Origin of the sequence: Pseudomonas sp. D3-10 (assembly GCF_051132175.1) — a bacterium.
In the GTDB taxonomy this organism is placed as follows: Bacteria; Pseudomonadota; Gammaproteobacteria; order Pseudomonadales; family Pseudomonadaceae; genus Aquipseudomonas.
Genome location: NZ_CP071668.1, coordinates 5,266,876 through 5,382,218, shown reverse-complemented (window position 1 = coordinate 5,382,218; position 115,343 = coordinate 5,266,876). Strand labels below are relative to the sequence as shown.

The window sequence follows — 115,343 nt, the reverse complement described above, 5'->3', positions numbered from 1 at the left end:
CAGCTGACCAAGGACCCTGATACCGGACACATCCCCGTGATCATCATCACGACCAAGGACCAGGACACCGACAAGGTCTGGGGTACGCGCCAGGGTGCGAAGGACTATCTGACCAAGCCGGTGGACGAGGACACCCTGATCACGACCCTGAACAAAGTGCTGGAAGGCTGACGACGCGGGCATGAGCCACTCCCTGACCGCATTCGAACTGTTGCTTCAGATCGATCGACGCTGCCGGTTGCTGGGCGCGGACCTCCCGTCCCAGCCCATGCACCGGGACAGCTGGAGCGGCATCGGTTTTCGCCTGGGCGAACATTGGTACGTGGCGCCCATGGGCGAAGTGAGTGAAGTGCTGCATGAGCCGCGCCACACCTCGTTGCCCGGGGTCAAGCCATGGGTTCGCGGAGTCGCCAACCTGCGGGGGCGCTTGTTGCCACTGATGGACCTGTGCGGTTTTTTCGGCCATGAACTGTCCAGCGTGCGCAAGCAGCGGCGGGTATTGGTGGTGGACCATGACGAAGTCTTCGCCGGTTTGCTGGTGGACGAAGTGCTCGGCTTGCAGCATTTTGCCAAGGACAGCCTTGAAGCGATTCCCACGGCCTCCTTGGATCGCCCGGAATCGGCGTACGTCCAGGGCCGTTTCGCCGGCGAGCGGCAATGGCAGGTGTTCAGCCCGTTTGCCTTGGCGCGTTCGCCGGGGTTCATGGATGTGGCGGTTTAACAGGCCGCAGCGCGGCCCCTGTGGGAGCGAGCTTGCTCGCGATGGCGCCAGTGCAGTCAACATTGATGCAAGCTGTACCGCCGCTATCGCGAGCAAGCTCGCTCCCACATTTGAATGGCGGTGGTTTGGGGTTTTGGGGACAGGCGAGAACCGATGATCAAAGCAAAAACAGGCAAGCCACTGGAAGCGTCGCGCAGTCGTTCGCAGATCATCGTGCTGTTCGTCGCGCTGATTGTCTTCATCATGCTGTTGTTCGCCAATTTCGCGTACCTCAACGTCCAGTCCACCTATGACAAACAGTACATCGGCCATGCCGGTGAGCTGCGGGTGTTGTCCCAGCGCATCGCCAAGAACGCCACCGAGGCCGCGGCCGGCAAGGCGGCTGCGTTCAAGCTGCTGAGCGATGCGCGCAACGACTTCGCCCAGCGCTGGGGCTACCTGAAACAGGGCGATCCGGTGACCGGCCTGCCGCCGGCGCCCGCCACCCTGCGTCCGCAGATGCGTGCCGTGCAGTTGGACTGGGAGCGGCTGCTGAAGAATACCGATGCCATCCTCTCCAGCGAGCAAACCGTCCTGTCGCTGCATCAAGTCGCGGCGACCCTGGCCGAAACCGTTCCGCAACTGCAGGTCGAGTATGAAAAAGTCGTCGAGATCCTCCTGCAACGTGGAGCGCCGGCCGCCCAGGTGGCCATGGCCCAGCGCCAGTCGCTGCTGGCCGAACGCATCCTCGGCGCGGTGAATACCGTATTGGCCGGCGATGAAAATGCCAGCCAGGCCGCCGATACCTTTGGCCGCGACGCCGCGCGTTTCGGCCAGGTGCTCAACGGCATGCTGCAAGGGGACCCGACCTTGAAGATCCCCCAGGTACAGGATCGCGATGCCCGGGCGCGCCTGTCGGAAATCAGCGAGCTGTTCGAGTTCGTCTCGGGCTCGGTGGATGAAATCCTCGAGACCTCCCCGGAGCTGTTCAAGGTCCGCGAGTCGGCGAGCAATATCTTCAGCCTGTCGCAAACCCTCCTCGATGAGGCCTCGCACCTGGCCACGGCGTTCGAGAACCTGGCGGGCGGGCGTTCGGTCAACACCATTGGCGGCTATGTATTGGGCCTGCTGGCGCTGATGTCGATTATCCTTATCGGCCTGGTCATGGTTCGCGAAACCAACCGCCAGTTGAGAGAGACGGCGGAAAAGAACGAGCGCAACCAGAATGCAATCATGCGATTGCTCGACGAAATCGAGGACCTGGCCGACGGCGACCTGACCGTCACTGCCTCGGTCACCGAGGATTTCACCGGGACCATCGCCGACTCGATCAACTACTCGGTGGATCAGTTGCGTGATCTGGTGGCGACCATCAACCTCACCGCCGGCCAGGTCGCTGCCGCCGTGCAGGAAACCCAGGCCACGGCGATGCACCTGGCCCAGGCATCCGAGCACCAGGCCCAGCAAATTTCCGAAGCATCGACTTCAATCAATGAAATGGCCCAATCCATCGACCAGGTTTCGGCCAATGCCGCCGAGTCGTCGGCGGTGGCCGAGCGCTCCGTGGAAATCGCCAACAAGGGCAACGAGGTGGTGCACAACACCATCCATGGCATGGATAACATTCGCGAACAGATCCAGGACACCGCCAAGCGCATCAAGCGGTTGGGCGAGTCGTCCCAGGAAATTGGCGACATTGTCAGCCTGATCGACGACATCGCCGACCAGACCAACATCCTGGCACTCAACGCGGCGATCCAGGCGTCCATGGCCGGTGATGCCGGTCGCGGCTTCGCAGTGGTGGCCGACGAAGTGCAGCGGTTGGCGGAGCGTTCCTCGGCGGCGACCCGGCAGATCGAAACGCTGGTGCGGGCGATCCAGGCCGACACCAATGAAGCGGTGATCTCCATGGAACAGACCACCACCGAAGTGGTGCGCGGTGCCCGCCTGGCCCAGGACGCCGGCGTCGCCCTGGAGGAAATCGAAGGTGTGTCCAAGACCCTGGCGGCGCTGATCCAGAGCATTTCCAACGCGGCGCAGCAGCAGACCACCTCCGCAGGGCAGATTTCCTTGACCATGAACGTGATTCAGCAGATCACCTCGCAGACCTCGTCCGGCTCTACCGCCACCGCCGAGAGCATCGGCAACCTGGCGAAGATGGCCAGCCAACTGCGCCGCTCGGTGTCGGGTTTCACCTTGCCGCCAGCACCGGCTGGCGATGAGGACAAGCAGTGACTGACCAGCGCTGCACATTGAAAAAACGCATCTGGCGAGGAAGTTTTTGTGGAGAGGGAACTTGCTCCCGCTTGAGCGCGCAGCGCTCATAAAATCCTTGGCCGTTGCGCCCGAGGCGTCGAACCGGCCCAGCGGGAGCAAGCTCCCTCGCCAAAAGGGCTGAGGTGCTCTGCTGCATATGACTGTTGATTTGGAGTGGATATGGGTGATCGGCACGACTACGTGGCCCTGGAGTGGGTCAAGGGCGAGATTGCCGAAACGCTGAGGCAGGCTCATCTGGCACTCAATCGTCCGGAGGACGACCCGCAGGCGCCGGATGCACTTGCCCTATGCCTGGCCTGTATCCATCAGGTCCACGGTGGCCTGCAGATGGTCGAGTTTTATGGCGCGGCGTTACTCGCCGAAGAAATGGAGCAACTGTGCATCGCGCTGCAGGACAATCGTATTGCCCACCGCGACGAGGCCGTCAGCCTGTTGCGCCAGGCCCTGGGCCAATTGCCGGCCTATCTTGAACGTGTGCAAGGCGCCCGTCGCGACCTGCCGCTGGTGGTGCTGCCGTTGATCAACGACTTGCGCAGCGCCAGGGGCGAAAGCCTGTTGTCGGAGACCAGTCTGTTCAGCCCGCAGTTGCCTGATGTCGCGCCTCTCAGGGATGACGCCTTGAAACGGCTCGAACCCGCCGACCTGCCAGGCACCCTGCGCAAGCTGCGCCAAACCTTGCAGGTCGCGTTGGTGGGGTTGTTGCGCGAACAAGACGACGTCACTCACCTCGGCTACCTGGCCAAAGTCTTCCACCGTTTGGAAACGCTGTGCGCCGGGGCGCCACTCAATGCGTTGTGGCAGGTCGCTTCGGCATTGGTCGAGGGCATGCGCGAGGGGCGCATCGCCAACAGCCCGGCGTTGCGCAGCCTGTTCAAGGATGCCGACAAGGAGCTCAAGCGCCTGCTGGTGCAGGGCATGCCAGGCGTCAATCAACCGGCCCCGTCACACCTGGTCAAGAGCCTGTTGTTCTATATTGCCAAGGCCGAACATCCCAGCGGGCAGATGCAGATCATGAAAGAACGCTACTCACTGGACGACGCGCTGCCCGACAGCGCCATGGTCGATGAGGAACGGGCCCGCCTGGCCGGGCCCGACCGCGATGCCATGCGCTCGGTGCTGGCGGCGCTCTGCGAGGAGCTGGTCCGGGTCAAGGAACGCCTGGACCTTTTCGTGCGCAGCGATCGGCAGCACGTCACGGAGCTGGACAGTTTGCTGGCGCCCCTGCGCCAGATCGCCGACACCCTGGCGGTGCTGGGTTTCGGCCAGCCCCGAAAAGTGATCATCGACCAGTTGGCGGTGGTCCTGAGCCTGGCCCAGGGCCAACGCGAGCCGGATGACGCGACCCTGATGGACGTCGCCGGAGCCCTGCTCTATGTCGAGGCGACCCTGGCTGGCATGGTCGGCACTGTCGAGCCGGAGAGCCGCGAAGACAACCGTCTGCCGACCACCGACCTGACCCAGATCCACCAGATCGTCATCAAGGAAGCCCACACCTGCCTGCAGCAGGCCAAGGACCTGATCGTCGACTACATCGACGCGGACTGGAACAGCGAGCAGCTCCAGCCATTGCCGGCGCTGCTGACCCAGGTGCGCGGTGCGCTGGCGATGATCCCGTTGACCCGTGCTGCCAGCCTCGTGGAGGCTTGCCACGGTTTCATCCACGAGCACCTGTTGCTCGAGCATGCCCGACCGGGCTGGGAAGAGCTGGATCACCTGGCCGACGTGATCACCGGCCTGGAATATTACCTGGAGCGCTTGAGCGAAGACCCCCACAAGCCTGCCGAGAACCTGCTTGATGGGGTCGAGCGCAGCCTGGGCGCCCTCGGGTATTTCCCCGACGAAGCCCGCGTGCCGTTACTCGATGACGTGCTCAGCCCCAACGAAGCCCAGGTCATGCAGGATCTGCAAGAGCTGGACGACCCGCAGACCGTGCAATCCTTGGCCGAAGTCCTGGCCAGCCCGGTCTCGGCGGTCAACCCGCCGGCGAGAAACATGCCCGCCAGCCTGCTGCCGCCCCCGGCGGACGAAAGCCCGGTAGACGATGAGCTGCGCGAGGTGTTCCTCGAGGAAACCGCCGAAGTGCTCGATGTCTTGAATGAGTACCTGCCGCGCTGGGCTGCCCATCCGGACGATCATGGCGCCCTCACAGAACTGCGCCGAGCCTTCCACACCCTCAAGGGCAGCGGCCGGATGGTTCGGGCGCTGATCCTCGGTGAGTTGGCCTGGGCCGTGGAAAACCTGCTCAACCGGGTGCTGGAACGCAGCGTGGAGCCAGGCGCTTCGGTCCGGCAGTTGATTGAAGAAACGGTGCAACTGCTGCCGGCCCTGGTCGCCGAATTCGCCGCGCACCGCCAATCCCAGCGTGACGACGTCGATCGTCTGGCGGCTCGCGCCCATGCTCTTGCCAAGGGCAGCGATGAAGACGATGACGACGAGCGAGACGTGACGGCTCTCGATCCGCTGCTCCTGAACATTTTCGACAACGAAGCCCAAGGGCACCTCGCCACGCTCGATCGCTTCCTTGATCAAGCCGCCGAACAACTGCCGTTGCAGGCCAGCGACGAACTGCAACGGGCGTTGCACACCCTCAAGGGCAGCGCATCGATGGCCGGTGTGCTGCCCATTGCCGAGCTTGCCGGGGCGCTGGACGAGCTGGCCCGGGAATACAAGGCGCATTCGCTGGCGCTGGACCTGGATGAGATTGAACTGCTGCTTGAGGGCGAGGGGCTGTTGCGACGCGGCCTGCGCCAGTTGCACAGCGAACCGTTGGCTTCGATAGCCGGTGCCGCCGACTTGATCCAGCGGGCCCGGGCGCTGCTGGCCGAGCGCTTGCAGGCGGCGGTGGGCGCGGCGGATCAAGGCGCGCGGACCAAGCGTGATCCGCAGTTGATCAATAACTTCCTCGCCCAAGGCATGGATATCCTGTTGGACGCAGAGAACCTGTTGCAGCGTTGGCAGCAGCATCCCGCTGAAAGCCAGGAATTGAGTGCCTTGCTCGATGAGCTGACCACCCTGGGCGAAGGCGCGCACCTGGCCGACCTGCACCCGGTGGACGAGCTCTGCGAAGCGTTGCTCGACCTCTACGGCGCGGTGGAGGAAAGCAGCCTCGCAGTCAGCGACGCCTTTTTCCAGGAAGCGCAACGCGCCCACGAAGCGTTGATCGACATGCTCGACGAGTTGGCGGCCGGCCAGCATGTGCATTCGCGGTCCGAGCGGGTGCAAGCCCTGCGCAAACTGCTCGAAGAGAGTCTCGACCCAGCCGCCACGGGGCTGATTCGCAGCGACGGCAGTCGCACCCTTAGCATCCGCGAGCTGGGACAGGCGACCGCCGAAATGGAGCAGGGCGCGACCACCGAGACCTCGGTCGACGACGACATCGCCTCGATCTTCCTCGAAGAGGCGCAGGACATCCTGGAAAGCGCCGCCCAGGCCTTGCAGCGCTGGCTCGCCGATCCGGACAACGGCGCGCCGCTGTCGTCGCTGCAGCGCGATCTGCATACGCTCAAGGGCGGCGCGCGCATGGCGAATATCCGGCCGGTCAGTGACCTCGCCCAGGAGCTCGAAAGCCTCTATGAGGGACTGGTGGATCGCCGCTACAGCTACAGCGAGGAACTGGCGCAACTGCTCGACAGCAGCCATGCGCGCCTCGATCTTTTGCTCGGGCAGTTGCAGCAAGGCCAGCCACTGGGCGATCCCGTTGCGCTGATCGACGCTATCCACCGGTTCCGCCAGGACCGGCCGAACGCCATCGAGACACCGGGGGCGAGTCCGAGCGATGCCACGGGGCATGACCCGGAGCTGCTGGAAATCTTTCTCGAGGAGGGTTTCGACATCCTCGACAGTTCCGGCGCTGCTTTGCTGCGCTGGCAGGAAGACCCGGGCAACCGCCAGGCCGTGGAAACCTTGCTAAGGGACCTGCACACCCTCAAGGGCGGCGCACGGATGGTGGAAATCGCCCCCATCGGCGATCTCGCCCATGAACTGGAAAACCTTTACGAAGGCCTGTCGGCGGGTCTGCTGCAACCGGGCCCCGAGCTATTTGTCCTGCTGCAAAGCAGTCATGACCGACTGGCGCAGATGCTCGACGCGGTCCGCGCAGGACAGCCGTGTCCGCCAGGCGATCGGTTGATCGCGCGGATCCACGCGGTGGGCCATCCGCAGGAGAACGAGGCGCCCGAACCTGTTGCAACACCGGAGCCTGCCTCGATCCAGGCGCCAGCAACGCTGCCGTCGCGACCCGAGCCCGCAATGTCGGGCGACGGCGTGGACACAGTGAAGGTCTCCGCCGAATTGCTCGACGACCTGGTCAACCTCGCTGGCGAAACATCGATCTTCCGTGGCCGTATCGAGCAACAAGTCAACGACGCGCGTATTGCCCTGGGCGAGATGGAAACCACCATCGAGCGCATGCGCGATCAGTTGCGTCGCCTGGATACCGAAACCCAGGGGCGCATTCTCAGCCGCCAGCAAGCGGAAGCCGAGCGGTTGGGCTACGAAGAATTCGACCCCTTGGAGATGGACCGCCATTCCCAGTTGCAGCAATTGTCCCGGGCGCTGTTCGAGTCCGCTTCGGACTTGCTCGATCTCAAGGAAACCCTTGACCGCAGCAATCACGACGCGGAAAACCTGCTGCAACAGCAAGGGCGCATCAATACCGAGCTCCAGGAAGGCCTGATGCGTACGCGCATGGTGCCGTTCGAGCGCATGGTGCCGAGACTCAAGCGCATCGTCCGGCAAGTCGCCCAAGAACTGGGCAAGGACGTCGAGTTCGTGGTCGACAATGCCGAGGGCGAGATGGACCGCAACGTGCTCGAACGCATGGCGGCGCCTTTGGAGCATATGTTGCGCAACGCCGTCGACCATGGCCTTGAACCCGCCGATGTGCGTATCGCCGCCGGAAAGCCGGCCAAGGGGCGCATCAGCCTCGACTTGTCTCGGGAGGGGGGCGACATCATCTTCGACATTCGCGACGACGGTGCCGGAGTCCCACTGGACGCGGTGCGGCGCAAGGCGATCAAGCGTGGCTTGCTGGCGCCCGACAGCGACATCAGTGACCGTGATGTGCTGCAGTTCATTCTCCAGCCAGGCTTTTCCACGGCGGAAAAAATTACCCAGATTTCCGGGCGTGGCGTCGGCATGGACGTGGTCCACGAAGAGGTGCGGCAGTTGGGCGGCACCATGTCCATCGACTCGACGCCGGGGCAGGGTGTGCACTTTCGCATTCGCCTGCCGTTCACGGTGTCGGTGAACCGGGCGTTGATGGTGCAGTACCATGAAGACCAGTACGCAATTCCGTTGAACACCATCGATAGCATCGTCCGGGTATTGCCCGCTGAACTGGACGGCTATTACCAGCTCGATCCGCCCACCTACACCTACGCCGGGCAGCGCTACGAGCTGTGTTACCTGGGGGAGCTGCTGAAAACCGCGGCCCGCCCGAAATTACTGGGGCAAAGCCAGCCCTTGCCGGTGCTGCTGGTGCAGTGCAACGAACGGCACGTCGCGGTGCAGGTGGACGCCACCGCTGGGACCCGGGAGATCGTGGTCAAGAGTCTCGGCTCGCAGTTCTCAGCGGTACGGGGCCTGTCCGGGGCGACAATCCTGGGAGACGGCCGGGTGGTGCTGATCCTCGACCTGCTGGCGCCGATCCGCGCCTTGCCGCACCAGGTGCCGCGCCGCCAGTTGTCTACCCAAAGTGAGAGCGAACCCCAGCGACCGCTGCTGATTTTGGTGGTGGACGACTCGGTGACGGTGCGCAAGGTTACCAGCCGCTTGCTGGAGCGCCATGGCATGCATGTCCTCACGGCCAAGGACGGAGTTGACGCCATGGCCCTGTTGAGCGAACACACGCCTGACCTGATGCTGTTGGACATCGAAATGCCGCGCATGGATGGCTTCGAAGTCGCCACCCAAGTGCGCAACGACCCAAGCCTGGCGCACTTGCCGATCATCATGATCACCTCCCGCACCGGCCAGAAGCATCGCGACCGCGCCATGACCATCGGTGTCAACGATTACCTGGGCAAGCCGTACCAGGAATCGGTGCTGCTCGACAGCATCGCCTACTGGAGCAAAAACCATGGATGAATTTCGCGCCAGTCATCTCACCGGGTTGTTGCTGCCCTTGGCCGACCGGCATCTGGTATTGCCCAATGTCGCGGTGGCGGAGCTGATCGACTACCAAAGCAGCGCGTTCGACATGGACACACCGCCCTGGTTTCTGGGCTGGGTGAGCTGGCGCGAACGCCAGATCCCACTGCTGAGTTTCGAGTCGGCCTGTGGCCAGAAAACCATGATCGGCGAGCGCGCGCGCATCGTCGTGCTCAACGCCCTGGGCGGCCGCCCGGAGTTGCGCTTCATTGCCCTGCTGGTCCAAGGCATCCCGCGCTCCTACAAGCTCGACAGCCAGTTGAGCTACGTTGACGTGCCGCTGTGCGGGCTGGAGCAGGCCGCCGTGCAGGTCGGGGAACATGTGGCGAAAGTACCGGATCTGTTGGCGTTGGAGGAGCTGGTGATTGCCGCGGGGCTGTCCCAGAGCTGATATCCGTGGCGAGGGAGCTAGCTTTCTCGCCACGAAAAGCGCTGTCCATCGCGCCGCACTCAACCATTACTCCCACCGTAACGATCCACCATCGAGCTTGATTGATGCCCTCGCCACAACACTCCTAAGGTAAGCCCCACGAAAGCGAACCCGTGGAGTGGACATGACAACAACAATATCCCCCGACTCGCGATGGACGCGGCGGCGCGGCGAAAAGCAGCGGCGCCTGGCGTTGGTCAAGGACCTTGCCGATGGCGTGGTGTTGCCCACCGATAACATCGTTGCGGCGTTGGAGGCATTGATCTTGCCCGGCGACCGTGTGGTGCTGGAGGGCAATAACCAGAAGCAGGCGGATTTTCTTTCGCGCTCCCTTGCCAAGGCCGACCCATCGAAGCTGCACGACCTGCACATGATCATGCCCAGCGTCGGCCGTTCCGAGCACCTGGACCTCTTCGAGCGTGGCATCGCTCGCAAGCTGGATTTTTCCTTTGCCGGCACCCAAAGCCTGCGCATCAGCCAATTGCTGGAAGACGGCCTGCTGGAAATCGGCGCGATCCACACCTACATCGAACTCTATGCCCGGCTGGTGGTGGATTTGATTCCCAACGTGGTGCTCTCGGCCGGTTTCATGGCCGACCGCGCCGGCAATATCTACACCGGCCCCAGCACTGAAGACACCCCCGCGCTGATCGAGCCGGCGGCTTTCAGCGACGGCATCGTCATTGTCCAGGTCAACCAATTGGTGGACGACGTCAGTGACCTGCCCCGTGTGGACATCCCGGCGTCCTGGGTGGATTTCGTGGTGGTGGCCGACAAGCCGTTCTACATCGAGCCGCTGTTCACCCGCGACCCGCGCCACATCAAGCCTGTGCATGTGCTGATGGCGATGATGGCCATCCGTGGGATCTACGAAAAACACAACGTCCAATCCTTGAACCACGGCATTGGGTTCAACACGGCCGCCATCGAATTGATCCTGCCGACCTACGGCGAATCCCTCGGCCTCAAAGGCAAAATCTGCCGCAACTGGACCCTCAACCCGCACCCGACCCTGATCCCGGCCATCGAAAGTGGCTGGGTCGAAAGCGTGCATTGCTTCGGCACCGAACTGGGCATGGAGAACTACATCGCCGCCCGGCCCGACGTGTTCTTCACCGGCCATGACGGCTCGCTGCGTTCAAACCGCATGGTCTGCCAACTGGCCGGGCAATACGCGGTGGACCTGTTTATCGGCGCTACCCTGCAAGTGGACGGCGACGGTCATTCCTCCACCGTGACCCGTGGCCGACTCGCCGGTTTTGGCGGCGCGCCGAACATGGGCCACGACCCGCGCGGCCGTCGTCATGGCACCCCGGCCTGGCTCGACATGCGCCACGGCGACGGCGAAGCGCCGCTGCTCGAGCGCGGCAAGAAGCTGGTGGTGCAGATGGTCGAGACGTTCCAGGAGGGCGGCAAACCGACCTTCGTCGACACCCTCGACGCGGTGGACGTGGCGAAGCAGGCCGGCATGCCCCTGGCGCCGATCATGATCTACGGCGACGACGTTACCCACCTGCTCACCGAAGAAGGCATCGCCTACCTGTACAAGGCTCGCTCCCTCGAAGAGCGCCAGGCGATGATCGCCGCCGTGGCCGGGGTGACGGCCGTCGGCTTGCGCCATGACCCGAAAGACACCGCGCGCATGCGCCGCGAAGGGTTGATTGCCTTGCCCGAAGACCTCGGTATCCGCCGCACCGACGCCACCCGCGAGCTGCTCGCGGCCAAGAGCGTGGCCGATCTGGTGGAGTGGTCCGGTGGCCTCTACAACCCGCCCGCCAAGTTCAGGAGCTGGTAAATGCGCGCCTTGAATCTGCAACCCAAGCCAATTTCCCTGGCTGAACGTCTGGCCGACCTGGCGGTGGACGCGTTGATCGATGAGGCCGACCTCTCGCCGAAACCGGCGCTGGTGGATCGGCGCGGCAGCGGTGCCCATACCGATCTGCACTTGGGTCTGATGCACGCTTCGGCGTTGTCATTGTGGCCGGCCTTCAAGGAAATGGCCGAAGCCGCCCTCGACTGTGGCGAGATCGGCCTGCCATTGCGCGAAGCCCTGGGCCGCATCGGCCGTGACGGTGAAGCCGCGATGCTCGCCACCACGGGTGGGGTGAATACTCATCGTGGCGCGATCTGGGCCTTGGGCCTGTTGATCGCTGCGGCGGCGCTGAAGCCTGAATCCAACGTCGCGGGCGCCGTCACCCTACGCGCCGCTCGTCTGGCCTTGCTCAACGACCGTTATGCGCCCCAATCCTTGAGCCATGGCGTCCAGGTCGCCCAGCGTTACGGCGTACGCGGTGCCCGGGAAGAAGCGCAGCTGGCGTTCCCGGCCGTCACCGGCCTGGGCCTGCCGCAACTCAAGCGCAGCCGCGCGGCTGGAGCGGGCGAACAGAACGCCCGGCTCGATGCCTTGCTGGCGATCATGACCACCCTGGCCGACACCTGCGTGCTCTACCGCGCCGGCGAAGCGGGGCTGCAAGCCATGCAACAGGGCGCCAAAGCGGTGCTCGACGCCGGTGGCAGCGCGAGCCTGGTGGGTCGCCGCCAACTCCATGCGCTGGACCAACAATTGATTGCCTTGAACGCCTCGCCCGGCGGCGCTGCCGACCTGCTTGCCGCCTGCCTCTTTCTCGACCGTATCGAGCGCGGCGATGACCTCTTTCCAGGAGTGTGCTGATGGAAACCTTGTCCTTTGAATTTTCCGCCGGACAGCCGCCACGAGGCCGGGCGCTGGTGGGCTGCGTCGGCTCGGGCGATCTGGAGGTGCTGATCGAACCGGGGCTGGCGGGAAAATTGACCATTCAGGTGCAGACCTCGGTCAATGGCAGCGAGCAACGCTGGCAGCATTTGTTCGCCCGCATGTTCGACGGCCAGACGCCCCCGGCGATGAACATCGACATCCATGATTTCGGCGCCACCCCAGGCGTGGTGCGTCTGCGCCTGGAACAAGGCTTCGAGGAGATCGGCCATGACTGACAGCGCAACGCTGCTCAACAAGCACAGCTTCGTCGAACTCGGTGCCCGGCAACGGGCCAAGGCCTTGCTCGACGAGGGAACATTCCGTGAACTGCTCGACCCCTTCCAGCGCGTCATGTCGCCATGGCTGCTGCGCCAAGGCGTGGTGCCGCAGAGCGACGATGGCGTGGTGATCGCCAAGGGCACGCTCGATGGCCTACCGGTGGTGATCGCCGCCATCGAAGGTGCGTTCCAGGGCGGCAGCCTCGGCGAAGTCGGCGGGGCAAAAATTGCCGGTGCGCTGGAACTGGCGGCTGAAGACAACCGCAAAGGCATCGCGACCCGCGTCGTGCTGCTGCTGGAAACCGGCGGCGTGCGGTTGCAGGAGGCCAACCTCGGGCTCGCGGCGATCGCCGAGATCCACTCGGCGATCGTCGACCTGCGCCAATTCCAACCGGTGATCGGCGTGGTAGCGGGCAGCGTTGGCTGCTTTGGCGGCATGTCGATTGCCGCCGGGTTGTGCAGTTACCTGTTGGTGACCCAGGAAGCGCGGCTGGGGTTGAACGGCCCGCAAGTGATCGAGCAGGAGGCCGGCATCGACGAGTACGACTCCCGCGATCGTCCGTTCATCTGGAGCCTGACCGGTGGCGAGCAGCGCTACGCGACCGGGCTGGTGGACCGATACGTTGCCGATGACGTCGCGCAGATCCGTCGGCAGGTCGGCGAACTGTTGCACCTGGGTGTGCCCGACGAACACCGCAGCGGTCAGGCCGATTTGTTCCTGCAACGCCTGGCCCGCCTGGACACCGACGTGCAAATCGAACCGTCAGCGGTTCGCCAGCTGTATCAGGGAGAACGCCCATGAGTTCGTATTCCATGAGAGGCGCGCGCTGGTTCGAGGCCTTGAGCGGCGGCGCCAAGCCGTTGGATGGCTTGCCAGCTTCGCTGCAAGTGGCCGACGTCCAACTGGGCGAACAAACCGCGCGGTTGATCGCCGTCGTGGCCGATCCCGACAACCGTTTTCCTCGGGCGCGCAATGGCGAAGTCGGTTTGCTCGAAGGTTGGGGCTTGGCCAAGGCGGTGGACGATGCCATCGAAGCCGACCGCAACGCGCCTCGCAAACGTGCGCTGATCGCCATTGTCGATGTGCCCAGCCAGGCTTATGGCCGTCGCGAAGAAGCCCTCGGCATTCACCAAGCACTGGCTGGCGCGGCAGACAGTTATGCCCGCGCCCGATTGGCCGGGCATCCGGTGATTGGCTTGCTGGTGGGCAAGGCGATGTCCGGCGCGTTCTTGGCCCACGGCTACCAGGCCAACCGGCTGATTGCCCTGCGCGACCCGGGGGTGATGGTCCATGCCATGGGCAAGGCCTCGGCGGCGCGGGTGACCTTGCGCAGTGTCGAAGAACTTGAAGCCCTGGCTGCCAGCGTGCCGCCAATGGCCTATGACATCGACAGTTTTGCCAGCCTGGGTTTGCTCTGGGAAACCTTGTCGGTTGAGCAGATCGAGCAACCGACGGCAGCGGATCTGGGGCGGGTGACTGATTGCCTGCAACAGGCGATCAACGACGTGGCGGGTGGGCCTCGGGATCTGAGCGGGCGTTTGGGGGCGGCCCATCGCGCAGCTTCCAGCCAAGTTCGCCAGTTGTTGAGGGCGCAGTGGTGAGCACGTTCCTGGCCCATGACCTGCTCTGGGGGATGACTGCCTTGCAGTTGCCTGCGGATGCGCCGGGTTGGGCTGTCGAATCGCTCGACCTCGGGCAGCCGGTGGTGGTGCGTCGGGCGCTCACCTTGCCCGGGCACGTCGCGGTGGGCCTGCGCGGCCCCTCCCGGGAACAGCGTTACGCCGCGTCGATGCCTGTGGTTGCGGTCCAGCGCCGGGTACGCCCGGAAGATCTTTGTCATGTCGAATGCCGTCGTGACCTGCCTGCGCTGATCGCCCTGGCGCAGCTCCGCTCCTTGCTCGACGCCAGTGGTTGGATCTGGGGCGTGAGCGGCAGCGCCGGGTTCGAATTGGCCACGGGTGTCGAGGCGCTGCATGAACGCAGTGACTTGGATTTGATTCTGCGCGCGCCGCGTCGTCTGAATCGTCTCCAGGCCAAGGAACTGCTGGCGCTGTTGGATGCCTCGGTCTGCGCCGTGGACATGCAGTTGCAAACGCCTTGCGGCGCCGTCGCCCTACGCGAGTGGGCGGGCTCGTCGCGTCGGGTCTTGCTCAAGGATGATGTCCAGGCGCGCCTGGTGAGCGACCCTTGGCAATCTCCAGTGGAGCAGGTCGCGTGAGCAGCCTTTTCGTCTTTCCCGGCCAGGGTGCGCAGCGCGTGGGCATGCTCCATGGGTTGGCACCGCTGATCCTCGAAGAGGCGGGGGATGTGCTGGGTGAAGATGTATTGCGATTGGACAGTGCCCAGGCTTTGCAATCGACTCGCGCCGTGCAGCTGTGCCTGCTGATCACAGGCGTGGCGGGCGCTCGTCGGTTGCTTGAGCAGGCTCGCGCTCCGGATTACGTCGCGGGGCTGTCCATCGGTGCTTATCCGGCGGCGGTCGTGGCTGGGGCGCTGGATTTTGCGGATGCGCTGCGCCTGGTCAGCCTGCGGGGCGAGCTGATGCAGCAGGCGTATCCACGAGGCTACGGCATGACGGCGATCATCGGCCTGGACCTCGCGGTGGTGGAGACCTTGCTTGCCCAGGTACACAGCGAAACAGCGCCGGTCTACCTCGCCAATATCAATGCCGATAACCAGGTAGTCATCGCCGGCAGCGACGAAGCCATGGGCCTCGTCGCCGAAAAGGCCCGGCGTCAAGGCGCGGGCAAGGCTTGCCGGCTGGCGGTCAGCGTGCCGTCCCATTGCCCGTTGCTGGAGGCACCGGCCCGGACGTTGGCCCAGGCATTCGCCGACGTGCCGTTGAAGGCGCCAACATTGGGCTACCTCAGTGGCAGCCGCGCCCGGCCGATGTTCAAGACCGATGCGTTGCGCGACGATCTGGCGTTCAACATGTGCCGTGTCGTCGATTGGCGCGGCACGGTGCAGAGCGCCTATGAGCGTGGCGTGCGCCTGCAAATCGAATTGCCGCCCGGCGCGGTGCTCACCGGGCTGGCGCGCCGGGTATTCGAGCAAGGCACTGTCATGGCGTTTGATGGCGCGCGGCTGGATACGCTGCAAGCGCTACTGCATGAGGAGGGACGCCGCCAACCCTAGACACCGACTCAAGCTGGCGAAGCACAAAAACAACAACTTCGACGATGCATTTTGAGGATTACGACAATGATTATCTACGGTGTGGCGTTTCTGGCCTTTTGTACCCTGGCGGGTATTTTCATCGGTGAGCTGCTGGGCAAATTGATCGGCGTGCCGGCCAACGTCGGCGGTGTCGGCATTGCGATGCTGCTATTGATCGGCCTGGGCAGCTATCTGAACAAGCGCGGCCTGTTCAAGGGCAAGTCTGAAGCTGGCGTGGAATTCTGGAGTGCCATCTATATCCCGATCGTGGTGGCGATGGCGGCGCAGCAAAACGTCTATGGCGCGCTGAAAGGCGGGCCGATGGCGATCCTGGCCGGGACCCTGGCCGTGGCGATTGCCTTTGCGTTGGTACCGGTGCTGGTGCGCATTGGTAACAAGGACCCTCAATCCAACGTGTCCGTGAAAACGGTCGGGTGATCGCCATGTACGAATCCATGATGAAAGTCATCACCGGCTACGGCCTGATCAGTGGTTTTGCGATTGTCGGGATCACCATGTGGGTGTCCTACTGGATGAGTAACACGTTCACCAAAGGTCGCCTGCATGGCTCGGCCATCGCGATCCTGCTGGGCCTGGTGCTTTCATACATCGGCGGGGCCATGACCGGCGGGCAGAAGGGCGTAGTGGACATCCCGCTGCTGTCCGGGATCGGCTTGCTGGGTGGCGCGATGCTGCGTGATTTTGCGATTGTCGCCACGGCGTTCGGTGTCAGCGTCGAGGAGCTCAAGCGCGCCGGCTTCGTGGGGATACTGGCCTTGTTCGTCGGGGTCGGGACTTCATTTATCGCCGGTGTTGGGGTGGCGATGGCCTTCGGTTACACCGATGTGGTGAGCCTGACCACCATTGGCGCCGGGGCGGTGACCTATATTGTCGGGCCGGTGACCGGGGCAGCGATTGGCGCCAGTTCCGAGGTGATGGCGCTGTCCATCGCCGCCGGGTTGATCAAGGCGATCCTGGTGATGGTGGCGACGCCGTTCGTGGCGCCCTTCATCGGCCTCAACAACCCGCGCAGCGCGGTGATCTTCGGTGGGCTGATGGGTACTTCCAGTGGCGTGGCCGGCGGCCTGGCGGCGACCGATCCGAAGCTGGTGCCGTATGGCTGCCTGACGGCGGCGTTCTATACGGCGCTTGGCTGCTTGCTCGGGCCTTCGCTGTTGTTTCTGATCATGCGCGGGTTGATGGGGTAGGGCTTAGGCTCTTCGCTAACTACGCTGGCGCCATCGCGAGCAGGCTCGCTCCCACTTTGGATCGGTGTTCACAGATCCCCTGTGGGTGCGAGCCTGCTCGCGATGGGCGCGGCTCGGTTTCAAGCCAGGCGATTGGCATACATCCGGCACTCCGCCAACAGCGCCAGGAGGTTCGGGTCGCGCTCCTTGGCTTTCAAAAAGACTACGCCGATGTGCTGCTGCAAACGGTACTTTTCCTGCAACGGGATCAGTTTCACCCGGTTTTCGTACACCGCCGCGATCCTGCCCGGCAGCAAGGCATAGCCTACCCCGGAGCTGACCATGCTCAGCAGGGTGAAGATGTCGTTGACCTGCATCGCCACCTTCGGCTCGAACCCCGCCTGCTTGAATACCCGAACGCCGTCCTGATGCGTGGCGAAGCCTTGGGTCAGGGTGATGAAGGTCTCGTCGCGCACTTCGGCCAGGTCCACTTCGCTGCGCTGGGCGAAGGGGGAGTCGGCCGGCGTGGCGAGGAAGATGTCATCGGAAAACAGCTGGATCTGCTCGCAGTCCGGGTCGTTGACGCTGTCGTCCAGCGACACCAGGATCGCATCGACTTCCATGTTCTTGAGCTTGTACAACAGGTCGATGTTGGAGCCCATGATCAAGTCGATATTGAGCTCGCTGCGGCGGATCTTCAGGCCCATGATCAGCTGCGGCACGGTCTTGACCGTCAATGAATACAACGATCCCAGCTTGAAACGCTCGGCGGAAAAACCAGCCGCCTCACGGGTCAGGCGCACGCTTTCGATCACGTCCTGGATCAATTTCTGCGCACGCTCTTCCAATACATAGGCGCTTTCCAGCGGCGTGAGGTTGCGGCCCTCATGCTTGAACAATGGACAACGCAGGGCGCTCTCCAAGGAGTGAATGGCCCGGTGCACGCTGACGTTGCTGGTTTGCAGATCGGCCGCCGCCCGCGCCAGGTTGCCGGTGCGCATGAAAGCCAGGAACACCTCGAGTTTTTTCAGGGTCAATTCTTCGTCGATCAGCATGGGAGGCAGACTCTTATTCGTATGGGCTGATTGTGCCCGAACCTGCCTTTGTGGCGAGGGGATTTATCCCCTCGCCACACGTGCTGTATCGCAATTTGAAAAGCAATTCATTGCAGTTTCAGGCGCCAGGCCTGAGCCTTGGCGCCAGTTTCGGAATGTGGGGTGGGATTGGATGTATCACGGAGAACGACTCAACGCCTGGACGCACCTGGTGGGGGCTGTCGCGGCGTTTATCGGCGCGGTGTGGTTGTTGGTGATTGCCGGGATGGCCGGCGATCCCTGGAAGATTGTCAGCGTGGCAATCTACGGGTTCACCTTGCTGGCGCTCTACAGCGCCTCGACGGTTTATCACAGCGTGCGCGGACGCAAAAAAGAAATCATGCAGAAGGTCGATCATTTTTCGATCTACTTGTTGATTGCTGGCAGCTACACGCCGTTCTGCCTGGTGACCCTGCGCGGGCCGTGGGGCTGGACGTTATTCGGGATTGTCTGGGGACTGGCCCTGATCGGCATCCTGCAGGAGATCAAGCCACGCTCCGAAGCGCGGGTCCTCTCGATCGTCATCTACGCGGTGATGGGTTGGATCGTCCTGGTGGCGGCCAAGCCGTTGTTGGCGGCGCTGGGTAGCACCGGGTTCGCCTGGCTGGCCTCGGGCGGCGTGCTCTACACCGTGGGCATCGTTTTTTTCGCGCTCGACCAACGCCTGCGCCATGCCCATGGCATCTGGCATTTGTTCGTCATTGCCGGCAGCCTGCTGCATTTCGTGGCGATTCTGTTCTACGTGCTTTGAGCACTTGTAAACAGACGATCCAGTTGCGCCTGGGCCTGGCTGGCGAAAATCTCCAGCAGGGCACCCATTGTATGGGCTGGGGCCTCGTTGGCCCGGGTCACGGCGTACAGGGAAATGGGCAGCGCAGGTGACAACGGGCGGATGGCCGTGCGGGTGCTCGAAGCGCCCAAGGCCGTGAACGGGTCGATCACCGCCAGCCCGGCACCGGACTCGACCATGGCCCGGGCCAGTGAGTACGTCTGCACGGCGATGTTGATGCGCGGCGGCGGTTCCACTGACTTGAGATAGCCGTCCAGCCTGGCCGATAGCGGGTCGGTGCTGGACAGGCCGATCAACGGCGCATCGGCCAGGGCCTGCAATGGCATGGGCGTGCCGATGGCCATTTCGGGCCAGTGCCCGCTGGGCGCCAGGGCCACCAGCACGCCGCTGGCGAGGGGCTGGGCCTTGAGGCCGGGGTGATCGGGCGGTTGCAAAGTCAGGGCGACGTCGATCTCACGCATCAGCAGGTTTTGCGTCAATTCGCGGCTGTGGGCGCTGGATAATTCGCACACGATGTCTGGATACAGTCGGGTCCAGTGATGGATCGCCGCCGGCATCAGCGACAAGGCCAAGGCTGGCGTGGCGCCGATCCGCAGGCTGTGGCCGGGCTCGCGGCGCAGGCTCTGGGCCAGGCGCCGAACGCCTTGCAGGCTTTCGCTGACCTTGTCGACCTCGCGTTCCAGTTCCAGCGCTTCGGGCGTGGCCTGCAGCTTGCCGCGCACCCGCAGGAACAGCGCAAACCCCAGTTGCTGTTCGGCATGCTGCAACACCTTGGTCACGGCCGGCTGGGAGACGTGCAACAACTGCGCCGCCCCGCTGATGGAGCCGGTCTGGCGGATGGCCTGGAAAATCTCGATATGACGAAGGCGCATGGCAAGTCCATAACCTTTGTTTATAGGAGGCCCATCTTTATTCATTGTTCGAACGCTGTCATCCGATCCTAACCTTGACCCATTCAAAACAGGTATGGGATGAACATGGCTCAGCGGGTTTGCATCATCGGTGGAGGCGTGATCGGGTTGGCGACGGCTTACGCGCTGGTTCGCGAAGGCGTCGATGTCACACTGGTGGAAGCCCGCGACGCGTTGGGCAGCGAAACCAGCTTCGCCAATGGCGGGCAGTTATCTTATCGCTACGTCACGCCGCTGGCGGATGCCGGGGTGCCGTGGCAGGCCCTTGGCTGGATGTTGCGCGCGGACTCGCCACTCAAGCTGCGCCCACGCCTCGACCCGGCCCAATGGCGCTGGATGGCGGCGTTTATCGCCGCGTGCCGGACCTCGGTCAACCGCCGCAACGGTGAACACCTGTTGCGTCTGGCACTGCTGAGCCAAGCGACATTGCAGACCTGGCGTGAAGAGGATCGCCTCGACGGCTTTGATTGGCGGCGCAACGGCAAATTGGTGACGTTTCGCAATGCCAGCCATTTCGCACACGCTCGGCGGCGAATAACGGATCCTGCTCAGCAGGTACTGGGTCACGCCGATTGCGCGAGCCTGGAACCCGCATTGGCCGACGTGCCGTTCGCGGGCGGGATCTATACGCCGGACGAGGAGGTTGGCGATTGCCATGGCTTCTGCCAGCAATTGGCGGCGCGGTTGCGGGCTTCGGGGCGTTGCGAGTTCCTGTTGGGGCGTGCGGTGACTGCTATCCATCATGCCAACGGTAAGGTGCAGGCTATCGACCTGGGCGGCCATCGCCTGGACGTGGACGCCTTGGTGATCGCCGCTGGCCACCGCAGCGCAGCGCTGGCGTTGCCTGGCGTACGAATGCCGTTGTACCCGCTCAAGGGCTACAGCCTGACGGTTCCCATCGAGGCGCGGCACCGGGCACCGGACCTGAGCATCACCGACTATGACCGCAAGGTCGTCTACGCTCGCATCGGCGAACAATTGCGAGTGGCGGCGATGGTGGACATTGTCGGTTTTGACCCGGCACCGGACCCCAGGCGCCTGGCCTTGATCCGCCGCCAGGCCATGGAAACCTTTCCACAGGCCGGGGACTACGAACGCGCCGTCGAGTGGGCGGGCATGCGTCCGGCCACGCCCAGCGGCGTGCCCCTGATTGGCGCCACCGGCTATCGCAACCTGTGGCTCAACCTGGGCCATGGCGCCTTGGGCTTTACCCTGGCCTGTGGCAGCGGCCGCTTGCTCAGTGAACTGATCCGCCAACGTACACCTTCCATCGACATGCGAGGCCTCGCGCCCCGCGCCGCCTGACCCACCCGCAACGGAGAATAACAATGCAAAGAATCACGTTGATCGGCTGCACCCTGAGCCTGCTGTTGAGCGCCCCGGCATTCGCCAACGAAGCGCCGCCGGCCGGCACGCTGGACAAGATCGCCAGCAGCAAGAGCATCACGCTGGGTTATCGCGACGCCTCGGTGCCGTTTTCCTATGTGGGGGACAACAGCGGCAAACCGATGGGCTACTCCGTGGAGCTGGCGAGCAAGATCGTCGAGCGGATCAAGCAGCAACTGGCGCTGCCGCAACTGAACGTGAAATACAACCTCGTCACTTCCCAGACCCGCATCCCACTGGTGCAGAACGGCACCGTGGACCTGGAATGCGGCTCCACTGGCGTAACGGCCGAGCGGCAGAAGCAAGTGGCGTTTTCCTACGGTTTCATTTACGTGAAGGGCCAGTTGCTGACGGCCAAGGACAGCGGCATTCACGGCTTCGCCGACCTGCGGGGCAAGAACGTGGTGACCACCGCCGGCACCACCAACGAGCGGTTCCTCAAAAGCTACAACCTGAACAACAAAGTCGAGATGTTCGTCATCAGCGCCAAGGACCACGGTGAAGCCTTCCAGATGCTCGAGACCGGTCGGGCGGCGGCGTTCTACATGGACGACGCGCTGCTCTATGGCGAACGGGCCAAGGCGCGCGATCCACACAAATGGGTCGTGGTCGGGGAAGAACAGTCGCGGGAAATCTACAGCTGCATGGTGCGCAAGGACGATCCGCAATTCCTGGCGCTGGTCAACGCGACCCTGGCGGACCTGTACAAATCAGGAGAAATCAACACCATCTACGACCGTTGGTTCCAGAAGCCGATCCCGCCGAAGGGGCTGAACCTGGAGTTCCCGATGACCAGCGAGTTGAAGGCGATCATTGCCAAGCCGACGAGCGATCCGGTGCAGTAGCTGTCATGTGCCGGTGAGCCCTTGCTCGCGATAGCGCCGGATCAGTCAGCATCGATGTTGACTGGCCCACCGCCATCGCGAGCAAGCTCGCTCCCACAGGGATCTACATTCGGCTTCAGAAATCCCCCCACAACTGCTGCGCCACCGCCAGCGCCACCACCGGAGCGGTTTCGGTGCGCAGCACGCGGGGGCCGAGGCGGGCGGCGTGGTAGCCGGCGGCCTTGGCCTGCTCGACCTCGCCATCCGACAACCCGCCCTCGGGGCCGATCAAGAACGCCAGGGACGAGGGCTTGGCATGGCTGGTCAGCGGATCGGCCACCGGGTGCAACACCAGTTTTAATTCGGCGTCGGTCTGCTTCAGCCAGTCGGCCAGCAGCAGTGGAGGGTGGATCACCGGCACGGTGGAGCGCCCGCATTGCTCGCAGGCGCTGATCGCCACCTGGCGCCAATGCAGCAGGCGCTTGTCGGCGCGCTCGTCCTTGAGGCGCACTTCGCACCGCTCGGTGAAGATCGGCGTGATCTCGGTGACTCCCAGCTCGGTGGCCTTCTGGATCGCCCAATCCATGCGCTCGCCCCGGGACAGGCCCTGGCCCAAGTGAATGCGCAACGGCGACTCGGCTTGCCCGGCAAATTGCTCGTCGAGCTGCACGCGCACGCGTTTCTTGCCGACCTCGGCCAGGGTGCCACGAAACTCCTGGCCCGAGCCATCGAACACCTGCACCGCATCGCCCTCGGCCATGCGCAGCACCCGGCCGATGTAATGGGCCTGGGCTTCAGGCAACTCGTGATCGCCAAGGCTCAGGGGGGTGTCGATGAAGAAGCGGGACAGTCTCATGTGGAGTCTCTGAAAAGTTAAATCTGTGGCGAGGCGACGTTTCGCTAAATCCCCTCACCACAACAGTGTTTCAACAGGAGGCCGGGATTCAGCCCGGATCGCGATAACCCGGATGGAAGTCCTTCGGCACTGCCACGCTAACCTTTTCCCGTGTGGCAACGTCGATGCCTTCGCTGGCCACTTGCGCCAGGAAATCGATCTGCTCCGGCGTGATGACATAGGGCGGCAGGAAATACACCACGCTGCCCAGCGGCCGCAACAGCGCACCGCGCTCCAGGGCATGCTGGAACACCGCCAGCCCACGCCGTTCCTGCCACGGATAGGCGGTTTTGCTGGCCTTGTCCTTGACCATCTCGATAGCCAGCACCATGCCGGTCTGGCGCACTTCGGCCACGTTCGGGTGATCGGCCAGGTGCGCGGTGGCGCTCGCCATGCGTTGGGCCAGGGCCTTGTTGGTTTCGATGACGTTGTCTTCTTCGAAGATATCCAGCGTTGCCAGGGCTGCGGCGCAGGCCAGCGGGTTACCCGTGTAGCTGTGGGAATGCAGGAAGGCGCGCAGAGTCGGGTAGTCGTCGTAGAACGCGCTGTACACCTCGTCGGTGGTCATGCATGCCGCCAGCGGCAGGTAGCCGCCGGTCAGTGCCTTGGACAGGCAAAGGAAATCCGGGGTGATGCCGGCCTGCTCACAGGCAAACATCGTCCCGGTGCGACCGAAGCCGACAGCGATTTCATCGTGGATCAGGTGTACGCCGTAGCGGTCGCAGGCTTCGCGTAACAGCTTCAGGTACACCGGGTGATACATGCGCATGCCGCCGGCGCCCTGGATCAGCGGTTCGACAATCACGGCGGCGACGCTGTCGTGGTGTTCGGCGAGGGTCTGTTCCATGGCCGCGAACAGGTTTCGCGAGTGCTCTTCCCAGCCCATGCCCTCGGGGCGGTGGTAGCAGTCGGGGCTGGGTACCTTGATCGTGTCCAGCAGCAACGCCTTGTAGGTTTCGGTGAACAGCGGTACGTCGCCCACCGACATCGCCGCGATGGTTTCGCCGTGGTAACTGTTGCTCAGGGTGACGAAGCGTTTTTTGTCCGGCCGGCCGCGATTGATCCAGTAGTGAAAGCTCATCTTCATCGCCACTTCGATGCAGGACGAACCGTTATCGGCGTAGAAGCACCGGGTCAGTCCTTCAGGCGTCATCTTCACGAGACGCTCGGACAGCTCGATCACCGGCTGGTGGCTGAAACCGGCGAGAATCACGTGCTCCAGTTGATCGACCTGATCCTTGATGCGCTGGTTGATGCGCGGGTTGGCGTGGCCGAAGACGTTGACCCACCAGGAACTCACCGCGTCGAGGTAGCGCTTGCCTTCGAAGTCTTCCAGCCACACGCCTTCGCCGCGCTTGATGGGGATCAGCGGCAACTGTTCGTGATCTTTCATCTGCGTGCAGGGGTGCCACAGCACCGCGAGATCGCGTTGCATCCACTGGTTATTCAGGCCCATGTACAGTCTCCTCGAGGCGGCTCGCGGCGGGCGCGGGCAAAACAATCGCGCAAGCCTATGCAATGGCGGCCCCGCGGACAACCCATTGTGTCATTCACGCGACTTTGGGCCAGGCGATAGACGTCGCTGGCGGCGCTTTGATGGCTGACGTATTCTTCGCCGTTCCCTGAGCCGACTGGCTCGAAAGACCGAGAGCCGACTGGCTCAAAAAACCGAAAATTCTTACGCTTTGTTCCGGAGTTCGTTGAATGTCTGCTGGTTGGCTGCGCGCCTGTGCGCTGGTGATGATAGGGCTGTTCAGCGTTTCGGCGCTGGCCAAGGACAAGCAACCGACGGCCATCGTCATCGGCGGTGGATTGGCCGGGCTGACGGCGGCCTACGAATTGCAGAACAAAGGCTGGGCCGTGACGCTGCTGGAAGCCAAGCCGAGCCTGGGCGGCCGCTCGGGCATGGCCACCAGTGAGTGGATCGGCAACGAAAAGACCCAGCCGGTGCTGAACAAATACGTCTCCACCTTCAAGCTGAGCACCACGCCGGCGCCGGAATTCGTGCGCACCCCGAGTTACCTGATCGACGGTACTTATTTCACCGCCGCCGACCTGGCGACCAAGCAGCCCGCCACCGCCGAAGCGCTCAAGCGCTATGAAACCACCCTGGACGAGCTGGCGCGGTCCATCGACGATCCGCTGAACCCGACGGCCACCAACACGCTGCACGCCCTCGACCAGATCACCGTGTCCAACTGGCTCGACCGCTTGCAGCTGCCCGCTACCGCGCGGCAGTTGGTCAATCAGGAAATTCGCACGCGCTATGACGAGCCGTCCCGCCTGTCGCTGCTGTATTTCGCACAGCAGAACCGCGTCTATCGCGGCGTATCCGACCGTGACCTGCGCGCCTCGCGCCTGCTCGGTGGCAGCCCGGTATTGGCCCAGGCGTTCGTCAAGCAACTGAAAACGATCAAGACCGGCTCCCCGGTCTCGGCCATCTCCCAGGACAAGGACGGCGTCACCGTCAAGGTCGGCAGCGTGGGTTACCAGGCGGACTACGTCGTGCTCGCGGTGCCGCTGCGGGCGTTGAACAAGATCCAGCTGACCCCGGCCCTCGATGCCCAGCACCAGGGCGCGATCAAAGGCACCAATTACGGCTGGCGCGACCAGATCATGCTCAAGTTCAAGACCCCGGTCTGGGACAGCAAGGCGCGCATGTCGGGCGAGATCTACAGCAACGCCGGCCTGGGCATGATGTGGATCGAGCCGGCTTTGAAGGGCGGGGCGAATGTGGTCATCAACCTGTCCGGCGACAATGCCCGGGTGATGCAGGCTTTTGGCGACAAGCAGATGGTCGACCAAGTGCTGATCCGCCTGCATGCGTTTTATCCCCAAGCGCGCGGTGCGTTCACCGGTTATGAAATCCGTCGCTACAGCACCGACCCTTCCATGGGCGGCGCGTACCTGGCGTTTGGTCCGGGTCAGATCAGCAAATACTGGCGCCTGTGGGAAAAGCCTTTGCAGCGCGTAGCTTTTGCCGGTGAACACACCGACGCCATGTATCCAGGCACGTTGGAAGGCGCGCTACGCAGTGGCCAACGTGCCGCCAGCCAGGTGCAAGACTTGGCCGCCGGCAAATCATTCGAACCGGCTAAGGTGGCTCCGGTGGCGGCGGCGGCAGCGGGTGCGGTGGCTGCGAAGAAGGGCAACTTCTTCACCAACCTGTTCGGTGGCTCGGATGACGACAAAAAGCCGGAACCGGCCAAGGCTCCCGAGCCGGTAGCGCCGCCTCCAGCGCCGGCACCGGCCCCCGTCCCAGCCCCTGCGCCGGTGGAGCCACCCGCGCCGGCGCCGGCGAAGACCGAGCCAGCCAAGAAAGCCACGGCCAAGCCAGCGGCGAAGAAGCCGGCGGCCAAGACCCCGGCTAAAAAGGCCCCGGCCAAGGCTCCAGTGAAAAAGGCTGAGCCAGTGAAGAAACCCGCCGCCAAGCCGGCAGCGACTACTGAGATCAAGGCTCAGTAAGGTCAGGTGCAAAGAACGCTGCCGTTCACTTAAGGCAATCAATAAACCCGTGGCGAGGGAGCTTGCTCCCGCTGGGCCGCGAAGCGGCCCCAGTCCTGCCGAATGCGGAGCATCAGGCACACCGCACCCGCCGGTTTACGACTGCTTCGCAGCCGAGCGGGAGAAAGCTCCCTCGCCACGGGTGGATCATTACGCCGACGTCCTGCAGGGCTAGACGAGATATCGGAAACTTCCCACCCTTTAACCGGAAGCAGGCGATATAGCGCACCAAGCCAAAAGTCTAGGCTCCTCGAAAAACAGGAGCGCGTATGAAAATACTAATGGCAATGGTCGTATCGGTTTCGCTGTACGGGTGTGTGTATGGTGAATGTCGGGAACCCCTGATTATTCCGATGATTCCAGAACGGGACCCTCAGTTGGCGTACAAATGCACCTTTGATCCATACAAGCCTGAGTGCTCGGTTAATTGATAATTCAAAGCGTTAGACGCGTAGAACTGGAGCAACATATGAAACCGGAGGCGGCATTAATATTATTGATCATGCTCTTCGGCAGCGGCTGTACAGATGGCCGTATGATACTTAAAAAACACGATCCTCAATTGTCGTACAGATGCGACATGGATCCTTACAGGCCTGAGTGCGTCAACAGATAACTCTAGAGAGGCGGTAGCGAAAACGACCAAGTTTTTAATTTCCACGTCCTCAAATAAACTTTTGACCCGCTTTGGCTTGGACATCCGTCCCGGGACGAAGCCACGGAAAATATCGATACGAGCGCTTCCCCGGGGCTTGAGGAGACAGGGAATATCACCCAGCACGGCCTTTCGTGGAGCGAACCTGCTCACGATGAGCCCCTTCCATCTTGCGGGATCCATGCCCGCTTCCCCTCGCCACCACGCAACGCATCCGCTTTAATCTTTCCTTAACCCACCCTCTGCAGACTGATCATCGTATTTCTCGATATTTCAAAGCGAAATTTTCCGCTTTAAATCGATAGATAAGTCGCTAGTCTTGATCGCAGTTTTTACAGGATATGAGCAATGCAGCTTCGCAACTCCTCTTCTCGTTATGGCTGGGTCAGCATCGTTTCCCATTGGGCCGTTGCCTTGGCGGTGTATGGGCTGTTTGCGCTGGGCTTGTGGATGGTCGGTTTGGACTACTACAGCACCTGGCGCAAAGACGCGCCGGAGCTGCACAAGAGTATCGGCCTGGTGCTGTTGGCGGTGATGGTGTTGCGGGTGCTCTGGCGTTTTGTCAGCCCGCCGCCACCGACCCTGGAAACCTACGGGCGACTGACCCGCGTAGGCGCCAAGCTTGGCCACAGCGCGCTGTATCTCGGGCTGTTCGCCGTGATGATTGCCGGTTACCTGATTTCCACCGCAGACGGTGTCGGGATCTCGGTGTTTGGTCTGTTTGTAGTACCCGCGCTGGTGTCCGGACTGCCCGATCAGGCAGATGTCGCCGGCCAGATCCACTTTTACCTGGCATGGGCGTTGGTAATTTTTTCCGGCCTTCATGCGTTGGCAGCATTGAAACACCACTTTATCGACCGTGACGCGACCCTCAAGCGCATGCTGGGGCGCCAAGCCTGATGTTCAACCTCGACTCCAAAGGAATAGAAAGCATGTTGAAAAAGACGCTCGCCGCCCTGGCAATCGGTTCTGCCCTGCTGTCCGCCGGCCAGGCCATGGCCGCAGACTACGTGGTCGACAAGGAAGGCCAGCATGCCTTCGTTGATTTCAAGATCAGCCACCTGGGCTATAGCTTCATCACCGGTACCTTCAAGGATATTGACGGCAAGTTCAGCTTCGACGCCGCCAAGCCTGAAGACAGCAAGATCGAGTTCAACGTCAACACCGCCAGCGTGTTCACCAACCACGCCGAGCGCGACAAACACATCGCCAGCGCTGACTTCCTGAACGCCAGCAAATTCGGCAAGGCCACGTTCGTGTCCACCAGCGTCAAGTCCACCGGCGAAAACACCGCCGACGTGACCGGTGACCTGACGCTGATGGGCGTGACCAAGCCGGTTGTGGTCAAGGCGACCTTCCTGGGCGAAGGCAAAGACCCATGGGGTGGCTACCGTGCCGGCTTCGAAGGCACTACCACCATCAAGCGTTCCGACTTCGGCAAGCAGAAAGACCTGGGTCCGAAATCCGACGCGGTCGAGTTGTATGTCTCGTTTGAAGGCGTCAAGGCGAAGTAACGTTAGCCCCTGACGAAAAACGCCCCTGGTCTTGCGGCCAGGGGCGTTTTTTATTGCTCTGGATTTCGGCGATACAAAGGATGCTGGGGGGAGCGAGCTTGCTCGCGATAGCGGTGCTTCAGCCAACATCAATGTGGCAGGCCTGCCGCCATCGCGAGCAAGCTCGCTCCCACAGCTGGAAGAGTTCACAAAAAAAATGCCCCGGGTCGTGAGACCCGGGGCATTTTTCATGGCTTGGAGAAACTCAGCGATTGCGTGTCAGCAAGGCCGGTTTTTCGCCACGCGGACGGCTTGGTAATTGGTCCAGCTGCTCAGGCGTCGGGAAACGATCGGTTTTCGATTCCTTGTGGATGATTTTCGGCTGGTTGCCTCGCGGGTTCTGCACGGCGGGTTCCTGGCGAGGCTGGTCGTCACCACGGGTCTGGCGGCGAGGTCGGGAGTCTTCGCGCCGGGCCTGGCCGTCACGTGGGGCGCCGCTGCGCGGGCCGTTGCGCTTGGCCGGCGGGGTGCCGGTGGAAGAACCGTTGCTGTTGCGCGGGCCGTTCTGGCGACCTTGTGACTGGCCACCGCGCGGTGCGCCCGAACCTGCGCCTTGTGCCGGGGCGCCAGGACGGCGACCGCGACCCTGGGCCGGTTTCTGCTGTGGCACGTAGTCGACACGGTTACCGAAGTTATCGATATCGTCGTCGAGGAACTCGTCCGGGGCGCGATCGGTCGGGCCGCGATCGGCCGGGCCACGATCGGCCGGGCCACGATCGGCCGGGCCACGATCGGCCGGGCCACGATCGGCCGGGCCACGATCGGCCGGGCCGCGATCGGCTGCGGCGCGAGGGGCAGGGCGCTGCTGTTCGCGGGCCGGCGTACCTTCGCGTGGTTTCTGCTCGCGGGCCGGGCGCTCGCCGCGACCGTTGCTGGCCGATTTGTCCTTGCCCTTGCCCTTGTCCTTGCCCTTGTCCTTGCGACCGCCGCCACTGCCATTCGGGCCGTCGCCCCGCGGGCCACGTGGGTTGCGCGGGTTGCGCACATCCGGACGCTCGCGCACTTCAGGCTTTTCGGCCTCGATCGTGCTGGCATCGAAGCCCATCAGGTCGCCGTCGGGGATTTTCTGCTTGGTCATGCGCTCAATGCTCTTGAGCAGTTTTTCTTCGTCCGGCGCGACCAGGGAAATCGCTTCGCCCGAACGACCGGCCCGGCCGGTACGGCCGATACGGTGCACGTAGTCTTCATCGACGTTCGGCAGTTCGAAGTTGACCACATGGGGCAACTGGTCGATATCCAGGCCACGGGCGGCGATGTCGGTGGCGACCAGGATGCGCACTTCGCCGGCCTTGAAGTCAGCCAGGGCCTTGGTGCGAGCGTTCTGGCTCTTGTTGCCATGGATCGCCACGGCCGGCAGGCCATGTTTGTCGAGGTATTCAGCCAGGCGGTTGGCGCCGTGCTTGGTGCGGGTGAACACCAGGACCTGTTCCCAGGCGCCTGTGGTGATCAAATGCGCCAGCAGGGCACGCTTGTGGCTGGCCGGCAGGCGGAACACGCGCTGTTCGATGCGCTCGACCGTGGTGTTCGGCGGCGTGACTTCGATGCGTTCCGGGTTGTGCAACAGCTTGCCGGCCAGGTCGGTGATGTCCTTGGAGAAGGTCGCCGAGAACAACAGGTTCTGGCGCTTGGCCGGCAGGCGTGCCAGCACTTTCTTCACGTCATGGACAAAACCCATGTCGAGCATGCGGTCGGCTTCGTCCAGCACGAGGATTTCCACGTGGGACAGATCGACGCTGCCCTGGCCGGCGAGGTCCAGCAGGCGACCGGGGCAGGCCACCAGCACGTCGACGCCGCGCGCCATGGCCTGGACCTGCGGGTTCATGCCGACACCGCCAAAGATGCAGGCACTGACAAATTTCAGGTCGCGCGCATAGACCTTGAAGCTCTCGTGCACCTGGGCGGCCAGTTCGCGGGTCGGGGTCAAGACCAGGACGCGCGGTTGGCGCGGGCCGTGGCGCTGGGATTTGTCTGGGTGACCGTTAGGGAACAGCCGCTCCAGGATCGGAAGGGCGAAACCGCCGGTCTTGCCAGTACCTGTCTGTGCGGCGACCATCAGGTCGCGACCTTGCAACACGGCGGGGATGGCCCGCTGTTGCACCGGGGTAGGCTGGGTGTAGCCGGCGGCTTCGATGGCGCCGACTAAAGCCTCGGAGAGACCGAGGGAAGCAAAGGACATGAGTAATCCTGTTTTTAGTGAGGGCCTGGCCCAATGGGATAGTCTTGCCTGGCGCGAATGCGGTCGATTGGAGACCTCATCCCGTCCGGTCCCGCCGGGTCTGGAAGACACGTCCGGACAGGGCTCGCGCGGGCTGGAAGCTGCGCTGTAGCGGTGTCGGGATGCCTTTTGCAAGACCGGGCGTCCGGGCGTGAGCCTGGCGGGAAGGCCGGAGTATAACAGAGCAATCGCCCTGCGCTGCTTTCCTGCTGCTCAACGGTGCATTTCAGCGTGACACCGCGTTGTGCCCAGCCGCCTTGGCCGCCGGAGCAGCGCCATAACGAGCACTCAGCTCGGCATAGGCCGGTTCATGCTTGAAACGCTTGAGCTCGGCGCCGAAGCGTTGCACGAGCAAGTCCATGCCCGCCTTGCGTCGTACCGCCAGGTATTGGCTCTGGCGGCTCACCACGGTGGGATTCTCTGTGATCTGGTTGTCCAGTTGAAGCGCCTTGACGGCGTGTCGGCCTACACGACGGTCGGTGATGAGCAGGTCGATGCGGCCCAGCTGTAACTTGCCGAAGTTGGCTTCGTGGGTCGGAGCCGCTTCCCGTTTGAATCGGCTCGATTCCCTGAACGCCTGGCTATACAGATAACCGGGCGACGTGCCGACGGTCAGCCCGTCCAGGTCGTCGAGCGTGCGAAAAGGGTGGGGGCGGGCGTTGGCATAGAACATGACGAATTCAACCTCCGACAGCGGTTCGCTGGGGTATAGCAGAAGGGCATCGCGCTCGTCGCTGTGGAATATGTCGAGCGCGCCGTCCGCCAAACCTTGCTCCAGCATGGCCAGGCAGCGCTTCCACGGCAGCAGTTGCCATTCCACATCGATGCCCAGGCGTTTGAACACAATGGCCGTGGTTTCATAGTCCAGGCCAAGGGTCTTGCCGTTTTCCTCGTAGACATAAGGTGCCCAGGGTTCGGTGACAATGCGCAACTTCTCGGCCTGGGCGGCAACGCTCAGGCACGAGAGAAGGAGGGCTGTCAGCAACGGGAGGATTACGGGCATGACCGGAGGTTACGACGAGAACTCATTAAATAGCTAGAGCGCTCTAGCACGTGGCTCAGTTGCTCTTTGTCTGCATCAGGTGTCGGTAGATGGCTTCTCGGCGTTTACCCAGCACCAGGCGAATCACGGGATGGCTGAGCCAATGTTTGAGCTCATGGTCTTCCAAAGGCTTCTTCAACCGGTGCTCGACGTTCTCCAGGGCCTTTTCCCACCAGACCGGGCCGCACGCCTGGTCGAATGGATTGGTATGGCGATAGCAGCCGTACAGGATCTCGCGCATGAACTGACGTTTGTGACCGGGCAACGCCACGGTAATGAATTTGTAGGCCAGGCGCTGGAAGGTAGGTGGGCGCGGTAGTATGGCAGTGACTTGCCGCGTTTCATCCAGGGCATGTTGGCCCACGGGGGCTGCGCGGTGTTTGTCATACCAGGCCTTGGTCTTGGCCCGAAACAGCTGCTTGCGGCTCCAGTAGTGGTGGATCAGGTCTGGACATTCACGCACCTTGACCTTGCGATAGGCCGCCACCGAAAGGCAGAACTCTTCCAGGGTATAGGCTCCTTGGGCCAACGGATAAAATTCGTCCATCAGCGCAATGGAGTGATCGAGGATTGCCGCATCGACTGCGTACAGGCCAATCACGCCGGAATTGAGTAGCGGCATGTTGTCGTCGGCCAGTTCTCGTTGAGCCAAGGGCTGGGCGAGGGTCAGGTAAAGCCCGGCATCCTTGTTGGCGCCATAGTTCATGCCGACGGCATTGCACAACAGTGTGCCCGGCTCGATCCGCTTGAACAGCTCGATCGGCGAGCAATGGAAGAAGGTGTCCGTGTCGATCAGCAATGCCAGGTCGCTTTCTTCGAGCACCTTCCGCATGACCACGTGCTTGGCGCGGAAATGATAGCCGTGGGGAGCGATCCACCCTTGGCGCGTTTCGTTGTCCAGGTGGCGCACTCGAACGGGCAAATCCACGTAGGGCGCGGCATTGTCGGTGAACACTTGGATGTCCAATGCCTCATCGGGGGTCTCCCGCAGGCCCGCCAAGGCGCTGGCGATACTGAACACCGCTTCCTGGTGATAGGTCTCGGCCCCATAGACCAAATAGATAAGTTGTGGGGTCGTCGACCTTTGACCATTCGGCATCGAGTTGCTCCTGATGTCCTTTTTTTAAAGAAAAAGGCCCTGGTTTTTGCCAGGGCCCTTTTGTACCACTGCATTAAGTCATTAACGCGGCAGTTTGAGATTGTTCCATACCGCTAGGCTAGGCTCGGCCTGGTTCAGGGTATAGAAATGCAGCCCCGGTGCGCCGCCTTGTAACAAACGCTCACACATTTGCGTGATGACCTCTTCGCCGAAGTGCTGGATGCTGGCGGTGTCGTCACCATAGGCTTCCAGCTGCTTGCGGATCCAGCGCGGGATTTCCGCGCCGCAGGCGTCCGAGAAACGCGCCAGCTTGCTGTAGTTGGTGATTGGCATGATTCCCGGAACCACGGGAATGTCCACACCCATCTGGCGAACACGCTCGACAAAGTAGAAATAGCTGTCGGCATTGAAGAAATACTGGGTGATCGCGCTGTTGGCGCCGGCGTTGGCCTTGCGCACGAAGTTGTGCAGGTCATCCTCAAAATTGCGCGCCTGCGGGTGCATCTCCGGATAAGCGGCGATTTCGATGTGGAAGTGCTCGCCGGTTTCCTCGCGAATGAATTCAACCAGTTCATTGGCGTGGCGCAGCTCTCCGCTGGCCATGCCCATGCCCGACGGAAGGTCGCCGCGCAGGGCAACGATGCGCTTGATGCCGGCTGCCTTGTATTGGGTCAGCAGGCTGCGCAGGTCGTCCTTGCTGTCGCCCACGCAAGAAAGGTGTGGCGCGGCGGGGACTTTGACTTCGCTTTCGAGCTGCAACACGGTGTTCATCGTGCGGTCGCGGGTCGAACCGCCAGCGCCGTAGGTGCAGGAGAAAAAATCAGGGTTGTAGCTTGCCAGCTGGCGGGCAGTGGCGATCAGCTTTTCATGCCCAGCATCGGTCTTCGTCGGGAAGAATTCGAAGCTGTAGCGACGGTCTTGGGACATGGTCATATCCTTGGAAACTCGTAGGCCGTGAGGCTTGCAGAGCCCTGTGGAGGCGGGCCAGTGTGGGAGCGAGCCTGCTCGCGATGCAGGCACCTCGATCGGAGTGTCAGACCGAGGCGACGTCGATCGCGAGCAGGCTCGCTCCTACAAAAGTGCATCCCCCCGGAAGGGGGGCGCCGATCAGTAACGGTAAGCGTGCGGCTTGAACGGGCCTTCGACGGTAACGCCGATGTAGTCAGCCTGTTGCTTGGTCAGCTTGGTGACCACGCCGCCGAAACCGCGGACCATTTCCAGGGCCACTTCTTCGTCGAGTTTTTTCGGCAGTACTTCCACAGTCAGGCGCTCGGCTTTCTGGGCCGGTGGCAGGTCGGCGTATTTCTGGCCGAACAGGAAGATCTGGGCCAGGACCTGGTTGGCGAACGAGCCATCCATGATGCGGCTTGGGTGGCCGGTGGCGTTGCCCAGGTTGACCAGGCGGCCTTCGGCCAGCAGGATCAGGTAGTCATCGTTCTGCGGATCGAAGCTGCCAGTGCCGGTGCGGTGAACCTTGTGGACCTGTGGCTTCACTTCTTCCCATGCCCAGTTCTTGCGCATGAAAGCGGTGTCGATCTCATTGTCGAAGTGGCCGATGTTGCAGACCACGGCGCGCTTCTTCAAAGCCTTGAGCATGTTGGCATCGCAGACATTGACGTTGCCGGTGGTGGTGACGATCAGGTCGATCTTGCCCAGCAGGGCTTTGTCGATGCTGGCTTCGGTGCCGTCGTTGATCCCGTCGATGAACGGCGAAACCAGTTCGAAGCCGTCCATGCAGGCTTGCATGGCGCAGATTGGGTCGACTTCGGACACCTTGACGATCATGCCTTCCTGACGCAGGGACTGGGCCGAGCCCTTGCCCACGTCACCGTAGCCGATCACCAGGGCCTGCTTGCCGGACAGCAAGTGGTCGGTGCCGCGCTTGATGGCGTCGTTGAGGCTGTGGCGGCAGCCGTACTTGTTGTCGTTCTTGCTCTTGGTCACCGAGTCGTTGACGTTGATGGCCGGGATTTTCAGCTCGCCCTTGGCCAGCATGTCCAGCAGGCGGTGTACGCCAGTGGTGGTTTCTTCGGTCACGCCATGGACCTTGTCCAGCACGGCCGGGTACTTCTTGTGCAGCAGCTCGGTCAGGTCGCCACCGTCGTCAAGAATCATGTTGGTGTCCCATGGCTGGCCATCCTTGAGGATGGTCTGCTCCAGGCACCACTCGTACTCTTGCTCGGTCTCGCCTTTCCAGGCGAAGACCGGGATGCCGGCAGCGGCAATGGCGGCGGCAGCCTGGTCCTGGGTCGAGAAGATGTTGCAGGAGGACCAGCGCACTTCGGCACCCAGTGCAACCAGGGTCTCGATCAGCACGGCGGTCTGGATGGTCATATGGATGCAGCCGAGGATCTTCGCGCCCTTCAATGGCTGTTCGCCAGAGTATTTGCGACGCAGGCCCATCAGGGCTGGCATTTCGGATTCGGCGATGATGATTTCGCGACGGCCCCAGTCAGCCAGGGACATGTCGGCGACTTTGTAGTCGGTAAAAGCAGCAGGCGTGATAACAGCGCTCATCAAGAGCCTCCATTCGTAATGTATGCGAATGGGCGCCGTTGTGCGTTTAGTGCCTGTGCGGGGAGCCCCGTACAAGCAACGCCCCATCCGAGCCTGACAGGTCGAGCCTGCTGCAGCGCCCCTCGGACAGGTGGCGGGACCGGACCAAAGGGTGGGCCGGGTAAAGCGGGGCGATTATAACGGGCTAAGCGGATCTTCCAAAGGGTTTCTGTCGGCAAATCAAAATTGCCGATGATCGTTATAGGCGCCGCGGCGTAGAGCGGATCTGCACGGTCTGCCATGATGCGGGCATTCATCGGCCAGACGTCCAGGAGTGATCATGAATTTCCACACCCGCAAATGGGTCAAGCCCGAAGACCTCAATCCCAATGGCACGCTGTTCGGTGGCAGCCTGTTGCGCTGGATCGACGAAGAGGCGGCCATCTATGCCATCGTCCAGCTGGGCAACCAGCGCGTGGTCACCAAGTACATCTCCGAAATCAATTTTGTCAGCGCTTCGCGCCAGGGCGACATCATCGAACTGGGTATCACCGCCACGGAGTTTGGTCGTACCTCCATCACCCTCACCTGCGAAGTGCGCAACAAGATCACCCGCAAAAGCATCCTGACGGTGGAAAAAATGGTCTTCGTCAATCTTGGCGAAGACGGCTTGCCCGCCCCCCATGGCCGGACCGAGATCAAGTACGTCAAGGATCAATTCCAGGACGATGCCATCGAATAGGATGGCGATATGCCTCTCATTTGCGGGCACCACTGAACAGCTCCGTACGCCGCGTGTCGTAGCTACATCACGCCACCGGTTCAGGAGCTGTATGGACACTCATAAAGACGGCAAGACCCCTGATCTCTCGGCAGAGGAGCAGCACGAAGTCGACCGCAACCAGCCGCCTCGCGCCGCGGTGTTGCATGAAATCATCCGCACCCAGGGTGACCAGGAATTGGAGCGCAGCGTGGCGGCGCTGTGGTGGTCGGCCCTTGCGGCCGGGTTGACCATGGGGCTGTCGCTGATGGCGATGGGGCTGCTCAACTCGCGGTTGCCGGATCATGAAGGTTTCAAGGTGATCGCCAGCCTCGGCTATTGCGCGGGCTTCCTGGCGGTGATCCTCGCGCGCCAGCAATTGTTTACCGAAAATACCCTGACCGCTGTGCTGCCGATCATGAGCAAGCCGACACTGGGCAACTTCGGCCGGTTGTTCCGGCTATGGAGCGTGGTGCTGGTGGGTAACCTCTGCGGCACGCTGCTGGTGGCCTACGTGATGCTGCATCTACCGATTTTCGACCAGCGCACCGACCTGGCCTTTCTCGATATCGGTCGCAAGGTCATGGAAAACGACACGGGCCAGATGTTCGCCAAGGGCATCATCTCCGGCTGGATGATCGCCACCATGGTCTGGATGATCCCGTCCATGGAAAGCGCCAAGATGTGGATCATCGTGCTGATCACTTACCTCATGGCGCTTGGGGATTTCACCCACATCGTCGTCGGCTCGGCCGAGGTGTCTTACCTGGTGTTTGCCGGCCAGCTGTCGTGGGAAGACTTCTGGATGGTGTTCGCCGCACCGACGTTGGCGGGGAACATTATTGGCGGCAGTTTCATCTTCGCGCTGATCAGCCACGCCCAAGTGCGCAGCGAGACCAATACGCCCCTCAGTCGGCAAGGCGTGCCACGGCGCCCAAGCGACGCTGCCGAAAAATAAAGTAAAGCGCGGCCAGTACGGTCAGCCCGCCAACCAGGGCGCCGGTCCACGGCAGATCCGCAAGGTCGGCCCCGCTGGCGACGACCAGGCCGCCGATCCACGCGCCGGCGGCATTGCCAAGGTTGAACGCGCTCTGGTTCAGGGTCGAGCCGAGGTTCGGGGCCTCATGGGCCTGGTCAATGATCAGCAGTTGCAGGATCGGACAAAGGGCGAAGGCAAAGACGCCCCACAGCACCAGGGTAATCGCCGCCGGGATCACCGATCGGCTGGTCTGGCTGAAGGCGGCGAGCACCAGCACCACGGCCAGCGCCATGCCCACCAGGGATGGCAGCAAGCGCCGGTCGGCCAGGCGTCCACCGAGGAAACTCCCCGCCGTCAGGCCGACCCCGAATAGCAACAGCATGACGGTGACACCGTGAGGGCTGACGCCGGTGATGTCCTGCAGGATCGGCGCGATGTAGGTGAATACGCTGAACAGGCTGGTGGAGGCCAGCACGCTCATGCCCAGGGCCAATAACACGTTGGCCTTGCCCAATACCTTGAACTCGCTGGCGAGGTTGGCCTTGTCCATCGGGATTTCCTTTGGCAGCCAGACCCACTGGGCGATGGCCGCGATCACACCGATCACCGACACAGCCCAGAACGTCGACCGCCAGCCGGCATATTGGCCCAAGGCCGTACCCAGCGGCACGCCCAGGACATTCGCCAAGGTCAGGCCGGTGAACATCATCGCGATCGCCTGGGCTCGTTTGTTCGGCGCCACCAACCCGGCCGCCACCACCGAGCCGATACCAAAAAACGCCCCGTGGCATAACGCAGTGATGACCCGGGCGGCCATGAGGGTGGTGTAGTTCGGCGCCAGGGCGCAGAGCACGTTGCCCAGAATGAACATTAGGGTCATTCCCAGCAGCGTGGCCTTGCGCGGCATGTTCGCGGTGCCGATCGCCAGGATCGGCGCGCCGAACACAACCCCCAGGGCATAACCGGTAATCAGCAACCCGGCGTGAGGAATACTCACGGCCAGGTCTCGGGCGACGTCGGGCAGCAAGCCCATGATGACGAATTCGGTCGTGCCGATGCCAAAAGCGGCAACGGCCAAAGCAAGCAAGGCGAGTGGCATGCGCAAGGTCTCTGTCTGTAGTCTTGACGCTCGGATCAGGCATACGCATGCCGACGCCTTGGTTCGGACGAACGAGGCGGCGGCAGAATTATTGGAATTGGTCTATGCGCAACTGAGTGCGGCGTGGTCGAGTGCAGTATAAACGGCTGCTAACGGATCGCGAGTCTATTCTGCAGGCGTAATGGAGCGCGTGTTCTTAGGCATGCACTGCCTGAAAGAACCTTTCGGCTGGCAGCGACTCTTAGCCTGCGGGCTGGTGCAGGTTGGCATGCTGGTGATGAAACCCTGAGATGCTTGCCTTCGAATCTCTAAAACTAAAAAAGGAAAATGCGGTATGACAGTTGCCCTGTGGTGTGTTTTGATCGCTTTTCTCCTGCCTTACCTGTGTATCGGCATCGCCAAGGCAGGCGGGAAATATAGGCTGCAAGATAACCACGATCCCCGGGACTTTCTCGACTCACTCGAAGGTGCTCCCCGGCGCGCCTACGCCGCGCAACTGAACAGTTTCGAAATCGCTCCGTTCTTTGCCGCCGCCGTGATCGTTGCGCACCTGGCCGGCAATGCCGAACTGGTGACCATCAACGTCCTGGCTGTGTTGTTCATCACCAGCCGCCTGCTCTACATCATTTGCTATTTGGCCGACTGGGCAGTCTTGCGTTCGCTGGTATGGTTCGTGGGGGTAGGGTTGGTGGCGAGTTTCTTCTTCGTTTCGGCTTGAACCCGGCTTTGGCGTTTCGGTGTTTTTGCCGGCCTCTCGCGAGCAAGCTCGCGATGGGGCCGGGACAATAAACACGTCCTTCAAGGATTGGCGCTGACCGCATTCGCCACCTGCGGCACCTGAGGCAACGCCATCCCCTTGGGCCACAGCATCCAGATCTGGCCTTGTTGCTTCATATCCCCCGCCAATTGCCCGGCGGCGTCGCCCGTGCCCCAGAACAGGTCCGCACGCACTTCGCCGGTAATCGCACCTCCCGTGTCCTGTGCTGCAACGGGGCGGTTCAAAGCGCTGCCGTCGGGTCGAGTCGTGGACAGCCACAACAGACTGCCCAAGGGAATTACCTTGCGGTCCACGGCCACGCTGTAGCCCGCGGTCAAAGGGACGTTCAGCGAGCCTCGCGGGCCTTCATTGCTGTCGGGGTTGCGGTTGAAGAATACGTAGCTCGGATTGCTGGCCAGCAATTCGGGAATACGGTTCGGGTGGGCCTTGGCCCAGGCACTGATGGTGCCCATGGTCACGTCTTCTTTTTTCAGCTCGCCCTGCTCAACCAGCCAGCGGCCAATGGGGCGATACGGGTGGCCGTTCTGGTCGGCATAACCGATGCGCAGTTGGCGGCCATCATCGAGACGGATGCGCCCCGACCCCTGGATTTGCAGGAATTGCAGGTTCATCGGGTCTGTCAGCCAGGCGATGACAGGCGCCTTCACCCCGTTGTTCTCGATGGTGGCGGCGTCGTCATACGGCTTGAGCACCCGGCCTTCGAGACGGCCGCGCAGGCGTTTGCCCTTGAGCTCGGGATAAATGCTGTCCAGCGACACAATGATCATGTCCTCCGGTACACCATAGACCGGCACGTTGGCGGTGGCAGTCTGGGTGAGGCTGCCGGGATAGACCGGTTCGTAGTAGCCGGTAATCAGGCCGTTGGGGCTGTTGTCCCCCGAACGCAGACCATAGACATCCAGGGTCTGCTTGAGGAAGTTGCGAACATCCTGTGGGGTCTGCGGCACATTCACCGCTGCCGCGCAGGTTGGGCCCCAGCTCGCGTCCGCCTTGAGCCGGACGCACGCGCTGCGCCAGGAGCCGAAGCCGGCCAGCAGGTCCTCATCGGACACCGGCGGCAACGCTTCCCAAGGTGCGTTGACGTAAGTGGCAAGGGCGTGGGTCTTGGGTTCTTCGACCTTTTCGCCGCGATTGCAGCCGGCCAGCAGCACGATCAACGGCAGTGTCAGCGCCAGGTTTTTGTGCCATGACTTGAAGCGGCTATTCATGAAGGTTTCCTTTGCAATCGTCGGGTGCCTTCGCGCACTCGACAACCCGTATTGTTGATAGGGCCATTGGTCTTTTCTGGCGACCCGGGGATACTAACGGCCGTTTCCTGTCCCGAGGCAAAGATGTTTGTAAGACGATTTTCCATGGCTGTGCTGGCCTGCCTGATGTTATCCGGCTGCGGTGGCGTCGATCCCAACTCTCCCCTGGGCCAGCGCAAGGCGATTTTCAAACAGATGCTCAAGACCAGTGAAGAACTGGGCGGCATGCTGCGCGGCCGAGTTCCGTTCGACGGCGTGCGTTTTGCCGACGGCGCGGTAAAGCTGGACCAACTGTCTCACGAACCTTGGAAGCACTTCCCGCCGGTTCGTGAAGAAGACCACACCAGCGCCACGGATGAGGTTTGGCAAAAGCAGGCGCGCTTTCAGGAACTGGCCCGCAATCTTGAGGCGGCCACCGGTGAATTGGTGACGGCCAGCAAGGTCCAGCCTTACAGGGCCAGCAACCTGGGGCCGGCGGTGCAGAAAGTCGAAGATGCGTGCAGTGCCTGCCATAAAGAGTTTCGCAATCACTGATCGTGAAGCAGTGGGCAGTTTCAAAGCATGGCGCTTTGAGCTTGCCGCTTGAAACTTGCAGCTTGCCGCTTATTTATCCAACTCATCCACCGCTTCTTGCAATTCCTTGCGGGAAGCCGCCAGTTTGTCTTTACGCTTGTTGATTCGCTCCGCGTCGCCTTTCTTCATGGCTTTTTCCAGGTCGGCCTGGCGACGACTCACCTCGTGCTTGGCCTCGAGGACCTTGTTTTCCCGCTCCTTGCGCAAGGATGCGTCCGTGCAATGAGTGGTCACTTCGTTCAGCGCTGTTTCGAGCCCTGCTTGCTGGGCCGAATTGCCTAGGGACTTGGCCAGTTCGATCTGGTTGATGATGCCCTGGCGCTTTGCCGCGCACCCGGTCAGCTCCGGGGGTTGCTCAGTTGCCATCAAAGGCGAAGCCATGGCACCGCACAGGGCGAGCAGGGCAACGGGGGACAGGAAATTCATAGCAACTCCGTATAAAGACTCTCGGGCGGTCGGTGTAGATGCGCTGTTGGAACGCATGTCCGCCCCTTGGGTTCAACCGCGCCGGGTCGAATCAGAAACCGTCGACGCCAGCGGTGTGTAGTGTTTCTCTCAAGGCCAGCACCTGCGGGTCGCGAAAAAAAGCGCTCAGTTGCGCGGCGCGTCCCGGCCCGATACCGGCTTCGGCTTGCCATTGTTCAATGCTGCGCCCAGCCAGCGCCTGCCACGATCCGTCCAGCTTGGCCTCAGCAGTGGGCGGCAGGCCAAGGGCCTTGAGCCATTGCCGAAAAGGCTGCTGCCGTGCGCTGTGCAGGCTGGCCAGCAGGCGGGCGCTGCTGCGCTCGCCGAAACCGGCAATGTTAGCAAGCTCCGTGGCATCGAGGGTCAACCAATCCAGTAATCCGTCGAGTCGACCCGCGGCCAGCAGCTTTTCCCAGGTGCCGGGGCCGACATGGGGCAGGCCGAGCCCATGTTTGCCACTGAGCCAGTTCAAGCGCGCAAGGAACTGGCTTTCGCAACCGGGCGTCGGCTGCCAACAACTCAGGAAATGGTAGTTGGCGGCGATCGGTACCTCGAGGTCCGGGCGCTCGACGCTGCGCAGTACAACGCTGTCGAGCCGTGGAATGGTCAACCCGGCCAGGCTGATGGCCACCTGGTCGCCGGGGCGGATGTCCATCTGCTCCCAACGCTTGAGCGAGCTGACGCTTACCCGCTGGATCTGGCGATCATCGAGCGTCACGGGCTCAAGCTCCAGCACGGGTGTGATGCGCCCGGTACGGCCGATCTTGAAACGCACCTTGCGTACCTGCGCCAGGGCCTGGGCGTACGGGTACTTCCAGGCCACGCTCCAGAACGGCGCCCGGGCCTGCCAGCGGTCGGCCGGTGGGCGGTGGCTCTGGCGCAGCACGATTCCATCGCTGGCAAATGGCAGGGGCGTGCGATACCAGTGGTTGCGCCAGTGTTCGGCATCGGCCAATGCCTCGACAGGCTGGCTGTAGCCGGTCGTATCGGCAAAGCCCAGCTCGTTCAGCGCGGCGATCCGTTCGGGCAGGGTCGCCGGGCCCTCGGGCCAGTCCCAAACAAACAGGCCGATTCCTGATGCCTGGCCGGGGGGCAGGTCTTTGCGGGCCATCAACCCGGCCACCGCCGATCGGGCATTGAGTCCGCCACGAGTGGCTTGTACATGATCGTCGAGCCGCCAATACAACTCGCCCTGAACGAGCAGGTCCGTGGGTTGACGCAACTGGCGGGGAATGGCCTCGATCTTGTGGGCGTTCGAAGTCCAGTCGTGCCCGTGGTTGCCATCGCCGCGGCTGATTGCCTGTTGCAGGTGCCCACCGTGATAGATAAGGGTCACCGCGACACCATCGACCTTTGGCTGGACCCAGACGTCCGATCGCCCTTCAAGCCAGTTCCCCACGGCTTTGGCATCCTGGAGTTTATCCAGGCCCGTATGAGCGACAGGGTGCGGTACTTTTCCGCCCGCCGTTCGCAAGGACGAGGCTAGGGGGGCTAGGCCCTGGCAACGGCGCCATTGCTCCAGCTGCATGCGGGACTGGTCGTACAGCTCGTCGGCCACCAGGGCGCGGCCGAGGCGATGATAGGCATCGTCCCAGGCGTCGACCTGTCGCTGGAGGATGTCGACCTGCGCCTGGGCGCGCTCCTTGGGCCAATCGGGGCACGGCGCAGCAATGGCCGGGGCCACGAGTGATAGATAACAGGCGAAGACGCGCAATAACGGCAGCATCGAAGCATCCTTGCTAAATGAGGTACTCGAAGGCTAGCCGCTGCCGTGAAAGGCGCGAGGCCTGGAGCGTTACGGGGTTTTACGAAGAAATGAAGGCGAATCGCCGACGGTACAGTCCGGGTCGATCTGGCTGCGCAACTGTCCCTTGAACCCGTCGGTGGCCGGTGCAGAATGGGCGCTCGATCCGATCTGCCAGGAGTGTAAACGATGGACCTGACGACGCTCGCTGTCTTCCTCCCTGCCTGCTTCGCGCTGAACATGGCGCCGGGCCCGAACAACCTGCTATCGATCAGTAACGCCTCGCGTTATGGTTTCGTCCGAGCGTGCAGCGGCGGAGTGGGTCGACTGGTGGCCTTTGCCATCATGATTGCCCTGGCGGCGGTGGGGCTGGCGGCTGTGTTGCACACCTCGGAATTGTTGTTCCTGGGCATCAAGCTTGTCGGCGCCGGCTATCTTTTTTACCTCGCCGTGCAGTTATGGCGCGCGCAGCCTGACGCCGGCAGCGAGGCGGCGACCAAGTCGATGAGCATGGCCAGCCTGGCGCGCCAGGAATTTCTGGTGGCAATCGGCAATCCCAAGGCGATTCTTTTATTTACCGCTTTCCTGCCGCAGTTCGTTGATCGTGCTGGCACTGTCACTCAGCAGTTCGCCGTATTGGGCGGGCTGTTCCTCGCCCTGGAATGCGTGGCGATCGGCTTGTATTGCTACATGGGCATTTATGCGCGGCGATTGTTTGCCCGGCCTAGCGGCAAGCGCTTGTTCAACCGGATGTGTGCGGCGTTGCTGGCGAGTGCTGCTTCGTTCTTGCTGGTGGCGCGGCGGACGTAGCAATACCCCTTTGTCAAAACGCAAAAAAAGCCCCTGGCGACCGAGTCGCCAGGGGCTTTTTCATTGCAGCGGATGTTACAGGCCGGCAGCGGCGCGCAGGGCGTCGGCGCGGTCGGTTTTTTCCCAGGTGAACGTGGTGAAGGTGTCGTCGCCGACGGTCTTGGTCTGCGGCGTGCGACCGAAGTGGCCGTAGGCTGCGGTGTCCTGGTACATCGGGTGCAGCAGGTCGAGCATAGTGGTGATCGCGTATGGACGCAGGTCGAACACTTCACGCACCAGCTGGATGATCTTGTCGTCGCCGATCTTGCCGGTGCCGAAGGTATTCAGCGAGATGGACGTAGGTTGGGCTACGCCGATGGCGTAGGAAACCTGAATCTCGCAACGCTCGGCCAGGCCGGCGGCGACGATGTTCTTGGCGACATAACGACCGGCGTACGCCGCCGAACGGTCAACCTTGGATGGGTCCTTGCCGGAGAACGCGCCGCCGCCGTGACGCGCCATGCCGCCGTAGCTGTCGACGATGATTTTGCGACCGGTCAGGCCGCAGTCGCCCACCGGGCCGCCAATGATGAACTGGCCGGTCGGGTTGATGTGGAACTGGGTGTCCTTGGACAGCAGTTCGGCAGGCAGCACGTGCTTGACGATCAGTTCCATCACGCCTTCGCGCAGGTCCTTGTAGGACACTTCCGGGTTGTGCTGGGTCGACAGCACGACGGCATCGATGCCGACGACCTTGCCGCCTTCGTAGCGGCAGGTCACTTGCGACTTGGCATCCGGGCGCAGCCAAGGCAGCAGGCCGGATTTGCGGGCTTCGGCCTGACGCTGGACCAACTGGTGCGAGAAGGTGATCGGAGCCGGCATCAACACGTCGGTTTCGTTGCTGGCGTAGCCGAACATCAGGCCTTGGTCGCCGGCGCCCTGGTCTTCTGGCTTGGCGCGGTCAACGCCCTGGTTGATGTCCGGGGACTGCTTGCCAATGATGTTCATCACGCCGCAGGTCGCGCCGTCGAAGCCGACGTCGGAGCTGTTGTAGCCAATGCCGAGGATCACGTCGCGAACGATCTGTTCCAGGTCGACCCAGGCCGAGGTGGTGACTTCGCCGGCGATGATCGCCACGCCCGTTTTCACCAGAGTCTCGCACGCCACGCGGGCGAACTTGTCTTCAGCAATGATGGCGTCCAGCACCGCATCAGAAATCTGGTCGGCGATTTTGTCCGGATGCCCTTCAGACACGGACTCGGAGGTGAAAAGGGAGTATTCGCTCATCTCGATGTTTTCCTACAAGTTACCGATGGTGAGTGTCGCCAGCCGGCCGCTGAAAATGGCGGACCTGTATCTGGAAACCATTACGTAAGCCTACATAGAGGCTTTCCCCGGGCACGAGGCCCGCAGCGGTGGCCCAACGGGCCAGATCGTCCTGTTCAAACCCCAGCCAGAGATCACCGCAGGCCTCCTTGGCCCAACTCTGGTTGTGGCTGCATAACTCTGTCACCAACAGGCTACCGCCCGGTTGCAGCAGGTTGGCCATGTGCTTGAGCGCGTCGGCCGGTGCGGCAAAGTGGTGGAGCACCATGTTCAATACAACGCAATCGGCCCGCAGGCTCACGCCGTTCAGGGCATCGGCCAATTGCAGGCTGACATTAGCCAGGGACTCGCGCTCACATACCTGGCGGGCCAGTTCGAGCATCGCCGGGCTGTTGTCCAACGCTGTCACCTGGCTGAAGCGACGCGCCAGTTCCGGCAGGAAAGCGCCGTCGCCGGGGCCGACTTCCATCGCCGTGGCACAGGGGCCGAAGCTCAGCTTGTCGAGCAGTGCCACGACGCTGTCACGGTATTGCGGCAGCCCGGCGATCAGGTCCTGCTGGGCGCGAAATTTCTCTGCTACTCGTGCGAAAAAATCCTGGCTGGCGGCGGCGCGTTGCCCGTGGACCTGGGCAATGCGGTCCTGTACCTCCATCGGCAGGTCCAGCTCGTCCACTTCTTCGAGCAGCGCGGCGTGCAGCTTGCCACCCAGAAGCTCGGTGTGGGGCAGGGCGCGCCGATAGAAGATCGCGTTGCCTTCGCGCCGCGTAGCCACCAGGTCGGCCTGGGCCAGGACCTTGAGGTGATGGCTCATGCCCGACTGGCCAATGCCGAAGATCTGCGCCAGCTCCAATACACCGAACGAGTCGTTCGCCAGGGCGCGCAATACATTGAGCCGCAACGGATCGCCGCCGGCCTTGCAAAGGGCCGCCAGCTCATCGCTGTCATCATGGCGAATGGAAGGCACGCGTAAGTTCATGGGCGGCAGTCTAGTGACGGGCCTGGTCCATCGCAAGGCCAATATCAAAAAGTTTTGATATTGCTCGATAAATGGCACTTCCTTGCGTGTGCTTGACTCTACCCACCATCAGCGGAAAGGTTTCACCTGCCCGATGCGACTTTATCCGCCGCAAATATCGCCTTTGGACGAGTATCTGATTGCCCCGGGGCGGGTGGGTGAGGGAAAATGCTCGCCTTTTTCAGTTTCGTTATTCAAAACCCAGGAGATCAGCGATGCCCAGCCGTCGTGAGCGTGCCAATGCCATTCGTGCCCTCAGCATGGATGCCGTGCAAAAAGCCAACAGCGGCCATCCCGGCGCCCCCATGGGTATGGCGGATATCGCCGAGGTGCTTTGGCGCGATTACCTCAAGCACAGCCCGAGCAACCCTTCGTTCGCTGACCGTGACCGCTTCGTGCTGTCCAACGGCCACGGCTCGATGTTGATTTACTCGTTGCTGCACCTGACCGGTTATGACCTGTCGATCGATGACCTGAAGAACTTCCGCCAACTGCACAGCCGCACCCCGGGCCACCCGGAATACGGCTACACGCCAGGCGTGGAAACCACCACCGGTCCACTGGGCCAAGGCCTGGCCAACGCCGTGGGCTTCGCCCTGGCGGAAAAAGTCCTGGCGGCGCAGTTCAACCGTCCCGGCCACAACGTCGTCGACCATCACACCTACGTATTCCTGGGTGATGGCTGCATGATGGAAGGCATTTCCCACGAAGTCGCTTCCCTGGCCGGCACTCTCGGCCTGGACAAGCTGATCGCTTTCTACGACGACAACGGCATCTCCATCGACGGCGAAGTCGAAGGCTGGTTCACCGATGACACGCCCAAGCGTTTCGAAGCCTACAACTGGTTGGTGATCCGTAACGTCGACGGTCACGACCCGGAAGAAATCAAGATCGCCATCGAGACGGCCCGCAAGAGCGCTCAGCCAACCCTGATCTGCTGCAAGACCACCATCGGTTTCGGTTCGCCGAACAAGCAGGGCAAGGAAGACTGCCACGGCGCGCCATTGGGGGCCGAGGAAATCGCCTTGACCCGTGCCGCGCTGAAGTGGGAACACGGCCCGTTCGAAATCCCGGCCGACATCTATGCCGAATGGGACGCCAAGGAAAAAGGCCGCGCGGCCGAAGCCGAGTGGGACCAGCGTTTTGCGGCCTATTCCGCCGAATTCCCTGAACTCGCCAACGAACTGGTGCGTCGCCTCAGCGGCGAGCTGCCGGCCGATTTCGCCGAAAAAGCTTCGGCGTACATCGCCGAAATCGCGGCCAAGGGCGAAACCGTCGCCAGCCGCAAGGCCAGCCAGAACACCCTGAATGCCTTCGGCCCGCTGTTGCCGGAGTTGCTGGGCGGTTCGGCCGACCTGGCTGGTTCCAACCTGACCCTGTGGAAAGGCTGCAAAGGCGTGACGGCTGAAGACGCCAGCGGCAACTACATGTACTACGGCGTTCGTGAATTCGGCATGAGCGCGATCATGAACGGCGTTGCCCTGCATGGTGGTCTGGTGCCCTACGGCGCGACTTTCCTGATGTTCATGGAATACGCTCGCAACGCCGTGCGCATGTCGGCACTGATGAAAAAGCGGGTGCTGTATGTGTTCACCCACGACTCCATCGGCCTGGGCGAAGACGGCCCGACCCACCAGCCGATCGAGCAACTGGCGAGCCTGCGCTGCACGCCGAACCTGGACACCTGGCGCCCATGCGACGCCGTGGAGTCGGCCGTGGCCTGGAAACACGCCATCGAGCGCAACGACGGCCCGTCGGCGTTGATCTTCTCTCGCCAGAACCTGCAACACCAGGTCCGCGATGCCGGCCAGATCGGCGATATCAGCCGTGGCGGCTATGTGCTCAAGGACTGTATCGGCGAGCCTGAGCTGATCCTGATCGCCACCGGTTCGGAAGTTGGCCTGGCCGTCCAGGCCTACGACAAGCTGACCGAGCAGGGCCGCAACGTGCGCGTGGTTTCCATGCCATGCACCAGCGTGTTCGATGCCCAGGACGCCGGCTACAAGCAAGCGGTGTTGCCACTGCAAGTCAGCGCGCGGATTGCCATCGAAGCCGCTCACGCTGATTACTGGTACAAGTACGTGGGCCTGGAAGGTCGCGTGATCGGCATGACCACCTATGGCGAATCGGCGCCTGCCTCGGCGCTGTTCGAGGAATTCGGCTTCACCCTGGACAATATCCTGGGGCAGGCTGAAGAGCTGCTGGAAGACTGATCCGCTAATTGTGTCGCCTGGGCTATCGCTTTCGCGAGCAGGCTCGCTCCCACATGAGATTGCGTTTCTATTGTGGGAGCGAGCCTGCTCGCGAAAGCGGTGGTTCAGGCAATGCAGTCTTAACAGGCTCACCCGATCAGAGAACCCCCATGCCCCAACCGCGTCCCTACAAAGTTGCACTCAACGGCTACGGCCGCATTGGTCGTTGCGTCTTGCGTGCGTTGTTCGAGCGAGGGGCGAAGGCTGGGTTCGAGATCGTGGCCATCAACGATCTGGCCGACATGGCCAGCATCGAATACCTGACACGCTTCGACTCCACCCATGGCCGGTTCCCCGGCGAAGTGCGGGTCGAGGGCGACTGTCTGCATATCAATGGCGATTGCGTGAAGGTCCTGCGCAGTGCCACCCCCGAAGGCATCGATTGGGCGTCCCTGGGTGTCGACCTGGTGCTTGAATGCTCCGGCGCCTACAACACTCGCGACGATGGCCAGCGTTTCATCGCTGCGGGCGCGCCAAGGGTGCTGTTTTCTCAGCCGATGGCCAGCGAGGCGGACGTCGACGCCACCATCGTCTTTGGCGTGAACCAGGATTGCCTGACCGGCGAAGAATTGCTGGTGTCCAACGCCTCATGCACCACCAACTGCGGCGTGCCGCTGTTGCGCCTGCTGGACCAGGCCATTGGCCTGGAATACGTGTCCATCACTACGATCCACTCGGCAATGAACGACCAGCCGGTCATCGACGCCTATCACCACGAGGACCTGCGCCGTACCCGCTCGGCCTTCCAGTCGGTGATCCCCGTGTCCACTGGTCTGGCGCGCGGCATCGAACGGCTGTTGCCGGAACTTGCCGGACGAATTCAGGCCAAAGCCGTGCGGGTGCCGACGGTCAACGTGTCCTGCCTCGACATCACGATGCAGACCGTGAGCGATACCGACGCCACCGAGGTCAACCGGATCCTGCGCGAAGCCGCCACCCGCGGCCCGCTCAAAGGCCTTCTGGCCTATACCGAGTTGCCTCATGCCAGCTGTGATTTTAACCACGACCCGCATTCGGCCATCGTCGATGCCAGCCAGACACGTGTTTCCGGGCCGAGGCTTGTGAACATCCTGGCGTGGTTCGACAACGAATGGGGTTTTGCCAATCGAATGCTGGACGTTGCCGAGCACTACCTGCAAACAGCTTCCAATAAACCTGCTCTCTAAACAGTTACCCAGGAATTGCGACCCATGACCGTGTTGAAGATGTCCGACCTCGATCTGCAAGGTAAGCGCGTACTGATCCGCGAAGACCTCAACGTCCCCGTCAAGGACGGTGTCGTCACCAGCGACGCGCGCATCCTGGCCTCGCTGCCGACCATCAAGCTGGCCCTGGAAAAAGGCGCTGCGGTGATGGTCTGCTCGCACCTGGGCCGTCCGACCGAAGGCGAGTTCTCGGCGGAAAACAGCCTCAAGCCTGTCGCCGACTACCTGAGCAAGGCCCTGGGCCGTGACGTGCCCCTGGTGGCTGATTACCTGGGTGGTGTCGACGTCAAGGCTGGCGACGTCGTGTTGTTCGAAAACGTGCGCTTCAACAAAGGCGAGAAAAAGAACGCCGATGAGCTGGCCCAGCAATATGCCGCCCTGTGCGACGTATTCGTGATGGACGCCTTCGGCACCGCGCACCGCGCCGAGGGCTCGACCCACGGCGTGGCGAAATTCGCCAAGGTCGCCGCTGCTGGCCCGTTGCTGGCTGCCGAGCTTGATGCGCTGGGCAAGGCCCTGGGCTCTCCAGCTCAACCGATGGCCGCTATCGTTGCTGGCTCCAAGGTGTCGACCAAGCTGGATGTACTTAACAGCCTGAGCCAGGTCTGCAACCAATTGATCGTCGGTGGCGGCATTGCCAACACCTTCCTCGCCGCCGCTGGACATCCCGTCGGCAAGTCGCTGTACGAGCCGGACCTGCTGGAAACCGCCCGTGAAATCGCCGCCAAGGTCAGCGTGCCGCTGCCGGTGGACGTGGTGGTCGCCAAGGAGTTCGCCGAGAGCGCCGCCGCGACGGTGAAGCTGATCGCTGATGTGGCCGAAGACGACATGATCCTCGACATTGGCCCGCAAACCGCAGCCAATTTCGCCGAACTGCTGAAATCCTCCCAGACCATCCTGTGGAACGGCCCGGTTGGCGTATTCGAATTCGATCAGTTCGGCAACGGCACCAAGGTACTGGCCCAGGCCATTGCCGAAAGCGCTGCGTTTTCCATCGCGGGCGGCGGCGACACCCTGGCCGCCATCGATAAATATGGCGTCGCCGAGCAGATCTCCTACATTTCTACCGGCGGTGGCGCGTTCCTCGAGTTCGTCGAGGGCAAAGTGCTGCCTGCCGTGGAAGTCCTGGAAAGCCGGGCCAAGGCCTGAGGCGACGTTGACCAGGCAAAGGAGTGTTCCGATGGTCAAGACGTTCATGGCGCTGATGGCCGCGACGTTGCTGGTAGCCTGTTCCAGCAGCCCGCAAGGCACGGCGCCAGATAATACGGTGCCGGCGCCCGAAAAAGGCTGTTACCAGGCTGACTGGCAGGCCGAGACCAATCCGGTGCTGAACAAGCGCTCAGGACCGGACGGCCTGGATAAATACGAGACGCAAGCGCCGGTCAAGGAACATGGTTGCCCTTGACGGGTCAGACTCATTAGCTCATGGCGGGCGGCTCGGCCGTCAGCCGAGGAACACGGATGAAAGGCTTTGTCGCCGTTGTGGCGTTGGCATTGTTGGCCGGTTGCTCGCAACTGGGTTTTCTACAATCGTCCGAGCCCGTTGCAGAAGGCTGGACGAGTTGGACATGTGATAGCGGGGCCAAGGTGCTCTGGCGTTATACCGATGCAGCGCGCAAGGAAGTGGATGTTCGCCTGGGTGGCGCAGACAAGGTCTACCGTCTCAAGCTTGAGCCGGGCGCTGAAGGATCGCTGTACAGCGATGACATGCTGGCGCTGCACGTCAAGGGTGAGGAAGGCCTGGCGTATTGGGTCGCCACCAATGACTTGATTGGGCGTGGCTGCAAGGCTGACTGATCTGCCGAAACCCCATGTGGGAGCGAGCCTGCTCGCGAAAGCGATGCCTCAGGCAACGGAGATGTTGACTGCTAGGCCCTCATCGCGAACAGGCTCGCTCCCACAGGGTTTCTTGTTTGTAGTGAGATTTTGTTTCATTGGACACGCAGATCGGGTCAACCCCCGATCCGCAATGACTTGAATAGCCGCCGCCGCTCCGGCAGGCTGGCACGATTAACGACCCTCGACCGGGAGAGATACACACAATGGCACTTATCAGCATGCGTCAGATGCTGGACCACGCAGCCGAGTTCGGCTACGGCGTCCCAGCCTTTAACGTCAACAACCTTGAGCAGATGCGCGCCATCATGGAAGCCGCTGACAAGACTGACTCCCCGGTAATCGTCCAGGCCTCGGCCGGTGCCCGCAAATACGCCGGCGCGCCGTTCCTGCGCCACCTGATCCTGGCAGCGATCGAAGAATTCCCGCACATCCCGGTGTGCATGCACCAGGACCACGGCACCAGCCCTGACGTCTGCCAGCGCTCCATCCAACTGGGCTTCAGCTCGGTGATGATGGACGGCTCCCTCGGCGAAGACGGCAAGACCCCGACCGACTACGAATACAACGTGCGGGTCACCCAGCAGACCGTCGCCATGGCCCACGCCTGCGGCGTTTCGGTGGAAGGCGAACTGGGTTGCCTGGGCTCGCTGGAAACCGGCATGGCCGGCGAAGAAGACGGCATCGGCGCCGAAGGCGTGCTGGATCACAGCCAGATGCTGACCGACCCGGAAGAAGCCGCGGACTTCGTCAAGAAAACCCAGGTCGATGCCCTGGCCATCGCCATCGGCACCAGCCACGGCGCCTACAAGTTCACCAAGCCGCCTACCGGCGATGTACTGGCGATCGACCGCATCAAGGAAATCCACAAGCGCATCCCCAACACCCACCTGGTGATGCACGGCTCGTCCTCGGTACCGCAAGAGTGGCTGGCGATCATCAACCAGTACGGCGGCGACATCAAGGAAACCTACGGCGTGCCGGTTGAAGAAATCGTCGAAGGCATCAAGTACGGCGTGCGCAAGGTCAACATCGATACCGATTTGCGCCTGGCTTCTACCGGTGCCATGCGTCGGTTGATGGCGACCAATCCGAGCGAGTTCGACCCGCGTAAATTCTTTGGCGCGACCGTGACCGCTATGCGGGATGTGTGTATCGCGCGTTATGAGGCGTTTGGTACTGCGGGTAATGCTTCGAAGATTAAGCCGATCTCGTTGGAAGCCATGTATCAGCGGTATTTGAAGGGTGAGTTGAACGCTAAGGTCAACTGAGGCTTCAACGTTGTGAGAAAAACCCGCAGTGATGCGGGTTTTTTAATGGGGCGGATTTGTGTGTATAGCCGGTGCTTGGGTTGGCCGCTTCGAGAGTGAGCTGGTTTTAATCGTCCAGTCCACTCTGCAAAGCGCCCTCAAAGTCTTGTCCGCCATAAAACACGCCCAGAATGGAAACCAGCTCGGCTTCAACAGCAAAGGCGATCACGGTCCGTTTACGGTAGTTTGTGATATGCAAACCCGGGCGTATCTCGTGCCTTTGGTTCCCTCGGTGCGGGAACGTCTGTAGTTCTTCACAGTAGGTCACGATGGCGTCGGTATACCGACGGGCCATTTCCGGCGAAGCCGCTGTGGCAATGTAGCGGTAGAGGGCAGCTAATTGCTCAAGGGCTTCCGGTGCAAACTCGACGGTGTAAGCCATTCACGGTTTCACAGTGGAATTTTCGTGCTCTGCCGCCAATCGGGAGCGCACCTGGTCCACGTTCAATGCTCGCGAGGGATCGGTTTTCAACGCGTCATAAGCTGGGGCCACTTGGCCTACGAGCCAGTTTTCCAACGCACGATCACGAGCTAGCAGTGCTCGGAGGCCATCCCGAATGACTTCGCTTTCAGTGGCGTACTCACCGGCAGCCACCTTGGCTTTCACTACGTCAGCCATCTGGTTAGGCAGCGTGATGCTGAACTGTTGAGTGCTACGCATGATGAGCCTCCTGGGTAAGATGGGATTTAATCCTACTCTGCTCAAAAGAATATGCACATGACCTCCTATCGTCCGATGACTTTGCCTGCGGATTAGGTGAGCTTGCTCGCGCTCGCGGTGTGTCAGTGGATATCACTGCTTTGCCGATTCGCGAACAGGCTCGCACACAGGGGACCTCTATTGGTCTTCGAGGTCGCGCTGTTCAATGATACCGAACACGTCCGTCACGTCTTGGTCGAGGATCCGGGCGACGTTCGTTAGGGTGTTGAAGTCGCCAGCAGCCGAGTCGCGCAAGGTGGCGCAGGCCATGAGCGTCAGGTAGTCGAGCGTGGCATGCAAGCGTTCGCTGGCGCAGGCGTGGAGCTCGGTCAGTGGGACGGTTTTATCGATGAACAGGACGGGCTGGGTGGTGGCGATCGGGGTGAGCGGAGTGAAGCGAGTGGGCAATTGTTCGGCTTTCATGACAAACCTCTAACTCAAATAGGTATTTGCCACCGTTCGCTGCGAAACAAATTTGGTGGCAGCCATGTGCGGGTTCGCAGACCGAGGAGTTAGAGAAACCCGGCAGACCCGAAGATCTCCCACACACAGCCGCCATGAAAAGCCGAGCATAGACAGGAGTGCCTATGTCGATTTCTGACGGTCGTGATTCTAACTCACACGGGCTGCGAAACCCTTGTCCACCAACCAAAGCCAGCAGACCCACCGAACTATAGAGCAGATTCCCAAGGCCAAAATCGGCCCTGTAGGACGCACCGGCCCCCTGTGGCGAGGGAGCTTGCTCCCGCTCGGGGGCGCAGCCCCCGCAAAACCGGTGCATGAGATGGGGCTGGCGGAAAGAAGGGGCCGCTTCGCAGCCCAGCGGGAGCAAGCTCCCTCGCCACATGGTGTAAATTCCTACGAGATTTTAGGACGTGAAAACTCAGGTGTTGTGATCGATATCCAGCACGCTGAACGTCACCTTCCCGCCTTCGCTGGTGTAGCCCGAGTTGTCCTGCACATATACCCCGGCCTTGAAGTACAACGGCTTGTCGCGCCAGGCGCGGCCGACGGTGGTGTACCAACTGTTGCCGGCCGCGGTGATGCCCAGGTCGCCGGTACGATCGAGGTGAATCCGGTAGGAGAAGGATCGATTGAGCTTCACCCCCGTGGCGACGGTGATAACCCTGCCTTCGCTGTCATCGGGGCGCATGCGGACCTTGGCGACGATGTTCCCGGTGTCGCTGTCGTCCTTGTATTGGTATTCCAGCTTGACCATGGGTTTGCTGCTGTCCTTGGCATGGATCTGACCGATGACGATCTTGCCGCTGCTAGGTACCTGATTGACGGCGAGCGTTGCCCTCAGGAAGTTGTCGGCGTCTGGGTAGACCCAATTGCGCAACCTTCCGTCTTTATAGGTTTCGCGCAGTTCACTGCGCGGGTAGATCGCATTTTCAGTCTTGGAGCCCGTCACCGGCGACCAGAAATACACCGTGCTGCCTTGGGAATTGAAATACTTATCCTTGAACCCGTCCACCAGGCGCGGCGTTTCGATGGTTTTCGGCGGGCTGCCTTCGGGAATGCTCAGGTTCCAGGTTGCAAGATCGACCATGTTCGGATCCTTTCTGAGAAAAAGAAATGATTTACGCCACAGCCGGAGGCTCTAAGACGCGCTTTTGCTGAGGCCAGACGCAGGCGCGGACGAAAAATTGGCACGTTCGTCCGGCGAAGGGTTGGCGTCAGCAGACCGTCAGAGTGGCGTTTTGCGGTTTTGTGCCCGAGAGAAGGGACCGCTGGTCGAGAAATTGGATTTTCGAGGGAACGATTACACGATGGCCTTTTGACGCTTGTTGCGTGAAGACATCATGGGCCTGTTGAAACCGAGGGATGAAGGCGGGAACCCATCGCAGCGTCCCTGCTGCAATGGCGGCGGAGCGGGTCGGCGATCAAAGCGTGGTGTGCTTGATTTCCAACTTGCTGAACGTCACTTTCCCGCCTTCAGTGACATAACCGGTGTTGTCTTGCACGTACGCGCCTGCCTTGAAGTAGAGCGGTTTGACTTTCCAGCTTGGGTCAACGGTGGTGCGCCAGTTGTAACCCGCCGCGGAAATGCCCAACGCGCCCTTGGGGCTCAGGTGGATCATGTAGGAAAAGTTGCGGTTGAGCGTCACACCGGTAGCGACGGTGATGACCTGGCCCTCCTTGTCATCCGGGCGCATGCGCACTTTGGCGACGATGTTGCCGGTCGAACTTTTAGTCTTGTATTGGTATTCCAGCTTCACCATCGGGCTGTTGCTGTCCTTTGTGTGAATCTGGCCGATCACGATCTTGCCGGTGCTGGGCACCTGGTTGACCGCCACGGTCGCGCGTAAGGTGTTATCTGCCGCAGGGTAGAGCCAGTTGCGCAATCGTCCGTCGGGAAAGGTTTCCCGCAGCTCGCTGCGCGGGTAACTCGCGTTGGCCGTTTTGGTGCCGGTCACTGGCGCCCAAAAGAATACGGTGCCGGTTTCGGCGTTGAAATATTGGTCCTTGAACCCTTGGGCCAGGCGAGGGGTGTCGATGGTCATCGCCGGGCTGCCTTCGGGGATGCTCAAGTTCCAGGTTGCGAGATCGATCATGTCCAGGTTCCTACGTATCTGATGTAAAAGGTGCACGCCGTGTCGGGAGGCTTTAAACCGCCCTTTGAAGCGTCTCGAAACGCTGGATGGGGCTTTTTGTTGTTGACCGGTCGGCGAATGTTTGACGTCAATTGTTCGTCGAGTAGGTCATTGCAGTTTCTGTGCCTGGAGAGGGTGACCGTTAGTCGGCTATTTCGGGCTTTGTCTGGATGATGGCGCGATGACACCTACTGCTTTTCAAAATCCCGGTCTAGAGTGAGATCACTGTATGTTGTCCGCCTTGTTCCATAAGACGGACATGGCGCCCCGATAAGAGAAGCAGCATGGAATGCGCGCAACCCCCGTTTGGCGAAGACAGCTCCGTCCTTTTGATCGTTGATGACTACCCTGAAAACCTGCTCAGCATGCGAGCGTTGTTGCAGCGTCCGGATTGGCGGGTGATGACCGCCGCCTCTGGTGTCGAGGCGCTCAACATGCTCCTGGAACACGACATCGACCTGGTGCTGCTGGATGTGCAGATGCCGGACATGGACGGCTTCGAAGTGGCGCGCCTGATGCGTGGCAGCCAGCGCACGCGGCTTACGCCCATCATCTTCCTGACGGCCAATGAGCAATCCCAGGACGCGGTCATCAAGGGATACGCCAGTGGCGCGGTGGATTACCTGTTCAAGCCATTCGATCCACAGATCCTCAAGCCCAAGGTGCATGCCTTGCTGGAGCACCAGCGCAACCGGCGCGCGTTGCAGCGTCTGAGCCAGGATCTCGAGGCTGCCCGGGCCTTCAATGCCTCGGTGCTGGACAACGCCGCCGAGGGAATCCTCGTGGTGGATGAGAACGGATGCATTCGGTTCGCCAACCCTTCCACCTGCCGCTTGCTCAACGCCACCGCCGACCGGTTGCAGGGCATGGCGTTCCTCGATTTCCTGCAAAAACCCCACATTCCCGAATGGCTTGATTCCGACATCCATACCGCCTACATGCGCGGCGAAACCTGGCGCTTGCACGATGCCGTGTTGCGTACCGCGCCTGGCCAGCAGGTGTCGGTAGCCTTGTCCTGCGCGCCATTGCCTGCGGAGCAGAGGGCGATGGTGGTCACGCTTCAGGACATGTCGGTGGTTCGTCATCTGCATCAGCAACTCGAATTCCAGGCTGTCACCGACCCCTTGACCGGCCTGCTCAACCGCAGGGGGTTCTATCAGACGGCGGAAAACCTGCTGATGCGCAGCGAGCGGCTGGAAAGCAACTGGGTGTTGCTGTACCTGGATCTGGATGGATTCAAGCGGGTCAACGATTCCCTGGGCCACGATGCCGGTGACCGGGTGCTGCGCTGGGTCTCGGAGCAATTGAAGACGTGCCTGCGTCCGTTCGACATCCTGGCGCGCCTGGGGGGCGACGAATTCACCGCGCTGCTGGATCTGGAACTGCCTGAGCAGGCGGCGAAGATTGCCGAAAAGCTCATCGAGCGGGTCTCGGTCTGCCAGCAGATCGACGGCATGGACGTGACGCTGGGGGCGAGCATTGGTATCGCGACCTATCCGGACTGCGGCTCCAACCTCGACGGTTTGCTGCGCGCCTCCGACATCGCCATGTACGAAGCCAAGCGTGCCGGCCGCCAGCAATACCGTTTCTACGACCATGAAATGAACGGTCGAGCCCGTTCACGGCTGATGCTTGAAGAGAGCGTGCGTTCGGCTATCGAGAACCGTGATTTCAACATGGTCTATCAGCCGCAGGTCAGCATTCGCGATGGGCGCACTCGCGGCTTCGAAGCGCTGTTGCGCTGGCAGCATCCGAGCGTCGGCGACGTGCCGCCAGGCTTGTTCCTGCCGTTGCTTGAGGAGGTACGGTTGATCAGCCGGCTGGGCAGCTGGATTTATCATCGCAGCGCGGCCCAGCGCAAAGTCTGGGAACGCATGTTCGCGGATGACCTGGTGCTGGGTGTGAGCCTTAGCAGTACGCAGTTCGGCATGCCGAACCTGGTCACCGAATTACGCCAGGTGCTGGAGCGCCATGCCTTGAAGCCCCGGCAACTGGAGGTTGAAGTGACGGAAGATGCGTTGATGCGCAACCCCGACGAAACCCATAAGCAGTTGCGGCTGCTGCGTCACCTGGGCGTGCGGGTGGCATTGGACGATTTCGGTTCGGGCCCTTGCTCGCTGGCGCATCTGCGCGATCTTGAGCTCGATACCCTCAAGCTTGATCGGCATTTGATTGCCCGCTTGCCGGACTCGCCACGGGACGCCGCGTTGGCCGCCTCGGTGATCGATCTGTGCGGTCAACTGGGGTTGCGGGTGATCGCCGAGGGGGTTGAAACCGCGGCGCAGTACCAGTGGCTCAGGGATCACGGTTGTGAATATGTACAAGGTTTCCTGGTGGCCCGGCCCTTGATGGCCGAGGATACCGATGCCTTTGCCCGGCCCTTCGACTGGAGCGCGGTGCAGGCCTGAATTCGCTACACTGGCAACCTTTTTGTGATTTGTTGCCGGCCGATGACCACGCTCAAGTACCTCCAGGCGTACCCCGCCGCCCTGCAAGCCCAGGTGCAGCAATTGATTGCCCAGGATCGGCTGGGCGACTACCTGCACCAGCGCTATCCCGGCCGCCATCCGATCCAGAGCGACAAGGCGTTGTATGGTTATGCGCTGCAAATCAAGCAGCAATACCTGCGCAACGCACCGGCGATCGACAAGGTGCTGTTCGACAACCGTCTCGACCTGACCCACCGCGCGCTCGGCCTGCACACGGCGGTCTCGCGGGTGCAGGGCGGCAAGCTCAAGGCCAAGAAGGAAATCCGCATTGCCTCGTTGTTCAAGGACGCGGCGCCTGAATTTCTGAAGATGATCGTGGTTCACGAGCTCGCCCACTTCAAGGAGTCGGACCACAACAAGGCGTTCTATAACCTTTGCGAACACATGCTGCCGGGCTACCACCAGCTGGAATTCGATTTGCGCGTGTACCTGACCTGGCGCGACCTGCAACAAGACAAGGAATGAGTGGATGGACGTCAGCAAGACCAAGAGCAGCTTCTATCGTCGCCTGTATGTGGCTTACCTGATCGACAGCGACCTGGCCAGCAACATTCCCGCGCTCACCGAGGCCACCGGCATGCCACGGCGTACCGCGCAGGATACTGTCGCGGCATTGGCGGACCTGGACATCATCTGTGAGTTCGAACAGCAGCAAGGCGCGCGCAACCATGCCGGGCAGTATCGAATTCGTGATTGGGGGGCGATTGATCGGCGGTGGATCGAGCAGAACCTCGAGCGGATCAAGGCGGTGCTTGGGTATCCCTGAAGTTTTACTGGCCCCATCGTCGGACCGCCGCCCGGAGCTAGCTCGCTCCCGTATTTGAATGCAACCTTGGTGGAAGCGAGCCTGCTCGCGAAGCGGACCTCAGGGACGATGCATACCGATATGTGGAATCCCATCTTCCAGGTACTCCACGCCCACCGCCTCAAACCCATATCGCCCGTAATAACCTTGCAGATGCGCCTGGGCCGACAATGAAATCGACGTATCTGGCCAGTGTTTTTCCGCCTGCTTGAGGGCGTGTTCCATCAGCGCGTGTCCCAACCCCTGGCCTCGTGCTTCGGGCGCGATGACCACCCGACCAATCACCACATCGCTGTTTTGCGAATGTGGATCGAGCAAGCGCAGGTAGGCGACCAGATGGTTGTCGCGCCAAGCCATCAGGTGGCACGTGTCGCCCTCAAGGTCCAGTCCGTCGACATCCGGATAGGCACAGTTCTGCTCTACGACGAACACCTCAGCGCGCAATTTTAGGATGGCGTACAGCTGTTCCTTGTTCAGGTCGTTGTGATGTTTGCAGACCCAGTCGATATCCATTTTTTGAATTTCCTTGAGAACCTGATGCCGATATTAGGCGCCCTTGCGTCGGAAGTCTCTTCTGCGATCAGACGAAAAAACTGTGATAAAGGCCAAAATGCCATCATGGATGTGTCGCGGTCCCGTCTTCTTTGTGTAATCTTTATTCGAGCACTGCGCAGCGGTTTCGATGAGCTAACGTTAGGACCGGATGTCTCAGGACTTCCCTTGAGTTTCGGCTAAAAACAAACCGGGCTTTGAACCCGTCAAGGATGTTTGGCATGCCGCGATTGCATCGAGCTCTTGCTTTGGTCGGATTGCTGTTGCTGAGCCACCACGCCTGCGCGCAGAAGTTGCGCCTGGTCGCGGATGCCTGGCCGCCCTTCACCGATTCGACGTTGATCAATGGCGGCTTGGCCACCGATATCGTCACCACTGCACTGGCACGGGCCGGTTATGCCAGCGACTTCGAGCAGGTACCCTGGGCCCGGGCGATGCTGGGTATCAGTGAAGGGCGCTACGACGTGTTGATCAACGCCTGGTATGCCGAAGAGCGCACCCATGTGGGCCAGTTTTCGGCCGAATACCTGCTCAATCGCGTGCGCTTCATCAAGCGCAAGGACGCGGCCATCGAATTCGACAATCTGCAACAGCTTTACGCTTTTCCTGTCGCCGTGGTGCGCGGCTACGCCTATGCCAAGGCGTTCGACGAGGACGGGCAGATGCAGAAGGTCCCTGTGCATAACTTCGCGATGGCCGTGCGCATGGTGGCCGCCGACCGGGTGAAGCTGACCCTGGAAGACGAATACGTCGCCCGTTACTACCTGGCTCGAGAATCCCCCAAGGTGCGCAATGCCGTGGAATTCCTGCCCAAGCCCCTGAGCGAGAACAGCCTGCACATCCTGGTCAGCCTGAAGACCCCCGAGCATGAGCGGATCGTGGCCGGTTTCGATCGCGAGATTGCGGCGATGAAGGCCGATGGGAGTTATCAGCGGCTATTGAAGGCGCACGGGATGTGAGACCGCAGCGTGGCTGATCTCCTTCGCGAGCAGGCTCGCGAAGGGGCTGGTTTGGCCACCGCAACACTCAAGCCTCACTGGTGTCCTTGATCAAATGCGCCGCCAAGGTGCGCAACGGCCCCAACTGGCGGCAGATCAATGCCAGTTGCGTCTGCACCAGGCGCTGGCCTTCGTCGATTTCATCGGACATCTGCTCAAGCTCGCTGGCGAGGGTTTCTTCCTCGTCGCTCTGGATTGCAATCGGCTGCTTGCTCGCCAGGCCTTGGGCGATTTCGTCGATGCTGGTCGCCAGATTCACCCCCGCGCCGTCGATCAGGTACTCGCGCACGTCCGTGGGCAATTCCGTGCCCCGGTGGGCGCCCAGGCCCGACAGGTAGCTGAGCAGGGTATGGGAGAGCACCAGGAAGCGGAACCCGACATCGGCTTCCTTACGGAAGTGCCCGGGCTCCATCAGCATGTTCGCCAGCGTCGTGGACAGCGCGGCGTCGGCGTTATGGGCGTTGCGTCGGGCCAGGCGATAGGCCAGGTCGTCGCGCTTGCCGGCCGCGTATTGCTGCATGATCTGGCGCAGATAGATGCTGTTGCAGGTCAGCGTATTGGCGAGGACTTTGTTCAGCCGCCGCCCTTGCCAGTCGGGCAGGAACAGGAAAACCGCCAGCCCGGCGATCAGGCTGCCCAGCAGGGTATCGAACAACCGTGGCAGAAGCAGTCCATAGCCGTCCCCGACCTGGTTGAAGCAGAACAGCACCATGATCGTGATGGCGGCGGTAGCCAGGGTGTAGCGGGTGGTGCGGTTGGTGAAGAACACCACTCCGGCGACGATGGCGAAGCACGATTGCACCAGCGGGTTGGGAAACAGGTCGAACAGCGCCCAGGCCACCGTCAGGCCGATGGCGGTGCCGATGATCCGCTGGCCGAGCTTGCGCCGGGTGGCACCGTAATTGGGTTGGCAGACGAACAACGTGGTGAGGATGATCCAGTAGCCCTGGGAAGGGTGGATCAGATGCACCATGGCGTAGCCGACGCTCAGGGCCAGGGGCAAGCGCAGGGCGTGACGAAACAACAGCGAAGTGGGCGTGAGCTGTGTGCGCAGGCGCAGCCAGACGTCCTTGAGGTTGCGCGGCGAGCGGTCGAGGAGGCTGCTGTCGGAGGCATCGGCCAGGGCGTCGGGGTTGCTCGCATCACTGAGCAGGCGGTCCATCGTGCCCAGGTTCACCGACAGCGCCCGCAGCGAGCGCAGCAAGCCACGCCAGGCCGGGTTGCTCTGGATGCGTAGGTGTTCAAGGGACGCATGCAGGTCATTCAAGGCTTCGGCGAAGCTGTCGTCGTAGACGAACGGTTGGCGTAGCTGGATCGACTCGGCCAATGCCTGGCAGGCCTTGCCTTGCTGGCGCAGCAGACGCTGGCAACGGAACAGCACATCGCTGTGGAAGAAGGCCTCGGCCAGGGCGTTATAGGGGTAGTGGGACGAGCTCGCGCGTTCGTGGATGTCCTGGGCGAGGAAATAGAGTTTCAGGTAGCGGCTGACTTTCGAGCCCGGCCGGCCATTGCCGACGCGGTGCAGGATGATTTCCTTCGCGCTGTTGAGCGCAGCGACCACCCGGCCGTTCTGCTGGGCCAGTTCCAGGCGTCGTGCCTCGACGTCCAATTGTCGGACCGGTTCGAGCAACGACGACTTGAGCTTGAGGTAACGCCCCAGTTCACGGAAAAGTCGCGCCAGGCTCTGCTGCACCGGCTGGTTCGAAAACAGCGCGTGCCACACCACCGAGAGCAGGCCGTACCATGCGGCGCCCGCCACCAGAAGCAAGGGTTCATGCCAGAAATCCGTGACCGCGCCACCGCGTTGGTCCACGCCGATCATGGTATAGACCGACAGGATCAGAGTCGCCGAAGCAATGGCGCCATACCGCTCGCCCAGGGCGCCGAGCATGGTCAGGCCGAATGCCGCCAGGGCCAGGGCAACGATGAAGAGGATGGGGTAGGGGAACAGCAATTCCACCGACAGCGCGGCGACGCTGAAGCACACCAACGTCACCGCGAGTGCGTTGAGGCGGCCTTGCCAGCTGTCGTCGGTTTCGGCCAGGGCGCTGGCGATGATGCCCAAAAACAGGGGAATCAGCAGCGCCATCTCGTCCAGGTACCAGCACAGCCCCATGCTGCCGGTCAGGGCGATGAACACCCGCACGCTATAACTGAACTTGTCCAACGCCCAAAGGCGACGCAGTGACTGGCTAAACGAGGTCGATGACATGAAGTGCAAGGGCCTGACGGGCAATGACGCTAAATTGAGGCAGTAATGACGCCGATGCAATGGCGGCGATCACATCTGGCAGCAAAAAGTGTTCCTGCATGCCAAGGACACACCTTTACCCTGTGGCGAGGGAGTTTGCTCCCTCGCCACAAAAGCAGGCTCCACATCGGTGAGAATCAGACGTACTGCGCCGCCGCATACCCTGACGCCCATGCCCACTGGAAGTTGAACCCGCCCAGGTGCCCGGTGACGTCCAGCACTTCGCCAATGAAATACAGGCCAGGGCTTTTCAACGATTCCATGGTCTTGGACGAGACTTCCCGCGTATCGACGCCACCCAGGGTGACTTCGGCGGTGCGGTAGCCTTCGGTGCCGGCGGGCACCACGTTCCAGCTCGCCAGTTTTTCGGCGATGTCGGCGAGCTCCGCGTGGGTGTATTGCTTCATGGGTTTGGAGACGAACCAGGTGTCCGCCAGCAGGTTGGCCATTTTCTTGGTGAACAGCTCGCCCAGCAAGGTCTTCAGCTCGCTGTTGGGGCGTTCGGCTTGTTGCTGCTGCAGCCATTGCGGCACGTCATGGTCGGGCAGCAAGTTGATCTGCACCGTGTCCCCTGGCTCCCAGAATGATGAAATCTGCAGGATCGCCGGACCGCTCAGGCCGCGGTGGGTGAACAGGATGTTTTCGCGAAAACTCTGGTCGTTGCAGCTCACCAGGCAATCCACCGAGGTGCCCGACAGTTCGGTACACAGGGCCTTGAGTTGATCGGTAATGGTGAACGGCACCAACCCGGCGCGGGTCGGCAGCAGTTGATGGCCGAACTGCTTCGCGACTTGATAACCGAAACCGGTCGCGCCCAGGGTCGGGATCGATAGCCCGCCGGTGGCGATCACCAGGGACTGGCAGGCGATCGGTCCGAGGGTGGTCTGCAACTGGTAGCCGCCGTCGGTCTTTTCGATCTGCTCGATGGAAGTGTCCAGGTGCAGATTGACGCCCGCCTGGTCGCATTCATCCAGCAGCAGGCCAAGGATGTCGCTGGACTTGTTGTCGCAGAACAACTGACCGAGTTTTTTTTCGTGATAGGGCACGCCGTGCTTGGCCACCAGGGCGATGAAATCCCACTGGGTGTAGCGGGCCAGGGCCGACTTGCAGAAGTGCGGGTTCTGCGAAAGGAAATTGCCCGGCTCGGTATACATGTTGGTGAAATTGCAGCGTCCACCGCCCGACATGAGGATTTTCTTGCCAGCCTTGTTGGCGTGGTCCAGCAACATCACTTGGCGCCCGCGCGCGGCAGCGGTGAGCGCACACATCAACCCCGCGGCGCCAGCGCCAATGATCACGACTTCGGTAGAGCGCAAAACGGTGTCCTCTAAATGTGTCGCCACAAAACCCAGTGTGGGAGCGAGCTTGCTCGCGATGGCGGACTGTCAGACAACATCAATGTTGAATGTACCGGCCTCATCGCGAGCAAGCTCGCTCCCACAGTTTGATCTCTGTCTATCGGTCAGAGGATCCGCACCCGCAACGACCGACCCTTGATCTTGCCATCGTTCAGGCGTTGCAGCGCCTGTTTGGCGATCCCGCGTTCCACGGCCACATAGGCCTGGAAATCGAAGATAGCGATCTTGCCGACCTGGGCCCCGGGGATGCCGGCCTCGCCGGTCAGGGCGCCTAGGATGTCACCGGGGCGGACTTTGTCCTTGCGCCCGGCGCCGATGCACAGGGTGCTCATGGCCGGCAGCAACGGGCCGCCTCCCTGAGGCTTGAGGTTGTCCAGTTGGTCCCAGTTCAACGGCGATTTCTGCAGTTGTTCGATGGCCTGGGCGCGATGGGCTTCGGAGGGCGCCACGAGGCTGATGGCGATGCCTTTCTCACCGGCGCGACCGGTGCGGCCGACGCGGTGGATATGGATTTCCGAATCCCTTGCCAGTTCGACGTTGATCACCATGTCCAGGGCATCGATGTCCAGGCCGCGGGCCGCGACGTCGGTGGCCACCAGCACCGAGGTGCTGCGGTTGGCGAACATTGCCAGCACCTGGTCGCGGTCGCGCTGTTCCAGGTCGCCGTGCAGGCCGACGGCGGAGATGCCCTTGGCCGTCAGATGGTCGACGGTTTCCTGGACCTGCTGCTTGGTGAAGCAGAACGCCACGCAAGACGCCGGACGGAAATGCGCCAGGACCTTGACCACCGCGTCCATGCGCTCCTCGGGAGAAATCTCGTAGAACCGCTGTTCGATCTGCGCGTCGGAGTGCAGCGCTTCGGCCTTCACCTGCTGCGGGTCGCGCATGAATTTGGAAGCAAGTTGCTTGATGCCCACCGGGTAGGTCGCGGAGAACAACAGCGTCTGGCGGCGTTCCGGGGTCTGCTGGATGATGTCTTCGATGGCGTCGTAGAAGCCCATGTCGAGCATGCGGTCGGCTTCGTCGAGAATCAGTGTGTTGAGGCCATCGAGCACCAGCGAACCCTTGCGCAGGTGCTGTTGGATACGCCCTGGCGTGCCGACGATGATGTGGGCGCCGTGTTCGAGGGAGGCGATCTGCGGGCCGAAGGACACGCCGCCGCACAGAGTCAGGACCTTGATGTTATCTTCGGCGCGGGCCAGGCGGCGGATTTCCTTGGCGACCTGGTCGGCCAGCTCGCGGGTCGGGCACATCACCAGGGCCTGGCAGCCGAAATAGCGTGGGTTGATCGGGTTCAGCAGGCCGATGCCGAAGGCCGCGGTCTTGCCGCTGCCGGTCTTGGCCTGGGCGATCAGGTCCATGCCCTTGAGGATCACCGGCAAGCTTTGCGCCTGGATCGGCGTCATCTGGGCATAACCGAGTGATTCGAGGTTAGCCAGCATGGCGGCGGACAACGGCAAAGTATTAAAAGCGGTGGCGATGGTGGTCACGGGACGGGCCTGCAAAACAAAATGTCGCGCAGTGTAGCAGCCTCGTGCCACTTTCTTCGAAAGATCTGGACGAGCTGTGGCGCAGTTCTGAAGTGGGCGAATTCCCCGTGGCGAGGGAGCTTGCTCCCGCTGGGGCGCGAAGCGGCCCCAAACCGGCCCCAAACCGGCCAACACGGTGCACCTGAAAGTTCGCATTGCCTGGATTGCGACTGCTGCGCAGCCGAGCGGGAGCAAGCTCCCTCGCCACAAAAGCCCTGAAGCCTTAAAACCGTTCGAGTCCTATCTAGTGCTCGATATGCTCATCCGGCCGCTTGACCCGTCGCCCATCCTGCTTCGACAGCTGGGAAAAGATCGTCGCCGCCAGCATCGCCATGATCCCCACCGTCACAAAAGTCAATTGAAACGCGCCCAGCACCGTGTCCACGCCGTCGTTGCCGACCTGGGCGGTAAAGCCTCCCAGCAGGGCACCTGCACAAGCCACGCCCAGGCTCAGGGACAGTTGCGCCACCACCGACAGCAGGCTGTTGCCACTGCTGGCGCTGGCGTCGTCCAGGTCGATCAGGGTCACGGTGTTCATCGCGGTGAATTGCAGCGAGTTGATCGCTCCCAGCACTGCCAGGTGCGCCAGCAACAGCCAGTACGGTGTTTGCTCGCTGACCAAGCCCATGCTCGCCAGCATCACGCCGAGGGCAAGGGTATTACCGGTCAGGACGATGCGATAGCCGAAGCGTTCGATCAGCGGGCGGGCCACGGACTTGGCGACCATCGCGGCGGCCGCCAGGGGCAGCATGCTCATCCCCGCCTGGGACGGTGAATAACCCAGGGCGACTTGCAACAGCAACGGCACCAGGAACGGCAGGGCACCGCTGCCCAGGCGCGCGAACAGGTTGCCGAGGATGCCCACCGCGAAGGTCCGGGTCTTGAACAGCGACGGTGGAAACAGCGCGTTCTCGACGTGCCCGGCGCGCACCCAGTAAGCCGCCAGGCAAGCCATGCCGCCAAACAGCAGCAGCATCACCCGCAGGTGCGGCAGGTGCAGTTCACCCAGCCCCTCCATGGCGACGGTGATCAGCACCATCGCCGCGCCGAACAACAGAAAGCCCACGCCATCGAAGCGCGTGCGCTCAGTGCCGCGCAGGTCCGGGATGAATTTCCATACCGCGTAACAACCGACCACGCCCACCGGCAGATTGATGAGGAAAATCCAGTGCCAGGTCATGTACTCCACCATCCAGCCGCCCATGGTCGGGCCGATCAGCGGGCCGAGCAGCCCGGGGATGGTGATGAAGCCCATGATTCGCACCAACTCCGAGCGCGGGTAAGCCCGCAGTACCACCAGCCGGCCCACCGGCAACATCAGCGCACCGCCCAAGCCTTGGACGACCCGTGCGCCGATCAACATGCTCAACGAGTTAGACAAGGCGCACAGCAGCGAGCCGAAGCTGAACAGCAGGATCGCGCCGAAGAAAATCTTCTTCGTGCCGAAGCGGTCGGCGATCCAGCCCGAGGCCGGGATCAGCAAGGCCACGGTGAGCATGTAGGCAATGATCACGCCTTGCATGCGCAGCGGGTTTTCCGCCAGGTCGCTGGCCATGGCGGGCAGGGCGGTGTTGAGGATGGTGCCATCCAGGGACTGCATGAAGAAGGCAATCGCCACCACCCACGGAAGCCAGCGGGCGGTGACGGCGTCGAGGGGAGCGCGGTTGGGCATGGGACCTCTTGTGTGAAATAAAACAATTACCTGTGGCGAGGGAGCTTGCTCCCGCTGGGGTGCGGAGCACCCCCAAACTGGTGAACACGGTGTGCCTGACAGATAGCGTCGCCTGGATTACGACTGCTTCGCAGCCGAGCGGGAGCAAGCTCCCTCGCCACGGGGCACTGCGTGTTATAGCGTCAACGTGAGCTTCTTGACCAACGCCCCCGGCAGCAACATCGAGGCCGTGGCCCGCTGGCTGTAGGTGCTGGCCGAAAGCAGAAGTTCCCGCTCCCGGGTCAGCGCTTCGAGTTGCGAGCCGAGCAAACTGTAGACGCTGTCGTCGAAGCGCATCGTGCTCACCGGCGCCTGGATCTGACCGTTCTCGACCCAGAACGTGGCGAAGCGGGTCATGCCGGTCAGACGCGCCGCCGGTTGGTCGGAGTAGTTCAGGTACCAGAGATTGCTGATGTACAGCCCGATGCCGAGTTGCTCGAGGATGTACTTCTGTTCCAATTGCCCGCCCTGCATGTCCAGCGCCGTGGGGTATTCATAGCTGCTGGCGCCGTTGGCGGCGAGGCCGTATTCGGCGGCGCTGCGGGAGTTGACCAGTTGCGCGTTGGCCATGCCCTTGGCGATCAGCCCCAGGTCATCGCGGGGATAACCTTCGTCGGAAAATGCCGGGCTCAATGAGCCGCTGACCTGCTCCGTCAACCACACGTTGGGACTGAAGTGGGCTTCGCCGGCGTAGAATTTCTGCAACGGGCTTTGCTTGCTGGCGATCGCCCGGGCCGAGAATCCGCCCCAACTGAGCATGCCCATGATTTCTTCCAGCGCGGCCGGCGCCAGGTAGGCGCGGTATTCGCCCGGCGGCAGCGTACGTAGGGGCAGGCCGAGGAATTGCAGCTGCTGGCGTGCCTGCTCGAAACGTTGGGCGAATCCTTCGCTGCTCCAGGCGTGTCCCGCGTAGCTGGCCTTCACGGCCTGGCCGTTTTCATGGAACAAGCTGAAGTCGAAGTTGAAACTGTTGGCCTGATGCCAGCCGAACGCTCCCGAGGAACTGGCGAAGCCACGGCTGATGGGGCCTGCGGCGTAAAAGCCGACCAAGTCCAGGCCCTCGGCGGCACGGCTGATTTCAGCGACGGCTTGCTCGGTGTCCGGCAGGGGATGGTCCTGCACGTTGCTGCTCTGCCAATGGTTGTGGTTGAGCAGCAGGTAGGGATCGGCTGGCAGCAGCGGCAACGTCTCGCGCAACTGTTGCAACCCGTCGGCCAAGCGTCGCAGGTCGGTCTCGGTGTCGCCGGACAAGGTGATCTGCAGATCGGCATGACGGCCGTCATTGATCAACTTGAAACTGACGTTGGCCTGTTGCACCTGGCCGGCCTGACGGACCTTGCCGTGGTTGAAGCGCACGAAGGCCGACGACTCGGCGGCGTAGCCGAGGGTAAATTGCTCAGGTTCGCGCAACGCGTCGCGCAACCAATCGACCAGTGCTTTGAACGCCCCAGCTTGATTATCGACGGTGCTCATCAGGCATCCCCCCCAAACACGTCCACGTTGCTGAACACACAGGCCGGCGACGCATGGCCAACGCGGATGACCTGGTTCGGTTCGCCCTTGCCGCAATTCGGTGTGCCAAGCACTTGGGAAGTGCTGGCGTCGCCCACGGCCCGCAGGCTCTTCCAGAACTGCGCGGAGATGCCCCGGTAGTTGGGGTTCTTCACTACGCCCTTGAGCTCACCGTTCTCGATCAACTGGCCCCATTCGCAGCCGAACTGGAATTTGTTGCGGGCGTCGTCAATGGACCAGGAGCGGTTGGTGCGCATCAGCACGCCATGCTCGATGCCTTGGATCAACTGCTCCAGGGATTGGTCGCCGGGCTCGATGTTTAGGTTTGCCATGCGGTCGATGGGCGGACGATTCCAACCGCAGGCGCGGCTGTTGGCAACACCGTCGAGGCCGGCGCGGAACTGCGACAGCGCGCCGCCCAATGGGCGCAGCAACAGGCCTTCGCGAATCAGGAACTGCTTGCTGGCGGCCGTGCCGTCGTCGTCATGGCTGTAACTGGCCAACTCCTCGGGAATGTCCGGATCGAAGGTCACGTTCAACAGGCTGGAGCCGTACTGCAGGTGGCCGAAATCCTCGGTCTTGACGAAGCTGGTGCCGGCGTAATTGCGCTCGTCGCCGAGGATGCGGTCCAGTTCCAGCGGATGGCCGATGGACTCGTGGATCTGCAACATCATCTGGTCGGGCATCAGCAGCAGGTCGCGGGGACCTTGGGGGGTGTTGGGCGCCATGAGCAATTGCAGGGCCTGGTCGGCGATCCTTGGACCGGCGCCGATCAGGCCGCAACGGCTGATCACATCGAAACCGCCTTGCTGGCCGAAATTTTCCCGGCCCAGGGTGCGGGTCTGGCTGTCGTTGCCGTCGAAGGCGGTGACGTCCAGGGCCGGGTAGATGAAGCGTTGGGCCTGGCGCAGTTCAGCGCCGGCGCTGTTGAGGTAGATCTGCTCGACCTGGGTCAGGCCGATGCTGGCCTGCCAGTTCACCAGGCGCTCGTCGGCGGGCACCGCGGCCGATTCGTCGCCGAGCAATTGGTAGCAATCGCTCAGGGGCGGGAAGGCCTGGTCGAAATGCGGCGAGAAGTAGTCGGCGCGGTCGCTGGACACCGGTTGGTCGCGCAGGTCCAGCAGGGCGTGGGGCTTGAGCTGGCGAGCGTATTGCTCGGCCCGCTCCAGCGCCGCTTGCAGGCCGGCCAGGGAAAGGTCGTTAGTGGCCGCATAGGTTTCGACGCCATTGACCCGCACGGTGAGCATGGCGCCTTCGTCGTGGCTCAGGCTCGGAGGTTCGGCGACGTTCTTGCGCACCGACAAGTGTTGGCCGGACTCGCGTACGTAACGCAGGGAAAAGAACTCAGCGCCCGTGCGCAAGGCAGCGAAACGCTGCTTGAGCTGGGGTTGGAAGTCGAACATGGAACCTCCTTGTCTGGAGTGGCGATGCAGCGAGGTGCGGCGCATTGGCGCGGGCGGCTCTAGAGTAGGCCTGGGGCGGGGGAGGGATCAAGGCAGATGGGGATTTGCGGTGTCAGGTCGGACGTCATCGCGAGCAAGCTCGCTCCCACAGTGGATCTTTGGTGGTCACAAAATCTGTGTTCACCGCCAATCCCCTGTGGGAGCGAGCTTGCTCCGGGCGGCGATCCGACGAAGGCCGCGCCGCGATCTGGAGTCTTACTGCGCGGCCGTCGCCACTTCACGCAACGGCTTGCCGCGCACCGGCGCGTCGCCGGCGACGTAGTAAGGTGCGGTGCTGCGCGGCAAAGGCTTGCGGCCACGGATCTTGTCGGCGATTTTCTCGGCGATCATGATCGTCGGCGCGTTCAGGTTGCCGGTGGTGATGATCGGCATGATCGAGGCGTCGACCACGCGCAACCCTTCCATGCCGTGCACGCGGCCTTCGCCATCCACCACGGCCATATCATCGGTGCCCATCTTGCACGAGCAGGATGGGTGGAACGCGGTTTCGGCGTGCTCACGGATGAACTGGTCCAATTGCTCGTCCGTCTGCACCTCGATGCCCGGGCTGATTTCGCGACCACGGAACGGATCGAGCGCCGGCTGCTGCATGATCTCGCGGGTCAGGCGGATGCCGTCGCGAAATTCCTGCCAGTCCTGCTCGGTGGCCATGTAGTTGAACAGGATGCTCGGGTGCTGGCGCGGGTCCTTGGACTTGGCCTGGATCCGGCCACGGCTTGGCGAACGCATGGAGCCCATGTGCGCCTGGAAACCGTGCTCTTTCACGCCGTTGCTGCCGTTGTAGTTAATCGCCACCGGCAGGAAGTGGTACTGGATGTTCGGCCAATCGAACTCGGGGCGCGTACGAATGAAGCCGCCGGCCTCGAACTGGTTGCTGGCGCCGATACCAGTGCCGTTGAACAGCCACTCGGCACCGATCGCCGGCTGGTTGTACCAGAGCAGCGATGGGTACAGCGAGACCGGTTGAGTGCAGGCGTATTGCAGGTACAGCTCAAGGTGGTCCTGCAGGTTTTCACCGACGCCAGGCAGGTCGTGGACCACCGGGATGTCGAGGTTTTCCAGCAGCTTGGCAGGGCCGACGCCGGAGCGTTGCAGGATCTGCGGCGAGGCGATGGCGCCGGAGCACAGCAGCACTTCCTTGCGCGCCCGGGCCTCGACGCGTTCTTCTGCGGCGCCCACCAGGTAACGCACGCCGACCGCGCGTTTGCCTTCGAAGAGGATCTTGTCGGCCAGCGCGTGGCTGACGATGGTCAGCGTCGAGCGCTTCTTGGCGACGTCCAGGTAACCGCGCGCGGTACTGGCGCGACGGCCATTGGGCGTGACGGTACGGTCCATCGGGCCGAAACCTTCCTGCTGGAAGCCGTTGAGGTCCTCGGTACGCGGGTAACCGGCCTGAACGCCGGCTTCGACCATGGCGTGGAACAGCGGATTGTTGCCAGGCTTGGGCGTGGTCACACTGACCGGGCCGTCGCCGCCATGGTAGTCGTTCGGGCCGATGTCTCGGGTTTCGGCTTTACGGAAATACGGTAGGCAATCGAGGTAGGTCCAGTCTTCCAGGCCGGGCAGCTTGGCCCAGTTGTCGTAGTCCAGCGCGTTACCGCGGATGTAGCACATGCCGTTGATCAGCGAAGAACCACCCAGGCCCTTGCCGCGACCGCATTCCATGCGACGGCCGTTCATGTGCGGCTCCGGATCGGTCTCGTAGGCCCAGTTGTAGCGGCGACCCTGGAGAGGAAATGCCAGGGCGGCGGGCATCTGGGTACGGAAGTCGAGGCGATAGTCCGGGCCGCCGGCTTCGAGCAGCAAGACGGTAACGCCTTCGTCTTCGGTCAGGCGGGTAGCCAGGGTGTTACCGGCCGAGCCGGCACCGATGATGATGTAATCGAATTCTTGGGACATGAAATGTACCCTCTTTTGGAGTTGGTTCAGGTCGCGGTCATCGAGTGCCACATTCTCTGTGGCGAGGGAGCTTGCTCCCGCTCGGCTGCGCAGCAGTCGCAAACAGGGCGACCGTGTTCTGTCTGGATGAACCTGGGAGCTGGGTCGGGGCCGCTTCGCGGCCCAGCGGGAGCAAGCTCCCTCGCCACAAGGGCCCCGGCCTCAGGCTCGGTCTCAGATCAGAACACCGACGTGTAATCGCCCATTTCGACCTGCACCGACTTGATGCGCGTGTAGTTGGTCAGCGAGCTGATCCCATTCTCCCGGCCCACGCCCGATTGCTTGTAGCCACCGACCGGCATTTCCGCCGCCGATTCGCCCCAGGCGTTGATCCAGCAGATGCCTGCTTCGAGCTGGTGGATCACGCGGTGCGCGCGGTTCAGGTCGCGGGTCACGACACCGGCGGCCAGGCCGAAGTCGGTATCGTTGGCGCGGCGGATCACTTCTTCTTCGGTATCAAAGGTGAGGATGCTCATCACCGGGCCGAAGATTTCTTCACGCACGATGGTCATGTCATCGGTGCAATCGGTGAACACGGTCGGGGCCACAAACGCGCCCTTGGCCAGTTCGCCTTCCGTCAGGCGACCGCCGCCGCACAGCAGGCGCGCGCCTTCGGCCTTGCCTTTATCGATGTAGCCCAGCACGTTTTCCATGTGGGCGAAGCTCACCAGCGGGCCGAAGTTGGTGTTCTCGTCTTCCGGGTTGCCGATGCGGATGCGCGCCACGCGCTCGGCGATCTTGGCTTCGAAGGCAGCCTTCAGGTGGCTCGGCACGAACACCCGGGTGCCGTTGGTGCAGACTTGGCCGGAGCTGTAGAAGTTGGCCATCATCGCGGTGTCGGCGGCGCGGTCCAGGTCGGCGTCGTCGAAGATGATCAGCGGCGACTTGCCGCCCAGCTCCATGGTCACGTCCTTGAGCGAAGAGCTCGAGGCACTGGCCATGACCTTCTTGCCGGTGTCGGTGCCGCCGGTGAAGGAGATTTTCTCGATGCGCGGGTGCTCGGTCAGCCAGGTGCCGACCTCACGGCCGCTGCCGGTCAGCACGTTGAACACGCCTGCTGGAACGCCGGCCTCGGTGTAGATCTCGGCCAGTTTCAGGGTGGTCAGCGAGGTGACTTCGCTGGGCTTGAAGATCATCGCGTTGCCAGCGGCCAGGGCCGGGGCGGATTTCCACAGGGCGATCTGGATCGGGTAGTTCCATGCGCCGATACCGGCGACGACGCCCAGGGGCTCGCGGCGGGTGTAGACGAACGACGTGGTGCGCAGCGGAACCTGTTCGCCTTCGATAGCGGGCACCAGGCCTGCGTAATATTCCAGCACGTCGGCGCCAGTGACGATGTCGACGTAGCGGGTTTCGGAATAGGCCTTGCCGGTGTCCAGGGTTTCCAGGGCCGCGAGCTCATCGTTGCGTTCGCGCAGGATGTCCACGGCGCGACGCAGGATGCGCGAGCGCTGCATGGCGGTCATCGCCGCCCAGACTTTCTGGCCTTTTTCGGCGCTGACCACGGCACGCTCGACGTCTTCTTTCGTTGCGCGCTGCACCAGGGCGAGTACTTCACCGTTCGCCGGGTTGATGGCTTCGAAAGTGGCGTCGCCGCTGGCATCGCTGTACGCGCCATCGATGTAGAGTTTTTGCAGTTCGAAACGGGCCATAAAGTCCTCGCAAGTGCATAAGTGGTTGGCTGACCACCGAGCGTGTCGTTTACAGCTGACTACGCGCTGCGGTGGGGGTTCAGGAGTCGAGCGGTTCTGTGTGCTCTGGCGCTCCTGCCTTGGCCAGTTGGAAATCCATGTATTCGTACGCGATCCGATGTGCCTGGGCGGTGTCGAACGCGTCTCCCGACAGCGCTCCGCGCAGCCACAAACCGTCAATCAGAGCGGCCAGGCCCCGGGCCGCGCTGCGTGCCTGGTCGACAGGCAACACGCGGCGGAACTGGCAACACAGGTTGGAATACAGACGGTGATCGTTGATCCGCTGCAACCTGTGCAATGACGGGTGATGCATGCTGGTGGCCCAGAAGGCCAGCCAGGTTTTCATTGCCGGGCCGTTGACCTGGCTGGCGTCGAAGTTGCCCTCGATGATCACCTTCAGGTGAGCTCGCGGGCTCGGGTCCGTCAGCGCTTGACGACGCGCGGTGACGTTCTCGCTCAGGACGGTCATCAGGTACTGGGCCGTAGCCGCGATCAGGCCATTCTTGTCCTGAAAGTAGTGACTGATGATGCCGTTTGAAACACCGGCCAAACGGGCGATCAGCGCAATGCTGGCGTCCCCCATCCCGACCTGATCGACAGCCTGCAAAGTGGCTTCGATCAATTGCTGGCGGCGGATGGGTTGCATACCGACCTTGGGCATCTGCAAATCTCCTTAGGCCATCGGGCGGATGAGTAAGGTCCGCCGTCATGAGGGCCAGTCTATTTTGTTTTGATTGAACGTTCAATCAACAAAGAATAAGCTCTGCGACAATTCGTCGCGATTTACCGGTTTTCCTACGGGGTAAATGGCGCAGAAACGAGACATCAAGAGCCCAGAGACCCGCGCAATCGCGGGGCAAGGGCTTTCCGGGTGTCTTTATAACACCCGCCGGTCGGCTGCCAACCCACCGATTGGCCGGGTATCGCGTTGCCTTGTCCTTCTCTCGCACTGCCTGGAGCATCCGTGCAATGAGTTCTGCCTTGCTAATAAAGACCCCGCCGCAGAAGGTGACGGTCAACGGTTGGGTGTTCTACACCTCCACCGCGCTGATTCTGTTGCTGACCGCCATTCTGATCATCGCCCCGCAGGAGGCCGGCCGTCTGCTCGGCATTGCCCAGGCGTGGTTGTCCCGCAGCTTCGGCTGGTACTACATGGTGGTCATCGCTGCCTATCTGGTGTTTGTGGTCGGCCTGGCATTTTCCTCCTATGGCAAGCTCAAGCTGGGCGGCAAGGACGATACGCCGGACTTCAGCTACGGCGCCTGGGCCGGGATGCTGTTTTCGTCGGGCATCGGCATTTCATTGCTGTACTTCGGCGCATCCGAGCCGCTGGACCATTTCTTCAACCCCCCTGAAGGCGTGGCCGGCAGCCAGATGGCCGCGCGCCAGGCCGTGCAATTGACGTTCTTGCACTGGGGCCTGCATGGTTGGGCGATCTATGCCCTGGTGGGCTTGGCCGTGGCGTATTTCGCCTATCGGCACAACCAGCCGCTGGCGCTGCGCTCGGCCCTGTATCCATTGGTGGGCGAGCGCTGGGTCAAGGGCGCGGCCGGCCATGCGGTGGACGGTTTCGGCATGTTCGTGACGTTGCTGGGGCTGGTGACCAACCTGGGGATCGGTTCGCTGCAAGTCGCGTCCGGTTTGGAAAACCTGTTTGGCATCGAGCACAGCAACACCAATTTGCTGATCGTGATCATCGTGATGAGCACCGTGGCGACCATCGCCGCCGTGTCCGGCGTGGAAAACGGCATCCGCCGGTTGTCCAACCTGAACATCGTGTTGTTCAGCGGCTTGCTGATTTTCGTGTTGCTGTTCGGTCCGACCCTGCACCTGCTCAACGGTTTCGTGCAGAACATCGGCGACTACCTCAACGGCGTGGTGCTCAAGACATTCGACCTGTACGTCTATGCCGACGACACCGCGAAATCGGGCCGTTGGATGGGCTTGTGGACCCTGTTCTACTGGGCCTGGTGGATCTCCTGGGCGCCTTTTGTCGGCATGTTCATCGCGCGCATTTCCCGTGGCCGCACCGTGCGTGAGTTGGTGGCGGGCGTGTTGCTGATTCCCCTGGGCTTCACCCTGGCCTGGTTGTCGATCTTCGGTAACTCGGCCCTGGACCTGGTGATGAACCACGGCGCGGTCGAGCTGGGCAAGACGGCGTTGACGCAGCCGTCGATGTCGATCTATCAGCTGCTCGAATACTATCCGGCGTCGAAGGTCGTGATCGGCGTGTCGATCTTCGTTGGTTTCGTCCTGTTCCTGACCCCGGCTGACTCCGGCGCGGTGATGATGGCGAACCTTTCGTGCCAGGGCGGCAACGTTGACGAAGACGCGCCGCATTGGCTGCGGATCTTCTGGTCGGTGGTGATCACGCTGGTGACCATCGGCCTGTTGTTCGCGGGCAACTTCGAGGCGATGCAAACCATGGTGGTGTTGGCTGGCCTGCCGTTCTCGGTGGTGCTGGTGTGCTTCATGTTCGGGCTGCACAAGGCCATGCGCGAGGATGTGCGGGTTGAGCAGGAACGGGCGGAGTTGGCGGCGCTGGGTCGGGTCTTTAGCTGACCCGTTCGATAGTTGTGAACACTGTTGTGGCGAGGGGATAAATCCCCTCGCCACAAAAGTATTCCAATTCTGGTTCCTGCACACACACACACACACAAACAAAAACGCCGCGATCATCTCGCGGCGTTTTTGTGTGCATTGGCTTTAGCCCAGGTTTTTGCCGAGCAGGGCGTGATACAGCTCGCTGTCGCCGAGGATGCCGACGACTTGCTGATTATCGTGAAGCACCAGTTTGTTGCCGGTCTGGTAGCGGATCTGCAACGCGTCGCGCATGCCGATGCTGGAGTCGACCAAGGTCGGGAAACGCCCCAAGCCTTCGACGGACTGCCCTGGCGCCCAGTTCTGCAGGTCTAGGGCGGCGCCGTTCTGCCGGGCGCCCTTGATGGTGTTGCCTTCGGCCAGGTCAAGCCAGGAATCGCCGCCCGGATCCAGGCACACCGAGCCGTTGATGCGCTTGCAGTTGTCCAGGGTGCGCATCAGGCTGCGGCCGCAGAGCACATTGAGCGGATTGGTATGGGCGACGAACGTGCGCACATAGTCGTCCGCCGGGTTCAACACGATCTGTTCCGGCTTGCTGTACTGGATGATGCGGCCGTCTTTCATGATCGCGATACGGCTGCCCAGCTTCAGGGCTTCGTCCAGGTCGTGGCTGACGAACACGATGGTCTTGCTCAGCTTGCGTTGCAGTTCCAGCAGTTCGTCCTGCAGGCCTTGGCGGATCAGCGGGTCGAGGGCCGAGAACGGTTCGTCCATCAACAGGATGTCGGCGTCCATCGCCAGGGCGCGGGCCAGGCCGACCCGTTGCTGCATGCCGCCAGACAGCTCGTCGGGCTTCTTGTTGCGCCACTGGGTCAGGCCCACCAGCTCGAGTTTTTCATCCACCAGCTTCTTGCGTTCCTTCTCCGGCCGGCCCTGCATTTCCAGGCCGAAGCTGATGTTTTCGCGCACCGTCAGCCAAGGCATCAGGGCGAACTTCTGGAACACCATGGCGATGCGCTTGGTGCGCATCATCTTCAGTTCGGCGGGAGTGCAGGAGGCGATATCGATCTGCCGGCCTTCGTGCTCGACGAACAATTTGCCGCGACTCACGGTGTTCAAACCGTTGATGCAACGCAGCAAGCTGGATTTGCCGGAGCCGGAAAGGCCCATCAGCACGCAGATCTCGCCTTTTTCGATGTCGAGGCTGGCTTTTTCCACGCCGACGATCTGCCCGGTCTTCTTCAGGATTTCGTTGCGCGTCATGCCCTTGTCGAGCAATTTGAGGGCTTCGCGTGGATCTTTGGAGAAGATCACGTCGACTTCTTCGAAGCGGATTATGCTCATGCGTCACCCCCTACTTTGGCGTCGGGTTGTTTGCAGATTCGGTCGAGCATGATCGCCAGCAATACGATCGCCAGGCCGGCTTCGAAGCCCAGGGCGATATCAGCGGTGTTCAATGCGTTGACCACGGGTTTGCCCAGGCCGTCGGCACCGACCAGTGCCGCGATGACCACCATCGACAGCGACAACATGATGCATTGGGTGATTCCGGCGGCGATGCTCGGCATGGCGTGAGGCAGTTCGATGCGCGACAGGAGCTGGCGCCGGGAGCAGCCGAAGGCTTTACCGGCGTCCATCAGTTCGTCCGGAACGTCGCGGATGCCCAGGTAGGTCAGGCGGATGGGCGCGGCGATCGCGAATACCACCGTGGAGATCAGGCCCGGGACCACACCCAGACCGAACAGGGTCAGGGTAGGAATGAGGTAGACGAAGGTCGGTACGGTCTGCATCAGATCGAGCACCGGACGCATCATGGTGTAGAACATCGGCTTGTGCGCGGCAACAATGCCCAGCGGCACACCGATAAGCACGCAGACCAGGGTCGCGAACAGCACCTGGGCGAGGGTTTCCATGGTCTCTTGCCAGTAACCCAGGTTGAGGATCAACAAGAAGGACGCGATAACGAAAACGGTCAGGCCCCATTTGCGCTGGATGAAGTGCGCCAGTAGCGCGATGAGGCCGATAAGCACCAGGGGATTGAACCAGGTCAGCGCAAACGTCACGCCGTGAATCATCGTTTCCAGAAACATTGCGATTGCATCGAAGGTGTCGGCGCCGTTTTGCGTCAACCATTCGACAAAGCCCGCGATGTACTGGCCCAAGGGTATTTTCTGATCAATAAGCATGGTAGTGAACGTCCGCATGCAAGGAATAAACAGCCCGGACGAGCGAACTCGCCCGGCATAAGCTTTTTACTGCGCGAGCTTGGCTTTCACGGCCTCCAGGCCAGGTTTACCGTCAACGGTGGTGACGCCGGCGAGCCAGGTATCGAGTACTTGTTGGTTTTTCTTCAACCAGGCCTTGGCGGCGGCTTCAGGCTTCATCTTGTCGTCCAGCACGTTGCCCATCAGCGTGCTTTCCATGTCCAGGGTAAAGACCAGGTTTTTCAGCAACTGGCCAACGTTGCTGCATTCCTGGGCATAGCCCTTGCGGGTGTTGGTGTAGATGGTCGCCTGGCCGAAGTTCGGGCCGAAGTATTCATCGCCACCGGTGAGGTATTTCATCTTGAAGCGGGTGTTCATCGGATGCGGTTCCCAGCCCAGGAACACCACGGCGGTGCTGCGACGCTGGGCCCGATCGACCTGGGAAAGCATGCCGGCTTCGCTTGACTCGACGACCTTGAAGCCGGCGTCCTTGAGGCCGAAGGCGTTCTTGTCGATCATGCTCTGGATCAAGCGGTTGCCGTCGTTGCCCGGTTCGATGCCGTAGATCTTGCCGTCCAGTTCCTTCTTGAACTTGGCGATGTCGGCAAAATCCTTGAGGCCTTTGTTGTACAGCTCTTCGGGGACCGCCAGGGTGTACTTGGCGTTTTCCAGGTTGGCGCGCACGGTTTCCACGGTGCCCGCTTCACGATAGGCCTTGATGTCGTTTTCCATGGTCGGCATCCAGTTGCCGAGGAACACGTCCATGTTCTTGCCATCGGCCAGGGACTTGTAGGTCACCGGCACGGAGATCATCGTGGTCTTGGTCTTGTAGCCGAGGGCGTCGAGCACGACGCTGGTGGTGGCGGTGGTCACGGTGATGTCGGTCCAGCCGACATCGGAGAAGTTGACGGTACTGCATTGGGCGGGTTCTGCAGCGTTGGCCAGCATCGGAAGACTCAGCATGGCGGCCAACAACAACGGCGTGGAACCTTTCATGGGTGGACTCCTGGTGTTTTATCGGCAGTGTCCGGTCGGGACAACCGCGCTTTTTTGCTTTTTTTAAGTTGCGGTTGGCGGCGCGTGGGCACTCTTCGTGGCACGCGGCCTTGCAAACGAGCCGTAACCGATCATGTACCAGTGCAAATCCGACGCCTACAGGGCGCGTCGTATCCAGTACAGGGAGGGTCGCATCCAGTGTTGGTGACGTCGTTTACAGATTTTTTCGGCCCTCGGCTGGCTTCTGATACGTAAAAAACGTCGTAAAACCTGGGCGACAAAGACGCGGCGTTGGTGGGCATGATTGCGTCGGTGTCAGACGTCGAAAGCCCATTCAAAAGCCGGATGATGCGGCCATCCCGGCGTTGAGCGTAGCAGCTGCGCCACCGGACGCTCCCGCGCCCGGATGTGTCCGTTCTGGAGAGTCAAGGCAATGGCCATCAGCGTGTTCGACCTGTTCAAGATTGGTATCGGCCCGTCCAGTTCCCACACCGTGGGGCCCATGCGCGCAGCGGCGCTGTTTGTCGAAGCGTTGCGGGCCAAGTCGCTTTTAAATGACGTGCGGCGGGTCGAGGTGCAATTGTTTGGTTCGCTGTCGGCCACCGGCATCGGTCACGGCAGCGATACCGCCACGATCATGGGCTTGATGGGCGAATGGCCCGACTCGATCGATCCGTCGCAAATCGGTACGCGCATCGAGCTGCTGCGCGAGACCCAGACCCTGCTGCTCGATGGCCGCCTGCCGGTGCCTTTCGTCTGGTCCCGCGATATGCGCCTGCTCGACGAAAACCTGCCGTTCCACCCCAACGCGATGACGCTGGTGGCGGAGGGTGAAAACGGCGAACTGCACCGCGACACCTATTATTCGGTCGGTGGCGGCTTTGTGGTCGACCAGGCCCAGGCGTCCAGCGGCGTGATGGACCTGGACACCACCGAGTTGCCTTACGATTTCTCCAGCGCCGAGGAACTGCTCGGGCTGTGTCGCACGCATAACCTGCGAGTGGCTGAGCTGATGATGGCCAACGAGAAGGTCTGGCGTTCGGAAGAAGAGATTCGCAGCGGCCTGATGAGACTCTGGCGAGCGATGCAGGACTGCGTCGAGCAGGGCCTCAAGCACGAAGGCATCCTGCCTGGTGGCTTGAATGTCCGTCGGCGCGCGGCCAAGTTGCACCGCAGCCTGCAAGAATTGAACAAACCGAACGTGATCGGCTCGACCCTGAGCGCCATGGAGTGGGTCAACCTGTTCGCCCTGGCGGTCAACGAAGAAAACGCCGCTGGCGGGCGCATGGTCACGGCGCCGACCAACGGCGCGGCGGGGATCATTCCGGCGGTGCTGCATTACTTCATGAAATTCAGCGAGGCCGTTACTGACGCCAACGTCGTGGATTATTTCCTCGGCGCGGCGGCGGTGGGCATCCTGTGCAAGAAGAACGCCTCGATCTCGGGCGCCGAAGTCGGCTGCCAGGGTGAAGTCGGCTCGGCCTGCGCCATGGCGGCGGCAGGCCTGGCGGAAATCCTCGGAGCCACGCCGGAGCAACTGTGCAACGCGGCGGAAATCGGCCTGGAGCACAACCTCGGCCTGACCTGCGATCCGGTGGGCGGCCTGGTCCAGGTGCCGTGTATCGAGCGCAACGCCATCGCCGCGGTGAAAGCAATCAATGCCGCGCAGATGGCCCTTCGGGGTGATGGTCAGCATTTCATCTCCCTGGACCGTGTGATCCGCACCATGCGCGATACCGGCGCCGACATGCACGACAAATATAAAGAGACTTCACGGGGCGGGCTGGCGGTAAGCGCGGTGGAATGCTGATTCAGCACTGCAAGATAATCCCGTGGCGAGGGAGCAGGCTCCCTCGCCACGGGTGTTGAAAAATCGCTCGTAAAACGCACACCGTAGGAAAAACACGCCACGTTTTGGCGCGTCGCAAACAGATAAGGCGTGACTTGGCGGTCACGCCTTTGTACGCCGCCCTACCGTCCGTCCCCGCGCTTGCGGTGACAACCATCGCGCAAACGGCGCGGGCCAGTGACCACAAGTGCTACCGATCTGCTCACAGCCCGCCCTGGCGTTCGCCCGCAGCCCATGATGGCACTTGGAACCCGGCCTCGACGGGGCCCTTATATAGACACGCCGGCATGTCGTTTTCAGGAGTTATTGAACGCGCATTCAAATTTAGGCATGGCAATTGCTCTGTCCCGATAAAGCCCCTCTCACGCAAGAGAATGAGGGCAATAACAAGAGCCTCCGCCTGAGGCCATCACCCGCTTTGTGTGAGGAGATACCGCGATGACGACGTCCAACTCCGGGGCCCAACCCCAGAACCGTGCGCCTCAATCCATCGGCTTTCTGCTGCTGGACAATTTCACGCTGATTTCCCTGGCGTCCGCGGTGGAACCGCTACGCATGGCCAACCAGCTGTCGGGGCGCGAGCTGTACCGCTGGACCACCCTGACCGTCGATGGCGGCCAGGTCTGGGCCAGTGACGGTTTGCAGATCACCCCGGACGCCTCCATGCACAAAGCCCCGGCCCTGGACACCGTCATCGTGTGCGGCGGCATCGGCATCCAGCGCACCGTAACCCGCGAACATGTCTCATGGCTGCAAGGCCAGGCCCGTCAATCCCGTCGTCTTGGCGCAGTCTGCACCGGCAGTTGGGCCCTGGCGTGCGCCGGCCTGCTGGACGGTTTCGATTGCAGCGTGCACTGGGAATGCCTGGCCGCGATGCAGGAAGCTTTCCCACGGGTTTCGATGAGCACGCGCCTGTTCACGCTTGACCGCAACCGCTTCACAAGCTCCGGCGGCACCGCGCCGCTGGACATGATGCTGCACTTGATCAGCCGTGATCACGGTCGCGAGTTGTCGGCGGCGATTTCGGAAATGTTTGTCTACGAGCGTATCCGCAACGAGCAGGATCACCAACGTGTGCCGCTCAAGCACATGCTTGGCACCAACCAGCCGAAGTTGCAGGAAATCGTCGCGCTGATGGAGGCCAATCTCGAGGAGCCGATCGACCTGGACGAGTTGGCGGTGTACGTCGCTGTGTCCCGCCGTCAGCTGGAGCGCCTGTTCCAGAAATACCTGCATTGTTCGCCGTCGCGCTATTACCTCAAGCTGCGACTGATTCGTGCGCGGCAACTGCTCAAGCAGACGCCGATGTCGATCATCGAAGTGGCCTCGGTGTGCGGCTTCGTCTCCACGCCGCATTTCTCCAAGTGCTACCGCGAATACTTCGGCATTCCGCCACGGGACGAGCGCGTCGGCTCCAACACCACGCAACAAGTGGCGATGATGCCGCTGCCGCAGGCGTTGGTGCTGTCGCCGCTGTCCGGCCCGCTGTCGGCGCTGAGCCAGGCGCGCAATGAGTCGACGTTTGCGAGTGTGAGGCTCTAAGACTTCAGCGCGTTCATCGCGAGCAGGCTCGCTCCCACAGGTTTTGTGTCGTTCACAAATCCTGTGGGAGCGAGCTTGCTCGCGATGGGTTTCATCAGGCGTTATGGTTCTGCTGGTACTGCGCCAACGCCGGTAACAGTTGCTGATCGATTGCCTGGCGCACCGCCGGCAGGATGGTCGCGCTGCTGGTGTACATTTCCTTGACCAGCCTGCGCAGCTCATTGGCGCGAGCCCTGTCCAGGCCTCGTACGGCGCACTCGCACGCCTGCTCGGCAGTCGCGCCACTGGGTATCTGCAACCCCAGGGCCTTCAGATGGCCCAGCAGGTCTTCCTGGTCGATCAAATCGGCGTACATCATGACGCTTTTCCTTGTTCAGGGATTGGGGTCGTGCCTGGATTCTGGTAGCCACCCGAATCGGCGGCAAGGGCAAATCGTCGTTCTGTCATGATTGACTATGAACGCGTCGTTTTCGGCTAACTCGCTGGGTCCGGGACTGGGCACACTGGCCCCAAGCTGCATCACGATGGTTTGGTCACCCTCGCGCCACAGCTCCTCCAGTAACGCTCCTGCCCCGATCCTGTCACGGCTTGATCGGGGATTTTTTTGCCTGTGTGAATCCGCAAATAATCGGTTGTCTGGCAGGCCGCTATCGCGAGCAAGCTCGCTCCCACAGGGAAATGCTTTCACCTGTGGCAGCGAGCTTGCTCGCGATGAACGATGACGCGGTCTAACGTTGCAACACCAGAATGCGCGACAGCAATTCATCCCGATCCACATAACACCCCTGGAAATGCCGCGCCCCGGTAGCAGGGTCGAAGGCGTTGCGCGCGTGGAGCGTGCGGCGGTTGTCGAAGCACCAGAGCTGCCCGGGTTCGAGTCGTTGCATCAGGCGAAAGCGTGGCTCGCGGGTCAGCGCGATGAAGCGGCGGTAGGCGCGGTAGAGCCTGGGCATCTGCTCCACCGAGGTGTCAAAGGGGCCGCGCAGAAAGTTCGCCATGCGGATCTCCGAGACTTGCCCAAGGGCGTCCAACGCAATGATCGGCGCCAGGCAGCGGTAGTCGCTGTGGCGGTCCTTGTTGCGAAATTCCACCGGGATCTGGCACAGCGCCTCGAAGGCATCGGGATCTTCCTGGCGCAGCGCCTGGGCAATGGCGAAACCGTCGACGAAGATGCTCTCGCCACCCACGGCCTCGTTCACCAGGCAATGCAGGAACTGCAACCCCGGCTGCAATTCCCGCGTCGGCAAGTCGCTGTGCAACGGCAGGTTAAAAGCGGTGTAGGCGTTGCTGTCGGCGTCGGCCTTGGATTGCACGTTGAAGAGCACGCCGAAATTGCTCTCGCGAACGAAGGAAATGCGTTGGGCAATTTGTTTCAGCGAGCCGGGCTCGGTGGGCACGCCCCGCACTTGGGTCAGGCCGATGTCGCGTACCGCCAGCAGCCATTGCAGCAGCGCGTCGGCATCCTCCATCAGCGCCTGGTATTCGAACACTGGCAGCTGCAAGTCGCACTGCCATAGCTGGCGTTGCGGCCTGCCGTCGAGTCGTTCGGCCCTGGAGACTTCGTCATAGGCGTGAGCGCGCAGCCAGCCCGGGTCGAAATGGCTTTGGTGGCCGTCCCGCCAGGCCACGCGCAGGCGGCCTTCACCATCAACGCGGATTTCATCCGGCGCCAGATCTTCGGGCACATCGACAATCTCCAGGACCTGCTCACGGGTCACGCTGTAGACGCATTCCTGGCAAGGGCAGTTGTCCCGCAGCCACTGGTGATGAAAAGGACTGATCCGACCATCGGCCCACGTGACATGAACCCGGTCGGCCAAGGGGATTGCGGCAGTCAAGGCGTGGACCAGAGGGTAGCTGCGGAAGTCGGCAATTGCGGCGGCGGTGTGCATGTCGGTCTCCTATAGGAGGCTTATCGGGCGGGTGGCAGGGCGATGACACGCCCGATGCAGGATGGCGCCGGCAGGTCGGACTGGCTGTCGAGCAGGGCTTTGAGTTGGCCCAGGGTCTGTTCGCTAAACGGCGCCGAACGTGGCCCCGCCAGATCGACGTGCAGTAGCATCTGCTCATTGCCGGCCAGCTCTTTGTCGCCGCCCGCCAAGTGCAGGCTGTGGTAGAGGTGCAGGCGTTTGGCATCGTTGCCGATGATGTGCGTATGCACCTCGACATCGGCGCCGAGCTTCACTTCGTGCAGGTAGTTCAGGTGCAGCTCGAGGGTGAACAGCGAATGGCCGCTGGCTTCGCGGCTCTGGCTGTCAAGGCCGAGCCGGTCCATCAACGCATCGGTGGCGTAGCTGAAGATCAGCAAGTAGAAGGCGTCGCGCAGGTGGCCGTTGTAGTCGACCCATTCTGGGAGGATGCGGGTTTGGTAGGTAGTGAGGGTGGGCATGTTGGACTCCAATGCAATCGTGGCGAGGGAGCTTGCTCCCGCTGGGCTGTGAAGCAGCCCCAAACCGGTTGTACGCGGTGTATCAGCCAAATGGCATTCGCTGGTTTTGCGACCGCTGCGCGGCCGAGCGGGAGCAAGCTCCCTCGCCATAGGAATGGTGTTATTCGCTAAAAATCATTCCGTGCTTTTGCTTGGTGGCCTTCACCGCCTCCAGCACCGCCAACAGGCAATCATCACGATAGCGTTCCAAAGCTGAAATGCTGTGCTGCCCCAACTGTTCGCTCGTCCCGTCCACCACATCGTCGATCAGTTTCTCGGTCAGTTCCGGTGCCGGCAGGTAGGTCCAGGGCAGTTGCAACGCCGGGCCGAACTGAGCCATGAAGTGACGCATCCCAGCGTCGCCGCCGGCCAGGGTGTAGGTCAGGAATGTGCCCATGAATGACCAGCGCAGGCCGGCGCCAAAACGGATGGCATCGTCGATTTCGCCGGTGGTTGCCACGCCGTCATTGACCAGGTGCAACGCCTCGCGCCAGAGCGCTTCAAGCAAGCGGTCGGCAATGAAACCGGGCACTTCCTTGCGCACGTGCAGCGGCCGCATGCCGAGGGATTCGTAGACTTGAATCGCCGCTTGCACGGCCTCGGGTGCGGTGTTTTTGCCGCCGACCACTTCCACCAGGGGCAGCAGGTAGACCGGATTGAACGGGTGACCGACCACGCACCGTTCCGGATGGGTCGAGCTTTCATAGAATTCGCTCGGCAGCAGCCCGGAGGTGCTCGACCCGATCAATGCGTTCGGCTTGGCGGCGGCGCTGATCTGGCTGTGCAGCTGCAATTTGAGCTCCAGGCGCTCGGGGGCACTTTCCTGGATGAAGTCGGCGTCGCGCACGCATTCCTCGATGGTCGCGACAAAACGCAGCCGATCCTGCGAAGCGCCAGGGGCCAGGCCTTGTTTCTCCAGGGCGCCCCAAGCATTGGCGACGCGCTTGCGCAACGCGGCTTCGGCGCCGGGCGCCGGGTCCCAGGCGACCACGTCGAGGCCATGGGCCAGGGCGCGGCTGACCCAGCCGCTGCCGATGACGCCACTGCCCAGGGCGGCGAAGGTCTTGATGTCGGTGATAAAGCTCATGGTGGTTTCCTGAATAGTGCGGTGATCCAAATGTGGGAGCGAGCCTGCTCGCGATGACGGAGTGTCAGTCGACGAATGTGTAGGCTCTTGCACCGCTATCGCGAGCAGGCTCGCTCCCACAAGGGGAAGATGTGGACTCGGGTTTAGCCGCGCTGGACCAGGCCCATTTTCTTGCGACCTTCGGCAGGCGTAAGCACCCGTGCGCCGAGGCGGCTGAGGATTTCGCCGGCGCGCTCCACCAGTTGGCCATTGGTGGCGAGCACGCCTTTGTCCAGCCAGAGGTTGTCTTCCAGCCCGACCCGTACGTTGCCACCCAGCAGCACGGCTTGGGCCGCCATTGGCATTTGCATGCGGCCGATGCCGAAGCCGGCCCACACCGCGTCGGCGGGCAGGTTGTCGACCATGGCTTTCATTGTGGTGGTGTCGGCCGGCGCGCCCCATGGAATGCCCAGGCAGAGTTGGAACAGCGGATTGTCCAGCAGGCCTTCCTTGATCAGTTGCTTGGCGAACCACAGGTGGCCGGTGTCGAAGATCTCCAGCTCTGCCTTCACGCCGAGCTCGGTGATGCGCTTGGCGCCGGCCCGCAGTTGCGCCGGAGTGGAGACGTAAATGGTGTCGCCGTCGCCGAAGTTCAGGGTGCCGCAATCCAGGGTGCAGATTTCCGGCAGCAGCTCTTCAACGTGGGCCAGGCGGGTCAGCGGGCCCACCAGGTCGGTGTTGGGGCCGAATTCCATCGGTCGTTCGCCGGCACCGATCTCCAGGTCGCCGCCCATGCCAGCGGTGAGGTTGACGATGATATCGACGTCCGCCTCACGGATGCGCTCCATCACTTCGCGATACAGCGCCACATCGCGGCTGAACTTGCCGGTCTGCGGATCGCGGACGTGGCAATGGACCACCGTGGCCCCGGCTTTCGCGGCCTCGACGGCAGCGGCGGCGATCTGTTTCGGGGTGACCGGCACGTGAGGGCTCTTGGCGGTCGTGTCGCCAGCACCGGTGAGTGCGCAGGTGATGATGACGTCGTGGTTCATGGTGCGGATTCCTTCAGGCGTGGTGAGTCACCGCGCAGCCCTTGAGGACCGCGCAGAGGGAGAACGTTCAGTCAGTTGCTAGTGAGTTTCAGGTTGTCGGCGGCGGGCTTGCCATCGAAGGTGGTCACGCCTTCGAGCCAGCGCTGTTTGTCCTGTGGATGATCCTTGAGCCATTGCCGGGCCGATTCGAGCGGATCCTTGTGATCGAGCAGCGGCTGCATCATCCGGCTCTCGTCTTCGGCGGTGAAGGTCAGGTTGCTCAGCAGACGGCTGACGTTCGGGCATTGCTCGGCGTAGTTCGGCGCGGTGACGGTCCACACGGTGGCCATGCCTTCGTTCGGACCGAGGGCGTCTTCGCTGCCGGTGAGGTAGGTCATTTGCACGTTGACGTTCATCGGGTGCGGCGCCCAGCCGAAGAACACCACGGCTTCCTTGCGTCGCACGGCGCGGTCCACGGCGGCGAGCATGCCGGCCTCGCTGGACTCGACCAGTTGAAATTTGCCCAGGCCGAACTGATTCTTGGCAATCATCGCCTTGATCTGGGTGTTGGCGCCGGAGCCGGGCTCGATGCCGTAGATCTTGCCGCCCAGCTCCTTCTCGAATTTGGCGATGTCAGCGAACGTCTTCAGACCCTTGTCGGCCAGGTAAGTCGGCACGGCCAGGGTGGCGCGGGCGTCCTTCAGGCTGGGCTGCTCAAGCACCTTGACCTGCTTGGCTTCGACGAAGGGGGTGATGGTCTGGGTCATCAGCGGGTTCCAGTAGCCCAGGAACATGTCCAGGCGCTGATCGCGGATGCCGGCGAAAATGATCTGCTGGGAGGCGCTGGTCTGCTTGGTCTTGTAGCCGAGGCCGTCGAGCATCACTTGGGTCAGGGCGCTGGTGGCAATGACGTCCGTCCAGTTGACCACGCCCAGGCGCACATTCTGGCAGGCGGCGGGTTCGGCTGCGAGGGCGGCCTGGTTCAGTAAAGAAGTGGTGCTGAGTGCAATAACGCAGCAGCTGATCAGTCGTTTCATTGTCGGGTTCCTCGGCAGCTTATTGTTATGGGGCCCGGTGTCTGTGCGCCGGTGATGCCACGTTACGCAGGCCCGGGCGGGGCAAAACGCACAGCGGCGACGTGCTCTTGCACTACAGCGACTCTTGAACGGTTGTTGCAACTGGCGTATCAAGGTCCGCACGCTGCCCGCCAACCGAGAGCGTTTCATGTCCCAGGATTTCTATTTCTTATTGATGCCGGGTTTCTCGGCCATCGGTTTCATTTCGGCCATCGAGCCGTTACGGGTCGCCAATCGGTTTCGTGGCGAGCTTTACCGCTGGCATGTCCTGAGTGCCGATGGCGGAGCGGTGCTGGCGAGCAATGGCATGTCGGTCAACGCCGATGCTGCGCTGGAGCCGCTGAAGAAGGGCGCGACGCTCTGGATCGTGGCGGGCTTCGAGCCGTTGAAGTTCGTCAGCCCGGTGCTTGAGAGGTGGTTGCACCGGCTGGATAACGACGGTGTCATCCTCGGCGGAATCGACACCGGCAGCGTGGTGCTCGCGGAGGCGGGATTGCTGGATGGCCATCGCGTCACCCTGCACTGGGAGGCGATCGAGGCGTTCAAGGAGTCCTATTCCCAGCTCGCCGTGACCCAGGAGCTCTTCGAAATCGACCGCCGCCGCATCACTTGCGCCGGCGGCACTGCCTCGATTGACCTCATGCTCGACCTGATCGCGCAGGCCCACGGCCCGGAACTCGCAATCCAGGTCAGCGAGCAGTTCGTGCTCGGTCGCATTCGTCCACGCAAAGATCACCAGCGCATGGAAATCTCCACCCGCTACGGCATTCGCAACAAGAAGCTGGTGCATGTGATTGGAGAAATGGAGGCCAACAGCGAACCGCCACTGAGCACCCTGGCGCTGGCCGAATCGATCAACGTCACGCGCCGCCAGCTTGAACGCCTGTTCCGCCTGCACCTGAACGACACACCGAGTAATTTCTACCTGCGCCTGCGCTTGGAAAAGGCCCGGCAACTGCTGCGCCAGACCGACATGAGTGTGCTGGAAGTCAGCATTGCCTGTGGATTCGAATCGCCGTCGTATTTCACCCGCAGCTACAGGGCACGGTTTGCACGTTGCCCTAGGGAGGATCGGCGGCGGCAGGGGGATGAGCGGGAGGTGGTTTGACAGGCTGGCGCAGCCGCCCCCAAAACCAGACACCGCGGTGCAACAGGTAACCTCTGTAAACCGGTTCACGACTGCTGCGCAGCCGAGCGGGAGCCAGCTCCCTCGCCACGGTTTCTGTGTTTGGAAGGGGCTACTTCTTCATCAACGCCGAGCACGCCGCCTTGTATGCCTCATGCTGATACTTGTTCAGCGTCGTCGGCAGGGCGAAGTCATGTTTTTTGCTCTGTGCGTTGATGGTCTGTGGCGACAGCAGTGTCACTTCGCAGCCTTCGAGCAATTGGAAAATGCCTTCGATCTTGAAGGTGGTCGGGCCGCCCGCGAACTCACCTTTCTTGCTGCGCTTCTTGATGGCGATGCGGTCGATGCCATTGTCCGCCACGAAAGCCCGCACTTGCGCGGCGAAGGCTTTGACGTTGGCGGCTTCGTCGTCATCGTCCAGGGCGATTTTCTTGGTGTTCAGCGCGACGTGGCTCAACGCCTGCTGGTCCAGCGAGGCAACGGCGATGATCGCTTCGCTGCCTTTGATTTCGATGCCGCAGATGATCATGCTTGGCCTTGGATTCCGGAGGTCTGGAACGCCAGTCTATCCGCCTTGCTCAATTCATGCTCGCCCGCAGGTCCAGCATGATCTTGTCGAAATAGTCGACCCGGATCACCCCAAAGCGCGGGTACTCGAAATCCAGGATCACATACAACACGCAGACCATCACCGCCGCATAGCCCAGGCTGTGCAGCCAGTTGCGCTGCCGGGTGCCGGCCATGCCGTAGCCGATCAGCATGGCGCTGATCAGGGTCATGGTCACGAGCATCAGGTAAATGGTCAGGGGTGGGTGGGTTTCGTGAGCCACGGCGCGCGTCGTGGTGATGTCGATCATTTCGTTTTGCGCCTGCAGCACAGGCGTTCCCAAGGTTGGGGTGGGCATCTGTTGCAGGGCGGCGACGGTTCGTTTCCAGATGGTTTGCTGCAGATCATTGGCTCGGTCATGGGCCGCTTCGTCGACTTCGTCTTCGCGCAAGTCGCGGTAATACTCGATACGGGCATCGACATACTCTCGGAATGCCTGGCGGATGTCCGGTTGTTCGCTGGCGGGCAGAAGATCCAGGCGCAACCAGGCGGTGCCCATGGCATTGGTTTCGGCAACGATCAACGCGCGGCGCTGGTCCAGGCGCGAGGCCGCCCCGGAAAAGGTGAAGGCAATCAGCAGCGCCAGCAGGCCAAACACCGCGCCTTCGATGGCCCCGATGCCCTGGCGAGCGCCGTCCGGGTCCTGGGCCAGGTGACGGTTGCCGACTTGGCGACCGGCCTCGATGCTCAGCACGATGGCGATAAAGATGGCTAACCCGTAGAAGGGCAAGGCTGTAAGAGAGTGCATACGAAAATCCTCTGATCGTCGTGTGTGACTCGTCTGTACAGCCCGGCTCGGACGGGTATGCAGCCAGTGTAGACGGCGTTGCGCAGTTCTTCCTATAACCGCTGTTCGTTCACTCCTGCCCAATCGATTCCAAGAACTCCGACCGGTCATCGCTCACCTGGGCCATGCAGTCGTTTTCGGCGATTTTGTAGGCGTCGCTGCCGGGCTTGGCCGGGAAGGCGGCGATGGCGCAGTCGGCTTCGCGCTGTTTTTGCCAGAGTTGTTGAGCGGCCTTGATCTTGGCGGTGATGTCGTTGAGCTGGGCCTTGTCGCTGGCGTAGCGGGTTTGCAGGCGTTCGTTGAGGCTCTGCAGGTTGTCGCTGAGCAACTGCTCGGCGGCGGCTTTGCCATAGGCGGAACAGGCCAGGGTCTGGACGTCGTTTTCAACTTCGTCGCAGGGGTTGGGCTCGGTGTCTTCGGTCGCGTGGGCGACGGTGCTGATCAGTGCCAGGGCAAGGAAGATCGATTTCATCGGGTTGTCGCTCAAATCCAGTGAAAGCCAGTGGTGCCGCGGATTCTGGCCCAAGCGCCGGGTAAATAACAGATGGACAGAGGGGGCCCGTCGCAGCCCATTGTCGTGGATTGACGCTTTCGGCAATTCCCCTGTCGTTTTTGCACCCGGTCGCCACGGCCCTCCGGCATATGCTGGCCCCAAAGCGCCGGCACACGATTCGGCGCATGAATCGCCAACAAGGGGACTGCCTGATGAGCCCAGCCGAATTGCACGCCGACAGCATCGTTATCGACGGGCTGATCATTGCCAAGTGGAACCGCGACCTGTTCGAAGACATGCGCAAGGGCGGCCTGACCGCAGCCAACTGCACGGTGTCGGTGTGGGAAGGTTTCCAGGCCACCATCAACAACATCGTTGCCAGCCAGAAACTGATCCGCGAGAACAGCGACCTGGTGATCCCGGTGAAAACCACCGCCGACATCCGCCGCGCCAAGGAACAGGGCAAGACCGGCATTATCTTTGGCTTCCAGAACGCCCATGCCTTCGAAGACCAGCTCGGCTACGTCGAGATCTTCAAGCAGCTCGGCGTCGGTGTGGTGCAGATGTGCTACAACACCCAGAACCTGGTGGGCACCGGTTGCTACGAGCGCGACGGCGGCCTGTCGGGCTTCGGTCGCGAAATCGTCGCCGAGATGAACCGCGTCGGCGTCATGTGCGACCTGTCCCACGTTGGCTCCAAGACCTCCGAGGAAGTCATCCTCGAATCGAAGAAACCGGTCTGCTACTCCCACTGCCTGCCGTCCGGCCTCAAAGAACACCCGCGCAACAAATCCGATGAAGAGCTGAAGTTCATCGCCGACCACGGTGGTTTCGTGGGCGTGACCATGTTCGCGCCGTTCCTGGCCAAGGGCATCGATTCGACCATCGACGACTACGCCGAAGCCATCGAGTACACCATGAACATCGTCGGCGAGGACGCCATCGGCATCGGCACCGACTTCACCCAGGGTCACGGCCAGGACTTCTTCGAAATGCTGACCCACGACAAGGGCTACGCCCGTCGTCTGACCAGCTTCGGCAAGATCATCAACCCCCTGGGCATCCGCACCGTGGGCGAGTTTCCTAACCTCACCGAAACGCTGCTCAAGCGCGGTCACCCGGAGCGGGTGGTGCGCAAGATCATGGGCGAAAACTGGGTCAACATTTTGAAAGATGTCTGGGGCGAATAAACGCCGTCGCGTCACTGAATCCTTTACCTGCGGCCACTCGCGCCGCAGGCACATCACGAATTTCCGGAGTCAAGTTTTCATGGCCAAGATCGCCCCGCAACTGCCTATCGAAGTCGACAGCGAAACCGGTGTCTGGACCTCCGACGCCCTGCCGATGCTGTACGTGCCGCGCCACTTTTTCGTCAACAACCACATGGGCATCGAGGAAGTGCTGGGCGCCGACGCCTACGCCGAGATTCTCTACAAGGCTGGCTACAAATCTGCCTGGCACTGGTGTGAAAAAGAAGCCGAATGCCACGGCCTGGAAGGCGTCGCGGTGTTCGAGCACTACATGAAGCGCCTGTCGCAGCGTGGCTGGGGCCTGTTCAAGATCCAGGACATTGACCTGGACAAAGGCACCGCCAGCGTCAAGCTCGAACACTCGGCGTTCGTCTATGTGTACGGCAAGGTCGGGCGCAAGGTCGACTACATGTTCACCGGCTGGTTCGCCGGCGCCATGGACCAGATCCTCGCCGCGCGCGGCAGCCAGATCCGCACCGTGGCCGAGCAGGTCTACGGCGGTTCCGAAGAAGGCCACGACGACGGCCTGTTCATCGTCAAGCCGTTGTAAGTCGAGGATCGCGCCATGGCTTTTGAAGCAATGTTCCAGCCGATCCAGATCGGCAAGCTGACCATCCGCAACCGCGTGCTCAGCACCGCGCATGCGGAGGTCTACGCCACCGACGGCGGCATGACCACCGACCGGTACGTGAAGTATTACGAAGAGAAGGCCAAGGGCGGCATCGGCCTGGCGATTTGCGGTGGCTCGTCGGTAGTTGCCATCGACAGCCCGCAGGAATGGTGGAGCTCGGTGAACCTGTCCACCGACCGTATCATCCCGCATTTCCAGAACCTGGCCGACGCCATGCACAAGCATGGCGCCAAGATCATGATCCAGATTACCCACATGGGCCGTCGCTCGCGTTGGGACGGCTTCAACTGGCCGACCCTGATGTCGCCGTCCGGCGTGCGTGAGCCGGTGCACCGTGCCACCTGCAAGACCATCGAGCCGGAAGAAATCTGGCGGGTGATCGGCAACTACGCCCAGGCCGCGCGGCGTGCCAAGGCCGGGGGCCTGGACGGCGTCGAGCTGTCGGCCGTGCACCAGCACATGATCGACCAGTTCTGGAGCCCGCGGGTCAACAAGCGTACCGACGAATGGGGCGGCAGCTTCGAAGGCCGCATGAAGTTCGGCCTGGAAGTGCTGAAGGCCGTGCGCGCCGAAGTGGGCGACGACTTCTGCGTGGGCATGCGCCTGTGCGGTGACGAGTTCCACCCGGACGGCTTATCCCACGAGGACATGAAGCAGATCGCCAAGTACTACGACGATACCGGCATGCTCGATTTCATCGGCGTGGTGGGTTCGGGTTGCGACACCCACAACACCCTGGCGAACGTCATTCCGAACATGAGTTATCCACCGGAGCCGTTCCTGCACCTGGCCGCCGGTATCAAGGAAGTGGTCAAGGTCCCGGTGCTGCACGCGCAGAACATCAAGGACCCGAACCAGGCCACGCGGATCCTGGAGGGCGGCTACGTCGACATGGTCGGCATGACCCGCGCCCACATTGCCGACCCACACCTGATCGCCAAGATCAAAATGGGCCAGGTCGACCAGATCAAGCAGTGCGTCGGCGCCAACTATTGCATCGACCGCCAGTACCAGGGCCTGGACGTGCTGTGCATCCAGAACGCCGCGACGTCCCGTGAATACATGGGCGTGCCGCACATCATCGAGAAGTCCACCGGGCCCAAGCGCAAAGTCGTGGTGGTCGGTGCCGGCCCGGCCGGGATGGAAGCGGCGCGCGTGGCCGCCGAACGTGGGCACGACGTGACCCTGTTCGAGAAGAAGGAATTCATCGGCGGACAGATCACCACCGCCTCGAAAGCGCCGCAACGGGACCAGATCGCCGGTATCACCCGCTGGTTCCAACTGGAACTTGCGCGGTTGAAAGTCGACCTGCGCCTGGGCGTGGCGGCGGACGCGCCGACCATCATGGATCTGCGTCCGGACGTGGTGGTGCTCGCCGTCGGCGGTCATCCGAACGTGGAGCAGAACGAACACTGGGGCGCCGCCGAAGGGCTGGTGGTCAGCAGCTGGGACGTGCTCGACGGCAAGGTCGCGCCGGGCAAGAACGTGCTGGTCTACGACACCATTTGCGAATTCACCGGCATGTCGGTGGCCGACTTCCTCGCCGACAAGGGCAGCCAGGTCGAGATCGTCACCGACGACATCAAGCCGGGCGTGGCCATTGGCGGGACTTCGTTCCCCACCTACTACCGCAGCATGTACCCCAAGGAAGTGATCATGACCGGGGACATGATGCTGGAAAAGGTCTACCGCGAAGGCGACAAGCTGGTGGCGGTGCTGGAGAACGAATACACCGGCGCCAAGGAAGAACGCGTGGTCGACCAAGTGGTGGTGGAGAACGGCGTGCGGCCGGACGAAGAAATCTACTACGCGCTCAAGGAAGGTTCGCGCAACAAGGGCCAGATCGACGTCGAAGCCCTGTTCGCGATCAAACCCCAGCCGTGCCTGGAGCAGAGCGGCGACGGTTACCTGCTGTTCCGCATCGGCGACTGCGTGGCCCAGCGTAATACCCACGCGGCCATCTACGACGCCCTGCGGTTGTGCAAGGATTTCTAACGGCTTGTGGATAACCCTGTGGGAGCGAGCCTGCTCGCGAATGCATTTTGTCAGTCATTGTTGGATTGACTGATCCACCGCTTTCGCGAGCAGGCTCGCTCCCACAGGAATCGGGCAAGGCATCCACGCAGTTTGGCCTGCAAGACCCTGAGGTCTTTGGGAGCAACACCTATGTTGAACACCCTTCTTCCAATCCTGCTGTTCGCAGCCCTGGGCCTCGCTGCCCTCGGCGCCTTGCGGCGGGTGAACATGTGGCGCCGGGGACGACCGGCCAAGGTCGATCTGATCGGCGGACTTTTTGCCATGCCCAAACGCTACATGGTGGATCTGCACCATGTGGTGGCGCGGGACAAATACATTGCCAACACCCACGTCGCCACGGCGGGTGGTGCGGTGGCGTCGATTGTGTTGGCGATCCTGGTCCACGGTTTTGGCCTGCACAACCGCATCCTCGGCTACGCCTTGCTGCTGATGTCGGCGGTGATGTTCGTGGGCGCGATCTTCATGTACCTACGTCGGCGCAACCCGCCGGCGCGCTTGTCGAAAGGCCCGTGGATGCGCCTGCCGAAAAGCCTGCTGGCCTTCTCGGTGTCGTTCTTTTTGGTGACGCTGCCGGTGGCGGGCATCCTTCCGGAAAACTTTGGCGGCTGGCTGGTGGCGGCGATCCTCGGTGTCGGCGTGTTGTGGGGCGTGTCGGAATTGTTCTTCGGCATGACCTGGGGCGGGCCGATGAAACACGCCTTCGCCGGTGCCCTGCACCTGGCCTGGCACCGCCGCGCCGAGCGCTTCGGTGGCGGCCGTTCCACCGGTCTCAAACCGTTGGACCTGAACGATCCTGCCGCACCGCTGGGCGTGGAAAAACCCAAGGACTTCACTTGGAACCAACTGCTGGGCTTTGACGCATGCGTGCAGTGCGGCAAGTGCGAAGCGGCTTGCCCGGCGTTCGCCGCCGGCCAGCCGTTGAACCCGAAGAAACTCATCCAGGACATGGTCGTCGGCCTGGCCGGCGGCACCGATGCGAAATTCGCCGGCAGCCCTTATCCAGGCAAACCGGTGGGTGAGCACGGCGGCAATCCACATCAGCCGATCGTCAACGGCCTGGTGGACGCCGAGACCCTGTGGTCCTGCACTACCTGCCGGGCTTGCGTCGAGGAATGCCCGATGATGATCGAGCACGTCGATGCCATCGTCGACATGCGCCGTCACCTGACCCTGGAAAAAGGCGCGACGCCGAACAAGGGCGCCGAAGTATTGGAAAACCTCATCGCCACCGATAACCCCGGCGGCTTCGCCCCGGGCGGGCGAATGAACTGGGCGGCGGACCTGAACCTCGACCTGCTCAGCGAGAAGAAATCCACCGACGTTCTGTTCTGGGTCGGCGACGGCGCCTTCGACATGCGCAACCAGCGCACCCTGCGCGCCTTCGTCAAAGTGCTCAAGGCGGCGAAAATCGACTTCGCCGTGCTCGGTCTCGAGGAGCGCGACAGCGGCGACGTGGCCCGGCGCCTGGGTGATGAAGCGACGTTCCAGCTGTTGGCCAAGCGCAATATCCAGACCCTGGCCAAATACAGCTTCAACCGCATCGTCACGTGCGACCCCCACAGCTTTCACGTGTTGAAAAACGAATACGGTGCCTTTGATGGCAATTACCTGGTGCAGCACCACAGCACCTATATGGCCGAGATCATCGACGCCGGCGCGCTGAATCTAGGCCAGCACAAGGGCGACAGCGTGACCTATCACGACCCTTGCTACCTGGGCCGCTACAACGGCGAATATGAAGCGCCGCGCCAAGTGCTTCGTGCGCTCGGCATCGAGGTGAAGGAAATGCAGCGTTCCGGTTTCCGTTCGCGTTGCTGCGGCGGTGGTGGCGGGGCGCCGATCACCGACATCCCGGGCAAGCAGCGCATCCCGGACATGCGCATGGAAGACATCCGTGAAACCGGCGCCGAGCTGGTGGCGGTGGGTTGTCCACAATGCACCGCGATGCTCGAAGGCGTGGTCGAACCTCGGCCGATGATCAAGGACATTGCCGAACTGGTGGCCGACGCGCTGCTTGAAGAGGCTGCGCCGCGCAAGCCTGTGGCGCCGGCCAAACGTGAACCTGCGGAGGTGCATTAATGAGCGACATCATCCGCCGCGACCCTCGCGCCGAGTGGATTGCCCGCAACCGCCTGCACCCGTTGCACACGGCCATGCAACCGGTGCAGCACAGCTGGATGGGGCCCAACGGCGTCATTCGCAAGAACGTCCATGGCGTCGGTTTCATCGGCCCCAACGGCATCAAGCGCATCGACCGTAGCGGTGCCCAGCAGGGCGGTGCAACCAAACGCACTGCCGCGACGCAAGTGCAATTGCCACTGCATCAAGTCGTGCAACCGGCGTTCTACATCAGCGTTGTGCCGGATATGGTCGGCGGCCGCCTCAGCAGCCACGACCGCGATTTGCTGGGCCTGGCCCATCAGCTGGCCGGCAGTGACGGGGCGGTGCTGGCCGTGGTCTTCGGCGAGCACAAGGAGAACACCTTCGCCACGGCGGGCGTGGACCGCTTGCTGGTGCTCGATGGGGAGGAATTCAGCGGTTATGCACCGGAGCAACGGGTACAAGGGTTACGGGCTGTGGATAACCAGTTCAACCCACGCCACTGGCTGCTGCCCGACAGCCGCAGCGGTGGTGGCGAACTGGGTCGGCGCTTTGCCGCGGCCTTGGGCGAGCGCCCGGCCACGCGGGTCTGGCAGGTTAAGGACGAGGCCTGCGTCGGCCGCGCCGGTGCGGGGCTGCAAGACCTCGCTCGGCCATTGGCGCGGTTGATCCTGGCCGCCGCCGAATGCGCCGAGCCGGTCAGCGAAACCCGTCACGAAGCCCTGCCGGTGGAGTTATCCACAAGCGTGGCGCGCAGCCTCTCGCGCATTGAAGACCTCGGCGCGGTGGCGGTTGACCCGGGTGCGATTCCGATGGCCGAGGCCGAGTTCATTTTCTCCGGCGGCAACGGCGTCAAGGACTGGGCGCTGTTCCACAGGACGGCGGCGGCCTTGGGCGCCACCGAAGGCGCTTCGCGGGTGGCGGTGGACGATGGCTTCATGGCTCGCGATCGTCAGGTCGGTGCGTCCGGAACCTGGGTTACGGCGCGGGTCTACGTGGCCGTGGGAATTTCCGGGGCAATTCAACACCTGCAAGGCATCGGCGCCTGCGACAAGGTGGTGGCGATCAACCTCGATCCGGGCTGCGACATGATCAAACGGGCGGACCTGTCGGTGATCGGTGACAGCGCGGCGATTCTCCAGGCCCTGATCGCGGCGGTAGAGGCTTACCGCAACGAAGCCAGGCGCGATGCGGCTTAAGCTAAGGAAACGTTCATGAGTACCCAAGTGATCAGCCTTGTCTCCATCGGCGCCCACCCGACCTCCGGTCGGCCACGGCGCGCCGAGCAAGACGCCCGTGCCGTGGAACTGGGCCTGCAGCTGGCCGGCAACGACCTGCAAGTGCTGCATGCCGGGGATGTGGCGGAACCGGCGTTGCGCGCTTATCTGGGCATGGGGCTGGATGAACTTCACGTCCTGGAAAACCCCGTCGGAGCCGACGCGCTGCCGGCCCTCACCGACTATCTGCGTGACGCCGGCGCCCAGGTGGTGCTGACCGGCAGCCAGGCGGAAACCGGCGAAGGTTCGGGCATGCTTCCATTTTTGCTAGCGGAGAGCCTCGGTTGGCCGCTGGTGGTGGGGCTGGCCCAGGTCGAATCCATCGAAAACGGCGCGGCCCTGGTGTTGCAAGCCTTGCCCCGTGGTCAGCGGCGGCGGCTCAAGGTGCGCCTGCCATTTCTCGCCACTGTGGATAACGCCGCGCCAAAACCTCGGCAAAGCGCCTACGGCCCGGCGCGGCGTGGGGCGTTGCATGCTGAAGAGGTCGAGGTCATCGACGATACGTTGTTGGCCGTGGCGACCCTGCAACCGGCCAAGCCAAGGCCCAAGCGCCTGAAAGTGATCAAGGCCAAGAGCGGCGCCGATCGCATGAAAGCCGCCACGGCCAAGGCCAGCGGCGGGGGCGGGCAGGTGCTCAAGGGCGTGAGCCCGGAGGCAGGGGCAGAGGCAATTCTCAAGTTGTTGGTAGAGGAAGGGGTGGTTCGTTAAACCCAATTCAAAACAAAACCCTGTGGAGCGAGCCTGCTTGCGAAGACATTCCGTCAGCCGCTGAAGGTATCGACCGATGCGCCGTCTTCGCGAACAGGCTCGCTCCCATAGTTTGTTCGGCGTTACTCACAATCCCTGTGTGCGCCTCTGTGGATAACCTGTTCGCCCCTCGCTACGGCCCACGCCAATCAGGCGCTGTAGCCCTTCGATCAAAAAACAGCCAGCCTAACTTACGGTTTTTATTGGCTTTTCTCCGTGAATAAAACCCCGCTTCGAGCAAAACTTGCCCCCAATCTCTGTTGGCGCTTCTGTGGATAAGATGTTCGCTGTCCGCTACAGGCCAAGCGCTTCGCGGCTTTCGCGGCGCTGATCAAATAATAGCCAGATTCGCGCCGTCACCCGGAAAACCACTGGAAAACATGGATCTATAGGGCGTGAAATGGGTTTTCCACAAAACCGTCAAAGTTACCCCCAAACACTGTTGGCGCTTCTGTGGATAAGGTGTTCGCTATGCCCTGTAGCCCGCTAAACCAAAGGCTCTCAGAGCGCTGATCAAAAAACACTCACACCGTCAGGAAACTGTTGCCGTTTGATAAGTCACGGATTTTATTCACATTGGCCCTCAGCAAATTGCCGGCGCGTGCACATTTGTCCCCATTTGCTGTGGGTGGTCATGTGGATAACTTGTTCGCGGAACTCTGGAAGCCACGGCCGGCTTAGTGCTAATCGCGATAGATCAAATTTCATACAGTTCTAAGGAACTGCCTTGACGTAGGGGTGTCGCCTGTCTTCACTCATGGCACAAGGACAGCGAACATTATCCATATCTGGTTCAGGGAGAACGCACGATGGATAGCAAGGCCCCCCAACCGTTTCCCGCTTCAGCCCCGACATGCATCCCTACGCCTGCCGTCTCGCCGCTTCGACGCACCCATCGTCGCGGGGCCAATCAGCGTGCACGCCTATAACACCTGAGCTTTTCCCCAGTCACCGTTGACTGCCGCTTCAACCCATACGGGATAGTGGCCAGGCGTTCCTGCGCCTGTGAATTTACAGGCAACCGCAGAGTTGCCCCTTCTGCCTGAGAGGACTTGAACATGACACGGATCTCGACCCCCATCAGTGAAATCAAGGAGCACTACGACGTTATCGTCATTGGTTCCGGCTACGGCGGCGGTATCGCCGCGTCACGCTTGTCCCGGGCCGGGCGCAAGGTCTGTCTGCTGGAGCGCGGCCGGGAGATCCAGCCCGGCGAGTATCCCAATACCTTGCTCGCCGCCACCGAAGAATTGCAGGTGCATGACCCGGACGGCCACATCGGTTCGCGCACCGGGTTGTTCGACCTGCACGTCAACGCCCAGCAGAACGTCGTGGTCGGGTGTGGCCTGGGCGGTACCTCGCTGATCAACGCCAACGTTGCGCTGGAAGCCGAGCCCGGTGTCTTCGAGGACCCGCGCTGGCCCCTGGCGATGCGCGAGCACAGCGATACTTTGCTCAAGGACGGCTACGCCCGGGCCCGTGAAATGCTCAAGCCCAACCCTTATCCGGCGTCCTCGCCGAACCTGCCCAAGCTCGACGCCCACAAGAAGTCGGCGGACTACCTCAAGCAAGGCGCCCACTTCTACAAACCGCCGATCAACGTCACCTTCGACAAGCTGCCCAACAATCTCAATCACGTCGGCGTTGAGCAACTGCCGTGCAATGGCTGTGGCGACTGCGTCTCGGGCTGTAACAACAAGGCCAAGAACACCACGCTGATGAACTACCTGCCGGATGCCTGGAACCATGGCGCGGAGATTTTCTGCCAGGCCGAGGTGCGTCACCTGGAGCGCGAGGGTGACGGCTGGATCGTGCATTTCCAATACCTGGACAGCGGTCGCGAAATGTTTTCGGCGCCGACGCTCTTTGTGCGCGCGGACATCGTGGTGGTGTCCGCCGGCACCCTGGGTTCCACCGAAATCATGCTGCGCTCGCGGGACAAGGGCCTGTCGATGTCCGCCCAGTTGGGCGAAAACATGAGCGGCAACGGTGACATCCTCGGTTTCGGCCATAACTGCGATCAAGTGATCAACGGCATTGGCTTTGGCGCCCATTCGGCCAAGGAACTCGAGCCGGTGGGGCCATGCATTACGTCGGTCATCGACATGCGCACCGAGGGCGACTGGCGCAGCCGCATGGTGATCGAGGAGGGCTCGATCCCCGGCGCCCTCGGCCGAGCCATGGTGCCAAGCATGGCGGCGTTCGCCGAAACGATCGGCGTGCCCACCGACACCGGCTTCGGTGCCAGCCTCAAGTACAAGGGCCGCGAGGCCGAGAGTTTCCTGCGTGGGCCGTATTACGGCGCGCTGCACAACATGCAGACCTATTTGATCATGAGCCATGACAACGGCAAGGGCCGCATGGTGCTCGATAACAAGGACCAACTGCGCATCGACTGGCCCGGTGTCGGCGAGCAGGAAAACGTCACCCTTGGCAACGAGCGCCTGCACCAGAGCACCAAGGCCCTGGGCGGGATCTGGGTCGAGAATCCGATCTGGACCAAGTTGCTCAAGCACAGCATCGTTTCGGTTCATCCACTGGGCGGTTGCGTGATGGGCGAGGACGCGGTCCAGGGCGTGGTCAACCACAAGGGCCAGGTGTTCAGCGGCGCCAGCGGCACCGACGTCTACCCGGGCCTGTATGTGACGGACGGCTCGGTGATTCCGACCTCTCTGGCGGTCAATCCCTTGCTGACGATTTCAGCAGTGAGTGAGCGCAACATGGGGCTGCTGGCGGCTGATCGCGGCTGGCTGATCGATTACACGCTACCGTCGGCGCCGCGCAAACCGGTGGCGGCGCCAACCCTCGGCGTGCAGTTCACCGAAACCATGAAGGGCTTCTTCTCCACGGCGTTCACCCAGCCCCAAGGCACCGACCTCAGCCTTTACGAAGCAGCGGCCAAGCGCGGCCAGGCCGATAACTCACCCATTGAGTTCACCCTGACCATCACCGCCGCCGACCTCAATCGCCTGATCAAGGAGCCGGAGCACGCCGCGACGCTGGTGGGCACCCTCGATGCGCCGCTGCTGTCGCCCAAGCCCCTGGTTGCCAGCAATGGCGTATTCAACCTGTTCGAGCAATACCAGGAACAGGTCGGCGTGCGGCACATGAACTACGACATGAAGCTGACCGCTGAAGACGGCAGCGATTATTACTTCAGCGCCTTCAAGACCGTGCCCGAGGACAACGGCGTGCTGAACATCTGGCACGACACCAGCACGCTGTACGTCACGCTTTATCGCGGGCCGGACAAGACCGGTGCGGTGCTCGGCTCCGGCGTCATGCACATTCTGCCGGCCGACTTCGCCAGGCAGATGACCACCATGAAAGTGCTCAACGCCCGCAATGAGCGCGAGCGCGTGGAGGCGTTGGCGCGGTTCGGCAAGTTCTTCGCGGGTATCTTGTGGGAAAGCTACGGCGGTGTCTTCGCCGGCGACGTCTACTTCAACCCGGACGCGCCGCCACGCTTGAAACGCCCCTTGGATGCGCCGGCCCCGGTGGTGCATTTCTTCCAGACCGAAGATAACGTCGAGCTTCGCCTGACCCGCTACCAAGCTGGCAGCAAAGGCCCCGTGATGTTGGTGCATGGCCTGGGCGTGGGCTCGAATATCTTCTCCACCGACACCATCCACACCAACCTGCTGGAGTACCTGTGCAAGCACGAATATGACGTCTGGCTACTGGACCTGCGCGTCAGCATCCTGCTGCCGGCCAGCAAGCATGAGTGGAATGGCGACCAGGTGGCCCAGTATGACTTCAAGGCGGCCATCGAGCAGATCCAGCAGGCAACCCTGGCCCGCGACGTGCAATGCGTGGTGCATTGCTATGGCGCGACGACCTTCTTCATGTCGATGCTCGCCGGGTTGCAGGGCGTGCGTTCGGTGGTTTGCTCGCAGATCGCGGCCGACACGGTGGTCGCCACCGCCACGGGGCTCAAGGCCGGTCTGCACCTGCCGGGAGTGCTCGATGCCATCGGCATCAAATCCATGACGGCCTACGCCGACACCAAGGAAAGCTGGTTCAACAAACTCTACGACAAGGCCCTCAATGGCTATGCCCGGATCGAGGCTCAGGGTTATTGCACCAACCCGGTCTGCCACCGCATCACGTTCATGTACGCCTCGCTGTACCGCCACGACACTCTCAACGAAACCCTGCACGACAACCTGCACGAGTTGTTCGGCGAGTCGAACATCCAGACCTTCGAGCATCTGGCGTTGATCGTGCGCAAGGGGCATCTGGTGGACTTCAAGGGCAACGACGTCTACATGCCGCATTTCGATCGGTTGAGTTTGCCGATCTGCTTCATCAGCGGTGCCGACAACCAGTGCTACCTGCCGCAAAGCACCCTCAAGACCTACGAGCGGCTGTGCGACATGCATGGCCCGCAACTGTTCAGCCGCCACGAGATACCCGGCTACGGTCACATCGACTGCATGTTCGGCAAGGATGCGGTGGTGGATGTGTATCCGATCATTCTTGAGCACCTGGAGAAAATGGCGCTGGGCTAGCTGGCTGCCCTCGGTGGCGAGGGAGCTTGCTCCCGCTCGGCTGCGAAGCAGTCGTCGCTTTTGAAGTCTTGGGGGCCGCTACGCGGCCCAGCGGGAGCAAGCTCCCACGCCACATGGGTTTTGTGGTGAGTCAAGAATAAGGAAAAGGATGCCATGAACGCTCACATCCGCTGGTTCCAACGCATCATCTGGATCGGCATCGTCATGAACATGGTCTTCGCGATCCCGGCGCTGTTCGCGCCGGCGTTGCTGACGTCCATGCTTGGCCTGCCGCCCGTGCTGTCCGATCCCTGGTTGGAGAACACCGGCATGTTGCTGGTGGGGATCAGCCTGTTCTACATGCCTTCGGGCTTCAACGCGCCGCGTTTCGTGGTGCATTCGTGGTTGTGCGTGCTGTCGCGGCTGGTGGCGGTGGTGTTCTGGATCTACCTGATCAACACCAACAACCAGGGCTCGTTGTTCGTGCCGATGTTGATGGGCGACCTGAGCATGTTCCTGATCCTGGGCGTGCTGCTTTACCTGGGCAGCCCGGTGGCCAGCCGTCCGCTGGCCTTGCTCCAGGCCGGTTGGCGCGAGTGGCGCGCCGGCTGGGCGCTGCGCTGGCAGAGCCACGCGTTCAGGGTCGGCACGTTGGTGGTGGTCTTGTTGTTGGGTTTCATCGGCTACCAGACCTGGTACCAGATGATCCGGGAAGTGCCGCAACCGAACTTCGCATCCGATGAAGATCACTACAAATACGCCGCCATCGGCCTGGGCATCGAGGCGCGGATTCCCTATTACCTGTTCGCCGTGCTGCCGCAGATGTGTCCGGAAAAAATGCCCAAGCCAGGCGGCTACGAGGTGTTCGGTTTTCTCTATGAAAATGGCAACGACCTGCCCATCGGCATGGCCAAGCGGCAGCTCGGCTACCCCACCGTGGAGCCGAACTGCGCCCTGTGCCATACCGGTTCGTATCGGGCCAATGCCTCCGACGTCGCGGTGCCCGTCGCCGCCGCGCCGGCCAATACCCTGCAACTGCAAGCCTTCCAATGGTTCGCCTACGAGTGTGCCAGCGACCCGAAATTCACCCCCGACGCCGTCATGGCAGCGATCAACGGCAAGTTCCAGCTGGGCTTTTTCGAAAAGCTCTACAACCGCTACCTGATCATCCCAATGGCAAAAAGCGCGTTGCTCAAGCAGAAGCAGGCCTATGCCTGGCAGAAGCTGCGTCCGGCCCAGGGGCCAGGGCGGACCGACACCTTCAACCCGACCAAAATGGTGGTCTTTGGCTTCCCGGATGACTCCACCATCGGCACCGTGGACTTGCCCCAGGTGTGGAACCAGAAACCTCGCGAATCCATGTACCTGCACTGGGACGGCAATAACAACAAGATCCACGAACGCAACTACGCCGCCGCCATGGCCGTGGGCGCGACGCCGGGATCGGTACTGCCGCCTAGTTTCAACCGCGTGACCAACTGGCTGCTTGGCCACAAGGCGCCGGCGTGGCCGTTCGCCCTGGACCAAGGAAAAGTTGCCCAGGGCAAGCCGATCTGGGATCAAAACTGCGCCGGTTGCCACGATTTCGGGCGCAGCGATACCGGGCAAGTCACCACCAATATCGACCAGTTGGGCACCGATCCCCATCGCCTGAACTCCTTTACCACCGGCCTGGTGAGCGCGTTCCACGGCTTCAAGAAACCGCCGTTCGACTTCGGCGCCTACCGCAAGACCCAGAGCTACAGCAACACGCCCACCGACGGCATCTGGTTGCGTGCGCCGTACCTGCACAACGGCTCGGTGCCGACCTTGTGGGATTTGCTGCAAGCGCCGGAGCAGCGTCCGCAGGTCTTTTACACCGGCTCCGATATCTACGACCAGGAGAAGGTCGGCTTCATCACCAGCGGCGCGCAGATGAAGGCGTCGGCCGATTTCAAATACGACACCCGCCTGGAAGGCAATCACAACGGCGGTCACCTGTATGGCACGCAACTGTCGGACGTCGACAAGCGGGCCCTGATCGAATTCATGAAGACCCTGTAGTCCAGGGCACAACGAAGGAGCGTCCACATGTCATTACTGCATCATTGGGAACATGAGTTCGACAAGGTCAAGGTCCGCCTGCATGGGTTGGTCACGCGGCTGGAAATGTCTTGGAAAAAACTCGTCAACGATCTTGAACCGGAGGAATTCCAGGCCATCGTCAAGCTGCTGCAGCGAGGCCATGACCAGGCCCGGCACGTCATCGATCACGGCGATCTGCCGGACGATGAGCCGGCCGTGCCCTGGGAGCTCGCTCATGGCTTGTCGATCCTGAAGATCGGCAACGCCAGCGCCTTGCCGCAAAGCGAAGACGAACTGCGCACCCGAGTACTCAAGGACGGCACCTTGCTGGGGTGCCGAAAATGGGAATTGCTGGACCTGCTGTGGAGCGAGGCGCTGCTCAAATGGATTGAAAACCTGCGCCACCACGCGACGTTCGCCACCACCCCGGCGCTGGTGAAAATGGACAACGACGTGGTGCTCGCCATCGCAGGCGACTGGGGCACCGGGCCGTTCGACAGTCACGCACCCGCGGTGGCCGTCGCCAACCAGATGCAACTGGCCCAGGCTGACTTCACCATCCACCTGGGCGATGTCTACTACGCCGGCACGCATTCCCAGGAAGATGTCGACATGGCCGGGTGGCCGCAGGGCAAGCATGGGTCGTTCACCCTCAACTCCAACCATGAGATGTACAGCGGCGCCCATGGCTACTTCAAGGAGCTGGCGTCGCGTTTTCCGGTGCAACAGGGCACCAGTTATTTCGCCTTGTACAACGACGACTGGCTGGTGGTCGGGCTCGACAGTGCCTACGCTTCGGACGCAATGAACCTGTACATGGACGGCACCCTCAACACCCAGCAGATCGAGTGGATGAAAACCCTGCCCAAGCGCAAGAAGCTCATGGTGCTCAGTCATCACCAAGGCTTCGACATTTCAGGGCACAACAAGACCGCGCTTTATCAACCGGTCTGCGACGCCCTGGGGCGCGAGCCGGATTATTGGTATTGGGGCCATTTGCACAATGGAATCTGTTACGCACCCCAAGGTGGGCTGCATGCGCGCTGCGCCGGGCACGGGGCGATTCCCTATGGCACCACCAGCGAGTTGAACGGGCATGCCCGGGTGCTATGGTCGGAAACTGAACTGGCGGGGGACGAGACGTATCCGGAGCGGGTGTTGAATGGGTATGTGAAGGTTCAGCTGAGGGGGGAGGAGATTGTCGAGACGTTTTATGGGGAGGATGGCAGTGTGCGGTGGTCTTCCAGGTAGTCGGTGAATGTCAGGCCGCTATCGCGAGCAGGCTCGCTCCCACAAGGGTTCTGTGTCGGTCACAGAACCTGTGGGAGCGAGCTTGCTCCGGGCGGCGATCCAACGATGCTTCTGACTTAGCCCTGGACCGGAACGCCCTTGAGGTACGGCGCAGGTTCGGCCCCCAGGTTGTTGAGCAAGCGCTCGCTGTACCAATCCACGAAATTCACCACGCCGAACTCATAGGTCTTGGAGTACGGGCCCGGCTGGTAGGCGGTGGAGTTGATGCCGCGCTGGTTTTCCTCGGCCAGGCGACGGTCCTGGTCGTTGGTGGCGTCCCAGACCTGGCGCATGCGCTCTACGTCGTAGTCGACGCCTTCGACCGCGTCCTTGTGCACCAGCCACTTGGTGGTGACCATGGTTTCCTGGGCGCTGATCGGCCACACGGTGAACACGATGATGTGGTCGCCCATGCAGTGGTTCCACGAGTGCGGCAGGTGCAGGATGCGCATCGAGCCCAGGTCCGGGTTCTTGATGCGGCCCATCAGCTTGGCGCAGCCCTGCTTACCGTCCATGGTCATCGACACGGTGCCCTTGAGCAGCGGCATGCGCACGATGCGGTTGCGCAGGCCGAAGCTGGCGTGGGCGTAAGGGATCTTCTCGGCTTCCCAGGCGGCGGCGGAAGCGGCCACGTGGTCCTTGAACGCCTGGTCGGCGCGTGGGTCGGTGACGTCGTCCCATTCCAGCAAGGTTTTTAGCAGTTCAGGGTGCGAGGCGTTGCAGTGGTAGCACTCGCGGTTGTTCTCCAGCACCAGTTTCCAGTTGGCCTTTTCCATCAAGGTGGTTTGCACCGCCACCTTGGTGTTCTCCATGTCGTAGGGTTCCATGTAGTGGTTCAGGGTCGACAGGAAATCATCGATGGCCGGTGGGTTCTCGGCCAGGCTGATGAAGATGTAGCCGCCGGCGGTCTTCACGTTCACCGGCTTGAGGCCGTACTGCTTCATGTCGAAGTCGGCACCCATCTCGGTGCCGGCGAACAGCAGGCGACCGTCCAGTTCGTAGGTCCACTGGTGGTAATGGCAGACCAGTTTGGCGACCTTGCCCTTGTCGCTGGTGCACAGCCGCGAACCACGGTGGCGGCAGACGTTATGGAAGGCATGCACCACGCCCTCGGCGCCGCGAATCACAATGATCGGGTTCTTGCCGATCTGCAGCGTCAGGTAGTTGCCCTTGGCCGGGATTTCGCAGGTCATGCCGGCGATCAACCATTCCTTCTGGAAAATTTCCTGCATGTCGATATCGAACAAGCGCTCATCGGAGTAGAACGGCTGCGGCAGCGAAAAGGTGCGCTCGCGCTCTTGCAGCATCTGCGCGGTGGCCTTGCGTGCGGGTTCCAGCGGATCGCCCAGGCTCAGGGTGGTGGTGACGTCCATCGTTTTGTCCTCATGGTCCTCTACGAGACCATCAAAAAAGTGGCTGATCGGTTGTGCTACGCAAGGCAGAAATTTGTGATTGTCTGTTGGGGCGAGTGTGGGGCCGCGCAGGGGCGCAACCTTATCCATGGGCGACATGGCCCAATCTGTTCCCGACGCGCAAGCCCCGGTAGTTGGGGGCTGGTCGCGATAAGTATGTGAATGTCGCAGATAGGTAAATGGCGGTACAGGCGCCTAAGCACAATCGCCATCATTAAGGCCGACAGTCGGCCGTGGAGATCAGCATGTCCAATAATTTCCTGAACCCGGTCACCACCCAGACCTGGGCCAATGGCCGACATATCGTTCGTTGCGTCAAAGTCATCCAGGAAACCTGGGATGTGCGCACATTCTGTTTCATGGCCGACCAGCCGATCATGTTCTTTTTCAAGCCCGGGCAATTTGTCACCCTGGAGCTGGAAATCGAAGGCCAGCCGATCATGCGTTCCTACACCATTTCCAGTTCGCCGTCGGTGCCCTACAGCTTCTCGGTGACCATCAAGCGCGTGCCGGGGGGCAAGGTTTCCAACTGGCTGCACGATACGCTGCACGAGGGCCAGGAACTGGCGGTGCACGGGCCGGTGGGGCTGTTCAACGCCATCGATTTCCCGAGTCCGAAAGTGCTTTACCTCAGCGGTGGCGTGGGAATTACGCCGTGCATGTCCATGGCGCGTTGGTTCTACGATACCAACGCCAACGTCGACATGACCTTCGTCCACAGCGCTCGCTCGCCCAAGGACATCATCTACCACCGCGAGCTGGAGCACATGGCGTCGCGGATCGACAACTTCAGCTTGCACCTGATCTGCGAAAAACATGGCCTGGGCGAGCCGTGGGCCGGGTACCGCGGATACTTGAATCACAAGATGCTGGAATTGATGGTGCCCGATTTCCTCGAGCGCGAAGTGTTCTGCTGCGGCCCGACGCCGTACATGAGTGCGGTCAAGCGCCTGCTGGAAGCCGCCGGCTACGACATGAAGCGTTATCACGAGGAATCCTTTGGCGCCACGCCACCGGAAGCCCGCGCCGATGCGGTGGAACAGGCCGAACAGGCCGCTGACGCACCGGAAGTTGACCAGGCGGACCTGCACCAAGTGGAATTCGTCGCCTCCGGCAAGAGCATCGGCGTAGCACCGGGCGAAACCGTCCACGCGGCCGCCGCCAAGCTCGGCCTGATGATCCCCAAGGCTTGTGGCATGGGCATCTGCGGCACTTGCAAGGTGTTGAAGCTGGGCGGGGAAGTGGAGATGGAGCACAACGGCGGGATCACCGAGGACGACGAGGCCGAGGGTTATATCCTGTCGTGCTGCAGCGTGCCGAAGGGGGATGTGCGGATCGAGTTTTAAATCGCGGCGGGCCCTCTGTGGCGAGGGAGCTTGCTCCCGCTCGGCTGCGCAGCAGTCGTCATCTGGTAGGTGGGGACTACCTGATAGACCGCATGGGGCTGCTGCGCAGCCCAGCGGGAGCGAGCTCCCTCGCCACAAAAGCTCAAAAAGCCTGAAGCGATGGGTCGTTGCTTCAGGCGGCCATCACTTCCCGAATATCCGCCGCCAATTCCCGCACCCGCGCCTCTTCTGTATCCCACGAGCACATGAAGCGTGCGCCGCCCTTGCCGATGAAGGTGTAGAAGCGCCAGCCCTTGGCCGTCAGCGCGGCGATAGCCGGCTCCGAGAGTTGCAGGAACACCCCGTTGGCCTGGACCGGGAACATCAGTTCCACGCCCTCGATGTCGCTGACCAGCTCCGCCAGCAATTGCGCGCAGCGGTTGGCGTGGCGGGCGTGCTTGAGCCAGGCGTCGTTTTGCAGCAGGCCGACCCAGGGCGCGGACAGGAAGCGCATTTTCGACGCCAGTTGCCCGGCCTGTTTGCAGCGGTAGTCGAAGTCTTCGGCCAGGTCGTGGTTGAAGAACAGAATTGCTTCGCCCACCGCCATGCCGTTTTTCGTCCCGCCGAAGCACAACACGTCCACGCCGGCCTTCCAGGTCAGGTCTGCCGGGGTGCAGCCGAGGAAGGCGCAGGCGTTGGAGAATCGCGCGCCGTCCATGTGCAGGTTCAGGCCCAGCTCCTTGCAGGTGACGCTGATGGCGCGGATTTCCTCCGGCGTGTAGACACTGCCCACTTCCGTGGCCTGGGTCAGGGTCACGACGCGCGGCTTGGGGTAGTGGATATCCTGGCGCTTGAGGGCGACCTCGCGGATCGAGTCGGGCGTCAGCTTGCCGTTCTCGGTGCGTGCCACCAGCAGCTTGGAGCCGTTGGAGAAGAATTCCGGCGCGCCACATTCGTCGGTCTCGACGTGGGCGGTTTCCGAGCAGATCACGCTGTGATAACTCTGGCACAGTGAGGACAGCGCCAAGGAGTTGGCCGCCGTGCCGTTGAACGCGAAGAACACTTCGCAGTCGGTTTCGAACAAGGCACGGAAATCATCCGCCGCGCGATGGGTCCACTCGTCGTCGCCGTAGGCGCGCTGGTGGCCCTGGTTGGCTTCTTCCATGGCCGCCCAGGCTTCAGGGCAGATGCCGGAATAGTTGTCGCTGGCAAATTGTTGACTCTTGTCGGTCATGGCCGTGCTCCTTGATTAGAGAGTCCTGGGTAAGAGATCCCTGGCGGAATTCCCGGATGGGGGTTCCTTGGTCCGGCGTGCTTGAGTGCGCAACGCCGTGGTCTATGTTGGTGCGCACTTTACCCAAGATTAGCGGGGGAACATACGGGATGTTTCTGTCAGAAAATCACAAAGCCCCAGGGCCGCGACGCACATGAGTCGACGCGACGGCGCCCTGGACCTGCTCAAGTGGCTGGCTCTGTTGTCGATGGTCCTCGATCATCTGCGATATGTCGGTTTTTCCGTCGATTGGCTGTATGTGCCGGGGAGGTTGGCGTTTCCGTGGTTCTGCCTGGCGATGGCGGCAAACCTGGCGCGCAGCGGCGGCGCCGCCGGCACCGATGCGTGGCGCTACCTGGGCTGGCTGTTGCTGTTCAGCGCCGTCAGCGAAATTCCCTACCGCTTGTTCATTCCCGCCCCCGCCACCTTGAATGTCATGCCTACGTTGGTGCTTGGGTTATTGGTAGCGCGTTGTTGGCAGACGCCCACCTTGGAAGCGCGATGCCTGGCCGCGATGGCGTTGCTGCTGGCGGCGCTGTTTTCGTCGCGGTTGATGTTTGGCTTCTATGGGGTGCTGCTGCCACTGGCGACATTGCTGGCGTTCAAGCGCTCGCTGTTTCTGGCCTTGCTGCCGGGACTGGTGTGCGTGGCGGCCAATCAATGGCGGGTGCTGTATGGCGCCGCGTGGCTGGGGGATGCGGTGGCGTTGTGGGGGTTGGTGGCTTGCCTGATCGCGCCAGGGCTGGGCCTGGTGCTTTTGCGACACGCGGGTCGTTTTCATCCGGTGCCGATGCGACGTTGGGCCTATCTGCTCTATCCCGCGCACTTTCTGCTGTTGCTCGCGGTTCGCCAAGCCTTTGCATAACCCTTGTTCTCTCACCACAAGGGAAGTGTTCGATTCCATTTGATCCCATGTCGTAAACGCACCTTTGCGTGGCGTCCATAGGCATTTGACCTGCCTGCGCCGGCCATACCATCGCATCCAAAGGGCACGACCGAAACGGTCCGTGCCTCACCGAGACGAAAGGCGCACCGCCGCCGCTGGGAGAGACGCGATGTTCAGCAAGCAAGACCAAATCCAAGGCTACGATGATGCACTGCTGGCGGCGATGAATGCCGAGGAGCAACGCCAGGAAGACCACATCGAACTGATCGCGTCCGAGAACTACACCAGCAAGCGTGTGATGCAGGCCCAGGGCAGCGGCTTGACCAACAAATACGCCGAAGGCTATCCGGGCAAGCGCTACTACGGTGGCTGCGAGCACGTCGACAAGGTCGAGGCCCTGGCCATCGAGCGCGCCAAGCAGTTGTTCGGCGCCGATTACGCCAACGTCCAGCCCCACTCCGGTTCGTCGGCCAACAGCGCCGTCTACCTGGCCCTGCTGCAAGCCGGTGACACCATCCTGGGCATGAGCCTGGCCCACGGCGGTCACCTGACTCACGGTGCGAAAGTGTCGTCCTCAGGCAAACTCTACAACGCGGTGCAATACGGCATCGACACCACCACCGGCCTGATCGACTACGACGAAGTCGAGCGCCTGGCGGTCGAGTGCAAGCCGAAGATGATCGTTGCCGGTTTCTCTGCCTACTCCAAGACCCTGGATTTTCCACGCTTCCGCCAGATCGCCGACAAGGTCGGTGCGCTGCTGTTCGTCGACATGGCCCACGTCGCTGGCCTGGTTGCCGCCGGCCTGTACCCAAACCCACTGCCGTACGCCGACGTGGTCACCACCACCACCCACAAGACCCTGCGCGGTCCCCGTGGCGGTCTGATCCTGGCCAAGTCCAACGAAGAAATCGAGAAGAAGCTCAACGCCGCGGTATTCCCCGGCGCCCAGGGCGGCCCGCTGATGCACGTGATCGCCGGCAAGGCCGTGTGCTTCAAGGAGGCCCTGGAACCAGGTTTCAAGGCCTATCAACAGCAAGTGATCGAAAACGCCCAGGCCATGGCTGGCGTGTTCATCAAGCGTGGCTACGATGTGGTATCCGGCGGCACCGATAATCACCTGTTCCTGGTCAGCCTGATTCGCCAGGGCCTGACGGGCAAGGACGCCGACGCCGCCCTGGGCCGCGCCCACATCACCGTCAACAAGAACGCCGTGCCGAACGACCCGCAATCGCCGTTCGTGACCTCGGGCCTGCGTATCGGTACCCCGGCGGTGACCACGCGCGGTTTCAAGGTCAGCCAGTGCGTCACGCTGGCCGGTTGGATCTGCGACATCCTCGACAACCTCGGCGATGCCGATGTCGAGGCCAATGTCGCGCAGCAAGTGGCGGCCCTGTGCGCGGACTTCCCGGTTTATCGCTGAGTCGGTTTTGGAGTAAATGACTATGCAACGCTATTCGGGCTTCGGCCTCTTCAAACACTCACTCAGCCACCATGAAAACTGGCAGCGGATGTGGCGCACGCCGACGCCGAAAAAGGTTTATGACGTGGTCATCGTCGGCGGTGGCGGGCATGGCCTGGCGACCGCCTATTACCTGGCCAAGGAACACGGCATCACCAACGTGGCCGTGGTCGAGAAGGGCTGGCTGGGCGGCGGTAACACCGCGCGCAACACCACCATCGTGCGCTCCAACTACCTGTGGGACGAGTCGGCCCACCTGTACGAACATGCGATGAAACTCTGGGAAGGCCTGTCCCAGGACCTGAACTACAACGTGATGTTTTCCCAGCGTGGCGTCTACAACCTGTGCCATACCCTGCAGGACATCCGTGATTCCGAGCGTCGCGTCAGCGCCAACCGCCTCAACGGCGTGGACGGCGAGCTGCTCAACGCCAAGCAAGTGGCCGACGAAATCCCATACCTGGATTGCTCGAAAAACACCCGCTACCCGGTGATGGGCGCCACCGTCCAGCGTCGCGGCGGCGTGGCCCGTCACGATGCCGTGGCCTGGGGCTTTGCCCGGGCGGCGGACGCGTTGGGCGTGGACCTGATCCAGCAGACCGAAGTGATCGGTTTCCGCAAGGAAAACGGCGTGTGCATCGGCGTTGAAACCAACAAGGGCTTCATTGGCGCCAAGCGTGTCGGCGTGGTAACCGCCGGTAACTCCGGGCACATGGCCAAGCTCGCGGGCTTCCGCCTGCCGGTTGAGTCCCACCCATTACAAGCGTTGGTATCGGAGCCGATCAAGCCGATCATCGACAGTGTGATCATGTCCAACGCCGTACACGGCTACATCAGCCAGTCCGACAAGGGCGACCTGGTGATCGGCGCCGGTATCGACGGCTACAACGGCTACGGCCAGCGTGGTTCGTACCCGGTGATCGAGCACACCATCCAGGCCATCGTCGAAATGTTCCCGGTGCTCTCGCGGGTGCGCATGAACCGCCAGTGGGGCGGCATCGTCG

95 protein-coding genes, 2 pseudogenes and 1 riboswitch (2 of these 98 only partly in view) are annotated in these 115,343 nt (G+C 62.0%); of the genes and pseudogenes, 53 read left to right on the top strand and 44 right to left on the bottom strand.

The features are described from left to right. From pilH to madM, 14 genes are all read left to right on the top strand, one after another. Window positions 1-171: the final stretch of a twitching motility response regulator PilH gene (gene pilH, locus J3P90_RS24410; protein WP_420765021.1), read on the top strand. Its footprint begins 195 nt before the window's first position; 171 of the gene's 366 nt are visible here — the last part of the coding sequence; its start codon lies beyond the left edge, outside the window; it ends in the stop codon at window positions 169-171. A gap of 10 nt (window positions 172-181) precedes the next feature. Continuing rightward, window positions 182-721, top strand: coding sequence for a chemotaxis protein CheW (locus J3P90_RS24405; RefSeq protein WP_420765020.1), 540 nt, complete (start codon window positions 182-184; stop codon window positions 719-721). A 153-nt stretch (window positions 722-874) separates the two neighbouring features. Continuing rightward, entirely contained in the window at window positions 875-2,935 is a 2,061-nt protein-coding gene (locus tag J3P90_RS24400) for a methyl-accepting chemotaxis protein (protein ID WP_434561815.1), read from the top strand. A gap of 201 nt (window positions 2,936-3,136) precedes the next feature. Further along, window positions 3,137-9,064 carry an Hpt domain-containing protein gene (locus J3P90_RS24395; RefSeq protein ID WP_434675514.1) on the top strand — a complete coding sequence of 1,976 codons (5,928 nt, stop codon included), beginning with the start codon at window positions 3,137-3,139 and terminating at the stop codon, window positions 9,062-9,064. Continuing rightward, window positions 9,057-9,518, top strand: a complete 462-nt coding sequence (locus tag J3P90_RS24390) for a chemotaxis protein CheW (protein WP_434609052.1) — start codon at window positions 9,057-9,059, stop codon at window positions 9,516-9,518. The genes J3P90_RS24395 and J3P90_RS24390 overlap by 8 nt, the downstream gene beginning before the upstream one ends. A 163-nt stretch (window positions 9,519-9,681) precedes the next feature. Then, window positions 9,682-11,352 (top strand): malonate decarboxylase subunit alpha, encoded by a 1,671-nt coding sequence (mdcA, locus tag J3P90_RS24385; RefSeq protein WP_434675513.1) that lies wholly within the window; start codon window positions 9,682-9,684, stop codon window positions 11,350-11,352. After that, window positions 11,353-12,228, top strand: coding sequence for a triphosphoribosyl-dephospho-CoA synthase (locus tag J3P90_RS24380; RefSeq protein ID WP_434609056.1), 876 nt, complete (start codon window positions 11,353-11,355; stop codon window positions 12,226-12,228). Next, window positions 12,228-12,527: a malonate decarboxylase subunit delta gene (locus tag J3P90_RS24375; RefSeq protein WP_420765013.1), complete on the top strand. Its 300-nt coding sequence runs from the start codon at window positions 12,228-12,230 to the stop codon at window positions 12,525-12,527. Before J3P90_RS24380 ends, J3P90_RS24375 begins: the two co-directional genes overlap by 1 nt. After that, entirely contained in the window at window positions 12,520-13,371 is an 852-nt protein-coding gene (locus J3P90_RS24370; protein ID WP_434609058.1) for a biotin-independent malonate decarboxylase subunit beta, read from the top strand. The genes J3P90_RS24375 and J3P90_RS24370 overlap by 8 nt, the downstream gene beginning before the upstream one ends. Then, window positions 13,368-14,171, top strand: coding sequence for a biotin-independent malonate decarboxylase subunit gamma (mdcE, locus tag J3P90_RS24365; protein WP_434675512.1), 804 nt, complete (start codon window positions 13,368-13,370; stop codon window positions 14,169-14,171). Before J3P90_RS24370 ends, mdcE begins: the two co-directional genes overlap by 4 nt. Beyond that, window positions 14,165-14,788, top strand: a complete 624-nt coding sequence (locus J3P90_RS24360) for a malonate decarboxylase holo-ACP synthase (protein ID WP_434609062.1) — start codon at window positions 14,165-14,167, stop codon at window positions 14,786-14,788. The genes mdcE and J3P90_RS24360 overlap by 7 nt, the downstream gene beginning before the upstream one ends. Continuing rightward, the gene (mdcH, locus tag J3P90_RS24355; RefSeq protein WP_434675511.1) at window positions 14,785-15,705 is read left to right on the top strand and encodes a malonate decarboxylase subunit epsilon; all 921 of its coding nucleotides are present in this window, start codon (window positions 14,785-14,787) and stop codon (window positions 15,703-15,705) included. The genes J3P90_RS24360 and mdcH overlap by 4 nt, the downstream gene beginning before the upstream one ends. A gap of 66 nt (window positions 15,706-15,771) precedes the next feature. After that, the gene (madL, locus tag J3P90_RS24350) at window positions 15,772-16,164 is read left to right on the top strand and encodes a malonate transporter subunit MadL (RefSeq protein WP_420765008.1); all 393 of its coding nucleotides are present in this window, start codon (window positions 15,772-15,774) and stop codon (window positions 16,162-16,164) included. Between the two features lie 5 nt (window positions 16,165-16,169). Further along, window positions 16,170-16,934: a malonate transporter subunit MadM gene (madM, locus tag J3P90_RS24345; protein WP_420765007.1), complete on the top strand. Its 765-nt coding sequence runs from the start codon at window positions 16,170-16,172 to the stop codon at window positions 16,932-16,934. Between the two features lie 119 nt (window positions 16,935-17,053). Here the strand turns inward: madM and J3P90_RS24340 are convergent, their stop codons facing one another. Then, on the bottom strand, window positions 17,054-17,968 hold the full coding sequence (locus J3P90_RS24340) for a LysR family transcriptional regulator (protein WP_420765006.1): 915 nt from the start codon (window positions 17,966-17,968) through the stop codon (window positions 17,054-17,056). A 172-nt stretch (window positions 17,969-18,140) separates the two neighbouring features. Between J3P90_RS24340 and trhA the strand changes: the two genes are divergently transcribed. Next, complete coding sequence (trhA, locus tag J3P90_RS24335) at window positions 18,141-18,758, top strand: PAQR family membrane homeostasis protein TrhA (RefSeq protein ID WP_434675510.1); 618 nt, start codon at window positions 18,141-18,143, stop codon at window positions 18,756-18,758. Here trhA and J3P90_RS24330 read toward each other — a convergent pair. Further along, a complete protein-coding gene (locus tag J3P90_RS24330) occupies window positions 18,746-19,669 on the bottom strand; it encodes a LysR family transcriptional regulator (RefSeq protein ID WP_434561833.1) in 924 nt (307 codons plus the stop codon). The genes trhA and J3P90_RS24330 overlap by 13 nt on opposite strands. Window positions 19,670-19,774: 105 nt before the next feature. Between J3P90_RS24330 and J3P90_RS24325 the strand changes: the two genes are divergently transcribed. Together J3P90_RS24325 and J3P90_RS24320 are read left to right on the top strand one after the other, a co-directional pair. Next, a complete protein-coding gene (locus J3P90_RS24325) occupies window positions 19,775-21,013 on the top strand; it encodes a D-amino acid dehydrogenase (RefSeq protein WP_434676601.1) in 1,239 nt (412 codons plus the stop codon). A 23-nt stretch (window positions 21,014-21,036) separates the two neighbouring features. Beyond that, window positions 21,037-21,939: a transporter substrate-binding domain-containing protein gene (locus J3P90_RS24320; protein ID WP_434675509.1), complete on the top strand. Its 903-nt coding sequence runs from the start codon at window positions 21,037-21,039 to the stop codon at window positions 21,937-21,939. A 115-nt stretch (window positions 21,940-22,054) separates the two neighbouring features. Here the strand turns inward: J3P90_RS24320 and J3P90_RS24315 are convergent, their stop codons facing one another. Beyond that, a complete protein-coding gene (locus J3P90_RS24315) occupies window positions 22,055-22,774 on the bottom strand; it encodes a 16S rRNA (uracil(1498)-N(3))-methyltransferase (protein WP_434561837.1) in 720 nt (239 codons plus the stop codon). An 88-nt stretch (window positions 22,775-22,862) separates the two neighbouring features. Further along, window positions 22,863-24,269 carry an adenosylmethionine--8-amino-7-oxononanoate transaminase gene (locus J3P90_RS24310; protein ID WP_434609068.1) on the bottom strand — a complete coding sequence of 469 codons (1,407 nt, stop codon included), beginning with the start codon at window positions 24,267-24,269 and terminating at the stop codon, window positions 22,863-22,865. 248 nt (window positions 24,270-24,517) lie between these two features. Between J3P90_RS24310 and J3P90_RS24305 the strand changes: the two genes are divergently transcribed. The 3 genes from J3P90_RS24305 to J3P90_RS24295 all read left to right on the top strand — a co-directional run bounded on the left by J3P90_RS24305 (window position 24,518) and on the right by J3P90_RS24295 (window position 28,486). Next, window positions 24,518-26,278 (top strand): flavin monoamine oxidase family protein, encoded by a 1,761-nt coding sequence (locus J3P90_RS24305; protein WP_434675508.1) that lies wholly within the window; start codon window positions 24,518-24,520, stop codon window positions 26,276-26,278. Window positions 26,279-27,320: 1,042 nt separating this feature from the next. Then, window positions 27,321-27,872 carry a cytochrome b gene (locus tag J3P90_RS24300; protein WP_434675507.1) on the top strand — a complete coding sequence of 184 codons (552 nt, stop codon included), beginning with the start codon at window positions 27,321-27,323 and terminating at the stop codon, window positions 27,870-27,872. A 32-nt stretch (window positions 27,873-27,904) separates the two neighbouring features. Further along, complete coding sequence (locus J3P90_RS24295) at window positions 27,905-28,486, top strand: YceI family protein (protein ID WP_420764999.1); 582 nt, start codon at window positions 27,905-27,907, stop codon at window positions 28,484-28,486. A gap of 244 nt (window positions 28,487-28,730) precedes the next feature. Here the strand turns inward: J3P90_RS24295 and J3P90_RS24290 are convergent, their stop codons facing one another. The 5 genes and pseudogenes from J3P90_RS24290 to ahcY all read right to left on the bottom strand — a co-directional run bounded on the left by J3P90_RS24290 (window position 28,731) and on the right by ahcY (window position 35,398). Then, window positions 28,731-30,701, bottom strand: a complete 1,971-nt coding sequence (locus J3P90_RS24290; RefSeq protein WP_434675506.1) for a DEAD/DEAH box helicase — start codon at window positions 30,699-30,701, stop codon at window positions 28,731-28,733. Window positions 30,702-30,934: 233 nt separating this feature from the next. Further along, window positions 30,935-31,743: pseudogene (locus tag J3P90_RS24285) on the bottom strand (substrate-binding periplasmic protein); the annotation flags it as partial. A gap of 55 nt (window positions 31,744-31,798) precedes the next feature. Beyond that, a complete protein-coding gene (locus J3P90_RS24280; protein WP_434561845.1) occupies window positions 31,799-32,881 on the bottom strand; it encodes a hypothetical protein in 1,083 nt (360 codons plus the stop codon). 81 nt (window positions 32,882-32,962) lie between these two features. Beyond that, the gene (metF, locus tag J3P90_RS24275; RefSeq protein WP_434675505.1) at window positions 32,963-33,808 is read right to left on the bottom strand and encodes a methylenetetrahydrofolate reductase [NAD(P)H]; all 846 of its coding nucleotides are present in this window, start codon (window positions 33,806-33,808) and stop codon (window positions 32,963-32,965) included. 180 nt (window positions 33,809-33,988) lie between these two features. Continuing rightward, window positions 33,989-35,398, bottom strand: a complete 1,410-nt coding sequence (gene ahcY / locus J3P90_RS24270; RefSeq protein ID WP_420764995.1) for an adenosylhomocysteinase — start codon at window positions 35,396-35,398, stop codon at window positions 33,989-33,991. Between the two features lie 23 nt (window positions 35,399-35,421). Continuing rightward, window positions 35,422-35,528: riboswitch (S-adenosyl-L-homocysteine riboswitch) on the bottom strand. 189 nt (window positions 35,529-35,717) lie between these two features. On the opposite strand from ahcY, the gene J3P90_RS24265 reads away from it, so the two are divergent. Further along, window positions 35,718-36,119 carry an acyl-CoA thioesterase gene (locus J3P90_RS24265; protein ID WP_420764994.1) on the top strand — a complete coding sequence of 134 codons (402 nt, stop codon included), beginning with the start codon at window positions 35,718-35,720 and terminating at the stop codon, window positions 36,117-36,119. Window positions 36,120-36,210: 91 nt separating this feature from the next. Further along, on the top strand, window positions 36,211-37,095 hold the full coding sequence (locus tag J3P90_RS24260; RefSeq protein WP_434561847.1) for a formate/nitrite transporter family protein: 885 nt from the start codon (window positions 36,211-36,213) through the stop codon (window positions 37,093-37,095). On the opposite strand, the gene J3P90_RS24255 is transcribed toward J3P90_RS24260, so the two are convergent. Next, window positions 37,046-38,215, bottom strand: a complete 1,170-nt coding sequence (locus J3P90_RS24255) for an MFS transporter (protein ID WP_434561849.1) — start codon at window positions 38,213-38,215, stop codon at window positions 37,046-37,048. The two genes, J3P90_RS24260 and J3P90_RS24255, sit on opposite strands and share 50 nt — an antisense overlap. Before the next feature lie 190 nt (window positions 38,216-38,405). Here J3P90_RS24255 and J3P90_RS24250 point away from each other — a divergent pair. Both J3P90_RS24250 and J3P90_RS24245 read left to right on the top strand, forming a co-directional pair. Next, window positions 38,406-38,504, top strand: a pseudogene (locus J3P90_RS24250) (EamA family transporter); the annotation flags it as partial. 45 nt (window positions 38,505-38,549) lie between these two features. Then, window positions 38,550-38,933, top strand: coding sequence for an MAPEG family protein (locus tag J3P90_RS24245; protein WP_420764991.1), 384 nt, complete (start codon window positions 38,550-38,552; stop codon window positions 38,931-38,933). A gap of 80 nt (window positions 38,934-39,013) precedes the next feature. Here J3P90_RS24245 and mltA read toward each other — a convergent pair whose 3' ends face one another. Then, the gene (gene mltA, locus J3P90_RS24240; RefSeq protein ID WP_434675504.1) at window positions 39,014-40,201 is read right to left on the bottom strand and encodes a murein transglycosylase A; all 1,188 of its coding nucleotides are present in this window, start codon (window positions 40,199-40,201) and stop codon (window positions 39,014-39,016) included. 123 nt (window positions 40,202-40,324) lie between these two features. Here mltA and J3P90_RS24235 point away from each other — a divergent pair, with 123 nt between their 5' ends. After that, window positions 40,325-40,774 carry a c-type cytochrome gene (locus J3P90_RS24235; protein ID WP_420764989.1) on the top strand — a complete coding sequence of 150 codons (450 nt, stop codon included), beginning with the start codon at window positions 40,325-40,327 and terminating at the stop codon, window positions 40,772-40,774. Between the two features lie 69 nt (window positions 40,775-40,843). Here the strand turns inward: J3P90_RS24235 and J3P90_RS24230 are convergent, their stop codons facing one another. Both J3P90_RS24230 and ligB read right to left on the bottom strand, forming a co-directional pair. Next, window positions 40,844-41,239, bottom strand: coding sequence for a DUF1090 domain-containing protein (locus J3P90_RS24230; RefSeq protein ID WP_434675503.1), 396 nt, complete (start codon window positions 41,237-41,239; stop codon window positions 40,844-40,846). A gap of 91 nt (window positions 41,240-41,330) precedes the next feature. After that, a complete protein-coding gene (ligB, locus tag J3P90_RS24225) occupies window positions 41,331-43,004 on the bottom strand; it encodes an NAD-dependent DNA ligase LigB (RefSeq protein WP_434675502.1) in 1,674 nt (557 codons plus the stop codon). Window positions 43,005-43,211: 207 nt separating this feature from the next. Between ligB and J3P90_RS24220 the strand changes: the two genes are divergently transcribed. Further along, entirely contained in the window at window positions 43,212-43,832 is a 621-nt protein-coding gene (locus tag J3P90_RS24220) for a LysE family translocator (protein WP_434675501.1), read from the top strand. A gap of 75 nt (window positions 43,833-43,907) precedes the next feature. On the opposite strand, the gene metK is transcribed toward J3P90_RS24220, so the two are convergent. Both metK and J3P90_RS24210 read right to left on the bottom strand, forming a co-directional pair. Beyond that, window positions 43,908-45,098: a methionine adenosyltransferase gene (metK, locus tag J3P90_RS24215; protein ID WP_030137860.1), complete on the bottom strand. Its 1,191-nt coding sequence runs from the start codon at window positions 45,096-45,098 to the stop codon at window positions 43,908-43,910. A gap of 19 nt (window positions 45,099-45,117) precedes the next feature. Beyond that, complete coding sequence (locus J3P90_RS24210) at window positions 45,118-46,113, bottom strand: ArsR/SmtB family transcription factor (RefSeq protein ID WP_420764985.1); 996 nt, start codon at window positions 46,111-46,113, stop codon at window positions 45,118-45,120. Between the two features lie 254 nt (window positions 46,114-46,367). Here J3P90_RS24210 and tkt point away from each other — a divergent pair, with 254 nt between their 5' ends. The 6 genes from tkt (at window position 46,368) to fba (ending at window position 52,716) form a co-directional block, all read left to right on the top strand. Continuing rightward, entirely contained in the window at window positions 46,368-48,365 is a 1,998-nt protein-coding gene (gene tkt, locus J3P90_RS24205; RefSeq protein WP_420764984.1) for a transketolase, read from the top strand. 149 nt (window positions 48,366-48,514) lie between these two features. Further along, a complete protein-coding gene (gene epd, locus J3P90_RS24200) occupies window positions 48,515-49,570 on the top strand; it encodes an erythrose-4-phosphate dehydrogenase (protein ID WP_420764983.1) in 1,056 nt (351 codons plus the stop codon). Between the two features lie 24 nt (window positions 49,571-49,594). After that, on the top strand, window positions 49,595-50,758 hold the full coding sequence (locus J3P90_RS24195; RefSeq protein ID WP_420764982.1) for a phosphoglycerate kinase: 1,164 nt from the start codon (window positions 49,595-49,597) through the stop codon (window positions 50,756-50,758). Window positions 50,759-50,789: 31 nt separating this feature from the next. Then, entirely contained in the window at window positions 50,790-51,014 is a 225-nt protein-coding gene (locus J3P90_RS24190) for a hypothetical protein (protein ID WP_420764981.1), read from the top strand. 56 nt (window positions 51,015-51,070) lie between these two features. Beyond that, complete coding sequence (locus J3P90_RS24185; protein ID WP_434561867.1) at window positions 51,071-51,406, top strand: MliC family protein; 336 nt, start codon at window positions 51,071-51,073, stop codon at window positions 51,404-51,406. A 245-nt stretch (window positions 51,407-51,651) separates the two neighbouring features. Then, window positions 51,652-52,716, top strand: coding sequence for a class II fructose-bisphosphate aldolase (fba, locus tag J3P90_RS24180; protein WP_003177554.1), 1,065 nt, complete (start codon window positions 51,652-51,654; stop codon window positions 52,714-52,716). 106 nt (window positions 52,717-52,822) lie between these two features. Here fba and J3P90_RS24175 read toward each other — a convergent pair whose 3' ends face one another. The 5 genes from J3P90_RS24175 to J3P90_RS24155 all read right to left on the bottom strand — a co-directional run bounded on the left by J3P90_RS24175 (window position 52,823) and on the right by J3P90_RS24155 (window position 56,013). Next, window positions 52,823-53,137 carry a type II toxin-antitoxin system RelE/ParE family toxin gene (locus J3P90_RS24175; RefSeq protein WP_434609084.1) on the bottom strand — a complete coding sequence of 105 codons (315 nt, stop codon included), beginning with the start codon at window positions 53,135-53,137 and terminating at the stop codon, window positions 52,823-52,825. Then, complete coding sequence (locus J3P90_RS24170) at window positions 53,138-53,416, bottom strand: ribbon-helix-helix domain-containing protein (protein ID WP_420764978.1); 279 nt, start codon at window positions 53,414-53,416, stop codon at window positions 53,138-53,140. Window positions 53,417-53,593: 177 nt separating this feature from the next. Beyond that, window positions 53,594-53,878, bottom strand: a complete 285-nt coding sequence (locus J3P90_RS24165) for a fructose-bisphosphate aldolase (RefSeq protein WP_434675500.1) — start codon at window positions 53,876-53,878, stop codon at window positions 53,594-53,596. Window positions 53,879-54,338: 460 nt separating this feature from the next. Beyond that, complete coding sequence (locus J3P90_RS24160; protein WP_420764976.1) at window positions 54,339-55,007, bottom strand: polysaccharide lyase family 7 protein; 669 nt, start codon at window positions 55,005-55,007, stop codon at window positions 54,339-54,341. Window positions 55,008-55,341: 334 nt separating this feature from the next. Next, entirely contained in the window at window positions 55,342-56,013 is a 672-nt protein-coding gene (locus tag J3P90_RS24155) for a polysaccharide lyase family 7 protein (protein WP_434561871.1), read from the bottom strand. A 323-nt stretch (window positions 56,014-56,336) separates the two neighbouring features. On the opposite strand from J3P90_RS24155, the gene J3P90_RS24150 reads away from it, so the two are divergent. The 3 genes from J3P90_RS24150 to J3P90_RS24140 are packed head-to-tail and all read left to right on the top strand — an operon-like array spanning window position 56,337 to window position 59,307. Further along, window positions 56,337-58,460: a putative bifunctional diguanylate cyclase/phosphodiesterase gene (locus J3P90_RS24150; RefSeq protein WP_420764974.1), complete on the top strand. Its 2,124-nt coding sequence runs from the start codon at window positions 56,337-56,339 to the stop codon at window positions 58,458-58,460. A 42-nt stretch (window positions 58,461-58,502) separates the two neighbouring features. Continuing rightward, window positions 58,503-59,006, top strand: a complete 504-nt coding sequence (locus tag J3P90_RS24145; RefSeq protein WP_420764973.1) for a M48 metallopeptidase family protein — start codon at window positions 58,503-58,505, stop codon at window positions 59,004-59,006. Between the two features lie 4 nt (window positions 59,007-59,010). Further along, entirely contained in the window at window positions 59,011-59,307 is a 297-nt protein-coding gene (locus J3P90_RS24140; protein WP_420764972.1) for a winged helix-turn-helix domain-containing protein, read from the top strand. A gap of 99 nt (window positions 59,308-59,406) precedes the next feature. Here the strand turns inward: J3P90_RS24140 and J3P90_RS24135 are convergent, their stop codons facing one another. After that, window positions 59,407-59,859, bottom strand: coding sequence for a GNAT family N-acetyltransferase (locus tag J3P90_RS24135; RefSeq protein ID WP_434609094.1), 453 nt, complete (start codon window positions 59,857-59,859; stop codon window positions 59,407-59,409). A 260-nt stretch (window positions 59,860-60,119) separates the two neighbouring features. On the opposite strand from J3P90_RS24135, the gene J3P90_RS24130 reads away from it, so the two are divergent. Beyond that, on the top strand, window positions 60,120-60,857 hold the full coding sequence (locus J3P90_RS24130; protein WP_434561875.1) for a substrate-binding periplasmic protein: 738 nt from the start codon (window positions 60,120-60,122) through the stop codon (window positions 60,855-60,857). Window positions 60,858-60,924: 67 nt separating this feature from the next. On the opposite strand, the gene yccS is transcribed toward J3P90_RS24130, so the two are convergent. The 9 genes from yccS to betI form a co-directional block, all read right to left on the bottom strand. Continuing rightward, entirely contained in the window at window positions 60,925-63,108 is a 2,184-nt protein-coding gene (gene yccS, locus J3P90_RS24125) for a YccS family putative transporter (protein WP_434675499.1), read from the bottom strand. A gap of 176 nt (window positions 63,109-63,284) precedes the next feature. Continuing rightward, entirely contained in the window at window positions 63,285-64,463 is a 1,179-nt protein-coding gene (locus J3P90_RS24120; protein WP_420764968.1) for an NAD(P)/FAD-dependent oxidoreductase, read from the bottom strand. A 146-nt stretch (window positions 64,464-64,609) separates the two neighbouring features. Next, window positions 64,610-65,947 carry an ATP-dependent RNA helicase DbpA gene (dbpA, locus tag J3P90_RS24115; RefSeq protein WP_420765169.1) on the bottom strand — a complete coding sequence of 446 codons (1,338 nt, stop codon included), beginning with the start codon at window positions 65,945-65,947 and terminating at the stop codon, window positions 64,610-64,612. A 331-nt stretch (window positions 65,948-66,278) separates the two neighbouring features. After that, window positions 66,279-67,706, bottom strand: a complete 1,428-nt coding sequence (mdtD, locus tag J3P90_RS24110) for a multidrug transporter subunit MdtD (protein ID WP_420764967.1) — start codon at window positions 67,704-67,706, stop codon at window positions 66,279-66,281. Between the two features lie 174 nt (window positions 67,707-67,880). After that, window positions 67,881-69,218 carry a TldD/PmbA family protein gene (locus J3P90_RS24105; RefSeq protein WP_434675498.1) on the bottom strand — a complete coding sequence of 446 codons (1,338 nt, stop codon included), beginning with the start codon at window positions 69,216-69,218 and terminating at the stop codon, window positions 67,881-67,883. Continuing rightward, window positions 69,218-70,660, bottom strand: coding sequence for a TldD/PmbA family protein (locus J3P90_RS24100; protein ID WP_434675497.1), 1,443 nt, complete (start codon window positions 70,658-70,660; stop codon window positions 69,218-69,220). The genes J3P90_RS24105 and J3P90_RS24100 overlap by 1 nt, the downstream gene beginning before the upstream one ends. Window positions 70,661-70,915: 255 nt before the next feature. Beyond that, window positions 70,916-72,619: a choline dehydrogenase gene (gene betA / locus J3P90_RS24095; protein WP_434675496.1), complete on the bottom strand. Its 1,704-nt coding sequence runs from the start codon at window positions 72,617-72,619 to the stop codon at window positions 70,916-70,918. A 218-nt stretch (window positions 72,620-72,837) separates the two neighbouring features. Then, the gene (gene betB, locus J3P90_RS24090; RefSeq protein WP_434675495.1) at window positions 72,838-74,310 is read right to left on the bottom strand and encodes a betaine-aldehyde dehydrogenase; all 1,473 of its coding nucleotides are present in this window, start codon (window positions 74,308-74,310) and stop codon (window positions 72,838-72,840) included. A gap of 79 nt (window positions 74,311-74,389) precedes the next feature. Continuing rightward, window positions 74,390-75,010 (bottom strand): transcriptional regulator BetI, encoded by a 621-nt coding sequence (gene betI / locus J3P90_RS24085; RefSeq protein ID WP_434561885.1) that lies wholly within the window; start codon window positions 75,008-75,010, stop codon window positions 74,390-74,392. A 365-nt stretch (window positions 75,011-75,375) separates the two neighbouring features. On the opposite strand from betI, the gene J3P90_RS24080 reads away from it, so the two are divergent. Beyond that, window positions 75,376-76,911, top strand: a complete 1,536-nt coding sequence (locus J3P90_RS24080) for a BCCT family transporter (protein WP_434564071.1) — start codon at window positions 75,376-75,378, stop codon at window positions 76,909-76,911. A 144-nt stretch (window positions 76,912-77,055) separates the two neighbouring features. Here J3P90_RS24080 and choV read toward each other — a convergent pair whose 3' ends face one another. From choV to J3P90_RS24065, 3 genes are all read right to left on the bottom strand, one after another. Beyond that, complete coding sequence (gene choV / locus J3P90_RS24075; protein WP_420764961.1) at window positions 77,056-78,234, bottom strand: choline ABC transporter ATP-binding protein; 1,179 nt, start codon at window positions 78,232-78,234, stop codon at window positions 77,056-77,058. After that, complete coding sequence (gene choW, locus J3P90_RS24070) at window positions 78,231-79,076, bottom strand: choline ABC transporter permease subunit (protein WP_420764960.1); 846 nt, start codon at window positions 79,074-79,076, stop codon at window positions 78,231-78,233. The genes choV and choW overlap by 4 nt, the downstream gene beginning before the upstream one ends. Window positions 79,077-79,142: 66 nt before the next feature. Further along, window positions 79,143-80,090, bottom strand: a complete 948-nt coding sequence (locus J3P90_RS24065) for a choline ABC transporter substrate-binding protein (RefSeq protein ID WP_434675494.1) — start codon at window positions 80,088-80,090, stop codon at window positions 79,143-79,145. A 433-nt stretch (window positions 80,091-80,523) separates the two neighbouring features. Here J3P90_RS24065 and J3P90_RS24060 point away from each other — a divergent pair, with 433 nt between their 5' ends. Both J3P90_RS24060 and J3P90_RS24055 read left to right on the top strand, forming a co-directional pair. Then, window positions 80,524-81,900, top strand: a complete 1,377-nt coding sequence (locus tag J3P90_RS24060; RefSeq protein ID WP_434675493.1) for an L-serine ammonia-lyase — start codon at window positions 80,524-80,526, stop codon at window positions 81,898-81,900. A gap of 477 nt (window positions 81,901-82,377) precedes the next feature. Then, window positions 82,378-83,481 carry a GlxA family transcriptional regulator gene (locus tag J3P90_RS24055; protein ID WP_013694424.1) on the top strand — a complete coding sequence of 368 codons (1,104 nt, stop codon included), beginning with the start codon at window positions 82,378-82,380 and terminating at the stop codon, window positions 83,479-83,481. A gap of 94 nt (window positions 83,482-83,575) precedes the next feature. Here the strand turns inward: J3P90_RS24055 and J3P90_RS24050 are convergent, their stop codons facing one another. The 6 genes from J3P90_RS24050 to choX form a co-directional block, all read right to left on the bottom strand. Next, the gene (locus tag J3P90_RS24050) at window positions 83,576-83,839 is read right to left on the bottom strand and encodes a hypothetical protein (protein WP_434561889.1); all 264 of its coding nucleotides are present in this window, start codon (window positions 83,837-83,839) and stop codon (window positions 83,576-83,578) included. A gap of 370 nt (window positions 83,840-84,209) precedes the next feature. Beyond that, window positions 84,210-85,373 carry a gamma-butyrobetaine dioxygenase gene (locus J3P90_RS24045; protein WP_434675492.1) on the bottom strand — a complete coding sequence of 388 codons (1,164 nt, stop codon included), beginning with the start codon at window positions 85,371-85,373 and terminating at the stop codon, window positions 84,210-84,212. Between the two features lie 20 nt (window positions 85,374-85,393). Beyond that, complete coding sequence (locus J3P90_RS24040; protein WP_434609112.1) at window positions 85,394-85,870, bottom strand: thioesterase family protein; 477 nt, start codon at window positions 85,868-85,870, stop codon at window positions 85,394-85,396. Window positions 85,871-86,030: 160 nt separating this feature from the next. Beyond that, the gene (locus J3P90_RS24035) at window positions 86,031-86,996 is read right to left on the bottom strand and encodes an L-carnitine dehydrogenase (RefSeq protein ID WP_420764954.1); all 966 of its coding nucleotides are present in this window, start codon (window positions 86,994-86,996) and stop codon (window positions 86,031-86,033) included. A 143-nt stretch (window positions 86,997-87,139) separates the two neighbouring features. Beyond that, a complete protein-coding gene (locus J3P90_RS24030) occupies window positions 87,140-88,027 on the bottom strand; it encodes a 3-keto-5-aminohexanoate cleavage protein (protein WP_045157164.1) in 888 nt (295 codons plus the stop codon). A gap of 71 nt (window positions 88,028-88,098) precedes the next feature. Then, window positions 88,099-89,043 (bottom strand): choline ABC transporter substrate-binding protein, encoded by a 945-nt coding sequence (gene choX / locus J3P90_RS24025; RefSeq protein WP_420764953.1) that lies wholly within the window; start codon window positions 89,041-89,043, stop codon window positions 88,099-88,101. A 187-nt stretch (window positions 89,044-89,230) separates the two neighbouring features. Here choX and J3P90_RS24020 point away from each other — a divergent pair, with 187 nt between their 5' ends. Next, window positions 89,231-90,190, top strand: coding sequence for a GlxA family transcriptional regulator (locus tag J3P90_RS24020; protein WP_434675491.1), 960 nt, complete (start codon window positions 89,231-89,233; stop codon window positions 90,188-90,190). 130 nt (window positions 90,191-90,320) lie between these two features. Here the strand turns inward: J3P90_RS24020 and J3P90_RS24015 are convergent, their stop codons facing one another. The 3 genes from J3P90_RS24015 to J3P90_RS24005 form a co-directional block, all read right to left on the bottom strand. Beyond that, entirely contained in the window at window positions 90,321-90,737 is a 417-nt protein-coding gene (locus J3P90_RS24015) for a DUF3010 family protein (RefSeq protein ID WP_434675490.1), read from the bottom strand. Between the two features lie 49 nt (window positions 90,738-90,786). Next, the gene (locus tag J3P90_RS24010) at window positions 90,787-91,563 is read right to left on the bottom strand and encodes a DUF4239 domain-containing protein (RefSeq protein ID WP_434609119.1); all 777 of its coding nucleotides are present in this window, start codon (window positions 91,561-91,563) and stop codon (window positions 90,787-90,789) included. Between the two features lie 109 nt (window positions 91,564-91,672). After that, window positions 91,673-92,074: a lysozyme inhibitor LprI family protein gene (locus J3P90_RS24005; protein WP_434561903.1), complete on the bottom strand. Its 402-nt coding sequence runs from the start codon at window positions 92,072-92,074 to the stop codon at window positions 91,673-91,675. Window positions 92,075-92,307: 233 nt separating this feature from the next. Here J3P90_RS24005 and J3P90_RS24000 point away from each other — a divergent pair, with 233 nt between their 5' ends. The 9 genes from J3P90_RS24000 to J3P90_RS23960 all read left to right on the top strand — a co-directional run bounded on the left by J3P90_RS24000 (window position 92,308) and on the right by J3P90_RS23960 (window position 107,942). After that, a complete protein-coding gene (locus J3P90_RS24000) occupies window positions 92,308-93,285 on the top strand; it encodes a dipeptidase (protein ID WP_420765167.1) in 978 nt (325 codons plus the stop codon). A gap of 79 nt (window positions 93,286-93,364) precedes the next feature. Beyond that, entirely contained in the window at window positions 93,365-93,895 is a 531-nt protein-coding gene (locus tag J3P90_RS23995) for a DUF5943 domain-containing protein (protein ID WP_018612374.1), read from the top strand. 15 nt (window positions 93,896-93,910) lie between these two features. Next, window positions 93,911-95,971: a dimethylglycine demethylation protein DgcA gene (gene dgcA / locus J3P90_RS23990; protein WP_434649814.1), complete on the top strand. Its 2,061-nt coding sequence runs from the start codon at window positions 93,911-93,913 to the stop codon at window positions 95,969-95,971. Between the two features lie 171 nt (window positions 95,972-96,142). Then, complete coding sequence (gene dgcB, locus J3P90_RS23985; protein WP_434649816.1) at window positions 96,143-98,092, top strand: dimethylglycine demethylation protein DgcB; 1,950 nt, start codon at window positions 96,143-96,145, stop codon at window positions 98,090-98,092. Continuing rightward, window positions 98,092-99,312 (top strand): electron transfer flavoprotein subunit alpha/FixB family protein, encoded by a 1,221-nt coding sequence (locus J3P90_RS23980; protein ID WP_434675489.1) that lies wholly within the window; start codon window positions 98,092-98,094, stop codon window positions 99,310-99,312. Before dgcB ends, J3P90_RS23980 begins: the two co-directional genes overlap by 1 nt. Before the next feature lie 15 nt (window positions 99,313-99,327). After that, entirely contained in the window at window positions 99,328-100,098 is a 771-nt protein-coding gene (locus J3P90_RS23975; protein WP_420764945.1) for an electron transfer flavoprotein subunit beta, read from the top strand. Between the two features lie 1,097 nt (window positions 100,099-101,195). Then, window positions 101,196-104,648, top strand: a complete 3,453-nt coding sequence (locus tag J3P90_RS23970) for a GMC oxidoreductase (protein WP_434675488.1) — start codon at window positions 101,196-101,198, stop codon at window positions 104,646-104,648. Window positions 104,649-104,801: 153 nt separating this feature from the next. Continuing rightward, window positions 104,802-106,670 carry a hypothetical protein gene (locus J3P90_RS23965; RefSeq protein WP_434675487.1) on the top strand — a complete coding sequence of 623 codons (1,869 nt, stop codon included), beginning with the start codon at window positions 104,802-104,804 and terminating at the stop codon, window positions 106,668-106,670. Window positions 106,671-106,697: 27 nt separating this feature from the next. Then, entirely contained in the window at window positions 106,698-107,942 is a 1,245-nt protein-coding gene (locus J3P90_RS23960) for a metallophosphoesterase (protein ID WP_420764942.1), read from the top strand. A gap of 116 nt (window positions 107,943-108,058) precedes the next feature. On the opposite strand, the gene gbcA is transcribed toward J3P90_RS23960, so the two are convergent. Next, the gene (gbcA, locus tag J3P90_RS23955; RefSeq protein WP_434561915.1) at window positions 108,059-109,354 is read right to left on the bottom strand and encodes a glycine-betaine demethylase subunit GbcA; all 1,296 of its coding nucleotides are present in this window, start codon (window positions 109,352-109,354) and stop codon (window positions 108,059-108,061) included. A 284-nt stretch (window positions 109,355-109,638) separates the two neighbouring features. On the opposite strand from gbcA, the gene gbcB reads away from it, so the two are divergent. Next, window positions 109,639-110,739, top strand: a complete 1,101-nt coding sequence (gbcB, locus tag J3P90_RS23950) for a glycine-betaine demethylase subunit GbcB (RefSeq protein WP_434561917.1) — start codon at window positions 109,639-109,641, stop codon at window positions 110,737-110,739. A 172-nt stretch (window positions 110,740-110,911) separates the two neighbouring features. Here gbcB and J3P90_RS23945 read toward each other — a convergent pair whose 3' ends face one another. After that, a complete protein-coding gene (locus tag J3P90_RS23945; protein WP_434561919.1) occupies window positions 110,912-111,952 on the bottom strand; it encodes a low specificity L-threonine aldolase in 1,041 nt (346 codons plus the stop codon). Window positions 111,953-112,145: 193 nt separating this feature from the next. Here J3P90_RS23945 and J3P90_RS23940 point away from each other — a divergent pair, with 193 nt between their 5' ends. From J3P90_RS23940 to J3P90_RS23930, 3 genes are all read left to right on the top strand, one after another. Beyond that, window positions 112,146-112,856, top strand: a complete 711-nt coding sequence (locus tag J3P90_RS23940; protein ID WP_420764938.1) for a TraX family protein — start codon at window positions 112,146-112,148, stop codon at window positions 112,854-112,856. Window positions 112,857-113,046: 190 nt separating this feature from the next. Further along, window positions 113,047-114,300 carry a serine hydroxymethyltransferase gene (gene glyA / locus J3P90_RS23935; RefSeq protein WP_420764937.1) on the top strand — a complete coding sequence of 418 codons (1,254 nt, stop codon included), beginning with the start codon at window positions 113,047-113,049 and terminating at the stop codon, window positions 114,298-114,300. 22 nt (window positions 114,301-114,322) lie between these two features. Next, window positions 114,323-115,343, top strand: the 5' portion of a protein-coding gene (locus J3P90_RS23930) for a sarcosine oxidase subunit beta (RefSeq protein ID WP_030139293.1). 230 nt of this gene lie beyond the right edge of the window; the window shows 1,021 of its 1,251 coding nt (coding positions 1-1,021); it begins with the start codon at window positions 114,323-114,325; the stop codon falls past the right edge of the window.

Coding starts and splice junctions, on each gene's coding strand:
- J3P90_RS24405 (WP_420765020.1), top strand. CDS start 182: ATGAGCCACTCCCTGACCGCATTCGAACTGTTGCTTCAGATCGATCGA.
- J3P90_RS24400 (WP_434561815.1), top strand. CDS start 875: ATGATCAAAGCAAAAACAGGCAAGCCACTGGAAGCGTCGCGCAGTCGT.
- J3P90_RS24395 (WP_434675514.1), top strand. CDS start 3,137: ATGGGTGATCGGCACGACTACGTGGCCCTGGAGTGGGTCAAGGGCGAG.
- J3P90_RS24390 (WP_434609052.1), top strand. CDS start 9,057: ATGGATGAATTTCGCGCCAGTCATCTCACCGGGTTGTTGCTGCCCTTG.
- mdcA (WP_434675513.1), top strand. CDS start 9,682: ATGACAACAACAATATCCCCCGACTCGCGATGGACGCGGCGGCGCGGC.
- J3P90_RS24380 (WP_434609056.1), top strand. CDS start 11,353: ATGCGCGCCTTGAATCTGCAACCCAAGCCAATTTCCCTGGCTGAACGT.
- J3P90_RS24375 (WP_420765013.1), top strand. CDS start 12,228: ATGGAAACCTTGTCCTTTGAATTTTCCGCCGGACAGCCGCCACGAGGC.
- J3P90_RS24370 (WP_434609058.1), top strand. CDS start 12,520: ATGACTGACAGCGCAACGCTGCTCAACAAGCACAGCTTCGTCGAACTC.
- mdcE (WP_434675512.1), top strand. CDS start 13,368: ATGAGTTCGTATTCCATGAGAGGCGCGCGCTGGTTCGAGGCCTTGAGC.
- madL (WP_420765008.1), top strand. CDS start 15,772: ATGATTATCTACGGTGTGGCGTTTCTGGCCTTTTGTACCCTGGCGGGT.
- madM (WP_420765007.1), top strand. CDS start 16,170: ATGTACGAATCCATGATGAAAGTCATCACCGGCTACGGCCTGATCAGT.
- J3P90_RS24340 (WP_420765006.1), bottom strand. CDS start 17,968: ATGCTGATCGACGAAGAATTGACCCTGAAAAAACTCGAGGTGTTCCTG.
- trhA (WP_434675510.1), top strand. CDS start 18,141: ATGTATCACGGAGAACGACTCAACGCCTGGACGCACCTGGTGGGGGCT.
- J3P90_RS24330 (WP_434561833.1), bottom strand. CDS start 19,669: ATGCGCCTTCGTCATATCGAGATTTTCCAGGCCATCCGCCAGACCGGC.
- J3P90_RS24325 (WP_434676601.1), top strand. CDS start 19,775: ATGGCTCAGCGGGTTTGCATCATCGGTGGAGGCGTGATCGGGTTGGCG.
- J3P90_RS24320 (WP_434675509.1), top strand. CDS start 21,037: ATGCAAAGAATCACGTTGATCGGCTGCACCCTGAGCCTGCTGTTGAGC.
- J3P90_RS24315 (WP_434561837.1), bottom strand. CDS start 22,774: ATGAGACTGTCCCGCTTCTTCATCGACACCCCCCTGAGCCTTGGCGAT.
- J3P90_RS24310 (WP_434609068.1), bottom strand. CDS start 24,269: ATGGGCCTGAATAACCAGTGGATGCAACGCGATCTCGCGGTGCTGTGG.
- J3P90_RS24305 (WP_434675508.1), top strand. CDS start 24,518: ATGTCTGCTGGTTGGCTGCGCGCCTGTGCGCTGGTGATGATAGGGCTG.
- J3P90_RS24300 (WP_434675507.1), top strand. CDS start 27,321: ATGCAGCTTCGCAACTCCTCTTCTCGTTATGGCTGGGTCAGCATCGTT.
- J3P90_RS24295 (WP_420764999.1), top strand. CDS start 27,905: ATGTTGAAAAAGACGCTCGCCGCCCTGGCAATCGGTTCTGCCCTGCTG.
- J3P90_RS24290 (WP_434675506.1), bottom strand. CDS start 30,701: ATGTCCTTTGCTTCCCTCGGTCTCTCCGAGGCTTTAGTCGGCGCCATC.
- J3P90_RS24280 (WP_434561845.1), bottom strand. CDS start 32,881: ATGCCGAATGGTCAAAGGTCGACGACCCCACAACTTATCTATTTGGTC.
- metF (WP_434675505.1), bottom strand. CDS start 33,808: ATGTCCCAAGACCGTCGCTACAGCTTCGAATTCTTCCCGACGAAGACC.
- ahcY (WP_420764995.1), bottom strand. CDS start 35,398: ATGAGCGCTGTTATCACGCCTGCTGCTTTTACCGACTACAAAGTCGCC.
- J3P90_RS24265 (WP_420764994.1), top strand. CDS start 35,718: ATGAATTTCCACACCCGCAAATGGGTCAAGCCCGAAGACCTCAATCCC.
- J3P90_RS24260 (WP_434561847.1), top strand. CDS start 36,211: ATGGACACTCATAAAGACGGCAAGACCCCTGATCTCTCGGCAGAGGAG.
- J3P90_RS24255 (WP_434561849.1), bottom strand. CDS start 38,215: ATGCCACTCGCCTTGCTTGCTTTGGCCGTTGCCGCTTTTGGCATCGGC.
- J3P90_RS24245 (WP_420764991.1), top strand. CDS start 38,550: ATGACAGTTGCCCTGTGGTGTGTTTTGATCGCTTTTCTCCTGCCTTAC.
- mltA (WP_434675504.1), bottom strand. CDS start 40,201: ATGAATAGCCGCTTCAAGTCATGGCACAAAAACCTGGCGCTGACACTG.
- J3P90_RS24235 (WP_420764989.1), top strand. CDS start 40,325: ATGTTTGTAAGACGATTTTCCATGGCTGTGCTGGCCTGCCTGATGTTA.
- J3P90_RS24230 (WP_434675503.1), bottom strand. CDS start 41,239: ATGAATTTCCTGTCCCCCGTTGCCCTGCTCGCCCTGTGCGGTGCCATG.
- ligB (WP_434675502.1), bottom strand. CDS start 43,004: ATGCTGCCGTTATTGCGCGTCTTCGCCTGTTATCTATCACTCGTGGCC.
- J3P90_RS24220 (WP_434675501.1), top strand. CDS start 43,212: ATGGACCTGACGACGCTCGCTGTCTTCCTCCCTGCCTGCTTCGCGCTG.
- metK (WP_030137860.1), bottom strand. CDS start 45,098: ATGAGCGAATACTCCCTTTTCACCTCCGAGTCCGTGTCTGAAGGGCAT.
- J3P90_RS24210 (WP_420764985.1), bottom strand. CDS start 46,113: ATGAACTTACGCGTGCCTTCCATTCGCCATGATGACAGCGATGAGCTG.
- tkt (WP_420764984.1), top strand. CDS start 46,368: ATGCCCAGCCGTCGTGAGCGTGCCAATGCCATTCGTGCCCTCAGCATG.
- epd (WP_420764983.1), top strand. CDS start 48,515: ATGCCCCAACCGCGTCCCTACAAAGTTGCACTCAACGGCTACGGCCGC.
- J3P90_RS24195 (WP_420764982.1), top strand. CDS start 49,595: ATGACCGTGTTGAAGATGTCCGACCTCGATCTGCAAGGTAAGCGCGTA.
- J3P90_RS24190 (WP_420764981.1), top strand. CDS start 50,790: ATGGTCAAGACGTTCATGGCGCTGATGGCCGCGACGTTGCTGGTAGCC.
- J3P90_RS24185 (WP_434561867.1), top strand. CDS start 51,071: ATGAAAGGCTTTGTCGCCGTTGTGGCGTTGGCATTGTTGGCCGGTTGC.
- fba (WP_003177554.1), top strand. CDS start 51,652: ATGGCACTTATCAGCATGCGTCAGATGCTGGACCACGCAGCCGAGTTC.
- J3P90_RS24175 (WP_434609084.1), bottom strand. CDS start 53,137: ATGGCTTACACCGTCGAGTTTGCACCGGAAGCCCTTGAGCAATTAGCT.
- J3P90_RS24170 (WP_420764978.1), bottom strand. CDS start 53,416: ATGCGTAGCACTCAACAGTTCAGCATCACGCTGCCTAACCAGATGGCT.
- J3P90_RS24165 (WP_434675500.1), bottom strand. CDS start 53,878: ATGAAAGCCGAACAATTGCCCACTCGCTTCACTCCGCTCACCCCGATC.
- J3P90_RS24160 (WP_420764976.1), bottom strand. CDS start 55,007: ATGGTCGATCTTGCAACCTGGAACCTGAGCATTCCCGAAGGCAGCCCG.
- J3P90_RS24155 (WP_434561871.1), bottom strand. CDS start 56,013: ATGATCGATCTCGCAACCTGGAACTTGAGCATCCCCGAAGGCAGCCCG.
- J3P90_RS24150 (WP_420764974.1), top strand. CDS start 56,337: ATGGAATGCGCGCAACCCCCGTTTGGCGAAGACAGCTCCGTCCTTTTG.
- J3P90_RS24145 (WP_420764973.1), top strand. CDS start 58,503: ATGACCACGCTCAAGTACCTCCAGGCGTACCCCGCCGCCCTGCAAGCC.
- J3P90_RS24140 (WP_420764972.1), top strand. CDS start 59,011: ATGGACGTCAGCAAGACCAAGAGCAGCTTCTATCGTCGCCTGTATGTG.
- J3P90_RS24135 (WP_434609094.1), bottom strand. CDS start 59,859: ATGGATATCGACTGGGTCTGCAAACATCACAACGACCTGAACAAGGAA.
- J3P90_RS24130 (WP_434561875.1), top strand. CDS start 60,120: ATGCCGCGATTGCATCGAGCTCTTGCTTTGGTCGGATTGCTGTTGCTG.
- yccS (WP_434675499.1), bottom strand. CDS start 63,108: ATGTCATCGACCTCGTTTAGCCAGTCACTGCGTCGCCTTTGGGCGTTG.
- dbpA (WP_420765169.1), bottom strand. CDS start 65,947: ATGCTGGCTAACCTCGAATCACTCGGTTATGCCCAGATGACGCCGATC.
- mdtD (WP_420764967.1), bottom strand. CDS start 67,706: ATGCCCAACCGCGCTCCCCTCGACGCCGTCACCGCCCGCTGGCTTCCG.
- J3P90_RS24105 (WP_434675498.1), bottom strand. CDS start 69,218: ATGAGCACCGTCGATAATCAAGCTGGGGCGTTCAAAGCACTGGTCGAT.
- J3P90_RS24100 (WP_434675497.1), bottom strand. CDS start 70,660: ATGTTCGACTTCCAACCCCAGCTCAAGCAGCGTTTCGCTGCCTTGCGC.
- betA (WP_434675496.1), bottom strand. CDS start 72,619: ATGTCCCAAGAATTCGATTACATCATCATCGGTGCCGGCTCGGCCGGT.
- betB (WP_434675495.1), bottom strand. CDS start 74,310: ATGGCCCGTTTCGAACTGCAAAAACTCTACATCGATGGCGCGTACAGC.
- betI (WP_434561885.1), bottom strand. CDS start 75,010: ATGCCCAAGGTCGGTATGCAACCCATCCGCCGCCAGCAATTGATCGAA.
- choV (WP_420764961.1), bottom strand. CDS start 78,234: ATGAGCATAATCCGCTTCGAAGAAGTCGACGTGATCTTCTCCAAAGAT.
- choW (WP_420764960.1), bottom strand. CDS start 79,076: ATGCTTATTGATCAGAAAATACCCTTGGGCCAGTACATCGCGGGCTTT.
- J3P90_RS24065 (WP_434675494.1), bottom strand. CDS start 80,090: ATGAAAGGTTCCACGCCGTTGTTGTTGGCCGCCATGCTGAGTCTTCCG.
- J3P90_RS24060 (WP_434675493.1), top strand. CDS start 80,524: ATGGCCATCAGCGTGTTCGACCTGTTCAAGATTGGTATCGGCCCGTCC.
- J3P90_RS24055 (WP_013694424.1), top strand. CDS start 82,378: ATGACGACGTCCAACTCCGGGGCCCAACCCCAGAACCGTGCGCCTCAA.
- J3P90_RS24050 (WP_434561889.1), bottom strand. CDS start 83,839: ATGATGTACGCCGATTTGATCGACCAGGAAGACCTGCTGGGCCATCTG.
- J3P90_RS24045 (WP_434675492.1), bottom strand. CDS start 85,373: ATGCACACCGCCGCCGCAATTGCCGACTTCCGCAGCTACCCTCTGGTC.
- J3P90_RS24040 (WP_434609112.1), bottom strand. CDS start 85,870: ATGCCCACCCTCACTACCTACCAAACCCGCATCCTCCCAGAATGGGTC.
- J3P90_RS24035 (WP_420764954.1), bottom strand. CDS start 86,996: ATGAGCTTTATCACCGACATCAAGACCTTCGCCGCCCTGGGCAGTGGC.
- J3P90_RS24030 (WP_045157164.1), bottom strand. CDS start 88,027: ATGAACCACGACGTCATCATCACCTGCGCACTCACCGGTGCTGGCGAC.
- choX (WP_420764953.1), bottom strand. CDS start 89,043: ATGAAACGACTGATCAGCTGCTGCGTTATTGCACTCAGCACCACTTCT.
- J3P90_RS24020 (WP_434675491.1), top strand. CDS start 89,231: ATGTCCCAGGATTTCTATTTCTTATTGATGCCGGGTTTCTCGGCCATC.
- J3P90_RS24015 (WP_434675490.1), bottom strand. CDS start 90,737: ATGATCATCTGCGGCATCGAAATCAAAGGCAGCGAAGCGATCATCGCC.
- J3P90_RS24010 (WP_434609119.1), bottom strand. CDS start 91,563: ATGCACTCTCTTACAGCCTTGCCCTTCTACGGGTTAGCCATCTTTATC.
- J3P90_RS24005 (WP_434561903.1), bottom strand. CDS start 92,074: ATGAAATCGATCTTCCTTGCCCTGGCACTGATCAGCACCGTCGCCCAC.
- J3P90_RS24000 (WP_420765167.1), top strand. CDS start 92,308: ATGAGCCCAGCCGAATTGCACGCCGACAGCATCGTTATCGACGGGCTG.
- J3P90_RS23995 (WP_018612374.1), top strand. CDS start 93,365: ATGGCCAAGATCGCCCCGCAACTGCCTATCGAAGTCGACAGCGAAACC.
- dgcA (WP_434649814.1), top strand. CDS start 93,911: ATGGCTTTTGAAGCAATGTTCCAGCCGATCCAGATCGGCAAGCTGACC.
- dgcB (WP_434649816.1), top strand. CDS start 96,143: ATGTTGAACACCCTTCTTCCAATCCTGCTGTTCGCAGCCCTGGGCCTC.
- J3P90_RS23980 (WP_434675489.1), top strand. CDS start 98,092: ATGAGCGACATCATCCGCCGCGACCCTCGCGCCGAGTGGATTGCCCGC.
- J3P90_RS23975 (WP_420764945.1), top strand. CDS start 99,328: ATGAGTACCCAAGTGATCAGCCTTGTCTCCATCGGCGCCCACCCGACC.
- J3P90_RS23970 (WP_434675488.1), top strand. CDS start 101,196: ATGACACGGATCTCGACCCCCATCAGTGAAATCAAGGAGCACTACGAC.
- J3P90_RS23965 (WP_434675487.1), top strand. CDS start 104,802: ATGAACGCTCACATCCGCTGGTTCCAACGCATCATCTGGATCGGCATC.
- J3P90_RS23960 (WP_420764942.1), top strand. CDS start 106,698: ATGTCATTACTGCATCATTGGGAACATGAGTTCGACAAGGTCAAGGTC.
- gbcA (WP_434561915.1), bottom strand. CDS start 109,354: ATGGACGTCACCACCACCCTGAGCCTGGGCGATCCGCTGGAACCCGCA.
- gbcB (WP_434561917.1), top strand. CDS start 109,639: ATGTCCAATAATTTCCTGAACCCGGTCACCACCCAGACCTGGGCCAAT.
- J3P90_RS23945 (WP_434561919.1), bottom strand. CDS start 111,952: ATGACCGACAAGAGTCAACAATTTGCCAGCGACAACTATTCCGGCATC.
- J3P90_RS23940 (WP_420764938.1), top strand. CDS start 112,146: ATGAGTCGACGCGACGGCGCCCTGGACCTGCTCAAGTGGCTGGCTCTG.
- glyA (WP_420764937.1), top strand. CDS start 113,047: ATGTTCAGCAAGCAAGACCAAATCCAAGGCTACGATGATGCACTGCTG.